We start from the raw sequence: 115,343 nt of genomic DNA, 5'->3' as shown, positions 1-115,343 counted from the left end.
AACGCAGCAGGAAATTGTTCGTCTGACGCGTGATGTGGAGTCCGGTCAGCAGGTCTATATGCAGTTGCTGAACAAGCAACAGGAACTGAAGATTACCGAGGCCAGTACGGTTGGCGATGTGCGCATTGTCGATCCCGCGATTGCCCAGCCTGGCGTGCTGAAGCCGAAAACGGCGCTGATTATTCTCGGCAGTATCATTCTCGGTTTGATGCTTTCGGTGGTGGGCGTACTGCTGCGTTCTCTGTTTAATCGCGGTATTGAAAGCCCGCAGGCGCTGGAAGAGCATGGTATCAGCGTGTATGCCAGTATTCCGCTATCTGAATGGCAAAAAGCGCGTGATAACGTTCAGACCATTAAAGGTATGAAACGCTACAAGCAAAGCCAGCTGTTGGCCGTGGGGAATCCAACGGATCTCGCCATAGAAGCGGTCCGTAGCCTGCGTACCAGCCTGCACTTTGCCATGATGCAGGCGCGTAACAACGTGTTGATGCTGACCGGCGTCAGCCCGTCGATTGGTAAAACGTTTGTCTGCGCCAACCTGGCGGCAGTCATCAGCCAGACCAACAAACGCGTGCTGTTGATCGACTGCGATATGCGCAAAGGCTATACCCACGAACTGCTGGGGACCAATAACGTCAACGGCCTGTCTGAGATCCTGATTGGCAAGGGGGATATCTCATCCAGCGCCAAACCGACATCGATTCCGCATTTTGATCTGATCCCTCGCGGTCAAGTCCCTCCCAATCCTTCCGAGCTGTTGATGAGCGAGCGTTTCGGCGAACTGATTGCCTGGGCCAGCTCGCACTATGACCTGGTGCTGATTGACACCCCACCAATTCTGGCGGTGACCGACGCGGCGATTGTTGGCCGTCATGTCGGCACCACTCTGATGGTGGCGCGTTATGCGGTCAACACGCTGAAAGAGGTGGAAACCAGCCTGAGTCGCTTCGAGCAAAATGGCATCCAGGTGAAAGGGGTGATCCTCAACTCGATCTTCCGTCGTGCCAGCGGGTATCAGGATTACGGCTACTACGAATACGAATATACGTCGGATGCGAAATAAATCACCAACCCTGCCGGATGCGGCGAAAACGCCTTATCCGGCCAACAAAAGCGTATCTATCCGGAAACGAAAATGACGACAGAAAACCCGCTAATTTCAATTTATATGCCAACCTGGAACCGCCAGCAGCTGGCCATTCGGGCGATTAAATCGGTGTTGCGCCAGGACTACCCTCACTGGGAGATGATCATTGTGGATGATTGCTCTTCATCATATGAGCAGTTGCAGCAGTTTGTTGAGGAACTCAACGATCCGCGTGTGTCGTATACGCATAATTCCACCAACTCCGGGGCCTGCGCGGTGCGTAATCAGGCCATTATGCAGGCCAACGGGCAATACATTACGGGGATTGATGATGATGATGAATGGACGCCGAACCGCCTGAGCGTGTTCCTGCAGTATCGGCATCAACTGGTCACACGGGCGTTTCTGTATGCCAATGACTATGTCTGTGAGGGCGAAGTGTATTCGCAGCCGACCAGTCTGCCGCTCTATCCGAAGTCCGTTTATTCACGCCGCAGGTTTTATAAGCGCAACATCATTGGTAATCAGGTATTTACCTGGGCATGGCGGTTTAAAGCATGCCTGTTCGATACCACGCTGAAAGCGGCGCAGGATTACGACATCTTCCTGCGCATGGTGGTGGCGTATGGCAAACCGTGGAAGGTCAAAGAGGCGACGCAGATCCTGCATGTGAATCACGGCGAGATGCGTATTACCTCATCGCCGAATAAATTCTCCGGCTACTTTCAGTTTTACCGCAAGCACAAAGGCAAATTTGACCGGGCCAGCAAGAAATATCAGTTGTTTACCCTCTATCAGATCCGCAACAAACGGATGAACTGGCGCACGCTGCTGACGCTGCTTTCTGTTCGTAACAGTAAGCGTCTGGCCGACGGACTGCGAGGACGCTAATTATGCTGGAAGATTTACGCGCGAACGGCTGGAGTCTGCGCCCCTGCTGCATGGTGGCGGCCTATCGGATTGCCCATTTTTGCTCCGTCTGGCGTAAAAAAAACATCATAAACAACCTGTGGGCTGCCCCGGTGCTGGTGATGTACCGCCTTATCACCGAATGCCTGTTTGGCTATGAAATTCAGGCTGCTGCATCAATCGGTCGTCGTTTCACCATCCATCATGGCTATGGGGTGGTTATCAATAAACACGTGGTGGCGGGGGATGATTTTACCCTACGCCACGGCGTTACTATCGGCAATCTTGGTGCCAACGATCCATCCTGTCCGGTCATCGGTAACGGCGTTGAGTTGGGGGCCAATGTCACTCTGCTCGGCGACGTTGCTATTGGCGATAACGTGACGATTGGCGCCGGGAGCGTTGTGGTGGATAGCGTCCCGGACAATACGCTGGTCGTGGGCGAGAAGGCACGGGTGAAGGTAATAAAATGAAGATATTACAGTTTAATGTGCGACTCGCAGAAGGTGGGGCGGCAGGCGTGGCGTTAGATTTGCATCTGAGGTCGCTGGAAAAAGGGCTGTCGTCGCGGTTTATCTATGGCTATGGCAAAGGCGGTAAAAAAAGCGCCAGTCATGCGAATTACCCGCAGGTTATCAAATATACGCCGCGCCTGACGTCGGCGGCGAACATTGCGCTGTTTCGTTTCGCGAACCGCGACATGTTTGGCAATCTCAACAAGTTATACCGTGAAGTTACCCGCACCAGCGGCCCACTGGTACTGCATTTTCATGTGTTGCACAGCTACTGGTTGAACCTGGAAGAGGTGGTGACCTTTTGCCAAAAAGTGAAGGCGCATAAACCGGATATCACCTTCGTCTGGACGCTGCACGATCACTGGAGCGTGACCGGGCGCTGTGCCTTTACTGATGGCTGCGAAGGCTGGAAAACGGGCTGCCAGAAATGCCCAACGCTCAGCAACTATCCGCCGGTAAAAATCGATAAAGCCCATCAGCAGTTGCCCGGCAAGCGGCAGATGTTTCGCGCCATGCTGGCGCTGGGCTGCCAGTTTATCTCACCCAGTCAGCATGTGGCCGACGCATTCAACAGCCTGTATGGCGTGGGACGATGTCACATTATTAACAACGGAATTGATGTGGCAACTGAAGCCATTCTTGCCGAACTACCCGCGATGCCTGCGGAGAGCGGTCGGCCGAAAATTGCCGTGGTAGCTCATGACCTGCGCTATGACGGCAAAACCAGTCAACAACTGGTGCGAGCGATTAGCGCGCTTGGGGACAAAATTGAGCTGCATACCTTCGGCAAATTTTCGCCATTTGCGGGAGATAACGTCATCAACCACGGTTTTGAGAGCGATAAGCGCACGTTGATGAATGCGCTTAACCAGATGGATGGACTGGTGTTCAGCTCCCGTGTCGATAACTACCCGCTGATTTTGTGTGAAGCGCTTTCCATCGGCGTACCAGTAATTGCCACGCACAGCGATGCCGCGCAGGAAGTGCTGGCTAAATCAGGCGGTAAAACGTTCAGCGAAGCGGACGTATTGCAGCTGGTGCAGCTGAAAAAATCAGACATTGCGCAGGCGGTATTTGACACGTCCCTTACCGCGTTCAGTCAACGCAGTCGGGTGGCATACAGTGGGCAACAGATGCTGGAGGAATATGTCTCGTTCTATCAGAATCTGTAGCTATCTGGTGCTACCGCTGCTTTATCTGCTGGTTAACGTCAAACTCGCCCAGCTTGGCGAGAGCTTCCCGATAACTATCGTCACCTTCTTACCCGTTCTGCTGTTGCTGTTTGTCGAGCGCATCAATATCAAAAAATTAATGATCGCGCTGGGGGTAGGGGGCGGGCTGACGGCGTTTAACTACCTGTTCGGTCAATCACTGGATGCCAGTAAGTACGTAACGTCAGCGATGCTGTTTGTTTATACCGTGGTGATCATTGGCATGGTGTGGAGTATTCGCTTCAAAACCATTTCACCGCATAACTACATTAAGATTTTGCGTTTTTTCTGGCTGGTGGTGGGACTGGTGGTGGGGTTAGCTGCGGTTGAAATGGCACAGATAATTCTCAGCGGCGGCAGCAGTTTAATGGAAGTTATTTCGAAATATCTTATTTACAGTAACAGCTATGTTCTGAACTTTATTAAGTTTGGTGGGAAACGTACCACTGCGCTCTATTTCGAACCGGCATTCTTCGCTCTGGCGTTAATCTCAATTTGGCTCAGCATCAAACAGTTTGGTATCAAAACACCTAAGTCCGATGCTATGATTCTGGCAGGGATAATATTATCAGGATCGTTTTCAGGGGTAATGACGTTTATTTTGTTTTATCTCCTGGAGTGGGCGTTCCAGTACCTGAATAAGGATGCGATAAAAAAGAAGCTACCCCTGGCGATAATCTCATTAAGCGTGTTTTTAGTTGGGGTGATATTTGCTTTTCCGTACATCGCAACGCGGCTTGGTGATTTAGGAACTGAAGGTTCGTCATCGTATTATCGTATCGTAGGGCCATTAGTGATGGTCGGTTATTCGTTACTGAACGTTGATGGCGTAGTGAGATTTGGCTCACTTTATGAATACGTCGCGTCATTCGGAATTTTTAACGGTGCAGATGTCGGTAAAACAATAGACAATGGTTTGTATCTGCTGATTATTTATTTTTCATGGTTCGCGGTGATATTAGCCCTATGGTACATGGGGAAGGTCATGAAAATGATGATCAATGCGTTTGGCGATAATCAGAATTATCGGGTGCAGCTTTATCTTTTTACACCGTTGTCCCTGTTTTTTACAGGTTCAGTATTTAGTCCGGAATACGCATTTTTAATTGTGTGTCCGTTTATATTGCGCAAGGCGCTGAATATCGCGAGGTAACTCACATGCTGCTCAGTATCATTACCGTCGCCTTTCGCAATCTGGAAGGGATCGTCAAAACTCACGCATCGCTGGCACCTCTGGCGCAAGCGGGTGATATCAGTTTTGAGTGGATTGTTGTTGATGGCGGCTCCTCGGATGGTACGTCGGCGTTTCTTGAAGGGCTCAGTGGGGAACACCGGTTACGGTTTGTCAGCGAGCCGGATAACGGCATCTATGATGCGATGAACAAAGGCATCGCGATGGCGCGCGGGCGGTTCGCGCTGTTCCTCAACTCCGGGGATATTTTGCATGCGGATGCGGCACATTTTATCCGCCAGCTAAAAATGCAGAGCGACCAAACCATGGTCATTGGCGATGCGTTGCTGGATTTCGGCAATGGCAACAAAATTAAGCGCCGGGCAAAACCTGGTTGGTATATTTATCATAGCCTGCCCGCCAGCCATCAGGCGATATTCTTTCCACTCTCAGGACTGAATGTCTGGCATTATGATTTGCAATATAAAATATCGTCTGATTACGCGTTGGCAGCCCAATTATACAAGTCCGGTTACGCTTTTAAAAAGCTTAGCGGGTTGGTATCGGAGTTTTCTATGGGCGGAGTGTCAACGACGAATAATCTGGAATTGTGTCGGGATGCCAAAAAAGTACAGCGCCAGATATTACACATGCCAGGTTTTTGGACAGGTTTGTCAGAATATTTACGTCTGCGCACAACCGGTAAAACAAAAACCTTATATGGGAAAACGTAAGGGCATATTATGCAGGACTTAAGCGGATTTAAAGTGCCTGGGGGTTTTCGCGGTGGTGGTGCTATTAAAGTGCAATTATGGTGGGCGGTGCAAGCAACATTATTTCGCTGGTCACCACAGGTCATGTATCGCTGGCGTGCATTTTTATTACGAATGTTTGGTGCAAAAATAGGAAAAAACGTAGTCATTCGGCCTTCAGTAAAAATTACTTATCCGTGGAAATTAACCCTGGGAGATTATGCCTGGGTGGGTGACGACGCGGTTTTATATACGTTAGGTGATATTACGATTGGCGCCCATGCGGTTATTTCGCAAAAAAGTTATTTATGCACCGGGAGTCATGATTATGCCAGTCAACATTTTGATATTAACGCCACGCCGATTGTGGTTGGCGCTAAATGCTGGCTGGCGACAGATGTCTTTGTCGCGCCTGGCGTGACGATTGGCGATGGCACCGTCGTTGGAGCACGAAGCAGCGTATTTAAATCGCTGCCAGCAAATGTCATTTGTCGGGGAAATCCCGCAGTAGTCACGCGCGAACGCGTCGAGAAAGTTACTCCCTGAGGGGATCACTGAAGAGGTTATAACATGTCAAAAGTCGCTCTCATTACTGGCGTAACCGGGCAGGATGGTTCTTACCTGGCAGAACTCCTGCTGGAAAAAGGGTACGAAGTACACGGTATTAAGCGTCGCGCTTCATCATTCAACACCGAACGTGTGGACCACATCTACCAGGATCCGCATTCAGGCAATCCCAAATTTCATCTGCACTATGGCGATTTGACCGACTCCTCCAACCTGACCCGTATTTTACAGGAAGTCCAACCGGATGAAGTCTATAACCTGGGCGCCATGAGCCACGTTGCGGTGTCGTTTGATTCACCGGAATACACCGCAGACGTTGATGCGATCGGCACCTTGCGTTTGCTGGAGGCGATCCGCTTCCTTGGTCTGGAAAAAAAGACCCGTTTTTATCAGGCGTCCACCTCTGAGTTGTACGGTCTGGTACAGGAAATCCCGCAGAAAGAGAGCACGCCGTTCTATCCGCGTTCACCGTATGCTGTTGCCAAGCTGTACGCCTACTGGATCACCGTCAACTACCGCGAGTCTTACGGGATGTATGCCTGTAACGGCATTCTGTTCAACCACGAATCTCCGCGCCGTGGTGAAACTTTCGTCACCCGTAAAATCACCCGCGCCATTGCCAACATCGCTCAGGGGCTGGAGTCTTGCCTGTACCTGGGCAACATGGATTCACTGCGCGACTGGGGGCATGCCAAAGATTACGTCAGGATGCAGTGGATGATGCTGCAGCAGGATAAGCCGGAAGATTTCGTCATTGCCACCGGCGTGCAGTATTCCGTGCGCCAGTTCGTGGAAATGGCGGCCGCTCAGTTGGGGATTAAATTGCGCTTTGAAGGTGAGGGCGTGAATGAAAAAGGCATTGTGGTTTCTGTGACCGGACACGATGCGCCGGGTGTGAAACCTGGGGATGTGATAATCGCCGTCGATCCGCGCTATTTCCGTCCGGCAGAAGTAGAAACGCTGCTGGGCGACCCGGCGAGGGCACATGAAAAACTCGGCTGGAAACCGGAAATCACGCTGCGCCAGATGATCTCAGAAATGGTCGCTAACGACCTTGAAGCAGCGAAGAAACATTCCCTGCTCAAGTCGCACGGTTACGAGGTCGCCATCGCGCTGGAGTACTGAGGATGAAGACACAACGTATTTTTGTGGCGGGCCATCGCGGGATGGTGGGGTCCGCCATCGTAAGACAGCTGGCGCAGCGAGATAACGTAGAACTGGTGCTGCGTACCCGCGACCAGCTTAATCTGCTGGACGCCGGTGCGGTGCAGGCGTTCTTTGCCGCTGAACGTATTGACCAGGTTTATCTGGCGGCGGCAAAAGTGGGGGGGATTGTGGCGAACAATACTTATCCTGCTGATTTTATTTATGAAAATATGATGATTGAGAGCAACATTATTCATGCAGCGCATCTGCATAACGTGAATAAACTGTTGTTCCTCGGGTCATCCTGTATTTATCCCAAGCAAGCTACCCAGCCGATCGCCGAAAGTGAACTCTTGCAGGGGCAACTGGAGCCGACCAATGAGCCGTATGCGATTGCCAAAATTGCCGGTATCAAGCTGTGCGAATCGTATAACCGACAGTATGGCCGTGATTATCGCTCGGTGATGCCGACCAATCTGTACGGACCGCATGACAACTTTCATCCGAGTAATTCGCATGTGATCCCGGCGCTGCTGCGCCGCTTTCATGAGGCTCGCGAGCAAAATACGCCGGATGTGGTGGTGTGGGGAAGCGGGACGCCAATGCGTGAATTTCTGCATGTCGACGATATGGCGGCGGCCAGTATCCACGTGATGGATCTAGCTCAGGAAGTGTTGCAGGAATATACCCAACCAATGCTGTCGCATATCAACGTGGGCACCGGTGTGGACTGCACCATCCGTGAACTGGCCCAGACTATCGCGCAGGTCGTGGGTTACAAGGGGCGCGTGGTGTTTGACGCCAGCAAACCGGACGGCACGCCGCGCAAATTGCTCGATGTTACGCGTCTGCATCAGTTGGGCTGGTATCACGAGATATCTCTGGAAGCGGGGCTTGCCAGTACATATCAGTGGTTCCTTGAAAACCAGCAGCGTTACCGGGGGTAAGCATGTTTTTACGTCATGAGGATTTTGCCACCGTTGTACGTTCAACTCCGCTGATTTCCATCGATTTGATCGTGGAAAACGCCCAGGGCGAATTTCTGCTTGGCAAGCGCCTCAATCGTCCGGCGCAGGGGTACTGGTTCGTGCCCGGCGGTCGGGTGCAAAAAGATGAACCGCTGCGCGCGGCCTTTGAGCGGCTGACTGACGCTGAGCTGGGGTTACGTTTACCGCTGTCCGCTGCAGAGTTTTACGGGGTCTGGCAGCACTTCTATGACGACAACTTTTCCGGGGTAGATTTCTCAACGCATTACATCGTGCTGGGATTTCGTCTGCGGGTGTCGGAAAACGACCTGCAACTGCCTGACGTTCAACATGACGCGTACCGCTGGCTGACAATTGAAGAGATCCTGGCCAGTGACCACGTGCACGACAACAGCCGGGCTTACTTCTGTGAGAAGAGTCAGGCCGGAGTACCCGGGCTATGAAGATCCTTGTGTATGGCATCAACTATTCGCCGGAGTTGACCGGTATCGGTAAATACACCGGTGAAATGGTGGAGTGGATGGCGCAACAGGGGCATGACGTACGAGTGATCACTGCGCCGCCTTATTATCCGCAGTGGAAGGTCAGCGGTCGCTATTCATCCTGGCGCTACCGTCGTGAAGAAGGCGATGCCATCGTCTGGCGTTGCCCGCTGTATGTGCCTGAGCAGCCTTCTACGCTCAAGCGCCTGCTGCATTTAGGTAGTTTCGCCCTGAGCAGTTTCTTCCCGTTGCTGGCGCAGCGCCGCTGGAAGCCGGATCGCATCATTGGGGTAGTGCCGACGTTGTTTTGTGCGCCGGGCATGCGCCTGCTGGCGAAGCTGTCCGGGGCGCGCACGCTGCTGCATATTCAGGATTACGAAGTCGATGCCATGCTGGGGCTTGGCATGGCGGGCAAAGGCAAGCGTGGCGCGGTGGCAAAACTGGCCAGCGCCTTTGAGCGCAGTGGGCTGTTGAATATGGACCATATTTCGACCATTTCTCGCTCAATGATGAATAAAGCGCAGGAGAAGGGCGTTGATGCACAGAAGGTCATTTTCTTTCCGAACTGGTCAGAAGTAGCGCGTTTTCGTGACGTGAACGATGCCGATGCTCTGGCGTTGCGCCAGCAACTGGGCTTGCCTGATGATAAAAAAATCATTCTCTACTCAGGCAATATCGGTGAAAAGCAAGGGCTGGAGAGTGTGATCGACGCAGCGGCCCTGTTGATCGAACAGCCCTGGCTGTTTGTGATTGTCGGGCAGGGCGGGGGTAAAGCGCGGCTGGAGAGTATGTCTGGCGAACGCGGCCTGAACAATGTGATCTTCTTTCCGCTGCAATCTTATGACGCGCTGCCTGCGCTGCTCAAGATGGCGGACTGCCATCTGGTGGTACAAAAGCGCGGTGCGGCGGATGCCGTATTGCCCTCCAAACTGACCAATATCCTCGCCGTTGGTGGAAACGCGGTGATTACCGCCGAACCTGAGACCGAGTTGGGTCAGCTGTGTGATGCTCACCCAGGCATCGCGGTGTGTGTCGAGCCTGAATCAGAGAATGCGCTGGTTGGCGGGATTCAACAGGCGCTAACCATGCCAAAGATTAACACGGTGGCACGTGAGTATGCCGAACGCACGCTGGATAAAGAAAACGTGCTGAGCCAATTTATTGCAGATATTCGGGGTACATGATGAGTCAAAACAAACTCTTTCCGGTGGTGATGGCCGGTGGCTCGGGTAGCCGTTTATGGCCTCTGTCCCGCGTACTATATCCAAAGCAGTTTCTGTGCCTGAAAGGCGATCTCACCATGTTGCAGACAACGATCTGTCGTCTGAACGGCGTGGAGTGTGAAAGCCCGGTGGTTATCTGTAATGAACAACACCGTTTCATTGTGGCGGAACAGCTACGACAACTGCATAAGCTGACTGAGAATATTATTCTCGAACCCGCCGGGCGCAATACTGCACCGGCGATAGCGCTGGCCGCGCTGGCGGCAAAACGTCAAAGCCCGGGGGAAGATCCGCTGCTGTTGGTATTGGCGGCCGATCACATGATTGCTGACGAAGAAGCATTTCGCGAGGCGGTTCGCAATGCAATGCCGTATGCCAGTGCGGGTAAGCTGGTGACGTTTGGTATCGTGCCGGACCAGCCGGAGACCGGCTATGGCTATATCCGTCGTGGCGAGGTTTCGCCGACCAATACCGACGCCGTGGCTTTTGAGGTGGCGCAGTTTGTTGAAAAGCCCAATCTGGAAACCGCGCAGGCTTACGTGGCGAGCGGCGACTACTACTGGAACAGCGGCATGTTTCTGTTCCGGGCCGGGCGCTATCTGGAAGAACTGAAAAAATATCGCCCCGACATTCTTGAGGCCTGCGAAAACGCCATGAGTACGGTTGACCCCGATCTCGATTTTATCCGCGTTGATGAACAGGCGTTTCTCGCCTGCCCGGAAGAGTCTGTGGACTATGCGGTAATGGAGCGTACGGCCGATGCGGTGGTGATGCCCATGAACGCAGGCTGGAGCGATGTTGGCTCCTGGTCATCATTGTGGGAAATCAGCGCCCATACTGCTGAAGGTAATGTGCATCATGGGGACGTCATTAGCCATAAAACGGAAAATAGCTACGTGTATGCCGAGTCTGGCCTGGTAACCACCGTCGGGGTGAAGGATCTGGTGGTGGTGCAGACCAAAGATGCGGTGCTGATCGCCGATCGCAACGCGGTGCAGGACGTCAAAAAAGTGGTGGAGCAAATTAAAGCTGACGGACGTCATGAGCACCATATTCACCGTGAAGTTTACCGTCCATGGGGCAAGTACGACTCTATTGATGCCGGAGACCGTTACCAGGTGAAGCGGATTACCGTTAAACCCGGTGAGGGATTGTCCGTGCAGATGCATCATCACCGGGCTGAACACTGGGTTGTGGTGGCTGGTACCGCGAAGGTGACAATCAATGACGACATCAAACTGCTCGCTGAAAACGAGTCTGTCTATATTCCGCTGGGGGCGACCCATTGTCTGGAGAACCCGGGGAAAATCCCGCTCGATCTGATTGAAGTGCGCTCCGGATCTTACCTCGATGAGGATGATGTGGTGCGGTTTGCGGACAGATACGGGCGTACCTGATGCCGGATGCGCTGCGCTTATCCAGCCTACAACACCGTAGGGCCGATAAGCGAAGCGTGCCGGGAAATGCATTTAACACTCATTAAAAGGCTCATTAAGAGTCAGGGCCTCCTGTTGCCTGAAGAAGGGTAAATCATGACGAAATTAACCTGTTTCAAAGCCTACGATATTCGCGGCAGGCTGGGCGAAGAGCTGAATGAAGATATTGCGTGGCGTATTGGCCGCGCTTACGGCGAGTTCCTGAAGCCGAAAACGATTGTCCTCGGCGGCGATGTGCGCCTGACCAGTGAGACGCTGAAGCTGGCGCTGGCGAAAGGACTGCAGGATGCGGGCGTGGATGTGCTGGATATTGGTATGTCGGGCACTGAAGAGATTTATTTTGCCACTTTCCACCTGGGCATTGACGGCGGTATTGAAGTCACCGCCAGCCATAATCCGATGGATTACAACGGTATGAAGCTGGTGCGGGAAGGGGCACGGCCCATCAGCGGAGATACCGGTCTGCGCGACGTGCAGCGCCTGGCGGAAGCCAACGACTTCCCGGCGGTTGATGAGACAAAACGTGGCCGCTACCAGCGCATTACTACCCGTGATACCTACATTGACCACCTGCTGGGTTACATCAATCCCGCCAACCTGAAACCGATGAAGCTGGTGCTCAATTCCGGCAACGGCGCGGCAGGTCCGGTGGTTGACGCCATTGAAGCCCGTTTCAAGGCGCTGGGCGTGCCGGTCGAGTTCATCAAAATTCACAACACGCCGGATGGCAACTTCCCCAACGGTATTCCCAATCCTCTGCTGCCGGAATGCCGGGCCGATACGCGCCATGCAGTGATTGAACACGGCGCGGATATGGGGATTGCCTTCGACGGTGATTTTGACCGCTGCTTCCTGTTCGATGAAAAAGGTCAGTTCATTGAGGGCTACTACATTGTCGGCCTGCTGGCGGAAGCGTTTCTGGAGAAGAATCCGGGGGCGAAAATTATCCACGACCCACGCCTGTCCTGGAACACCGTGGATGTGGTGACGGCGGCAGGCGGTAAACCGGTGATGTCAAAAACCGGGCACGCGTTTATCAAAGAGCGGATGCGCCACGAAGATGCCATTTATGGTGGCGAAATGAGCGCGCACCACTATTTCCGCGATTTTGCCTATTGCGACAGCGGAATGATCCCGTGGCTGCTGGTGGCGGAACTGTTGTGTCTGAAAGGACAGTCGCTGGGCGAACTGGTCCGTGACCGGATGGTGGCCTACCCGGCGAGCGGAGAAATAAACAGTACGCTGGCAGAGCCGACGGCAGCGATTGCGCGCGTGGAGCAGCATTTTTCTCGTGAGGCGCTGTCGGTGGACAGAACGGACGGTATCAGCATGTCGTTTGTCGACTGGCGCTTCAATTTACGCTCTTCCAATACCGAACCGGTGGTGCGCCTGAACGTGGAATCGCGCGGAGATATTCCGTTGATGGAAGCGCGAACGCGCACTCTTCTGGCGTTACTGAATCAGTAATGCTGGTGCTTCCTTTGCCCGATTCTGGGCAAAGGGTGACTAACAGGAACCACGATGACACATCTAAAAAAGCGCGAACGCGCCAAAACCAATGCGTCGTTAATTTCGATGGTGCAACGCTTTTCAGATATCACCATCATGTTTGGCGGGTTGTGGGTAATCTGCGAATTAAGCGGTTTGCCTTTCCTGTACATGCACCTGCTGGTGGCGCTGATCACGCTGGTCGTTTTTCAGATGCTCGGTGGCATAACGGATTTTTATCGCTCCTGGCGCGGTGTCAAAATTTCCACTGAGCTGGTGCTGTTGCTGCAAAACTGGACGCTGAGTCTGATTTTTTGCGCAGGTCTGATCGCCTTTAATAACGATTTTGATAACCGTCTCGCCGTCTGGCTGGCGTGGTATCTGCTATCCAGTGTTGGCCTGGTGTTGAGCCGTTCGTTTATTCGCTACTGCGCGGGATGGTTGCGTAATCGCGGGTATAACACGCGCCGGGTGGCGGTGGCAGGGGACCTGCCCGCCGGACAAATGCTATTGGACAGCTTTCGCCATGAACCGTGGCTGGGATTTGAAGTGGCGGGTGTCTATCACGATCCTATCCCTGGAAAAAACTCACGCGACTGGGCCGGTAATCTGCAACAACTGGTGGATGACGCCAAAGCCTCTCGTATTCATAACGTTTATATCGCCATGTCGATGAGCGATGGCGCCAGCGTCAAAAAACTGGTTCGCGCGCTGGCCGACACCACCTGCTCAGTGATCCTTATTCCTGATGTCTTTACCTTCAACATTCTGCATTCACGGATTGAGGAGATGAACGGTGTTCCGGTGGTGCCGCTGTATGACACGCCGCTCTCGGGGATTAATCGCCTGTTAAAGCGCGCGGAAGATATCGTGCTGGCTTCGCTGATCCTGCTGCTTATTTCTCCGGTGCTGTGTGGCATAGCGCTACTGGTAAAACTGACCTCCAAAGGACCGGTGATTTTCCGCCAGACCCGTTATGGCATGGACGGAAAGCCGATCAAAGTCTGGAAATTTCGCTCGATGAAAGTGATGGAAAACGACGCGGTGGTGACGCAGGCGACGCAAAACGATCCGCGCGTTACTCCTGTGGGGAATTTCCTGCGCCGAACGTCACTCGATGAACTGCCGCAGTTTATTAACGTGCTGACCGGGGGGATGTCTATTGTCGGGCCACGCCCGCATGCGGTGGCGCATAACGAACAGTACCGCCAGCTGATCGAGGGGTACATGTTACGCCATAAGGTGAAACCGGGTATTACCGGTTGGGCGCAAATCAACGGCTGGCGCGGTGAAACCGATACGCTGGAAAAAATGGAAAAACGTGTGGAGTTTGACCTCGAATACATTCGCGAGTGGAGCGTGTGGTTCGATATCAAAATTGTTTTTCTGACGGTATTCAAAGGCTTTGTCAACAAAGCGGCGTATTAACATGAGCTTACGAGAAAAAACGCTGAACGGCGCAAAGTGGTCGGCGATTGCCACGGTGATCATTATTGGCCTTGGACTAATCCAGATGACCGTCCTGGCGCGGATTATTGATAATCACCAGTTCGGGTTGTTAACCGTGGCGCTGGTGATCATCGCGCTGGCCGATACGTTGTCTGACTTTGGTATCGCCAACTCAATTATTCAGCGCAAAGAGATTGGCTATCTTGAACTGACCACGCTGTACTGGCTCAACGTGGGGTTGGGTATCGTGGTATGCGTAGCGATGTTTCTGCTGAGCGAGACGATTGCCAGCGTACTTAATAACCCAGAACTGGCACCGCTCATCAAAACGTTATCGCTGGCGTTTGTGGTGATACCGCACGGGCAGCAGTTTCGCGCGCTGATGCAAAAAGAGCTGGCCTTCAACAAAATTGGCATGATTGAAACCAGTTCGGTACTGGCTGGTTTTATCTTTACCGTAGTCAGCGCCCATTTCTGGCCGCTCGCACTGACGGCCATTCTCGGGTATCTGGTAAACAGTACGCTACGTACGCTGCTGTTCGGCTATTTTGGTCGCCGGATTTACCGTCCGGGGCTGCATTTTTCGCTGGCATCCGTTTCGTCGAATCTGCGTTTTGGTGCGTGGCTGACGGCAGACAGCATCATCAATTACATCAATACCAACTTTTCCACACTGGTGTTAGCCCGCACGTTGGGAGCTGGCGTGGCAGGCGGATTCAATCTCGCCTGGAATGTGGCGGTTGTCCCCCCGATCAAACTGAACCCGATTATCACCCGCGTGCTGTTTCCGGCGTTTGCCAAAATCCAGGACGACAGTGAAAAGCTGCGAGTGAATTTTTACAAGCTGCTGTCGGTGGTCGGGATTATCAACTTCCCGGCGCTGCTGGGACTGATGGTGGTGTCGAATAACGTGGTGCCGCTGGTATTCGGTGAAAAGTGGAACGGCATTATCCCCATCCTGCAACTGCTGTGTATTGTTGGGCTGCTGCGCTCGGTGGGGAATCCAATCGGTTCACTGCTGATGGCGAAAGCGCGGGTCGATATCAGCTTTAAATTCAATGTGTTCAAAACCTTTCTGTTTATTCCCGCCATTTTCATCGGTGGACATCTGGCCGGGGCAATTGGCGTGACGCTGGGCTTTTTGCTGGTCCAGGTGATTAACACAGTCCTCAGCTATTTCGTGATGATTAAACCTGTTCTTGGCCCCAGCTACCGCCAGTACATGCTCAGTCTTTGGCTGCCGTTGTATCTCTCCTTGCCAACCCTTGTGGTGAGCTATGCGCTGGGCGTAATGCTGCATAGCCAGCTGTCGTTGGGCGTGTTGTTGGGGAGCCAGATAGCGGCAGGGGCGCTGGCGTTTGCGTTAATGATAGTGCTGTCGCGCCATCCGCTGGTGGTGGAAATAAAACGCCAGCTCTGTCGCAGTGAAAAAATGAAAACCTTGCTCCGTGCAGGATAAGAACAACGCTTTAAGAGGTCATAATGAAACTATTAATTTTGGGCAACCATACCTGCGGGAACCGAGGGGATAGCGCGATCCTGCGCGGTTTGCTGGATGCCATTAACGCGTTGCGTCCTGAGACTGAAGTGGATGTTATGAGCCGTTACCCGGTGAGCTCCTCATGGTTGCTGAACCGCCCGGTGATGGGCGATCCGCTGTATTTGCAGATGAGACAACACAACAATGCAGTAGGTGTTATGGGGCGCGTGAAGAAAGTGCTGCGTCGTCGCTATCAGCACCAGGTACTGCTCTCGCGTGTTACCGACTCCGGTAATCTGCGCAATATCGCTATCGCCCAGGGCTTTACCGATTTTGTCCGTCTGCTGTCGCGCTATGACGCCATCATCCAGGTCGGCGGATCGTTCTTTGTCGATCTGTATGGTGTGCCGCAGTTTGAACATGCATTGTGTTCGTTTATGGCGAAAAAACCGCTGTACATGATTGGTCACAGCGTGGGGCCATTCCAGGATGAGCAGTTTAATCAACTGGCGAACTACGTGTTTGGCCACTGTAATGCATTGATTTTACGTGAATCCGTCAGTCTGGATCTGATGAAACGCAGCGCAATTACCACGGATAAAGTCGAAACAGGCGTGGATACGGCCTGGCTTGTCGACAATCATCATGAGGATTTTGAGCCAGGTTATGCGGTACAGCACTGGTTAGACATGGCGGCTAAACAGAAGACCGTTGCCATTACATTGCGCGAGCTGGCTCCTTTTGATAAGCGTCTGGGGACAACGCAGCAGGCCTATGAGCAAGCCTTTGCCGGCGTGGTGAACCGCATCCTTGATGAAGGTTACCAGGTGATAGCGCTGTCAACCTGCACTGGTATTGATAGTTACAACAAAGATGACCGCATGGTGGCGTTAAACCTGCGTCAGTATGTTAACGATTCATCCCGATATCACGTGGTGATGGATGAACTTAACGATCTGGAGATGGGGAAGATTCTGGGGGCATGCGATCTGACGGTGGGCACTCGCTTGCACTCGGCCATCATCTCGATGAATTTTATGACGCCAGCCATCGCCATTAACTACGAGCATAAATCGGCAGGGATCATGCAACAACTGGGGTTGCCGGAGATGGCTGTCGATATTCGCCATCTGCTCGATGGCAGTCTGGAAGGAAAGGTCGCCGATACCCTCGGACAGCTACCTGAACTGAACATACGGCTTGGGGACGCTGTGACACGCGAACGCGAACACGGGGTACGCATGGTGCAGTCGGTTTTAACGCGTATTAAGGGGGAAAAATGAAGATTGGCTTTTTCCTGCTTAAATTTCCGCTCTCTTCTGAGACCTTTGTACTCAATCAGATAACCGCATTTATTGATATGGGCTACGACGTGGAGATTGTCGCTTTGCAGAAGGGCGATCTTGAAAATACGCATGCCTCATTTAATACCTACCGGCTGGGTGAAAAAACGCGCTGGTTGCTGAATGAACCGGAAAGCAAACTGGCGAAGCTGAAATATAGGGCGGCGGCAGCTCTGCACGGTCTCACCCGCGCAGCGACCTGGAAAGCGCTGAATGTTGCACGCTATGGCGACGAGGCGCGCAATCTGATTTTGGCGGCCATTTGCGGTGGGAATCCGCGGGCGTTTGAAGCGGATGTCTTTATTGCTCATTTTGGGCCAGCAGGCGTAACGGCCGCTAAGCTGCGTGAGCTTGGGATGATCCGCGGAAAAATCGCTACGGTATTTCACGGCGTCGATGTTTCGCATCGGGATGTGCTTACCCGCTATACCCCTGAGTATCAGCAGCTGTTTCAACGTGGAGATTTGATGTTACCCATCAGCAATCTCTGGTCCGGACGTTTAAAAAACATGGGATGCCCGCCGCATAAAATCGCGGTTTCGCGTATGGGTATCGACATGACGCGTTTTACCCCTCGCCAACTGAAAGCACCAGCTGCACCGCTGGAAATTATCTCTGTCGCCCGGTTAACCGAGAAAAAAGGACTGCACGTCGCCATCGAAGCCTGTCGACAGTTAAAAGAGCAGGGCGTCTCATTTCGTTATCGCATTCTGGGTATCGGCCCTTGGGAGCGACGTTTACGCACACTGATCGAGCAATATCAACTCGATGACGTGATTGAGATGCCCGGCTTTAAGCCCAGCCATCAGGTAAAGGAGATGCTTGAGCAGGCGGATGTATTTTTGCTGCCGTCGATTACCGGAAGAGACGGCGATATGGAGGGGATCCCGGTGGCGCTGATGGAGGCGATGGCGGTGGGTATTCCGGTGATTTCTACCGTTCACAGTGGGATCCCGGAGCTGGTCGAATCGGGCAAGTCTGGCTGGCTGGCACCGGAAAACGATGCGCAGGCACTGGCAGAGCATTTAGCGGCATTTAGCCTACTCGACAGTGAGCAGGTACAACCGATTGTGCAGTGCGCGCGCGAAAAAATTGAAACTGAATTTAATCAGTTAGCGATCAATAAACAGTTAGCCAGTCTGCTGCAAACGATGTAAATCGAGGTTGTATGTCAGAGAACAAACTCTCACGCCGTACTTTTCTGACGGCAGGCTCTGCGCTTGTCGTATTGCATACTCCCGTTGTCCGGGCGCTTGAATCATCGGGCTGCGTCAACATTCAGGATTACAACCTAAAGGATTGGGTCGCTTCTTTCCGGCAGGCGTTCAAAGAAGGACAAACGGTAGTCGTACCCAAAGAACTGGAATGTAAGGATCTCAATACCGCTGTTGTTATTCCTCCTGGCAAAACGCTACACCTGCAAGGCAGAATCAGCGGCAATGGCCGCGGTCGCTTTGTTCTGCAGGATGGATGTAAGGTAGTGGGTGAGCTGGGGGGGAGCCTGAGGAATGTTACCCTCGATGTGCGCGGTTCAGACTGTGTGATAAAAGGGATTGCCATGAGTGGTTTTGGCCCAGTGACACAAGTCTATATCGGCGGCAAAACACCGAGGCTGATGCGCAATCTGACTATTCAGGATATTACCGTCACGCGCGCTAACTATGGGATCCTGCGTCAGGGCTTTCATAACCGGATGGATGGCGTAAAGATTACAAACTGCCGTTTTAGCGATCTACAGGGAGATGCCATTGAGTGGAATGTGGCGATCAACGACAGCAACATCCTCATTTCTGACCATGTCATTGAACGTATTAACTGTACCAATGGCAACGTGAACTGGGGCATCGGCATCGGACTGGCGGGCAGTACCTATGACAATACCTATCCCGATGAACTGGCGGTAAAAAATTTTGTGGTGGCGAATATCACCGGTACCGACTGTCGACAGTTAGTCCATGTAGAGAACGGCAAACATTTTATCATTCGTAATATCACCGCACGAAATATTACCCCAGATTTTAGCAAGAAAGCAGGCATTGATAATGCAACGGTTGCTATTTATGGCTGTGATAATTTCGTGATTGATAATATCAATATGGAAAATAGCGCAGGTATGCTCATTGGCTACGGTGTTATTAAAGGACGATATTTATCCATCCCGCAGAACTTTAAGTTAAATAATATCCATCTGGATAACACGAAACTTGAATATAAATTACGCGGCATTCAGATCTCATCAGGTAATGCAACGTCGTTCGTGGCCATTACCAACGTTGAGATGAAGCGAGCCTCGCTTGAGTTGCACAACCAACCGCAGCATCTTTTTTTACGTAACATCAGAGTGATGCAGCAATCCGCAACAGGACCCGCGCTCAAGATGCAATTCGATCTACGCCAGGATGTGCGCGGCAAGTTTATGGCTAAGCAGGGCACCTTGCTATCACTGGCGAATATCCATGCGGTAAACGAAAGCGGGCAAAGTTCAGTTGACATTGACCGGGTAAACCATCAGGTGGTGAATGTCGAAGCGGTGAATTTTCGACTGCCGGGGCAGGGGAGGTAACTTTGCGACCATTCCTGGCAAAAGTTGTACCCGCCTGGGATTAAGATTACTGCATTCCGCAGTTAAGCGGCGTAACATACGCGGCATCGGAGTAATGTAATTCATACTGGCTAAAACAAGCTAAAAAGCTATAATTCAGCAACAATTGAATAGGTGAATGACTTAATGATTAATTTGAAAGCAGTTATTCCGGTAGCAGGTCTGGGGATGCACATGTTGCCTGCCACGAAGGCAATCCCTAAAGAGATGCTTCCGATCGTAGACAAGCCGATGATTCAATACATTGTCGACGAGATTGTAGCTGCCGGTATCAAAGAAATCGTTCTGGTGACTCATGCGTCTAAGAACGCCGTTGAGAACCACTTCGACACCTCTTACGAACTAGAATCGCTGCTTGAGCAGCGTGTTAAGCGCCAGCTCTTAGCCGAAGTGCAGTCTATCTGTCCTCCGGGCGTGACCATCATGAACGTCCGTCAGGCTCAGTTGCTGGGTCTGGGTCATTCCATCCTTTGTGCTCGTCCTATCATTGGTGATAACCCGTTTGTCGTGGTATTACCTGACGTTGTTCTGGATACCGCAAGTGCGGATCCGCTGCGTTATAACCTGGCTGCAATGGTTGCTCGTTTTAATGAAACCGGACGTAGTCAGGTGCTGGCTAAACGCATGGATGGCGACCTGTCTGAGTACTCGGTTATTCAAACCAAAGAGCCTTTGGACAACGAAGGTAAAGTCAGCCGTATCGTTGAGTTCATCGAAAAACCGGATCAGCCGCAAACGCTGGATTCCGATCTGATGGCCGTAGGACGCTACGTGCTTTCTGCTGATATCTGGGCAGAGCTGGAAAAAACTGCTCCAGGTGCCTGGGGACGTATTCAGCTGACTGATGCTATTGCAGAGTTGGCTAAAAAACAGTCTGTTGATGCCATGCTGATGACGGGCGACAGCTATGACTGTGGTAAAAAGATGGGCTACATGCAGGCATTCGTTAAGTATGGGCTACGTAACCTTAAAGAAGGGGCGAAGTTCCGGAAGGGCATTGAGAAGTTGTTGAGCGAGTAGAAGATGTTCACGTCTTTGTGATGTATGCCCGAAAAAAGAGCGGCAGTTAACATTCCGGTGTCTATGCTTTATGCAGCGGAGTGTTACTGTCGTTTTTTATATGAAAAGCAACTAATTATAATAAGTTAACCTACTAAGTTTAATCTGTTTTTTGTTGGGTTTTTCCTTGTTTCTGTCAGCATTTGGTAAGACAATTAGTGCTTGATTTTGGCGTCTTTGCCTGAGTTGGCAGTGACCATCATCTTTGGAATCTAGCTAGTGATCTGGTAGCTGTAAAGCCAGGGGCGGTAGCGTGCTTGATCGTGAAGGCATATCGATGCCTGATCTTTCTAAACGTAATTCTGAACTTTGTTGATTAATAAACGATCAGAAAAAGCAAAACTGCATACACTTCCAGTAGATTTCATTTTTATAAGATTAATATTTAATTTACTACAGTCAAAGACGTTGTAGGAAAAGACGTTAAGCGTCTAAAAAGCTAATGAGAGAAATTTTATATGTTTAAAAATAAGGTTTTGTTAATTACAGGTGGTACAGGTTCTTTTGGGAATGCGGTTTTAAGAAGATTTTTAGATACGGATATTGCAGAGATTCGTATTTTCAGTCGTGATGAAAAAAAGCAAGACGACATGCGAAAAAAATATAATAACTCGAAATTGAAGTTTTATATTGGCGATGTCCGTGACTATCAATCAATCTTAAATGCAACTCGTGGTGTAGATTTCCTTTACCATGCAGCGGCCTTGAAGCAAGTACCATCTTGTGAATTCCATCCCATGGAAGCAGTAAAAACGAACGTGTTAGGTACTGAAAATGTACTCGAGGCTGCAATTGCAAATGGTGTGAAACGTGTTGTCTGCCTGAGTACAGATAAGGCAGTTTATCCTATCAATGCGATGGGTATTTCCAAGGCTATGATGGAGAAAGTTATCGTAGCTAAATCCCGAAATGTTGATAAGTCTAAAACCGTAATTTGTGGTACTCGATACGGAAACGTTATGGCTTCGCGCGGTTCGGTTATTCCATTATTTGTGGACTTGATTAGAGAGGGTAAACCTCTGACGATTACTGACCCAAATATGACACGTTTCATGATGACTTTAGATGATGCGGTTGATCTCGTATTATACGCCTTTGAACATGGCAATAATGGTGATATTTTTGTTCAAAAAGCACCAGCTGCAACAATTGAAACATTGGCTATTGCACTCAAAGAACTGATGGAGATTCCAGAACATCCTGTACATATTATTGGTACCCGCCACGGTGAAAAATTGTATGAAGCATTACTGAGCCGTGAAGAAATGGTCGCTGCTGAAGATATGGGTGAATATTACCGTGTTCCACCTGATCTTCGAGACCTCAATTATGGGAAATACGTAGAACAGGGCGATCAGCGAATTTCGCAAATTGAAGATTATAATTCACACAATACAGAACGTCTTGATGTAGAAGGTATGAAAAAATTATTGCTAAAATTGGCTTTTATTAGAGCTATTTGCGATAAAAAAGAATATCAACTGGATGAATAATATGAAGATTGTCATTACTGGTTCTAATGGGTTCATCGGAAAAAATCTGCGTGTCCATTTACGTGAAAACGGGTATGACGATGTAATTTGTATCGATCGAGACAACTCACTTGAGCAGCTTGATGAAGCATTGCAATCTGCGGAATTTGTTTTCCATCTTGCTGGGATTAACCGCCCAACAAGTGATTCAGAGTTTTATGAGGGCAATGCTAACTTAACTGATTACATTGTAAATAAATTAGTTTATTTTGGTAATAAAACTCCTTTACTCATAACTTCATCAATTCAAGCTGAACTCGACAACCATTACGGAAAAAGTAAGGCGGCAGCAGAATATTCAGTAAGCAAATATGCGAAAGAGACTGGCGCAAAAACGTATATTTATCGCTTACCTAATGTGTTTGGAAAATGGTGTAGACCTAACTATAACTCAGCAGTTGCAACTTTTTGCTATAATATTCTTAACGGGTTAGACGTGACTATAAATAATCCGGATGCCCCGCTAAAACTGGTTTATATTGATGATGTCTGCAAATCATTCGTTGATTGCTTAAAAGGCAAAGTTGATGAGAAAAGCGCAGAAGTCACACCTGTTTATAGTACGAGTGTCGGTAACGTTGTTGACACCATCAGGTCATTTAAGAATAAGCAGCATGGCCTGCTAATCGACCACGTTGGTACCGGTTTAACCAGAGCGCTGTATGCAACTTATCTGAGTTATTATTCTCCCTCAGAATTTGCTTATTCAGTCAAACGTCATAGTGATCCTCGCGGGACGTTTGTTGAAATGCTCAAAACCAAAGAGTCTGGTCAGTTTTCATTTTTTACTGCACATCCTGGCATTACAAGAGGTGGGCATTATCATCATACTAAAAATGAGAAATTCTTGGTTATTAAGGGCAAAGCAAAATTTGCATTCAGACATATTGATTCGAATGACTATTACGAAATATTTATTGATGGAGATGAATCGAAAATAGTCGAGACTGTTCCTGGCTGGTCGCATGACATCACGAATATTGGTGATGATGAAATGATAGTCATGCTCTGGGCAAATGAAATTTTTGATCCTGAGAATCCTGATACAGTTAACTATAAAATCTCTGATGAGTAAAAGATGAAAAAAATGCATGTTATGACTGTCGTTGGTACACGACCTGAAATTATCAGATTGTCGCGTGTTATGGCTAAACTAGATGATTATTTTGAACATACGATTGTTCATACTGGTCAAAACTACGATTACGAACTTAATCAAATTTTTTTCGACGATCTCGGCGTCCGCAAACCTGACCACTTTTTGAATGCAGCAGGTAAAAATGCTGCAGAGACTATTGGGCAAATTATTATCAAAATTGATGAAGTGCTGGAATCCATCAAACCAGAAGCACTTCTAGTCCTTGGTGATACAAATAGCTGCTTAGCTGCTATTCCGGCTAAACGCCGCAAGATTCCTATCTTCCATATGGAAGCGGGAAATCGTTGTTTTGATATGCGAGTACCAGAAGAGATAAATCGCCGTATTGTTGATCATACAGCTGATATTAATCTTACCTATAGTGATATAGCACGAGAATATCTTCTTGCGGAGGGATTACCAGCTGACCGTATCATTAAGACTGGCAGCCCAATGTTTGAAGTTCTTACTCATTATTCCGATGGTATTGAAGCATCAAATATTCTTGAGCGTCTTAATGTCAAATCCGGCGAATATTTTGTAGTAAGTGCTCACCGCGAAGAAAACATTGATTCAGATAAGAATTTAATGAATCTTGTCGAGTCGTTAAACAAAGTAGCAGAAACTTATCAGTTACCCGTAATTGTTTCTACACACCCGAGAACTCAGAAAAGAATTGATGCAAAAGGGATTGTATTTAACTCGCACGTACAATTGTTAAAGCCGCTTGGCTTTAAAGATTATGTAAAATTACAGAAGGAAGCACGAGCAGTCCTTTCTGATAGCGGTACAATTACTGAAGAGTCATCGATTCTCAATTTTCCTGCTATCAATATCCGTGAGGCGCACGAGCGTCCAGAAGGAATGGAAGAAGGCACGGTAATTATGACCGGTGTTGATCCTGAGCGTATTCTTCAGGCTCTTGATATGATAAAAAATCAGCCACGTGATAATGAACGACTCCTACGCCAAGTGAGTGACTATTCAATGCCAAATGTCTCTGATAAAGTGGCAAGAATTATCCTCTCCTATACTGATTATGTTAAACGTGTTGTTTGGCGTAAATACTAATAAGGCCATCACTCTGGCGAGTCCAGAGTGACTTTTTGATGGTGTATAGATTAAAGTGAAAGTCTTATTGTTGACACAATGGTTTGATCCTGAACCTACCTTTAAAGGTCTTGCTTTTGCAAAAGAACTGAGAAGGCAGGATGTAGAAGTTAGTGTTATTACAGGATTTCCTAATTACCCAGGCGGCAAGATTTATGATGGATATAAGATTAAGATTTTCCAAAAAGATAGTCATGACGATATAATAATCAATCGGGTGCCACTGTATCCAGATCATGGTTCTACTGCGTTAAAAAGAATATTCAATTATGGTTCATTCTTTTTATCAAGCATGATCTTTGGTGTTTTGTCCAGGCAGAAAGTAGATGTTATATATGCTTATCATCCACCCTTAACCACAGCACTTTCAGCATCATTGATATCTTTCTTCAAAAGAAAACCATTTATTGTAGATATTCAAGACCTCTGGCCTGATACATTAGCTTCTACAGGAATGTTAACTAACAAAAAAATATTAAATACACTTAACTATTTATGCAATTTTGTGTACCGTCGCGCAGCAAAAATTGTTGTTCTCTCTCCTGGCTTTAAAGCTAAGTTGGTCTCTCGCGGTGTACCTGAGGATAAAATTGAGGTTATCTATAACTGGTGTGATGAAGAAAGTCTTAAAAGTAATAAAAAAAGTAATGTTATTCTTCCATCAAATAGATTCAATGTTGTTTTTGCAGGTAATCTCGGTTTAGCACAAGGGTTACCTTCTATTATATCTGCTGCGCAACTTTTAAAAAACAAAGGTGTTAAGGCCAATATTGTCATTGTTGGGGCTGGTTTAGCAAAGGCTGATGCAGAGAAATTTGCTACAGAGAATAATATTGATAATGTAATCTTTTTACCTCGAGTGCCAATTACCGAGATTGGAGATATACTACAACAAGCTGATGCATTATTGGTTCATCTTATTAAAGATGATCTTTTTACTATCACTATACCCTCCAGAACTCAAGCCTACCTTGCATGTGGTAAACCCATTATAATGGCTGTTGATGGCGATGCTGCAGAACTTGTCAGAAATGCCAGTGCTGGGATTATTTGCTCTTCTGACGATCCTAATTCAATCTCTTCAGGAATTGAAAAGCTTACATTATTATCTACAAATGAGTTAAAAGAAATGGGTGATAACGGGGCTCAATATTATTACTCCAAATTAAGTCTTCATGAAGGTGTGAAAAAATTCGTCACAATATTTAAGAAGGTTATTCAATAATATGATTAAACGTTTTTTTGATGTATCAGTATCTTCAGTACTGCTAATATGTTTATCCCCCATTATTGGTGTTACCTACCTTCTCGTAAGACAAAAATTGGGTACACCTGCATTATTTAAACAAATTAGGCCCGGAAAAGATGGTCTACCCTTTGAAATGATAAAATTTCGCAGTATGAAAGATGCCACTGATTCCAATGGCAATATACTGCCAGATGAAGAGAGACTTACAGAGTTTGGCAAAAAAATAAGGGCGCTAAGTCTTGATGAATTACCTGCATTATGGAATGTACTTAAAGGTGATATGAGTCTCGTTGGCCCGAGACCTCTTCTAATGAGTTATCTTGAACGTTATGACCAGGAACAGAATCGTCGCCATGAGGTAAGACCCGGCATAACTGGCTGGGCACAAGTAAATGGTAGGAATGCTATTAGTTGGGATGAGAAATTTAGGCTTGATGTTTGGTATGTAGACCATCAATCAATGTGGCTGGATATTAAAATTCTCTTTCTTACTGTAAAAAAAGTTGTAATTAGAGAAGGCATCTCTGCTGAGGGGCACTCAACTATGCCAGAGTTTAAAGGGAAATCATCGGATAAGTAATATCAAAACTCGATATTTAGTGACTTTGCAGACGATACTTTTGTTTCGTTGTATGGATGTTATGTCATTCAAATAATATTACTCGTGGCATTTGTGGATATGCTTATGTAAGAATGAAAAGTAAAGAGAGTTCATAGCCCCAGATCTTTGGGAAACAGCATATAGAGTATTTTATGATAAAGGATATCTATATATAAATTAATCGAAAATATTTCTATGTGTCAGATGAGTTCAATTTTAAATATTCAAAGGTGTTTCAATGTTAAATACTAATTTTTCTCCATGGCCTTCGTTTACACAAGAAGAAGCAGACGCTGTGACCTCAGTATTGTTATCAAACAAAGTAAATTATTGGACAGGTAATGAATGCCGTTTGTTTGAAAAGGAATTTGCTGAGTGGGTAGGGACAGAATATGCAGTTGCATTAAGTAATGGGACATTAGCCCTAGACGTAGCCCTTAAGGCGTTAAATATCGGTCCTGGTGATGATGTGATTGTCACATCTCGTACATTTTTAGCATCAGCATCATGCATTGTAACTGCAGGCGCTAATCCTGTATTTGCAGACGTAGACCTCAACAGTCAGTGTATTACAGCGGAGACCATTTCAGCTGTTTTAACACCTAATACTAAGGCTGTCATTGTCGTACATTTAGCCGGGATGCCAGCTGAAATGGATCCTATTATGGCTTTAGCTGAAAAACACAATCTTTATGTAATCGAAGATTGCGCCCAAGCACATGGCGCAAGTTACAAAGGAAAAGGTGTTGGAAGTATTGGCCATATCGCTGCATGGTCATTTTGTCAGGATAAAATCATGACAACAGGCGGTGAAGGTGGAATGGTGACTACGAATGATAAATCATTGTGGTCTGCTATGTGGAGTTATAAGGATCACGGCAAAAGTTATGATGCTGTTTATAATCGTGAACATAAGCCAGGCTTCCGGTGGTTGCATGAATCTTTTGGTACCAACTGGCGCATGCTTGAAATGCAGGCTGTGATTGGGCGAATTCAATTAAGAAGAATGGCTGATTGGACTAAGCGACGTCAGGAAAATGGGAAAGCTATAGATGCAGCATTAGCAGACCTGAGTGGTGTTAGGTTAGTTAATATTCCAGATTATATTGAACATGCAGAATATAAACATTATGTGTTTATTAAGCCATCAGCATTAAAAGAAGGGTGGACTAGGGATCGCATTATTAATGAAATTAATAATGCTGGAGTTCCTTGTTATCAAGGAAGTTGTTCTGAGATTTATTTAGAAAAAGCATTCGATAACACTCCATGGCGTCCTGAAACTCCTCTACCTAATGCGTTTGAATTAGGTGAGACTAGCTTGATGTTTCTGGTACACCCGACGCTAACATGTTCGGAAATTGAACTAACATGCGAAGTTGCATATAAGGTTTTGAAAAATGCACTTAATTAACATCTATTGGCAACGATAAGTATTGATTAATCTGATATGAGGTGGCTGATTACGCCGCCTCCTCTTTTAAAAATGTGGTATAGAATGTTAACGCAACTACTCAGTTTGCCTCGTAATATAAAACGCATAATCATGGTGGCAATAGATTTTGTTTTATTGCTTATCGCTTTCTGGGGAGCTTTTTGGGTCCGGATGGATGTTTCTGCACCTTATACTAGCTACGAGCACTGGAAGTTACTGGCTTGTCTTATTGTTGTTACTGTATGTATCTTTGCAAGAACCGGTTTATATCGTACAGTCTTAAGATATGTGACAGCGAAGATATTTGTTACCGTCCTGCTAGGCCTTAGCATATCAACCGTACTGCTTATAACATTATCTTATTTCTTTGATATATTTCTTCCAAGAGCAATACCAATAATTTATTTTGCTTTTTCTTTATTATTCATTTGCGGGTCGAGACTATTATTTAGAATGTTGCTTACCTATGCTGTGCGTGGGCGAACGCCCGTCATTATTTATGGGGCAGGTGCTTCTGGCAGACAACTTTTAACAGCACTAAGGCAGGTAGATGAATATTTTCCGGTTGCATTTATTGATGATAATCCACTATTGAATAAAGTCGTTATTCATGGTGTAACTGTTTATTCTCGTAAAAATATTGAAAAATTAGTTCATCGCTATGGTATTAAAAAAATACTACTAGCGATGCCTTCAATTTCAATTGAGAAAAGAAAGGAAGTAATTACATATTTAGAGGATTTTCCATGTGAGGTTTTATCCATACCAGGTATGGTAGATCTTATTGAAGGAAAGGCTCAAATTATGGCACTCAAAAAAGTGTCTATTGATGATCTGCTCGGAAGAGAACCAGTTTCTCCTGACGCAGAATTATTAGCAAAGAATATTCGTGATAAAGTTGTCATGGTTACTGGAGCTGGTGGCTCAATTGGCTCTGAGATCTGCCGACAAATTATCTTCCAACATCCAAAGATATTGATTTTGTTTGAAGTGTCTGAATTTGCACTTTATTCGGTTGAAAAAGAATTAACTACGCTCGCGCATAATAACAATAATGACGTTGTAATAATTCCATTAATGGGCTCAGTACAAAAATTACATCGTTTAGAAACAATTATGCGAGTTTTTAACGTTAATACTGTTTATCATGCAGCAGCATACAAACATGTTCCTTTGGTTGAGTATAATGTTGTGGAAGGTGTCAGAAATAATATTTTCGGAACATTATATTGTGCTCAAGCAGCAATATCGTCCAATGTAGAGACTTTTATCCTGGTTTCAACCGATAAAGCGGTAAGACCGACTAATACGATGGGAGCTACAAAACGTGTTGCTGAACTAGTCTTACAGGCATTAGCACAGGAACAATCGACAACTTGCTTTAGCATGGTTAGATTTGGAAATGTTTTAGGCTCATCAGGATCGGTTGTTCCATTGTTTGAAAAGCAAATTGAGCAAGGCGGGCCTGTTACTCTGACGCATAAAGATATCATCCGCTATTTCATGACAATACCAGAGGCTTCTCAGTTGGTTATCCAGGCCGGTGCCATGGCTAAAGGTGGAGATGTCTTTGTGCTCGACATGGGTGATCCTGTTCGAATATATGACCTTGCTACTCGTATGATCAAACTATGCGGCTTAAAAATTAAAGATGAATCAAATCCGGATGGCGATATAGAAATTAGAGTCACTGGGTTGCGCCCAGGAGAAAAGCTCTACGAAGAATTGCTGATTGGCGAGCAAGTTCTTGGTACATCTCATCCGAGAATTATGACTGCACATGAAGATATGCTCAGTTGGACAGAACTTGAAAGTTACCTTAAGCAAATGGATGAGGCATGTACTAAATTTGAGCATGATATCATTCGTAATCTTTTACTGAAAATTCCAACAGGTTTTCAGCCTACTGATGGCATTTGTGATCTGGTATGGCATGCAAAGCATAATGTCTCTGGATGCGCTTTGAATGTGACATGTTGAGTTAGCGCATCAACTGCTATCTACTTTCAAGTATCCTGAGTTAACATCTAGAATACATTCAAGCCGCGCATAAGTAGCGCGGCGACCACACCAGACAGGAGTATGTAATGTCCAAGCAACAGATAGGCGTCGTCGGTATGGCAGTGATGGGGCGCAACCTGGCGCTCAACATCGAAAGCCGTGGTTATACCGTCTCTATCTTCAACCGTTCCCGCGAAAAAACTGAAGAAGTTGTTGCCGAGAACCCGGGGAAGAAACTGGTTCCTTACTACACGGCGAAAGAGTTCGTCGAGTCTCTTGAAACCCCTCGTCGTATCCTGTTAATGGTGAAAGCGGGTGCTGGCACCGATGCTGCCATTGATTCTCTGAAGCCGTATCTGGACAAAGGCGACATCATTATTGATGGTGGTAACACCTTCTTCCAGGACACTATCCGTCGTAACCGTGAACTGTCCGAGGAAGGCTTTAACTTCATTGGTACCGGTGTTTCCGGTGGTGAAGAGGGCGCACTTAAAGGCCCGTCTATCATGCCTGGCGGCCAGAAAGAAGCGTATGAGCTGGTTGCTCCTATTCTGACCAAAATTGCTGCGATTGCCGAAGATGGCGAGCCGTGCGTAACCTATATTGGTGCCGATGGCGCCGGTCACTATGTGAAGATGGTGCACAACGGTATCGAATACGGCGATATGCAGCTGATTGCTGAAGCCTATTCCCTGTTGAAAGGCGGCCTGAACCTGTCTAACGAAGAGCTGGCTACCACCTTCACTGAGTGGAATGAAGGCGAGCTGAGCAGCTACCTAATCGACATCACTAAAGACATCTTCACCAAAAAAGATGAAGAAGGTAAATACCTTGTTGATGTGATCCTCGACGAAGCGGCCAACAAAGGCACAGGTAAATGGACCAGCCAGAGTTCTCTTGATTTGGGCGAACCGCTGTCGCTGATCACCGAATCCGTATTCGCGCGTTACATCTCTTCTCTGAAAGACCAGCGCGTTGCGGCATCTAAAGTGCTGTCTGGCCCGCAGGCTAAACTGGCTGGCGATAAAGCTGAGTTTGTTGAGAAAGTTCGTCGCGCGCTGTATCTGGGTAAAATCGTCTCCTACGCGCAGGGCTTTTCTCAACTGCGCGCAGCCTCCGACGAATACAACTGGGATCTGAACTACGGTGAAATCGCGAAGATCTTCCGCGCGGGCTGCATTATTCGCGCGCAGTTCCTGCAGAAAATCACTGACGCTTATGCTGAAAACAAAGGTATCGCGAACCTGCTGTTGGCTCCGTACTTTAAAAATATCGCTGACGAATATCAGCAAGCGCTGCGTGATGTAGTGGCTTATGCTGTGCAGAACGGTATTCCGGTACCGACCTTCTCTGCAGCGGTAGCCTACTACGACAGCTACCGTTCTGCGGTACTGCCGGCTAACCTGATCCAGGCCCAGCGCGACTACTTTGGTGCACATACGTATAAACGCACCGATAAAGAAGGTGTGTTCCACACTGAGTGGTTCCAAGAGTAACCGTTTTTATTAATAGCCAATAAGTAGAGTTGAATTACTTATTGGCTTAATTAAGTGATGCTGTATTTCTCCATTTTATATATCTGAGTTAATTCTTGCAGTTACTCACTATAAGATCTTGCTAAGCTTAATAGTTTATTGGCTATGCGACAAATACAAAAATGATTGGAATGAGACTAAGTTACACATAATATGGAATTTCAATACTTATATTCAATTCCGCTAGTAAAGTGATTTTATCGCTATTGATATATAATCTTTATAGTTGTATGTTTTTTTCGGGGCATAGCTAATAGTTGGAATATCATGTAAGTTTTCATTGAGTTTACTATAGAGATATTAACTCTCAGTGGGTGATGGTGTTTTCTGGTGTAAACTTCGATAACTTCGTAGATATAGTAAATCTCTCTTCAGTTTTATATGCTGTAGGTGGAGGTAATCCCTATCATAAGCTAAACTCTCAAACCAAAAAATATTGAGGTTTCAATTTCTCTCACTAATTTGTTTGTTACCGCTATATGTGCTATTTACCTTTTTGCTATTCCTGTCAGATATTATTCTATGGCCAATAGATACAAATGGGGTGTGGATACTAAGTCTATTTATAGCTTGTATTATATGTGCATCATACCTACGAATTTATTTAGGCCTAAATGTGAAAGCATTTATATCATCAAAAAATTATGTTTCGGGGCTAAAATAGCAAGGCATTTTTCGACAATAGCAGCGATTCTTTTCACCATTACACTAATGGCGATATTTATCTATACAGGAAACTCGCTTGGTAATATTTTTGAATTAGCGATTGATCCTCGATTAGCCTATCAGACAATGTTGACATACGAGGCAGAAAAAGGAAGCGGAGATTTTATCTTTACATAATACTCTCCATAATAATGGCTCCTTTGTATTATGCGGTCATTCCCTTGATGGTTATGCGCTGGAAATACTTAACAAGAAAGCAAGTATTCTTTGGGTTTGTATTTATATTTGCAATTGGAATGATCTTATTTTTAATCTTCCGAGGTACTGATAGAGAAATTGGTGAGTTAGTCATTCTTCTTGTTAGCATAACGCTTGTATAGATTGCTCAAAAAATTAGAAGTGGCGAGTTTTCGACTTATTAATTTTTTAAGGGTATTCTTAATTCTTATAATTTTGTTTTGTTGTTCTTCATTGTTTTTTTTTAGGAAATATGAGCGGTTGAGTGGAGATCTTGATTTTTGTGTTTATAATATTGCTTACGCCAATCAAAACTCCATATTTCATTCGTTTATGTCGGACGAGATATTTTTTCGGTTAGCATGTTACGTCTTATCTACCCCAGGGATATTATGGACTCTACTTAACATTGGAAATGGATCAGTGTTTTACCTTCTTTGTTGGTCATTCTCCATTCCTTGTTTCAGCAATTGATAAACTATTGAATATTGATTTATATAGTTGCTCGCTTATGGGACAACTAAATGGAGTCGGTTGGAGTGATGGTTATACATGGAGTATCAACTATCCATGGTTGGCTAATGATATTTCCTATTATCTTGTTGTTCCTTTTATATTATTAATTTCTCTGTTCTTAGCAATTGCATGGAAGATGGCTGTATTAGAGATTTTTTTTCTGCTGTGATGGTCTTTATATTTTTTTTTATGGTGTCATTTTTCCACTGCGAGCAACCAACTCGCAATTGCACCTGAAATCTATACTGCATTCATAGTTTGGATTGTTATTTTTATTAAGGATGTTAAGTGGAAAAAAACAGTATGACTCTACATTTTATTAAGTTAGGTAGCAGTAACTTAATAAAAATGTTGGTGGGTTTTATATATCTTAAGATTTTATCAAGTTATATTACTCCGGAAGAGTTTGGTAGTTTAGGACAGTTTTTAACCTTTGTCGCTATTGTTTCCATGTTATCTCTGGGAGGAGGAAATAATGGAATGGTTAAATATTTGTCGGAAAATAAAGGAGATTATAATAGTTGGCTTAAGGTTTTTAATCAGAATTTTACAATTATAGCCATTATAAACATTTTACTGTTTTTTATTTTGTTTTTTTTTGCAAATGAATTTTCATTCTTAATTTTCACAAGTGTTTTGCACGCAGACATAATCCGATATTATGCGATAGTGCAGCTTTTTGTTGCTTTTGGTTTATATTCGAATGTGTTTTTTATTAGTGGTGTTGATACGTGGAATAGCAGTCTGCAGACAGTTTTTAACTCAGCTTTATTTTTGATTACTGTATTGATTGGGGTTTTATTCTTTACTGAAAAAAGTTTGATCTATACAGCTATGTTTGTTAATTTATATATGGGGATATATGGGGTAATATATTTCTTTAAAAAAAGAAAACAATATTGTGGAATTTTTTCATTAACAAGAATAGATTCTGGGTATGTAAAAAAACTATCCGGTTACGCAATGGTTACTATTTCAGGTGCGGTGCTGTGGCCTGTTTCACAATTTATTCTGAGAAAGGAAATTGGTACTGAATTAGGGTGGGGGGTTGTAGGTTACTGGTTCGCAAGCATAAAAATTTCAGATGCTTATATTCAATTTTTTTCTATATTTTTATTAAGTTATCTATATCCTAAGCTTTCATCTGTAAATAAAAAGGACATTAAGGTTAAAAATTTCAAAGGATTCATGGTGTTCTATATACCAATGTTAATTAGTAGCCTTATTGTCGTTTATTTTGGTAGGGATATTATTGTCTGGTTGCTGCTCGGTAAGGAATTTAAGTTAGTAGCAAACTATGTACAATTACAAATCATTGGTGATGTCATTAAGCTTCTGTATAGTTCTCTTCTGATGTACATACTTTCTTGTGGAAAGGTTAAATATTCTATTACGGTAGAGTTTTTGAATTCTATAGTTTTTATAGGTGCTACTTTGCTTTTAATTTCATATGTTGGGTGGCGAGCTCCATTGATAGGATATGTAATAACTCAAAGTATTACTTTGTTGTATGTATATTTTTATTATGAGAAGGTTCGAAAAATTGAATATACTGATATTGTGCAGTAAAATGGATGTTTCTGGGAAATCACCATGGTTAACTAATGAGTTAATAGAACAATTCAAAACCGAAGGTGATGTAGTGGATGTTATATTTAATGACTGGAGTTCCATTAATCTGGAACAGTCTATAGAATTGCCTGATGGGAGTGTTTTTCTTATTCGCCCAAGAAGTAATAAATATGGTAAATTACATAAGTGGCTTACTTCTGGTGTTGGGATGTGGCGTGATGTGTCACAAAAAATAAATAGAGATAGATATGATTTAATTATTCATTTTTCACCTGCGATGACTTGTGGTTTTCTTAACTGGATTTTTAAAAGAAAATATAAATGCACATCTGTTTTTATATTATGGGACTTTTTCCCTTATCATCACTATCAGATAGGGTTGCTGCCCAAACTGTTACTTAAGCCTTTCTCATTGATTGAAAAATTTTACATCTATAAAAGTGATTTTGTTGGGTTGATGAGTCAGCGTAATATGGAGTATTTCAATAATAAATACCCTGACTATTGCGGTGAAAAGAAAATAATTCCCATATGGGGGCCAAATGAAATATTTCAGGAAAACACATGCCTAAGTTTGATTAAAGAAAAATATCATATTGCTGGTGATGATTTTGTCTGTGTGTTTGGTGGACAATTAGAAGCTGGACGTGGTATTGATAGTATATTAGATATTAAAAAGAATATAAACTCTGATAGAGTTAAGTTTATTATATTGGGAAGTGGTTCATTAAAGTCTGACGTTGAGAAAAGAATCTTTGATGAAAATATTAAAAATGTTCTGTTATATGACTATGTTCCACGTGATGAATATTTGGCGTTGGTGTCAGCATGTCAATTAGGAATAGTTGCTACAGTCGATAATGTTGATGTTCCTACATTTCCATCAAAAACTATTGATTATTTTAGGTGTTCCATTCCCGTTATTTCTTTAGTTGAGGAATCTACTGACTATGGAACGTTTGTTGAGAAAGTAGCCTGTGCTGGATATAGTTTTACCCATAAACAAATTGATGAGGTCGTTAACTGTATACAAACAATGATGAATAATCCCTCCCATTGTAAAGAATTAGGTAAAAATGGTGCGGAATACTATCAGGCGAATTTGGCAGTTAAGTTTATTACTAAGAGATTAAAATCAGCGTTAAATCCCTAAATCATAAAACAATGCCGGAGGAGTCTATAGACTCCCCCTGAATTTATGGAAAATGTTGTCTGAGATGGATTTTATGTCTGGTTCCATGTAGCTGTATCCGCCGGAGAAAAGGATAACCAGCGGCTTCTCGACCTCATCCGTGGCACTTATACGCTGAGAAGTGGAGTTCATGGTTACCGCCGGATCTACGGTGTTCTTTCTGAAATCTGTGAGGTGTGCTGCAGCAACCGTGATGCTTGAGTTACGAGGAAAATAGGATACAGATATACATGGTTATAAGGTGCCTGGCGGACTCCGACTCGACCATCACTTATAGTGTCTAATTGCTTACAGCATGAATTTACTGCTCTGAAGCTTCATCAAGTGAGGACAACCGATATTACTTACAGTGTGCCCGGAGTTCAGGGCGGGCATGGATGCTCAAATGAACCACGAGTCTGTCTGGAATATTGAACCGGTAACTCACGATGAGAAACCCAATAATCCCACCGGGTGTGACGGTGGTGAACCTTAGCGGCAGTGATCTGCGGCATGCCCGCAGGGTGATGTAACCCGCTGACAACGGGGATTGAGGCGAGATCACTAAGCCAAGATGATCCTCAAGGTTAAGTGCTGAAAGGCTGAAGAACATGAACCCGTTAATCCGCCTCTGTGGGTTGAAAACGTCACCATGGCCTACGTGATCTGACAGGCCGTGCAGGAGGAACTAGCAGTGATACCTAAGCACTGCCGGTCGAAGGTGTTTTGACATGTATGCGAAACATCGGGGCAGCAGCGTCGATCACGCTCGCGTTGCTGACTTCTGCCAACTTGCGGCAAGCAAGGATAAAGAGTGCGACGGGCAGCCTCCTCAGTATGTCTGAGTCCAGGCAGATAAACCGGGGAAGGTCAGCGACGGATGTTAAGGAGGCATGGCTCCGATGACGGGCTGGCTGGCGGAGCTTCCGTAGTAGTCCGCGATGGGGAAAGCCCATTACATGGCGAAGGGAAGCAGTTTAAATGTGTTTGCGACGTGAATTAACTGACCTAACGAGGTGAAGACCTTTGATAATCAGCGAAATGCAACGCAAGCTTGCCACATGGGCAGCCACCGACCCGTCCCGACGGATTGAACGGCTGCTGCGTCTGATAACACAACCAGAATGGCTGGCTGAAGCGGCGCGGATCACACTTTCATCAAAGGGGGCGCATACCCCCGGCGTTGATGGCGTGAACAAAACAATGCTACAGGCCAAACTGGCTGTTGAGTTGCAAATCCTCAGGGATGAATTACTCTCAGGTCACTACCAGCCCCTGCCAGCCAGACGGGTTTACATCCCTAAAAGCAACGGCAAACTGCGACCACTGGGTATCCCCGCGCTGCGGGATCGTATTGTTCAGCGGGCAATGCTGATGGCGATGGAGCCGATCTGGGAGAGTAATTTTCATACGCTCTCGTATGGCTTCCGGCCTGAACGTAGCGTCCATCACGCGATCCGTACGGTGAAATTACAACTCACCGACTGTGGGGAAACACGGGGGCGCTGGGTTATTGAAGGTGACCTGTCCAGCTACTTCGACACAGTACATCACCGGCTGCTGATGAAAGCCGTGCGTCGCAGGATCAGCGACGCACGTTTCATGACTCTGCTGTGGAAAACAATCAAGGCGGGACATGTTGATGTCGGTCTCTTTCGGGCGGCCAGTGAAGGCGTGCCGCAAGGTGGCGTAATATCGCCGCTGCTGTCGAATATCATGCTGAATGAGTTCGATCAGTATCTGCATGTACGCTACCTGAGCGGGAAAGCCAGAAAGGATCGCTGGTACTGGAATAACAGTATCCAGCGAAGCCGAAGCACCGCAGACAGAGAAAACTGGCAGTGGAAACCAGCTGTAGCGTACTGTCGGTATGCCGATGACTTCGTGCTTATCGTCAAAGGCACCAAAGCACAGGCAGGGGCCATCAGGGAGGAGTGTCGGGGTGTGCTCGAAGGCAGTCTGAAACTCAGGCTGAACATGGATAAGACTAAAATCACCCATGTTAATGACGGCTTTATCTTTCTGGGACATAGGATCATTCGTAAACGCAGTCGTTATGGCGATATGCGGGTGGTCTCGACGATCCCACAGGAGAAAGCCAGAAACTTCGCTGCATCGCTGACAGCACTGTTATCAGGCAGTTACAGTGAAAGCAAAGTCGATATGGTTGAACAACTCAACCGAAAACTGAAAGGCTGGGCTGCGTTCTATCAGTTCGTTGATTTTAAGGCCAAAGTCTTCAGTTATATCGACCGTGTCGTGTTCTGGAAGCTGGCTCACTGGCTGGCCCGCAAATACCGTACAGGTATAGCTTCCCTGATGAGGTGGTGGTGTAAATCACCGAAACCGGGTCATAGTAAAACGTGGGTTTTATTTGGTAAAACCAACCACGGCAAGCTCAGTGGCGAAATCCTGTGCCGGCTGGTAGGGCAAGGCAAGAAGCTGTTCCGCTGGCGTCTGCCTGAAGGTAATCCCTATCTGAGGATGGAAACCAGAAACACGTATACATCGCGCTACACTGAAGTGGCAATGGCGTTCGCCAGTGTTTAAATGGAGAGCCGGATGCGCTGAAAGGTGCTCGTCCGGTTCGGGGAGGAGAGGCAGGGAAATAGTCCGACTACGCCCTGCCTCTTACTCTACTCAGTATCTGGCAGGACTGATTGAATCAGGCCATAGTCATAAATGGTGGGCTGAACGATGAAATCCAAACTGTTACGAGTGCTGTCGTTGGATGCACTTGAATTGCGGTCTGGCGGCGAAAACATCATGGTGTGCAGAGATCAGGGGAATGAGCATGGCCACTGTTCTATTGCGTTAATAATCAGGCACTGAGCATGGGCCGCTGCAGGGAAAATCCTGTACCTGAGTTGTTCTCTGAAAAGAACACATCAGGAAGAAGTTATATAAAATTTGTAGCATGGCCAGTGGATATCTTCGATTACATTGAAGTGTTCTACAACTGTAACCGACGCCATAGTCATTTTGGTGGTGTCAGTATGAAAGCCTTCGGATAGGTATCATCGTGAGCATAGAATAGAACTGTATACCAGAGCGACTGTATTCCACCATTTTCATGATGATTAATGCTACTTTTTAACTTGATTATGGGGAGGAATGGGTGTTCTAACGTTCAAAACCACAGCGCGTAGTTATACAATCACTACCTGCAGATTAATCTGATTTAATCATCCATAATTTCCAGCCCCGAAGTTTATTATCGGCCTTCTTTGTGCCCAAGATGCCGAGGTTCTGTGGTATCGCTGAAATTGCGAACCGTTAATTGGGCCTTAACATCCTCCCGGTAACAGGACTCAACCTTGACATTAACTAGATGTCAGAGTTAAAAAACTAATTCTTGTGATGGTCGATGGACTTTCACCGTGGTTTAACTCAAAAAAGTTTCTATCAAATGAAAATAACTATTTCCGGTACCGGTTATGTCGGCTTATCCAACGGTATTCTGATTGCCCAGCACCATGAAGTGGTTGCTCTGGATATCGTCCCGACTAAGGTTGAGATGCTGAATCAGAAAAAATCGCCGATCGTTGATAAGGAGATCGAAGAATATCTGGCGACAAAACAGCTGAATTTCCGTGCAACGACCGATAAGTATGATGCTTACCGCGACGCGGACTACGTTATCATCGCGACACCGACTGATTACGATCCGAAGACCAACTACTTCAACACCTCCAGCGTCGAGTCAGTGATCCTCGATGTGGTCGAAATCAACCCAAATGCGGTGATGGTAATTAAATCAACGATTCCGGTTGGCTTTACGAACTCCATTAAAGAACAGTTGGGCATCGACAATATATTCTTTTCTCCAGAATTCCTGCGTGAAGGTAGTGCACTGTACGACAACCTGCATCCGTCCCGTATCGTTATTGGTGAACGTTCTGAACGCGCCGAGCGTTTTGCCGCGTTGCTGCAGGAAGGTGCGGTTAAAAAAGACATTCCAACTCTGTTTACCGACTCGACTGAGGCTGAAGCCATCAAGTTGTTCGCTAACACCTATCTGGCGTTACGTGTGGCCTACTTTAACGAACTGGATAGCTATGCAGAAAGCCTTGGTTTGAACTCACGGCAGATTATTGAAGGTGTGTGCCTGGATCCGCGTATCGGTAATCACTACAACAACCCGTCATTCGGTTATGGTGGCTACTGCTTGCCGAAAGATACTAAGCAGTTGCTGGCGAACTATGCGTCTGTGCCGAATAACATTATTGGCGCGATCGTTGATGCGAACCGTACGCGCAAAGACTTTATTGCAGATTCCATCCTGGCGCGTAAGCCCAAAGTGGTCGGCGTGTACCGTTTGATCATGAAAAGTGGTTCCGATAATTTCCGGGCATCATCGATTCAGGGCATCATGAAGCGCATTAAGGCCAAGGGCGTTACGGTCATCATCTACGAACCAGTAATGTCGGAAGATGAATTCTTTCACTCTCGTGTGGTGTGTGACCTGGAGGCGTTTAAGCAGGAAGCCGATGTGATAATCTCTAACCGCATGGCCGATGAGTTGGTGGACGTTGCAAGTAAAGTCTATACCCGTGATTTGTTTGGTAATGACTAAATCTGATCCGACTTTCTTTAATTCTGCCAGATGATTTCAAGGTATGTCTTTTGCGGGTCTTACCAACTTTTAGAAATGACCTCAACGGTTAACGTTGTGGTCATTCTCTTCCGTAGTTGTGTTCAAACGTTTAAAGCCCTGTCAATAGGGCTAGAAAATGCTGAGATTTTGAATAAAGGGTTTCTAAAAGTGGTTTCATTTTTGCTGCTACTTGTTATAACTTTTTAGTGGCTTTAATATCTTGTTATCATGGGCTTATTGAGGTGACAATGAAAAAAATATATGGCGTTGTTGGGGCAGGTGGTTTTGGCCGTGAGGCTATCCCTCTTGTAAAAAAAATGATCGATGATTCAGGGGAAACCTCTGAACTGGTTTTTATTGATGATAACGATGCGCTTGATAAGGTCAATGGTTATAAGGTAATGTCCTTAAAGGACTTCCTTGATTCAGATTTCGAAGAAAAGTTATTCAATATTGCAATCGGCGATAGCCAGATACGCGAAAGAATTTCTGCGGAAATGATCGCCAAGGGGGCCAAAGCCTTCACTATTGCTCATGATAATGTTGTTATTCTTGATAATACAATAATTGGTGAGGGGGCGATATTATGTCCATTCGTTACTGTGACATCAAACGCGAAGATAGGTAAATTCTTCCATGCCAATATTTATTCCTATGTTGCACATGATTGCATTATAGGAGACTACGTTACTTTTGCACCTTCAGTAAAATGTAATGGCAGTGTTGTCATAGAAGATCATGCCTATATAGGGACTGGAGTAGTCATAAAACAAGGTACGCCTAAGCGTCCTATTGTCATTGGAAAGGGGGCTATTGTGGGTATGGGGGCCGTTGTTACTAAGAGTGTACCTCCTGGGGTTACAGTTTTTGGCAATCCAGCTAAGCCTCTTGGAAAGGGATGAACAATGATTAGTAATAGTGTTTCAATCGAGGAAATACAAGTTGGCATGAGCGCAAGTTATACTCAAACTATAACTGATGCTGATATCAAAGCGTTTGCTGGAGTATCTGGGGATCATAATCCTGTACATGTCAGCGATACCTATGCTTCAGAATCCAGGTTTGGTAAACGTATTGCGCATGGTTTAATATCAGCAGGTTTCTTTTCTGCATTATTCGGAACCAGATTACCAGGTTATGGTTGTGTATATGCTTCACAAACGCTCAATTTCAAGTATCCTGTTTTTATTGGCGATACGGTACTAGCTACTGTGACTGTAAAATCAGTTGATATAGAAAAGAGAAAGATTACTTTTGATACCATCTGTCAAGTTGGAAGGAAAAAAGTAATTACTGGAGAAGCAGAGATCTATATTCCTGAAAAGAAATGATAGGCATAGTTCAGAGCTTAAATTTGTACTGAATGTAAAAAGACCACTAAGTACAGAGGAGATTTATGATGCTTATCATAAGATAGAATTCAGACCATGTAGAAGAGCAAAAATCCGTTATCCCATAGTGGCTACGGATTTTTGCACAATCAGTGGGGTATTTAGGGATTTAGTAAATACTTAGCTTTAGCATTCATTATGTTACACTTTATAAAACACGCGGTACCAGTCAACAAAGTTCTTCACCCCATCATTTACCGTGGTTTCAGGTTTAAAACCAATTACCTCATACAGCGCTTGAGTGTCTGCGCTGGTTTCCAGCACATCACCTGGCTGTAGTGGTAGCATGTTTTTCTTCGCTTCAATACCCAGAGCATCTTCCAGAGCCTGGATATAGTCCATTAGCTCAACCGGTGAACTATTGCCGATATTGTAGACGTGATAGGGCGCAATGCTGGCTGCTGGCGTGCCTGTTTCAACGGTCCATTGTGTGTCTGCGTGTGGAATGACATCCTGCAGGCGAATGATTGCTTCTGCGATATCATCAATATAGGTAAAGTCACGCTTCATTTTGCCATAGTTATAGACGTCAATACTCTTTCCTTCTAGCATCGCTTTGGTGAACTTGAACAGCGCCATATCAGGACGACCCCAAGGACCGTACACGGTAAAGAAACGCAACCCGGTTGTGGGCAATCCGTACAGATGGGAATAAGTATGAGCCATCAGTTCGTTGGCTTTTTTGGTTGCCGCATACAGAGATACGGGGTGATCAACGGAATCATCCGTTGAGAAAGGCATTTTGCGATTCAGGCCGTAAACTGAACTGGATGAGGCATAGAGTAAATGCTGAATTTTATTATGGCGACACCCTTCCAGTATGTTCAGAAAGCCCGTGAGATTTGAGTCTGCGTAGGCATGCGGGTTTTCGAGTGAATAACGTACGCCAGCCTGTGCGGCGAGATGAATCACACGTTCAAAATGACCGGATGCGAAAAGTTCACTCATACCCTCGCGGTCGGCTAAATCAATTTTATGAAACTGGAAACCAGGCTGTGCCAGTAATTCCAGACGAGCTTGTTTAAGGCTGACGTCGTAGTAATCGTTCAGGTTATCAATACCGACTACTTGATGGCCAGCCTCAAGGAGGCGTTTGCTAACGTGGAAGCCGATGAAACCAGCGGCACCCGTAACCAGGTATTTCATGTTTATTCCTCTTTTTGGCTAAATTATAGCCAGGCACCAACAGGTGCTACTAAAAAGTGGAATGATACCGTTAGATGGTAAAAAAGCTAATTGTTATATTATTTACACCTACCATTTTTACTGGTCAGAAGGTAAGTATTCACGATATGAATTCAATAAAATGAATTGTAAAGTATAACGATTAGCGGGCATGAAACCTGTGTGTTGATGGTTTTTTGCGCATGAAGATGGTCTTTGAGTATTGACACTTTTGTTTAATCGTATCGTTTTTCAGTAGTGATTGAAATACCAATCAAAATCCCTGAAACAATTTGATTTTTTTATCATTAATCCTATGGCATTACCTCAATTTATAGCTAAACTGATCCCAGTTTAAGTCTTTCCTTATCTAGGGTTTCTATGTCTGTAAGTGATAACAACATGTCCGGGCGCAGTCACGATCCGGAACAGATTGATCTGATTGATTTACTGGTACAGTTGTGGCGTGGGAAAGTAACAATCGTTACCGCAATTGTTATTGCCATAGTGCTTGCTGTGGGCTATTTGGCTGTTGCTAAGGAGAAATGGACCTCAACAGCCATTATTACTCAACCGGATGTGGGTCAGATCGCCACATATAACAACGCCCTCAATGTGTTGTATGGTGCCAGTGCGCCTAAGACCACTGAACTTCAGGCAAATGTGATCGGGCGATTCAGCACCTCTTTATCCGCATTGGCTGAAATGCTAGATAATCAGGAAAAACCAGAAAAACTGACGATTGATCAGTCTGTTAAAGGTCAACCACTGCCGTTGGCGATTTCTTATGTGAGTGGCTCACCAGAAGATGCTCAGCGTCAACTGGCTGAATACATTCAACAAACAGATGAAAAGGTTGCTAAAGAGCTGGAGCTTGATCTGGTTGATAATATCAGGTTGCAAACAACCACGATTCAGGACTCTTTGAAAACTCAGGAAGTGGTCGCGCAGGAGCAAAAAGATCTGCGAATTAAGCAAATTCAGGAAGCGCTGCGTTATGCAGAGCAGGCCGGGGTGACTAAGCCGCAAATTCAGCAGACGCAGGATGTGACACAGGACAGTATGTTCCTGTTGGGTAGTGATGCCCTGAAGTCCATGATTGAGCACGAATCTACACGCCCTTTGATATTGTCTGATAACTACTTCCAGACCAAACAAAAGCTGTTGGATATCGAAAGTCTTAAGCTTGAAGGGGCTGAGTTACACGCCTACCGCTATGTGATGAAACCAGCGTTACCGATTCGTCGTGACAGCCCGAAAAAAGCGATTACCCTCGTGCTGGCGGTTCTGCTCGGTGGGATGATTGGTGCCGGTGTGGTGCTGGGGCGAAATGCTCTGCGTGGTTACAAAGCCAAAGCTGAGTAAGTCTAAAGCTGATAACAAAAAACCGGGCTCTGCCCGGTTTTTTACGTCTGCAACTTACTGATGACGTTTGCGTAAATTCTCAATCACCGTCGTCAGGTCGAGGTTCTGGTCCTGCAGCAGCACCAGCAGGTGATACATCAGATCAGAGGCTTCATTTGTCAGCTCAAAACGGTCGTTCACCGTCGCAGCCAGCGCGGTTTCTACGCCTTCTTCGCCCACTTTCTGCGCGATGCGTTTGGTGCCGCTGGCATACAGTTTCGCGGTGTAGGAGCTGGCCGGGTCAGCGGTTTTACGTTCGGCCAGCAGTTGCTCAAGCTGATACAGGAACAGCCACTGGTGGCTTGCGTCACCAAAGCAGCTTGAGGTACCTTTATGGCAGGTTGGGCCAATCGGGTTAACCAGCACCAGCAGGGTGTCGTTGTCGCAGTCAGGCGCAATGCTCACCACATTCAGGAAGTGACCGGAGGTCTCTCCTTTGGTCCACAGGCGCTGTTTGGTCCGTGAGAAAAAGGTCACTTTGCCGCTTTCGAGCGTTTTATCCAGCGCCTCCGGGTTCATATACCCCAGCATCAATACTTCACCGGAAACCGCATGCTGCACGATGACTGGCATCAGTCCGTCGGTTTTTTCCCAGTCCAGCTCGCGGCATTGTTGCTTCGTTAACATATCCTGATCTCCACGCCCTGTGTTGCCAGGTACGCTTTTAATTCGCCAATATTGATAATTTGCTTGTGGAAGACGGAGGCGGCAAGCGCGCCGTCAACGTCGGCATCCCGGAAGGCTTCCAGGAAGTGTTCCATGGTGCCCGCACCGCCGGAGGCAATCAGCGGAACGTGGCAAACATCACGCACTTTTTTCAGTTGCTCCAGGTCATAACCGTTACGTACGCCGTCCTGGTTCATCATGTTCAGGACGATTTCGCCCGCGCCGCGTTTTTGGACCTCCTGCACCCAGTCCAGTGTTTCCCACTGCGTGACGCGGGTACGGCTTTCATCTCCGGTATACTGATTTACATGATATTTGCCGGTTTCGGCGTCATACCAGGTATCAATGCCCACCACGATGCACTGCACGCCAAAGCGATCAGCCAGACGGGTGATAAGTTCCGGTTCGGCCAGCGCCGGGGAGTTGATGGAGATTTTGTCCGCCCCGAAGGAGAGAATGCGCGCCGCATCGTCGATGGATTTAATGCCACCGGCAACACAGAACGGAATATCGATCACTTCCGCCACGCGTGATACCCAGCTTTTATCCACTACGCGTCCATCGCTGGAAGCGGTGATATCGTAGAACACCAGTTCATCTGCGCCTTCATCGGCATAGCGTTTTGCCAGCGGGACAATGTCGCCAATAATCTCGTGATTGCGGAACTGGACGCCTTTTACCACCTGCCCATCACGGACGTCCAGACAAGGAATTATGCGTTTTGCCAGCATTGAATGGCCTCCTCAACGGTGAACTTACCTTCCAGCAGGGCTCGTCCGACGATCACGCCACGAACACCAGTCCCGCGCAGGGCCGCTACGTCCTCGATTCCGCCAATGCCGCCAGATGACTGAAACGCCACCTGCGGGTATTTGGCGCACACTTCTTCATACAGTGCGACGTTTGAGCCTGCCAGCGTACCGTCGCGGGAGATATCGGTGCACAGCACGTGCTTCAGGCCGACGGGTAAATAGGTCTCAACCAGTTCTTCCAGTGAAACCCCTGAATCTTCCTGCCAGCCACTGACCGCAACCTGTTTATTCCCGTGCTCGTCAATACGAACGTCCAGCGCCAGTACCAGCGCATCGGCACCAAAACGGGCAAACCAGCTCTTGACTATCTCGGGGGATTTTACCGCCGTCGAACCCACCACCACGCGCGCCACACCTGCGTCAAGAAGCGCCGCCACGTCTGCTTCCGTACGCACGCCGCCGCCAACCTGTACCGGAACATTGACGCCAGCGACCAGCGTTTTGATCAGCGGGATCTGGCGCTGTGCCGGGTCTTTCGCGCCGGTTAAATCAACCAGGTGCAGCACTTCAGCACCCTGGGCGGCATAATCCTGCAAACGGGGGAGAGGATCGTTGCCGTAATCACGTTGCTTAGCGTAATCGCCCTGATGAAGACGCACCACCGTGCCGTCGATTAAATCTAATGCCGGAATAATCATTACATCTCCAGAAAGTTTTTCAGCAACTGTGCCCCAGCCGCGCCCGAACGTTCCGGGTGAAACTGTACGCCAAAGAAATTGTCCTTTTGTACTGCCGCGGTAAACGGTTCGCCGTAATTGCACTGGGCGATGGTCCACGGGTTTACCGGCATAGCGTAGCTGTGAACAAAGTAGAAATAGGCGCCATCTTCAATGCCCTGGAACAGACGATTTCCCGCCTGCGGATAGACGCGATTCCAGCCCATATGCGGCAGCGGCAGACCGAAATCGGTCATCTTCGGGACGTCCTGCTCAATAATGCCCAGCAGGGAGACACCGTTACTCTCTTCGCTGCGGCGGCCCAGCAGTTGCATACCTAAACAGATCCCCAGTACCGGTTGCGTGCAGGCTTTAATCAGTTCAATCAGTTCGCGCTCGTGCAACTGGTCCATAGCCGCCTGCGCGGTGCCGACGCCCGGCAGAAACAGTTTATCGGCGCGCAGCACCACGTCCGGGTCACGGCTGACAACCGGGTCGTATCCATGGCGTTCGACGGCGGATTTTACCGAGTGCAGGTTGGCGCAACCGGTGTCCAGAATCACCACGTTCATCACAGCACTCCTTTTGAGGAGGGCAGCGTGTCGCCTTCTACACGAATCGCCTGACGCAGCGTACGGCCAAAGGCTTTAAACAGGCTCTCCACACGGTGGTGGTCATTTTTGCCTTTGGTTTTCAGGTGCAGGGTGACGCCCATAGTGTAAGAGAGTGAACGGAAGAAGTGTTCGATCATCTCCGTGCTCAGATCGCCCACGCGCTGGTAGGTAAACTCCGCGCGGTACTCCAGGTGTGGACGGCCGGAGATATCCAGCGCGCAACGTGCCAGACACTCATCCATCGGCAGCACAAAACCAAAACGGTTGATGCCGCGTTTATCGCCTAACGCCAGCTTTAAGGCTTCGCCCAGCGCCAGACCGGTATCTTCAACGGTGTGGTGATCGTCTATATACAGATCGCCCTTGACGGCAATCTCCATGCGAAAACCGCCGTGGGTGGCGATTTGATCCAGCATGTGGTCAAAGAAGCCAACGCCGGTATTGATTTTGCTGCGGCCTTCGCGGTCCAGCCAGACTTTGACGTCAATCTGCGTTTCTTTAGTATTACGCTCAACGTGTGCGTAGCGGTCACGTTTGGTCAACTGCTCGCCGATCATCGCCCAGTTCAGGGTATCGCGATGGTAACGCAATCCGCTAATGCCCATGTTTTCCGCGAGCTGAATATCGGTCGCCCGATCGCCAATGACGTAGCTGTTCGCCATATCCATGGCCTGTTCAACCAGATACTGTTCAACCAGCTTCACTTTTGGCTTACGGCAATCGCAATCGTCCGCTGGCAGGTGCGGGCAAATCAGTACCTCATCAAACTTCACGCCCTGAGAGGTGAAAATTTGCATCATCAGGTTATGCGGACCGTCAAAATCAGCCTGCGGGAAACTCTGGGTTCCGAGTCCATCCTGGTTAGTGATCATAACCAGCTTAAAACCTGCTTTTTGCAGTTTCAGCAAAACGGGAACAACTTCCGGCTCGAAGGCGAGTTTGTCAAAGCGATCGACCTGAAAGTCACTTGGCGGTTCGGAAATCAGGGTTCCATCACGGTCAATAAAAAGATACTTCTGGCTCATACTTGCTCCGCACGTAAGGCGTCAATGACGCGCTGGCTCTCTTCACGGGTTCCGACAGTAATTCGCAGGCAGCCGCTTAACGAAGGTTGTTTATTCTGATCTCGTAAGATAATGCCCTGATCCCACAAAGATTTAAATACGCTGCTTGATGCGGTGAAGCGCGCCAGAACATAGTTGGTTTCAGAATTGAATACCTGCTCTACACAACGAATTGTTTTCAGGTTATCTACCAGATACTGACGCTCTTCGAGGATCTGCTCTACGCGTTTACGCATGGCGGAAATCCCTTGCGGCGTCAGCGCCTGGGCGGCGATATCTGCCACCGGCGTAGAGAGCGGGTAAGGGGCAATCACTTTTAACAGCAGATTGATAACCTCTTCATTCGCCAGCGTAAACCCGCAACGTAAACCGGCGAGAGCAAACGCTTTGGACAGCGTGCGTAAAATCACCAGGTGCGGATATTCAGACAGCCAGCCTGCCAGCGTGGCCTGCGGGCAAAACTCGATATACGCTTCATCGGCCACCACGATAGCTTTACCCTGCGTCATTTCGAGCAGTGAACGCAGATCCTGCGGGTTTATCAGTTGACCGGTTGGGTTATTAGGGCTGCATACGTAGACCACCTTCACGCCATCAAGCTTGTCCGCGATGCCTTGCAAATCAAGTTGCCAGCTATCAAGGGTTGGAACGGTGCGGCACTCAACGCCAATCGTTTCGGCGCTGACGCTGTACATGCCGTAAGTCGGCGGGCAGTAGAGAATGGCATCTTTACCGGGTTCGCAAAAAGCGCGCACCAGCAGTTCGATCCCTTCATCTGCGCCGCGGCTGACCAGCACCTGCTCCGGTTTGACGCCAGCATACTGCGCGTAATTCTCAATCACAGCTTTCGGCTGGCATTCAGGGTAGCGGTTCAGCGTTTGCTGAGTGAGCTGGAACTCAACGGCGGTTGGGTACTCATTCGCGTTGAGCCAGACATCGCCGTTACCGCCGAGACGACGGGCAGACTGATAGGGCGTTAATTCGCGAACATTCTTACGGGCTAAATCAGTGACGCTGAGAAAGTTGTCAGTGCTCATGCTTGCTCCTTCAGGGCGTTAACGCGCAGGGTGACGGCATTTTTGTGGGCAGTCAGTCGTTCAGCAGCGGCCAGTGTTTCAATGGTTGAGGCCAGGGCAGAGAAACCTTGTGGGGTTAATTCCTGTACGGTCATCCGTTTCTGGAAATCAGCCAGCCCAAGGCTTGAGCAGGTCGCGGTATAGCCGTAGGTCGGAAGAACGTGGTTGGTGCCAGAAGCATAGTCGCCTGCGGATTCCGGCGACCAGTCGCCGAGGAACACCGAACCGGCGCTGGTGATCTCATCAACCAGTTCACGCGCGTTGCGGGTCTGAATAATCAGGTGTTCCGGACCGTAGGCGTTAGATATTTCAACGCACTGCGCCAGATCTTTCGCCACGATTAAGCGGCTGGCTGAGAGCGCCTGACGTGCGGTCTCAGCGCGGGAAAGCTCAGCGAGCTGGCGTTCAACGGCTTTGGCAACGCGTTCGGCAAGCGTAGCGTCTGGCGTCAGGAGAATAACCTGCGAATCAGGGCCGTGTTCGGCCTGAGAAAGCAGGTCAGAGGCAACAAAGTCCGGCGTCGCACCGCTGTCGGCGATAACCAGCACTTCGGACGGGCCAGCAGGCATGTCGATGGCCGCACCGTCAAGACGCTGGCTGACCTGGCGTTTGGCTTCGGTCACATATGAATTGCCCGGCCCGAAGATTTTATCGACCTTAGGAATAGATTCGGTGCCCAGCGCCAGCGCGGCAATAGCCTGCGCACCGCCCACATTAAACACCTCTTTTACGCCACACAGCTGCGCGGCGTAGAGGATTTCATCGGCAATCGGCGGCGGTGAGCACAGTACCACTTTTTTGCAGCCGGCGATGCGCGCCGGGGTCGCCAGCATTAATACGGTAGAAAACAGCGGTGCCGAACCTCCAGGAATATACAGGCCCACGGAAGCGATAGGGCGGGTAACCTGCTGGCAACGCACGCCTGGCTGGGTCTCGATATCCACCGGTGGCAGGATCTGCGCGGTGTGGAAAGTATCAATATTACGCACCGCCGCCTGCATGGCTTGTTTCAGTTCGTCGCTCAGGCGACTGCTGGCTTGCTGGATTTCTTCCTCGGTCACGCGCAGCGCGCCAACCTCGGTTTTATCGAACTTTGCGCTGTATTCACGCAGCGCCCGGTCGCCGTTATTTTTGACGTTCTCAAGGATCTCGGCCACCGTACGGCTGATGCTTTCAGAGGCGGAAATCGCCGGGCGCATCAGCAGTTCGCGCTGCTGCTCAGGGCTATAGCTATTCCAGTCAATCAGGGTATTGAAGCTCATGGTCGTTACTCCATCATCGGGTGTTGCCGGATGGCGGCGCTGCCTTATCCGGCCTACAAGACCCGTAATATCAATGATTGTGACAATTCTTGTAGGCCTGATAAGCGAAGCGCCATCAGGCATCAGATCACTCCATCATCTTCTCAATCGGCAACACCAGAATTGAGCTGGCACCGAGCGCTTTCAGTTTTTCCATTGTTTCCCAGAACAGGGTTTCGCTGCTGACCATGTGCATGGCAACACGCTGCTGGTCGCCTGCCAGAGGCAGAATGGTAGGGCGCTCAGCGCCGGGCAGCAGGGCGATGACCTCGTCCAGACGCTCGCTCGGCGCGTGCATCATGATGTATTTGGATTCACGGGCCTGAATAACCCCCTGGATACGGGTTAGCAGTTTGTCGATCAGTTGTTGCTTGGCTTCGGCCATTTCGCCGTCGCGCTGAATCAGACAGGCTTTAGAGCGGTAGATCACTTCTACTTCGCGCAGACCGTTGGCTTCAAGCGTTGCGCCGGTGGACACCAGATCGCAAATCGCATCAGCCAGACCCGCACGGGGAGCGACTTCTACTGAGCCGTTTAACAGACAAGATTTAAACGAAACTCCTTTCTGATCGAGATAACGTTTGAGCAGGTGTGGGTAAGAGGTCGCGATACGTTTACCGTTCAGCGCTGCCGGGCCATCCCAGGCTTCATCAACCGGGGTAGCCAGCGAGAGACGGCAGCCGCCGAAGTCCAGACGGCGCAGAGTAAAATAGCGAGGGTCTTCACCCTGTGCCCGGCGGTTGAGCAGTTCCTCTTCCAGAACATTTTCCCCGATGATGCCGAGGTCAACGACACCGTCCATCACCAGACCCGGGATATCGTCATCACGCACGCGCAGAATATCGATCGGCATGTTCTCCGCCATCGCAATCAGGCGCTGGGTGTGAAGATTAATTTTAATGCCGCAACGGGCCAGTAATTCGCGTGAATCATCGCTTAAGCGGCCTGATTTCTGCATAGCTATGCGTAAACGGGTGTTGTCTAACATTCTTTATTCCTCGTTATCCTGTCTGAATCAGTTTGGGTCACGCACAAAAAAAAGCCCCCGGAAGAAATCTTCCGGGGGCTTTCTCATACGCTCATACACCGCTGGAAGATTTAAACGTCTCCCAGCACACATCGCCTGAAAGACTAGTCAGGATGATGGTGATGATGGTGTTTGAATTGAGCGCGTGTCATAAATTTTCTCGATGAATGTTTATTCATTTGATGTCTTTTAACCTAAACCACTTTAGCTACGGAAAGCAAGGGCTTTTTTTGATCATTAATTCATTTCATATTGATACTATGAATTGTCAGCCACCGTGGGCTGGCGTAGCCTTGCGTTATAGGCCAAAAGTCAGGAGAGAAGGCATGAAAAAGGTCGCAATTGTCGGGTTAGGTTGGTTAGGCATGCCGTTAGCCATGTCGCTGGCGGCGAGAGGCTGGCAGGTTACCGGCAGCAAAACCACATTGGATGGGGTGGAAGCGGCCCGCATGAGCGGTATCGAGAGTTATTCGCTGCGCCTGGAACCTGAACTGGTCTGTGAGGCTGACGATCTCGATGCACTGATGGACGCCGATGCGCTGGTTATTACGCTGCCTGCGCGTCGTAGCGGTCCTGGGGAAGCATTTTACCTGCAGGCCATGCAGGAACTGGTCGACAGCGCGCTGGCGTATCGGATCCCACGAATTATTTTTACCAGTTCGACGTCAGTCTATGGTGACGTTCAAGGCACAGTGAAAGAGGGGACGCCGCGTAATCCGGTCACGGCGAGCGGTCGTGTCCTGAAAGAACTTGAAGACTGGTTGCACAATTTGCCAGGCACGTCGGTGGATATTTTGCGTCTGGCCGGGTTGGTCGGTCCGGGAAGACATCCTGGTCGCTTCTTTGCCGGCAAGACGGCACCAGACGGACATCATGGCGTCAATCTGGTGCATCTGGACGATGTGGTTTCTGCCATCACGTTACTGCTGCAAGCGCCTAAAGGGGGACACATCTATAATATATGTGCGCCTATGCATCCGGCGCGTAACGTGTTCTATCCGCAGATGGCCCGCCAGTTGGGGATGGAGCCGCCGGAATTTCGCGGCGGTACGGATAACGGTAAAGGTAAAGTCATTGATGGCAACCGTATTTGTAATGAGCTTGGGTTTGAGTACCAGTATCCTGACCCGCTGGTGATGCCGATGGAGTGACAATCCAGCAGAGTGCCGCTGTATACCGCCAGGGGGCGAGTATGAAACCACTGCTGGACGTTCTTATCATCCTCGATGCATTAGAAAAAGAGGGCAGTTTCGCGGCGGCGTCGGCAAAATTGTTTAAGACGCCGTCTGCGCTTAGCTACACCGTCCATAAGCTGGAAAGCGATCTTAATATTCAGCTACTCGATCGCAGCGGACACCGGGCTAAGTTCACCCGCACCGGGCAGATGCTGCTGGAAAAGGGGCGGGAGGTGCTGCACACCGTCCGCGAACTTGAAAAGCAGGCGATTAAACTTCACGAAGGCTGGGAGAATGAACTGGTTATTGGCGTAGATGATACGTTTCCCTTTTCACTGCTGGCCCCACTCATCGAGTCTTTCTATCAACACCACAGCGTGACGCGCCTGAAATTTATCAATGGCGTGCTGGGCGGCTCCTGGGATGCCCTCACTCAGGGCCGGGCGGATATTATCGTTGGCGCCATGCATGAACCCCCTGCAGCGAGTGAATTTGGCTTTGCACGGCTCGGGGTTTTGGAACAGGTGTTTGTGGTTGCGCCGCATCACCCGCTGGCGCAGGAACAGGAACCGTTAAATCGTCGTACCATTCGCCGTTTTCGCGCCATTGTGGTGGGCGACAATGCGCAGCATGCCAACGTCTCAGGTTCCCAGGTGCTGGACGATCAAGAAGCCATTACCGTTTTTGACTTCAAAACCAAGCTGGAACTGCAAATCAGCGGTCTGGGATGTGGCTATATTCCGCGCTACCTGGCGCAGCGATTTCTGGAGAGCGGCGCACTGATTGAGAAAAAAGTGGTCGCGCAAATTGTCTTTGAACCCGTGTGGATAGGCTGGAATGAACAGACCGCCGGGTTGGCCAGTGCCTGGTGGCGGGATGAAATTTTAGCAAATAGTGCTATTGCGGGGGTGTATGTTAAAACGGCTGCTGACAAATCAATCAGTTAAGAAAAAATATTCTTTTGTGGTCGCTTCAATCTCTTGTTATTTCTCCCCAATTTAGGGCAAAATACGCCGCTTGCAAAAAATGACATTAACCGACGTTTTAATACGCGTCGGTTATTTTTTTGCATCAAACCAATCATTCATAAAAGAGGCCGGGCTTCGTACCGGATAGATACTTACTTAAAAATCGACAGTTGTTGTCGCTGAGGATTAACAAAAAATGGGGCAATTTTTTGCTTACGCGACGGTTTTCGCCGTAATGGGGGATAACCATGTCGCATAACGCTACTCCAAACACCTCTCGCGTGGAATTACGTAAAACGCTTACGCTGGTTCCGGTTGTCATGATGGGCCTTGCCTATATGCAGCCGATGACGCTGTTCGATACATTCGGTATCGTATCAGGAATGACCGATGGTCACGTCCCGACAGCTTACGCCTTTGCACTGATCGCCATCCTCTTTACCGCACTGAGCTACGGTAAACTGGTGCGTCGCTATCCGTCCGCAGGCTCTGCCTACACTTACGCCCAGAAATCCATTAGCCCGACCGTTGGCTTTATGGTGGGTTGGTCATCACTGCTGGACTACCTGTTCGCTCCGATGATCAACATTCTGTTGGCAAAAATTTATTTTGAAGCCCTGGTGCCGTCGATACCGTCATGGATATTCGTGGTGGCGCTGGTGGCCTTTATGACCGCCTTCAACCTGCGCAGCCTTAAATCCGTTGCGAATTTCAACACCGTAATCGTGTTGTTGCAGGTGGTGCTGATTGCAGTGATCCTCGGCATGGTCGTTTATGGCGTGTTCGAAGGGGAAGGTGCTGGTACATTGGCGAGCAGCCGTCCGTTCTGGTCAGGTGATGCACACGTGATCCCGATGATCACGGGCGCTACGATCCTGTGCTTCTCGTTCACCGGTTTTGACGGTATCAGCAACCTGTCAGAAGAAACCAAAGACGCTGAGCGCGTGATCCCGCGTGCGATTTTCCTGACTGCGCTGATTGGTGGCCTGATCTTTATCGTCTCCACCTATCTGTTGCAGCTGTACTTCCCGGATATCTCGCGCTTCAAAGATCCAGACGCTTCACAGCCGGAAATCATGCTGTACGTCGCCGGTAAGTTCTTCCAGGTTGGCGCGCTGATTTTCTCTACCATTACCGTACTGGCGTCCGGTATGGCGGCGCATGCTGGCGTAGCGCGTCTGATGTACGTGATGGGGCGTGACGGCGTGTTCCCGAAAAGTTTCTTCGGTTATGTACACCCGAAATGGCGTACTCCGTCCATGAACATCATTCTGGTTGGTGCGATTGCTTTGCTGGCAATCAACTTCGACCTGGTAATGGCGACGGCGCTGATTAACTTTGGTGCGCTGGTGGCGTTTACCTTCGTTAACCTGTCGGTGATCTCCCAGTTCTGGATCCGTGAGAAGCGTAACAAGACGCTGAAAGACCACTTCCAGTATCTGTTCCTGCCGATGTGCGGTGCGCTGACCGTTGGTGCGCTGTGGGTGAATCTGGAAGAGAGCTCAATGGTTCTGGGTCTGATCTGGGCTGGTATCGGTCTGATTTACCTGGCTTGTGTGACCAAAAGCTTCCGCAACCCGGTGCCGCAGTACGACGAAGATGTCGCGTAATAACGGTATTTAGCTGAAAAAAAACGGAGACAAGTTCTCCGTTTTTTTATACGTGGGATTTATACAATCTCTTCGGCGTACTGCCAGAGTGATTTCAGCAGCATCAACTTTTCTTTGTTATCCGCATATTGCTGGCTCAATAGCTGCAATTCATTGGCGTAATTTTGCAAAAACTCCGGTGTGAATACCTGGCGGCGATGGTCCAGCCAGCGTTGCTGTTCTGCTTCGTCCAGCGTTCCCGGGAAGTTACGTGCACGGTAATTAAACAACAGTTTTTCAATGCGCTTATCGACAAAGGAGATATCCAGCGCCGGTAAATTGCGTGGTTCTGTTTCCAGAACGATTTTCATCGCCGCACGGTCAGCATCGCTGAAAAAGCCGTTATAAAGTTGGGCATCTACGTTATCTGATGGTGTAAAGGGTTCCGCATCTGCAAAGATCGCGACCACTTTGTCTCGTATCTGCGGATTTTCGCGCAGAACTTTGAGATTATCCAGACAGTGCTGGCGGTTAATGCCAAGACGGTCGGCATCTTCCGGACGCAGGGTATTAGCCTGTGCCAGTACCGGGCATTTGTTGATGTGCACCAGTTTAACCGGTACGGCCGGGTTATCACCCAGATCCGCTTTAGACGTGTAAAGCCGCTCGCGCAGGGCGTCACTGTCGAGTTCGAGCAGCGGCGAAATATCACCGGCTAAGTCGACCATAATAACCGCGTTACGATTCTCCGGATGCCACGCCAACGGCGCTACCCAACTGGTGTTTCCGCGCCATGCGCCGAACATACCAGAGACATGGACCAGCGGTTTCATTTGCGGGACATCAATCAGCGCGGCCAGCTTGTGCTTATTACGATGGCTGTAGAGGTAATCAAACAGACGCGGCTGGCGCGACTTCACTAATTGCGCCATTGCGATTGTGGCGTATACGTCCGCCATAGCATCGTGAGCATTGGTATGCTCAATACCGTTGGCTTTGGTCAAATGCTCCAGTCGGAAGCTGGGTAAGCCGTCGTCGTTTTCCGGCCAGTTAATACCTTCAGGGCGCAGGGCATAGCAGGCGCGCATCACATCCAGCAGATCCCAGCGCGAATTATCGTTCTGCCAGCTCCAGGCATAGGGATCGTAGAAATTGCGATACAGGATGTTGCGCGTCACCTCATCATCGAAGCGCACGTTGTTATAGCCCAGGATACAGGTTTTCGGCACGGTGAACAGGGCGTGGATGCGTGCAGCAAAAGCGGCTTCATTTTCTCCCTTTTCACGTGCTTCCTGCGGTGTGATACCCGTAATCAACACCGCCTCAGGCTGCGGCAGATAATCGTCCGCGGGTTTGCAATAAAAGACTTCTGGTTCACCGATGATGTTGAAATCATTATCTGTGCGGATAGCCGCAAATTGCGCGGGTCTGTCCAGCGCTGGATGGGTACCAAAGGTCTCGTAATCGTGGAAGAGAAAACCAGGTTGCTGCTTGCCGTCATTCATTGTTCAGTTATGTCCGGGATCAATTTAGCGCTGGTTCAAGAATATCAAAAAATAGCGAGATAATCAGCTATGGCATTATCGAAGCTGGATTGTGTACGCAATAAAATTGAGATAAACAGGACATTAATGGAATTAATTAATAAATTCCGCACTGTTAAAATAAATTACGGAAATAAAACATCTTGAAGTTGCGGGGTTTTAAATAATCTAACTGATAACCATTATTGTTATTTTCCTCTTCTTAGGTGTGTTCTGGAAACTTTAAAAATCTTTTATAAACAATGGGTTTTTATTTATGTCAATTCGCTGTCATGCATTGTAATGAAATGTGATTGATGTAAAAAATAAATAATCCAAACGCCATATAATTATTGGATATATCTAATAACAGGAGGTTATATGAGCATTAGTCGGCGTAATTTTTTGCGAGGAGTGGGTATAGGCTGTTCAGCCTGTGCGATAGGCAGTTTCCCGCCTGGGGCACTGGCGCGAAATTCTCCAGAGAGCATCAAAGGGAAAACATCCCTGACGCCAAGTTTGTGCGAGATGTGTTCTTTTCGCTGCCCAATTCAGGCTCAGGTGATTAATAATAAAACGGTTTTTATTCAGGGAAACCCTAATGCGCCACAACAGGGGACACGTGTCTGCGCTCGCGGCGGCAGCGGCGTTAGCCTGGTCAACGACCCTCATCGCATTGTTAAACCCATGAAACGTACAGGACCTCGCGGGAGCGGTGACTGGCAGGTTATTAGCTGGGAACAGGCGTATAAAGAAATCGCCGAAAAAATGACGGCAATAAAAACGCAATATGGTCCCCAGGGAGTCGTCTTCTCGTCTAAATCTGGCTCGCTGTCTGGTCATTTATTTCACCTCGCGACGGCTTTCGGGTCACCGAATACCTTTACTCACGCATCAACGTGTCCTGCCGGTAAAGCCATTGCCGCTAAAGTTATGATGGGTGGCGATTTAGCCATGGATATCGCCAATACCCGTTATATGGTCTCTTTTGGCCATAACCTCTATGAAGGGATCGAGGTTGCTGATACGCATGAGCTGATGACCGCGCAGGAGAAGGGGGCGAAGATGGTCAGCTTCGATCCCCGTCTGTCCGTATTCTCCAGCAAGGCGGATGAATGGCATGCGCTCAAGCCGGGCGGCGATTTACCGGTGTTGATGGCCATGTGTCACGTCATGATCAATGAAAATCTGTATGACGCGGACTTTGTTGCGCGCTACACCACGGGGTTTGAGCAGCTGGCAGAAGCGGTACAAGAGACCACGCCAGAATGGGCGCAGCAGCTCGCGGATGTGCCTGCTGATGTCATTGTTCGGGTCACCCGCGAAATGGCCGCCTGCGCGCCTCATGCCATCGTCAGCCCGGGCCATCGCGCGACGTTTTCGCAAGAAGAAATTGATATGCGGCGCATGATTTTTACCCTCAATGTGCTGCTTGGCAATATTGAGCGTGAAGGCGGTTTGTATCAGAAAAAAGCGGCGGCAACTTACAATAAGCTGGCTGGAGAGAAGGTCGCTCCGGTGCTGGCAAAACCCGATGTCAAATTACCCAAGCCAACGGCGCAGCGTATCGATCTGGTAGCCCCGCAGTTTAAGTACATCGCGGCGGGCGGTGGTGTGGTGCAAAGCATCATTGATGCTGTGTTAAACCAGACGCCTTATCCGGTGAAGGGATGGATTATGTCCCGACACAACCCTTTCCAAACCGTAACCTGTCGACCAGATCTGGTCAAAACCGTTGAACAGCTCGACCTTGTGGTCAGTTGTGATGTCTATTTAAGCGAAAGCGCGGCGTATGCCGACTACCTTTTGCCTGAATGTACTTACCTTGAGCGCGATGAAGAAGTTTCAGACATGTCGGGTCTGAATCCAGCCTATGCCCTGCGTCAGCAGGTAGTAGAACCTATTGGTGATGCGCGTCCGAGCTGGCAAATCTGGAAAGAGCTGGCCGTGCAGTTAGGCCTTGGCCAATTCTACCCATGGCAGGATATGCAAACGCGTCAGTTATACCAGCTTAATGGCGATCATGCGCTATCTGCTGAATTGCGTCAGAAAGGGTATCGGGAGTGGGGTGTTCCGTTGCTGCTGCGTGAACCTGAAGCGGTGCGTCAGTTTGTGGAACGCTATCCGGGCGCGGTGGCGGTTGACAGCGACGGTACCTATGGCGAGCAACTGCGCTTTAAATCTCCGTCAGGAAAAATCGAACTCTATTCCGAAGAGCTGGAAACGCTCCTGCCTGGCTACGGTATTCCGCGCGCGCGCAATTTTGCGCTTAAAGGCGACAGTGAACTCTATTTTATCCAGGGAAAAGTGGCGGTTCATACCAACGGTGCGACGCAATACGTGCCACTGCTTAGCGAGTTGATGTGGGATAACGCGGTGTGGATCCACCCGCAAACGGCACGTGAAAAAGGCATCAAAAGCGGCGATGACATCTGGCTGGAAAATGCGACCGGCAAGGAAAAAGGCAAAGCGCTGGTCACCGCCGGAATTCGGCCCGATACGCTGTTTGTTTATATGGGATTTGGCGCCAAGGCGGGAGCCAAAACCGCAGCGACAACGCACGGTATCCATTGCGGTAATTTGCTTCCGCATGTTACCAGTCCGGTTTCCGGTACGGTGGTCCACACCGCTGGCGTTACGCTTCGTCGGGCATGAGAAAGGAGAACATCATGAATCAATCTACAAACCCTTATGTCATGCTGCATGACGAGAAACGCTGTATCGGCTGTCAGGCATGCACGGTTGCCTGCAAAGTTCTGAATGATGTGCCAGAGGGATTTAGCCGTCTACAGGTGCAGATCCGTTCACTCGAACATGAACCCGAGGTGCTGTCCCACTTCCAGTTTGTTCGCGTTTCCTGTCAGCATTGTGAAGATGCGCCGTGTGTCAGCGTTTGTCCGACCGGTGCATCATTTCGCGACGAAAATGGCATTGTGCAAGTGGATAAGTCTCGCTGTATTGGCTGTGACTACTGCGTTGCCGCTTGTCCGTTCCATGTCCGTTATCTCAATCCGCAAACGGGAATTGCCGACAAATGTAACTTCTGCGCAGATACCCGACTCGAGAGCGGTCAATCGCCCGCCTGCGTTTCCGTTTGTCCGACGGATGCGCTGAAATTTGGTCGTCGTGACGACCCGGAAATTCAGCACTGGATAAATCAAAAAGAGGTTTATCGCCAGCAGGATACGCGTAGCGGCCCGGTGAGTGTTTATCGGCGTAAAGAGATCCATCAGGAGGGTAAAGCATGAATTCTATCTGGGGAGCAGAGCTTAACTATGCGCCGGACTACTGGCCGCTGTGGCTCATTTATGCAGGCGTTGTTATTGTGCTGATGATTGCGGGCCTGGTTATGCACGCGCTGTTACGTCGGATGCTGGCACCCAAGACGGCAACCGGAGAAGAGCACCGGGATTACCTTTATTCTCTGGCAGTCCGCCGCTGGCACTGGGGTAATGCGCTGCTTTTTATCCTGCTTTTGCTGAGTGGCCTGTTTGGTCACTTCTCTGTCGGACCGGTGGCATTGATGGTACAGGTACATACCTGGTGCGGTTTCGCCTTGTTGGCCTTCTGGGTTGGTTTTGTGCTAATCAACGCAACCAGCGGCAACGGTTGTCATTACCGGGTGAAGTTTAACGGGTTGATATCACGCTGCTTGTTGCAAACGCGCTTTTATCTGTATGGCATCATGAAGGGTGAACCACACCCGTTTGCCGCAACGGGAGAGAGTAAATTTAACCCGCTACAACAGCTGGCTTATCTGGCCATCATGTATGCGCTGGTTCCGCTGCTAATCATCACCGGGTTGTTATGCCTCTACCCGCAGGTGATAGGGGCAGGGCCTGTGATGCTGGTGCTGCATATGGTGTTGGCGATTGTCGGCTTACTGTTCATCTGTGCACATATTTACCTGTGCACGCTGGGTGACACGCCGGGGCAAATTTTCCGCAGCATGATAGATGGCTACCATCGTCATCGCAGCCATCACGCAGAGACAGCACCGCGCAAAGGGTAACGCCAGACGCGGTTGATATCTGAAATCCTTTCCTCACAGCAAGAAAATGTGCCTTATGTCACATTTTCTTGCAATTTATCCATGTTTGTTCGCCAGAACTTCCGTAAAAAGAACGGCTATTTCTCCATTTCCTGAGGACATGCTGTTGAAACGCCGTTTGTTTATTGCCGCTTCACTATTTGCGATGAGTTTTTCGCCCGCGTACGCGACCGACGTCGCCAGTTTCGCTCCACAGCCTCCAGCAATTAATGCCGGTGCGTGGGTATTAATGGATTACACCACGGGCCAAATCCTGACAGCCGGAAATGAACATCAGCAGCGCAACCCTGCCAGCCTGACCAAGCTGATGACCGGCTATGTTGTCGATCGCGCAATCGACAGCAAGCGTATTAGTCCGACAGATATTGTCACCGTAGGGCGCGATGCCTGGGCGAAAGATAATCCGGTATTCGTCGGTTCATCCTTAATGTTCCTGAAAGAAGGTGATCGCGTTTCTGTGCGCGACCTGAGTCGCGGGCTAATTGTTGATTCCGGTAATGATGCCTGCGTGGCGCTGGCGGATTACATCGCCGGAGGGCAGCCGCAGTTTGTCGCGATGATGAACAACTATGTGCAAAAGCTGAACCTGCGGGACACGCATTTTGAAACGGTACATGGTCTGGATGCGCCAGGTCAGCATAGCTCAGCTTACGATCTGGCCGTGCTGTCGAGAGCTATCATCCATGGAGAGCCGGATTTCTACCATATGTACAGTGAAAAAAGCCTTACCTGGAACGGAATCACGCAGCAAAACCGTAACGGTTTGTTGTGGGATAAAACTATGAACGTCGATGGTCTGAAGACAGGACATACCTCCGGCGCTGGATTCAACCTGATTGCTTCTGCTGTTGATGGGCAGCGCCGCCTGATTGCAGTTGTGATGGGGGCGGAGAGTGCGAAAGGGCGTGAAGACCAGGCGCGAAAACTGCTGCAATGGGGACAACAGAACTTCGATACCGTGCAGGTATTACGTAGCGGTAAGCAGGTTGGTATTGAACGGATCTGGTACGGCGATAAAGAAAAAATTAGCCTTGGCACAGAGCAGGATTTCTGGATGGCCCTGCCTAAAGCCGAAGTCGCTAATATCAAGGCAAAATATGTTCTTGATAAGAAAGAACTGGTTGCCCCCATTGCTGCCCATCAACGTGTGGGGGAAATTGAACTCTACGATCGGGATAAACTGGTGGCGCACTGGCCTCTGGTTACGCTGGAGTCTGTCAACGAAGGCGGCGTCTTCTCGCGTTTGAGCGATTACTTCCACCACAAGGCGTAGTTTTTCCTGATGTGCCTGACTGGCAAGAGTGCGAATCTGCTCACATAATAATCACTGATTCCTTGTGGCCGTCATACCTAAAAATTACACTGTATATAAACACAGTGTAATAACGGAGGTTATATGGAGTACGAGATAAAGCAGGTTGAGAAACGCATAATTGCCGGTTTTCACATGGTTGGACCGTGGGAACAAACGGTAAAGCAGGGTTTCGAGCAGTTAATGATGTGGGTCGACGGTAAGCAGATCGTACCGCTGGAATGGATAGCTGTTTATTACGACAATCCTGACGTTGTTCCGGCGGAAAAACTGCGTTGTGATACCGTGGTGTCTGTGCCTGAAGGTTTTGAGATCCCAGAAAACAGCGAGGGGGTGATCCAGACCGAACTGGCGGGGGGCGACTATGCTATCGCCGTTGCGCGCGTTGAAAATCATGACTTCGCGACGCCGTGGTATCAGTTCTTTGAACGCCTGCTGCAGGATTCGACGTATGCGATAGCCGCTAAACCTTGCTTTGAAGTTTATATGAACAATGGCATGGAGGACGGCTACTGGGACATTGAAATGTACGTGCCGGTACAGTCGAAGTAACTGTTTTTGGTGTAAATCAGGATGAATGTCCTGGTCATCAGGGTGATGTTTTCACTCAAAAAACAGGTACAATTCTGTTCTTTGCAATTCCCTGACGGAGTGCATGAGTGCGTGCAGATAAGTCACTGAGTCCTTTTGAAATTCGTTTGTATCGTCATTATCGTGTGGTGCATGGTGTTCGCATTGCGCTGGCGTTTCTTTTTACTTTTCTGTTGGTTCGCCTGTTGAACATTCCTGAAGGTACATGGCCTCTGATTACGTTGGTGGTAATTATGGGGCCTATTTCCTTTTGGGGGAACGTTGTCCCCAGAGCGTTTGAGCGTATTGGCGGGACAATTCTGGGTTCGGTACTTGGGCTGGTGGCTCTTCGTCTGGAACTCTTTTCACTTCCGCTAATGCTGATATGGTGCGCGGTGGCGATGTTTCTCTGCGGCTGGCTGGCACTGGGTAAAAAGCCGTATCAGGCGTTGCTGATTGGTATAACACTTGCGGTCGTTGTGGGTGCCCCCGCTGGAGATATGAACACAGCGTTATGGCGCGGTGGCGATGTTATTCTGGGTTCATTACTGGCAATGCTGTTTACCGGTATCTGGCCGCAGCGGGCATTTATACACTGGCGAATTCAGCTGGCGCATTGCGTAACGGGGTACAATCGGGTGTATCAGGCTGCGCTATCTCCCAACCTGCTGGAGCAACCGCGACTGGAAAAGCATTTACAACAGCTTTTAAGCGATGTTGTCAAAATGCGTGGGCTCATCGTTCCTGCCAGCAAAGAAACCCGCATTCAAAAATCAATCTTTGAAGCTATTCAGACGGTTAATCGTAACCTGGTCTGCATGCTTGAGCTGCAAATCAATGCGCTCTGGGCCAGCCGTACAAGCCACTTTGTTATGTTGAATGCGCATACTTTGCGTGAAACACAGCTCAGGACACAACAGGCGCTACTGACGATAACCCACGCATTGTATGAAGGTAATCCACAACCGGTGCTTGCCAATACGGAAAAACTCAATGACACCGTGGTGGAGTTACGTCAGCTTATTGCTGAGCATAAGGGCGATAATGTCGCTGAAACGCCCATTCACGGCTACGTTTGGCTAAATATGGAAATGGCGCGACAGCTGGAGTTGCTCTCTCATTTGATCTGTCGCGCGCTGCGCAAATAAAGAGCAGATGAGGGGATTGGTTCTACTGCTGCTTCGATTCAGCAACGATTAGAGGTATGATACTGAAAAAGGCTAAAACCATTGGTAACTGCAATGGCTTTACCCTCGATAATTCAGGTTTCAACCATGCATGGTCGATGCAGATGCAACTTGAAGTATGGCGGGCATGAAAGTAATGTTGACCCACTTTAGCCGTTGTTTTAACGAATCCGAATCTCACATTATCAGGGGTGTAAAAATGGAAACTACCAAGCCTTCTTTCCAGGACGTGCTGGAATTTGTTCGTCTGTTCCGTCGTAAAAACAAACTGCAACGTGAAATCCAGGACGTTGAGAAAAAGATCCGTGACAACCAGAAACGTGTTCTGCTGCTGGACAACCTGAGCGACTACATCAAGCCTGGAATGAGCGTGGAAGCGATTCAGGGCATTATCGCCAGCATGAAAAGCGATTATGAAGATCGTGTTGATGATTACATCATCAAAAACGCTGAGATCTCTAAAGAGCGCCGCGACATCTCTAAAAAGCTGAAAGCGATGGGCGAAGTGAAAAACGGCGAAGCGAAAGCCGAGTAACGATTTTATGCTTGTCCGGGTCGCTGCTTAGCGGCGGCCCTTATTGCAGTTCGACCCCGCCAGTTACCATCCGCAACAAATGCTGTTCCGGCCAGTGTTCCGTCAATTTTTTCTGCGTCAGCATCCATTTAATGTAGTCCACATCATGACGCTTTCTGTCGAGCATCAGACCGACTACGCTGCCACTGTGCGCAACGTTGACACCGTATAAATCACATTCTTCTACCAGCGCTAAAAGTGAATCAAAATTTGGTTTAGGTAACAGCAACTGGCTGGCGATCGCGCTCAGCGTGGCGGCTTCACCCATCCGATAAGGATTTTGACTGATACAGGCTTCCTGTACCTTTTCCCATGCGCGTTTCAGCGCTGGAGCGCCTGCCAGTAACCCTGACTGGCGTGGAGTACGGTGATAATCAGCAGTAAGCAAGGTTTCCGGACTTTCGAGAACCAGCAGATCGAGTTGAGGCTGGGCTTCACAGGCAATTTGCGTGGAGGCGTCGTTGTGATCGAACAGCGTAAGCTGGCGGAAAACGGTGCTGTCGGTAGGTTCCAGCGAAACGCAAAGCTGCGCCAGAGTGGATTCGTCTAGCTGATGACCCAGATACTGCGCCGTGGCGATTGCCGTGGCGGCGATATCCGCTGTGCTGCTGGCCATCCCTTTAGCGACAGGAATGGTTGATTGGACATCAATTCGAATATCCTGACTCATTTGTGCCGGGTATTGCCAGTGCAGCAATAACCTCTCAACCATCGCCCGCGAAAGTGGGCGTTCATCTGTCAGCGGTGAACCTGAAGTGACCTCAACGGTGCTATACCATTCAACCGGGCAGGAGACCAATTTCTCACTGCCCAGAATCCAGCCCTGGATAAGTTCTCCGCACGATGCGGGACATTGCGCAACAGCCACGTCTTCACCTATGTGATCAGCAATCCTCGGCGCATAGTGTCATGGCGATCGCGCTATTACCATGATTTGCCGCAATTTGCGGTGCGGCAGTATTATGCAGGAATGCCCAATGTCACAGTTTCAGATATCGCTAAACGCATAACGTCTTGCGCAATCATCAGCTCTTCATTGGTATTAATCACAGCTACTTTGACCATCGCATTTTCCGTCTGAATGAAGGTGGCATTACGCTGATTTTTTTCCTCATCAACGGCCAGCCCCAGGAAATTCAGGTTACGACAAATCGCAGCGCGCGCCCGTGCGGAGTTTTCGCCAATACCACCGGTAAATACCAGGGCATCCAGACCGCCCATCTGCATAATATAGCTACCAATGGTGGCACGAATGCGCTCAGCAAAAAGCGTCAACGCCAGCGCAGCCTGGTGATTGCCCGTATCTGCGGCATGTTCAACGTCGCGGTAGTCAGGTGAGATGCCAGAAACACCGAGCAATCCGGACTCATTGTTGAGCAATTGGTTGAGCTGCTGCGGTGTTTTGCCTTCTCGCAGGGCAATCCACGGTAAAATGGACGGATCGATATCGCCACTTCGCGTGCCCATCATCACGCCAGACTGCGGCGTAAAGCCCATTGACGTATTCACCGATTGTCCGCCTTTGATGGCGCAGATGCTGCTGCCGTTGCCCAGATGACAACAAACAACGCGCAGGGCGCTGAGTGGTACACCCAGTTTTTCAGCAAGCTGTGAGCTAATGTATTTGTGGCTGGTACCATGAAAACCATAGCGACGAATACCCAACTCTGCATAGTAACGCCAGGGCAGGGGATAGATGAAAGAAGGCTCATCAAGCGTTTGATGAAAGGCGGTGTCGAACACCGCAACGGCTGGTGTTTTGGGCAATAGCTGGCGGAATACCGCGATCCCCAACGCATTTACCGGGTTATGCAGAGGGGCCAGTTCCGCGAGTCGCTCGATTTCTGCCAGCGTTTCATCAGTTACCAGCGCGGAGTCTTTAAAAGATTCTCCGCCGTGCGCGACGCGATGACCCACGCCGTCGATCTCTTCCAGACTGTTGATAATGTGGTGGTTGAGCAGTTTTTCCAGGAGCAACGTTACGGCTTCACGGTGATCGGCTACGGGCAAAGTCTCCTGCCATTTCTGCGCTGGCGTTTTTAGGGTGACCTGCGCATCAGACAAACCGATACGTTCAATCAACCCCTGACAGATCATTTCACCCTGCGGCATCGCCAGTAGTTGAAATTTAAGCGAGGAACTACCTGCATTAATGGCCATTATTTTGTGAGACATGAAGGTTCCTTTGCATTCAGAAAAATGAACATCTCATCGACCCCAGTATTCTCCAGCGCGCTGGTGACAAATACTTTTTGCGCACCAGCCTGAACTAACCAACTCTCCACAAGAGAAATACGCTGCGGATTGGCTAAATCGGCTTTGGTAACGAGGCCAATAACGGGTCGGTTCATTGGTCCGGTAAAACCGGGAGAAAATGGTGACCACGGCGCGTCAGCATTGAGTACCAGCGCAATAATGTCTGCTTCACAGGCGCTGGCCAGCAGCGCGCTGTACAGGCAGCGGTTCTCAAGATATTCACCCGGTGTGTCTATTGTCGTAGGAGACCAGACTATGGCCTGGGTCTTCTGATAGTGAAGCGCCTCTCCCCGCATGCACTGCGTGAGCGACGTTTTACCGCACTGGCTGGGGCCAATTAGCATGATACGTTTCATAAGATTACGTCCGGGTGATGGGACACGCGGTAAAACGCATCATTTCGCCGAGCGTTCGGGTTACCTGTTTCAGCGCGTACTCAACGGCGGAAACATCACCCGTCAGTACCACCGCGCCGGTAAACCGGTCGAGAAAACCAATCTCTACCGCCCCGGATTTCGTGGCGATATCACAGGCGATGATTGAGGCTTCGCTGGGGGTAATGGTCAGAATACCGATTGCGGAAACCGCATCTGGTAATCCCAGCTTCTTGAACAAATCTTTACCTGGATTAGCAATAAGATGCGCCAGCGTGACCTGTTTGCCTGGTACATATTCCTGAATCATTCGATCCGTGGTGGGTTGTCTTTCCATTATCCCTCCACCATTTGTCGCCACATGCTTTCATGCGGGCGAGGTATGACCGAGCGGTAAACCAGCAGGCCTTTTTCACCCGCACTTTCACTGGCAACCGTCACTGCGTTATTCACATCGGATACATCGCCAGCAACGACCATGTAGCACTTGCCGCCAATACCAAATGCCATATGGACACGTACCAGCGTGACGTTGGAGGCTTTAACCGCCCGGTCGGCGGCGCAGATGCAGGCAGCAACGCTCCATGTTTCGACAATACCAACAGCCTGACGCTTATCCACGCTGTTTAGTCCGCTGATTGCGGGGAGTACGCTGGCATGAATATTGGGGAGTACCAGACTGTCAACGAGCATATCGCCAGCAAGAGATGTTCCAGTGGCAATCGCCTGTTGTACGGCACCTACGTCACCACCGAGCATGAGTAGAAATTTTCCCGGGCAGATGGTCTTGCTGACCAGTAAATTCACATTCGCGCTTTTTAACATGGCATCACCAGCTTCCATCCCTTTGGCAATGCTGGTGAGTTCTAAAATCCCTATAGCCTGAGACATGATTAACCTCTAATTACCGTGATAGATTGCTCAGTGATTTCGCTGACAATACCGTCAATGCTGGCGTGAACAGGCGCGCCTAATGCACCGGACGGCACATCGGCAACGCATTGACCGCGAACAACGCGTTCGCCTTGTTCTACACATGGGATGGCGCTGGCACCAATATGCTGGCGTAACAACAGCGTCGTTTTATCTGTGGAATAATCATTCTCAGCCAGTGGCGCATCGTGATACCAGTCGCTAAGACCCAGTTTGGTAATAAGGCGTTTAACCGGGATCAACCGGTATTTCGCCATTTCATCCTCAGGATTTAGCGGCCCTTCATAACGATGGTTGAGCGCCCGCAGCTCGCGTTTCAGCATACGGTTGATGCGCATCGGTGAAATCCCAACCGGGCAGGCTACGCTTTCACACACATTGCATTCTGAACAGGTCAGGGCGGTGAGCAGCAGCTGTGGTGTGGCCGCCTGCTGATAATTAACCGCACGAACCAACAGGTGCGGGGATAATTCATGGCCGATCAAATGCCTTGGGCACAAATCCGTACACAAACGGCACTGCTCGCAAACGGTTTTTGCTACAGAAAGCACGGTGCGTTCATCCTGCATCCGCCGCTGAATCAACGCATGAGACTTAGGCAAAACCAGCAGGCCCCCGGTGGTCTTGCTTACGGGGGTATCCAGTGAAGTAATCAGGCCGCCCATCATCGGACCACCGTTAATAAAGCCGGGATCGTCAACGGTTGCGCCACCGGCCAGCGCCAGAACGTCACGTAAAGACATTCCGATAGGGACAGTGAGTGTGATGGGACTGGCGACTGCACCGTTAACGGTCAGGGTGCGACGCGTAACGGGGTACTGCTGCTCAACTGCTCTGGCGATGTTGAGCACGGTCTGAACGTTATTGACCACCACACCGACGCTGACCGGCAGCGCGGCAGGCGGAACTCTCCGACCTGTTGCCATCCAGATGGTCAGAACCTCGTCACCAGCCGGGTAGACATCAGGCAAAATATGTAAGCGGATCCCGGCAGGTAGAAGGGGGGTTAATGCATTGATAGCACCTTGGTATTTCTCCTTGAGCGCAATAATTCCGGCACTGGCTCCCGTCGCCGTCATGGCATATTGAACGCCGCGGATAAGTCGCTCAGCCTGGACGGCCATCAACTGCTGGTCAACTTTCAGCATTGGCTCACATTCAGCCGCATTGACCAGAAAGGTATCGACCTGCGCCTGTAATTTTACGTGAGTAGGAAAGCCTGCGCCTCCGGCTCCGACAACACCCGCTGCGCGAACGCGTTCGCGAATGGTCTGTGCATCATAAAGCGTGGACTCTGCCGTCATGGCTGTCTTCATAATAATTCCTCAAGCAGTTCCTGCATGGCACTGGCATCGGCAACACGAGGATTGGTTTGCAGCGTGACGTCAGCCAGCGCGGCCTGAACCATCGATGGGATACGTTGTGGCCAGACTTGCTTTCCGTCTTTAAGCGCGTCAACGAAAGAAGGTAACGCACACTGTTTTTTGAGAAGCTCAATTTGATGAATGAGCGCATTCAGCGCAGCCGTATCGTTCGCATTATCCGGGCATAAATGGCAGGCTTTAGCAAAACGGGCATAGCGCTTCGCAGCTCGCGGATCGCGGGCATTAAAATAAATGACATGGGTCAGCAGCAGCGCATTGGCAAGTCCATGCGGCAGATGAAACTGACCACCCAACTGATGGGCAATCGCATGATTTATCCCCAGTCCAGCCTGACTAAATGCCATTCCCGCGAGCGTTGATGCATTGTGCATTTTCCCCCTGGTTGCCAGACAGTCGCCTTTGCTGACGGCGACAGGCAGGTACTGGAAGACGATTTGAGCCGCTTTTTCAGCCAGTGCGTCTGTGAAGTCGCTGGCCTTCGTGGACACGTAAGCCTCCAGTGCATGCGTTAACACGTCCATGCCGGTATTCGCGGTGATGGCAGGTGGTACGCTGACGACCAACGTTGGATCAAGGATGGCCATGTCCGGGTAAAGCGCATTATTGAATAATGGATATTTAATGCCTTTATCCGGATCGCTAATCACGCAGGCACTGGTTACCTCGGAGCCTGTGCCGCTGGTGGTGGGAATTGCGACACAGGTTTCAATTTCAATACCAAACTGTCGGCTGAACCAGACGATGGCTTTTGCGGCGTCCAGTGCTGAGCCGCCACCAAAACCCATCACGACGTCCGGTCGCAGGGACTGCATTTGTGCAATCCCTTGTACTACCGTACCGATGGTGGGATCGGGGGTGATATCGCTGAAAATGCTGATGCGGTTATCCGCTGGCAGAGCGTTGCGCAGCTTTTCAATCAGGGGAGAACGCGCGAGAAAACCATCGCAAATAATCCAGATATGCTTATTCGTGAAACGCTTGAGCACATCCAGACTTCCCTGGCCGCTGTACAATCGAGTTTGCAGTGAAAAGCTATTCATAACGGCCCCATTAGCGAATAGAAAAACCGTTTGTCAGCACGCAACGACGAGAGCGTGCGAAAGTGCGCGCAGATGTTGTTCCTTCACCGGTTGGCGTCGCAATAGTGAAGGTTGTAAAACCTTCGCCACCAACGCCGATCCCGGCGTAAGAGGGGCCATTTTTCACAAAGATGGAGGTCTGAAGCGTGCGCGCGGCAAGGTTCAAACGTGACACATTTTGCGAATGCATAATGGCGGTGTGATGCAATCCCTCTTCAACTTTCAGGGCCAACGTCAATGCACTGTCAAAATCGCTCACCGTTACGACGGGGAGCATTGGCATCAATTGCTCGCTGGTAACCCACGGGTCGTCAGCCTTGACGATGCCTGTCAGTAATCGAGGTACTTTTGCCGGAACCGGTATTCCTGCTGCTTCCAGTAAGGTTGCCGGGCTTTTACCCACCAGTTTTTTATTGGCTATGCCTTCTGGTAGACAGACAGCGCGCAGTTTGTCTACCTCTTCGCTATTGAGAAGCATCGCACCAAAAGACTGCATCTGTTGAACCAGTCGTTCGGCAACGGCATCAACAACAATCAGGCTCTTCTCAGCGATGCAGGGGAGGTTGTAATCAAAGGATGTGCCATTGATGATATCCTCTGCCGCCTTAACCAGGTCGGCCGTTTCATCAACAATGCAGGGTGGATTTCCTGCGCCTGCGCCGATGACTTTTTTCCCGCTTTTCATGCCCATAGCAACAATGCCTGGGCCACCGGTAATCGCGAGAACTGCGATTTTAGGGTGCGCCATCATCTGCTGGGTAGCCTCAAAGGTGGGTTCTGTGACCGTAACGACAAGATTACGAATTCCGCAGCAACGGAAAGCAATATCTTCAATCATGGCAATCAGCTTGAGTGAAACCTTTTTGGCACCCGGATGCGGACTGAAGTAAACGCTATTCCCTGCCGCCAGCATGCTGATGCTGTTGTTAATAATGGTCTCTGTCGGGTTAGTACTGGGGGCGACAGAACCAATCACGCCAAATGGGGAATACTCGAATAACACCATGCCGCCGTCACCGGTTAACGCCGTGGTAGTGAGATCTTCGATTCCTGGAGTGTTGTCCAACGCGGCTTTATTTTTAAGGAACTTATCCTCTTTGTTGCCCATTCCTGTTTCAGCTGCGCTCTCAGCGGCCAGTGAAGCAAGATGAGGCGTCAGTTCTTCGCGTAGGGCGTTTATGATGGCGCTGCGGGTTTTCAATGGACATTGCTGGTAACGCAGAAAAGCCTGATGCGCTGCATCGATAGCTTCGCCAACGGACGCAAAAATACAGTTACCCTGAACTTCTGCTTTTGCCGGGGCGAGTTGCTCACTCAAAATGTTACGAATAAGGGTTTCAAGTTCTGAAGTATTCATTAATGTGTTCTCACGTTAATCGCCGCAATGGCCGTTTCTGCAATGTCCATATCCTGTTCAACGCTTCCTCCGCTGATGCCAAGACCCCCGAGGAGTAAACCCTCACGCCATAATGCGTATCCGCCACCGAAGGTGACGACTTTTCCCTGCATATGGCTTTCCAGACCGTAAAGCGCAGCGCCGGGTTGCACTGCCGATGTCAGCTCATGTGTGGCGGTTTTCATCGCCACGGCAGTCCAGGCTTTTTTGGGTGCCAGTTCGCTACTCACGAGTAAAGCGTCAGGCATGCGCCAGGCCACCATTTGGGTCCCGTTCGCATCAACAATGCTTATGACGACCGGAACCTGAAGTTCTTCTGCTCTCGTCACCGCAGCGCGAGTGAGTTGGTGGAGCTCCTGAAAAGACAGAGACATAGTCGGCTCCTTTATGGCTGGTGCTTGAACGGCAGCGAGATAGCGCTCAGCCACTTTCTGAATGATGTCGTTTTGATGGGCGTCATGATCTTCTGCTCGTGCAAGCGCATATAAGCAGTCGGACAGGCGATTGATATAACGCATCAGCACGTGTCTGACGGATATCTCGGTGGAGAGCTCGACCAGTCGTCTCTCTGCGCGGCGTGCCAGCGTACGGGCAAAGTGCAGTCGGCTGGCGGCTTCGCTGCGGCCAGGTAGAATAAAGCTGCGCAGGGGCGGTACTCTTCCCATTGCGGTATCGATGGCCGCTTCCAGTGCCGCAATTTCTTCTGAGCTGATGTAGCGCTGCTCTGGCGTTGGTTCTTCGCTTTCGCTTGCCAGTTCGGCGCTGAACCAAAAAAGCTGCAGCTGGATATTCTCAAGTAACTGCCGGTGCTGCGGGTTTTTCGCTGCACAAATGCACAGACTTAGCGCCGCATTCAGTTCGTCCAGCGTACCGTAGGCTTCCACGCGTGGATGCGTTTTGCTCACGCGCTGTCCGGTAAAGAGGGCTGTTGTTCCGGCATCACCAGTGCGGGTATAAATCGCCATAATTCCTCCTAACGAGAAAGCGTGTCGACAATGCCGACGATAGCCAGATCGATGGCCTCATTAGGGCCAGAAAAAACGTGTCTGGCGCTGGATCCGCTGCTGAGTAATACCAGTTCGCCGGTCCCTGCGCCGACAGAATCAACAGCGACTTCATCTCCACTCACAGGGGATGCAGGAAGCTCTCCGTCAGCACTTACCCGACGTACCAGCAACAGTTTTTTTCCCACCAGTGATGGGGATTTTTGCGTGGAAACCACAACGCCTGTAACCCGGGCCAGATGCATAGCTCACTCCTGCTTAATTAGTTGGACATTTCGCAGACTGACTGCTTCCTGAGCCAGAGCCGTCACGACACACCGACGGCGCAACACCAGTACGCCATCCCTTAATTGGGCGACGTCGGCATAGCTGAGAAGCTTCTCAGGATGCAAAAAGATGATTCGTCCCCGTTCGTCATTGAACTCCAGCGGCAGACGTGCGAGTTTTTTCACGGGGATTGCGGGTAACAATCGGTGTTGTAGTGAAATTTTCACGCGGACTCCGCATGCCAGCGCGTCGTGAATCTTTCCCACCGACATGTTGGCTGGGCAGCCTTCGGCAATTTGTTCCAGTAATGGCAGATCCACTTGCTGGAGATGGAGCGACGAGTACTGGCAGCATACTGTTCGTGAATCGATTTCCCGTAACTGCGCGACGCTAAGAGTGAGCGTGCTTTCCGCGCGTTTTTTTAATCGGGAAACAACCTCCTCGATAATGCGTTGCAGCAGTTCGTTGTTCATCGTGAGGTCACCAGTGTGGCGAATGCCTGGGGATTATCAGCGCCTGCAGCATTGGCTTCGTCTGTATCGATATGCATTTCGAGGCGCATATCCGGCGAAACGCGTACGGCGACGTTATCGAAAATCAGTCGACGTTCATCGCCATTAATGGCGACCGAGACTTTATCACCATGGGAAACCCGCAGAATCAGAGCATCGAGCGGCGACATATGGATATGCCGTTGGGCGACGATCACCCCGGATGCTAAGTCCAGTTCAGCAAATGGGCTGACGAGACGAACACCGGGTGTGCCCTGAATATTGCCCGACATCCGCAGCGGAGCAGCAATTCCCAACGTGCGGGCGTCGGTACGAGAAATTTCGACCTGGCTGGTACTGCGCAGCGGGCCGAGTAAACGCACATTTTTTAACTGACCTTTTGGCCCCACCAGCGTGACAGTCTGCTCTGCTGCATATTGTCCTGGCTGCAGCAGCCCTTTTTTCTCACTAATGGGGTGATTGGGAAACAAGCGACCGTAATCTTCAGCGCACAGATGAATATGACGATTAGAGATCCCCAGCGGAATCGGGCGCTCGCGCATTTCATCCAGAACCTTAGCGACAGTGGTCTCCAGTTGCTGTTTATCCATTACGCTTCACCTCGTTTGCCAGAGTGAAGACAAAGCGTGCGCGACTCGCCTTTTTGGCGAGGGCAGGCAGGATCAAGACACAAATTGCAGCTAATCAACTCTGCATCTTGCGGTGCTTCGGGTACATCATGGTCTACAAATATCTCTTCATGCGCTACGGCTGGTATGGGTTCGGGCGTTGGCTCAGGCTCCAGGGCAACGCTATGCGACAGGATCCCGTCCCCGGGTCTGGAAATGACTTTGTGAGCCACCAGTCCATCTCGCTGGTCAGCGAAACTGACACCGGTGGAAATGGCCGCCTGGACGGAGGCCACATCCCCTATTATCTTGATCACCGTCCAGCCTGAGCCGTTGGTTTTTTCGAGGCCCACCAGCGTGATGGAGGCGGCTTTCGCCATGACGTCCGCGCAACTGATGGCTAATGCCAGACCACTAACTTCAAGTAATCCCAGTGATTGCTTCACGCTGTGCTCCTTGGTTGCAACGACTTATGCGGATTTAGGTAAAATGGCTTCAACGTCGCTGTGCGGACGCGGGATAACGTGGCAGGATTTCACCTCACCAACGGCGCTTGCGGCTGCGCTTCCTGCATCTACGGCTGCTTTCACCGCGCCGACATCACCGCGAACCATAACGGTGATAAGGCCAGAGCCGATTTTTTCGTAACCAACCAACTGCACGTTTGCGGATTTCACCATGGCATCAGCGGCTTCAATAGCGCCGACAAGCCCTTTTGTTTCAACCAGTCCCAGTGCGTTATTCATACTGCTTTTCTCCTGTGGGTTATGAGTGGCATTCCCGGAACGGAATGCCTTTAACCAGCCGCGCAGCGTTGTTACCAATGCTGCGGCGATCGTGGCTATTTTGTTGATACGTCAGCGTAAAAAGTGGTGCTGATGTGGGTAAGTTTTTGTAGTGCACGACCAGTTTTTCGCGGCTACAGCCAATACCGACCAGCAATGGAGACTGGCAGGCGGCCAACCATGCGTTGTGGATAACGTCAGTTGAGCTACTCTCCTGAATCACAAAGGGGATCCCTTCTTCTTCAATACCCAGCAGTACGTCATTCCAGACGTCAGCACAGTCAGCACTGGTGAAGATAACGATGGCTGGGGTGGTGAGATTACTTTCCATGAGCGAATGCCTTATGCCAGGAGAGAATCAGTCCTGTCGCAACCGCATTGCGCGGACCTTCGGTACCACGAATGTTGCCGCGCCCGGCAACCAGTCGATAATGCGCCAGAGCATCGGTGACCAGCTGTGGAACTTCAAAATCCAGAGATGAGCCGCCAACCAGCACCACAAAGGGAATATCCCGAATGTTCCCGGTCGGACTGACCTGACGTAGCGCTCTGAGTGCGTTAGTAACGAAAACGCGCTCCTTGGCGCTGCGACGAATGGCCCGTACTTTCTCCAGCGCCAGTTCACCAGGCAGTGGCACCAGTTCATCGGGTTTCACTACGCACACGCGCGCAAAAACCGTTGGTGGGAGAGGCGCAGGGAAGAACTGAACGCTGCCGTCTTCGTGGCGAAGGTGGAACAAGCTCTCAACTTTCGCCAACGGATACTTTTTAATTTCTTCAGCGAGATAACGGTCATCCAGACCCAGTTCACGGGCAATGATCATCGTGACCATATCGCCTGCGCCTGCCAGGTGCGTGGCAATAATTTCGCCCTTAGGATTGATGATAGAAGCGTCGGTTGAACCCGCGCCGAGATCCAGAATAGCCAGTGGTCGTGTTGTGCCCGGAGTTGTTAAGGCTCCCAGAATGGCAGCTTCGGCTTCGGCCCCGCCAACCTGGACGTCAATGTTGAACTTTTGCTTGATCTCCTGGGCAATCATCGCCATTTGCAGGCGGTCTGATTTCACCATGGAGGCTATGCCGACAGCCTGCTCCAGCGAGAACTCACCGGCAAGTCCACCCGTCACGCTGACGGGAACCGAGGTATCGACCGCCAGCAGATCCTGAATAAAAATTTCATGACTGGGTTTGTTGGTTAATTCAGCCATCGTCTGGCGCACATGCTCCAGCATGCCGCCAATATTGGTGCCAGCTTCTCCGGTCACGTTATCCAGTTTTGGGCATTCACCAACCGCTTTCATAATCGCTTCGGCGCCCGCGGCAACGTCGACCCGTACGGTACGACCCTGAGACTGTAGCTCCAGATTTCCGGCAGGAATCGCTCGCGCTTTCACATCACCTGACGGCGTTTTCACCACCACGGCTGAACGGTTGCCGATCAGCGCCCGTGCCATCGGAACAATGTTTTTAGTCTCATCGGCATTGAGGCCAAAGACAGTTGCAATGCCGTAGGGGTTGGAAAGGGTTTCAATGACCTTTCCTGGTACAGCGACCTCAATGGCAGCCAGCATCCCCAACGGGATACGGTCGATATGAAGGACTTCATCGACGATGGGCAGGGGATGAGTCAGACGATTACTGACCAACACTCCGTCGTCCTGCTGCAAAATAACGCCAGTCAACTGGTATCCAGCACGGACGGAGGCATTAATCATCGTAGCGACATCGGCGAAATCAAATGCCGATGACACCACCAGAATATAGGGCGTATCCGCCGGGCGACTGAGAAGGTCTTCCGGCGTAATAGTGACGCCCACGCCTAACCCGACGCCGCCCGGTGTTTTAGGGTTATGGCCGATCATGGTGGATTCAGTGATGATGGTTTCGGTTATTGTTTCCATCGCCACATCGCCAATGACCGGGGTGGCTTCGTTAATACGGATGAGCGAAATATCGCTGACATTGATACCGGCGTTTTTTGCCGCCAGCGTAAGGGCCTCCTGAATGCCAAACACATTACGTAATGTGCCCTTAATTCCGGTGGTTTCTGCCAGCGCGCTGCCGGTGATGCTCAGCACGCCAGACTCATCCAGAGTAGCCAGAGCGACTTCCGTTGATGAGTTGCCTATGTCAATGCCAGCTATATATCGCATGATCCTTTCCCTGAGTTAGTCGTCGCCTTTGAGTTTTTTACGCTCAACGTACAGCGCTGCCGCTTCACGAACGAAAGCTGCACAGATTTTTGCCTGATAACGATTTTCGAGATCGTCGGCGATAGCCATCAGCTCATCTTTTGTTGAGCGGTACGGGCGCAGCGCGTTGTAGATCTCAAGAATGCGATCGTCAGGAACAGCGGTTAGCTCGGCTGCGCGCTCGAAGTTCATCGCCAGCCTGTCACGTCCGGCATCTTTGGCGATTTCCGCCTGCAGGCGCAGTGTTTCAGGGGTGATGCGCATGTCCTGCGCGGTCACTTTGTTGCTCAGAACATTTTCAAGCGTGAAGTCGTCCAGCGTTTTGTTGGTCGCAGTTTTTACCCACTCAGGATGTTTATTCGCGAGAGGGTAATCCGTGACTTTCGCGGTATGTGCTGATGAACTCGCCGCGGGCGGAGTCGCAGACTCGCCTTGCAGGCTGTTCATCCGGCTCAACACATCCCGAACCATCGATTCAATTGCGTCGGTATTCATGGAGGTATCCTTTATCAAAGCGCCACGCGCAGTTCCTGCGGGTTTTTGCCTGTCACAACGTATTTGGTCTCTTTAATGTGCAGAATGGCTGATTTCGCCTGGTACTTAGGACGGGCCATCTGGTCATTCAGAGTAGGGACCGGTTGCGGAGATTCACGCTTGGCATAACGCGCGGCGTTTTTACCGATCTGACGATAGGTTTCCAGCGTCAGAAGCGGTGCCTGAGGGAACAGCTCCAGGTTTGAAAGCGGCGGTAACCCCTGCTGGTGGATAACCGTGGTACCTTTTGACTGGATGCCGATAGAGATCCCGGAACCGCTCAGACGGTTCCCCTCAACGGCGACAAACGCCACATCGGAGGATTTAAAGCAGCGGATAACGCGCGCTTTAATGCCTTCTTCTTCAATACCGGCAATCACTTCGCGCAAGATATTCTTATGCGGGATACCTACGATATTGACGGTTTGCGAGAGCCCGAATGCCGGCCCTACGGCAATAATCACTTCGTCCTGTTGCTGGCCTTGTTTGGCTTCACCAATCTCGGTCAGAAAGCTGTCTCCCTGTGTCGCCGCAGCCTGAGGTGCGCTTGCCGCTGTAGATGCGCGGAAAGAGACGGGTTTGTCGCTGGTCTGCATTTCAGACAACACATCTTCAATTATCTGGCGCAGTAGTTTTTCATTAATTTCCATTTTTCACCCCTTAGCCAAGCTCGTTGGGATCAAGTGCGCCAGGGATGTTTTTGATTTCTTCCCAGCGTTCGCCCTGCAGGCGATAACCTGTTGCCGGACCGGCATAGTCGTTAACATCATTGACGGCGGATAGCACCTGTCCGTCGCCAACGATAATGGCGGAGGTATGCAGGTAATCCCCGGTTAACTTGGCTTTCTGGATGTTGAGCATGTCCTGAGCGACATCGGTAAATCCGCCCTGAGCAAGGGCTTTCACCACTTCCAGACCGTTACGGTTTTTATTGATGATCTCTTGTGCAAACTTGATGTCTTCAACGATGTTACGTTCCGGCATATCTTTCGAACCGTGGGCGTAGGTCGCAGCTTCCACTTCTTCATCAGTGATTGGTGGTAATCCCATCCCGGCAAAGACGGCCTGCAGCGCACGTGCCGCTTTGTTACGAATGGCGATAACGTCTTCTTCGCGAACCGGGCGCAGACCGCCGTCTACTTTCAGGTCGCGCTGAAGAACGTTGTAGTCGTCAAAATCTTCAGCATCCTCGTTCGAACCCGCAAACATGTTGTCGTAGTTCGGCACCGCGGAATAACCAGAAGAAATGAAGTCAGTACCCGGCAGGAACTGCATCAGCAGACGCGCAGTACGACGCATATCCGAGTGGGTAAAGGTTTGGTCGTTGCTGGAGGCGCATTCCAGATCCAGAGAGGAACAAATCAGGTTTTCAGCCAACACTGCACGAATGCCTGACGGCACGGCGGAAGGGACACCGATGCAGCTTACTGAACCGTTTTGCAGGCCCTGTACGCCCGCAGCTTTGGTGATGTAAATGCAGCGGGCTTCCAGATAAAGCATTGATTTGCCTTCGGCGTAACCCATCTGAACTTCTGAGCCAGAGCCGGAGGTAAAGCGCATTTTCAGACCACGGGATGCGTAGGACGAGGCGAGGAAGCCTTTCGACCATGGCGTGTCATCGCCGTCGGTAAAGACGGGTTCAGTACCATAGACGGAGATGGTTTCCGCGTAGCAGGTGTGGCCTAGCATGCCGAGTTTAAGTTCGGTAGCTTCTTCCAGCGAGCACTGGGTTAATACGCCCGGGCGTCCAACCTGTGAGCCGACTAACAGCGCAATGGCGTTAAATGGCGCATAACGTGCAACGGCAACGGTTGTTTCCTGTTCGTCAAACCCGCGCCATGCGCCTTCAGCGGCATCAGCGGCAATCTGCACCGGGTTATCTTTGACGTTAGTGACGTGCGCTTGTTGAGATGGTGTACGACGAGCACGCATTTTCTGCATCGCCATCATCATCTCAACGACGTTCATATGGGACACCACTTCGACAATTTTTGCCGGCGTCATTGCGGTGGTCAGCGGCACAATGTCTTTGCGCTTCACGTTAGGGTCGCAAAGCATATTGGCCAGTTTGACCGAGTCCATCGCCATGACCTCTTCAGCGCGCGCCAGGTTAATGCCATAGCGGGCAATGAAATGGTCGATTAAGTCAAATTCACTGGCGGATTTACCGTCCAGTTCAGTGACTGTACCGTTGACGATTTTAATCGACGGTTTGGGGTCGTTCGGGCTTTCCATCGCAATGAAGCCTTCTTCGATCCACTCCTTAACGAAACCATCCTGATTCACAGGGCGCTTCGCCAGTGCTTCAAATCTTTTCGATCTCATGAATCAGCCTCACTGATATCAGATGTAGGACGGACGATCGTTTTTCGGCTCTGAGCCGAGGGTCCCGAGTACGGTTTTACCGATTTCACGGGCGGAGATAACGGCCTGACGAACAGCGCCAGAGTCACCCGAAATAACCAGAATGGCTTCGTTACTGAAGCTGGTGCCATGGGCAGGGGAGCTGTAGGCCACAACTTCCACGTTGGCGGATTTCAGGGCCGTATCGGCCATCAGGACACCAACGGATGCTGGCGCGCCGACGATAACGCCACAGGCACGGCCAATCGGTGCGCCAAAGGCTTTTTCCAGCGCGTAGCTGGCGCGTGCGGTGTACTGCATTTCGATGTGACCGGCTTCGTTGGCATAAACATCGCCAAAGGTGCGATCCAGTTCTTTCAGTGCGACTTCAATGCCGCGTTTCACGTCGGAAACATCGTTGCCACCAAGAATAATCAGCGAGCCATGACCTGCGCCGCCTTTGGTATCACGTGGTAACTCAATACTGACGACTTCAGTATTGGTGGCTTTTACCGCTTCATCGGCGGCCATGATGTGCGGGCCTGCGCCAGTACGGGCGCCAAGGATGCCAATGGAGCGATACCGTTTTTCAAGTTTCATCGCGTCCAGTAGGGCGCTGTCTACGTTGGCGATTACCAGACCGACGGTGTCGCCAATCGCGGTACCGACAAACTCCGTTAAACTGCAGCTTTTCTCTGCCATAGCCGTTTCTCGTGTTGGAGGATTATTTTCAGGGATAGCCTGCTGTTCCGGCGTTGCCACGCGAGCAATCACCTGCGCCATGATCTGTTCAACCAGCTCATTGCTGCTCATTAGCTAATTCCCTTCGGTAAGATTTTTTCTACATCGGTATGCGGGCGTGGGATGACGTGTACGGCTTTCACTTCTCCCACATTACGGGCTGCGGCGGCACCTGCATCTGTTGCTGCTTTGACTGCGCCGACATCGCCACGGACAATGACTGTTACCAGCCCCGAACCAATTTTTTCGTAGCCGACCAGCATTACATTGGCTGACTTCACCATTGCATCTGCGGCCTCTATGGCTGCAGTTAAGCCTTTGGTTTCTACCATTCCTAACGCTTCTTGTTGCATAAAGACCTCGCCTGGGTTGTCCCGATTTTCATGACTATAAAAAGAAGCGAGGAAAAAGAATGGCTGAGTTGAAAGTAAGAGTGAAAAAATAGTGGGGTTATGGTGAGATAAAATTGCCATATATCATTATAACAATTTGTTTTTGTTGGTTATTTTTAGTTTAGGTAATGTGACTATTTGGTTATGTTAATTCCATATTTACACTTTTCCGAGTGACAGTTTAAATATCATTTGCTATGCGAGAAAAATGAAATTGTGATGATCGTTTGAAAATGGAATTCTGCTGTTCGCAATATTTTATTATTTTGAAAATGTACTTTTAATAGGGTAAATCCTCGTTTTACCGCCTGCTTTAATAAAGGTGATAGCAAGAATTTGCTATCACAACACGATTTTTAAGGGCATGTCGCTTGCAGATTGCCAACAATTTGCCGATACAGATTTTTATAGTAAGCCTTGAAGTAATCTTCCTGCCAGCAAGGAGTCCGCTGGTAAAGACACGAACTCTGCTTAGAAGGTGTCACAATGAACGATTCACTAAGAGCGCAATGTATTGCTGAGTTTTTGGGTACCGGACTATTTTTGTTTTTTGGTATTGGGTGCCTGAGCGCCCTGAAGGTCGCGGGTGCCAGTTTGGGATTGTGGGAGATCTGCATCATATGGGGCTTGGGGATCTCGCTTGCAGTTTACCTGACAGCCGGGATTTCTGGGGCCCATCTCAACCCCGCTATTACCATCGCACTTTGGTTGTTTGCCTGTTTTCCGGGTCGTAAGGTACTACCTTATTCTGTCGCTCAGATAGCGGGGGCCTTTGGTGGCGCTATGCTGGCCTATTTGTTGTACGGCAGCTTATTTATTGAGTATGAATCAGCCCATCAAATGGTACGCGGTAGTCTGGAAAGCCTGCAACTTGCCAGCATTTTTAGTACGTATCCTGCCGCCGCACTGAGTGTCTGGCAGGCCGCACTGGTCGAAGTGGTGATTACCTCCATTCTGATGGGGATGATTATGGCGCTAACGGACGACGGTAACGGTGTTCCCAAAGGCCCGTTAGCACCACTGCTGATTGGTATTCTGGTTGCTGTTATCGGCGCATCAACCGGTCCACTTACCGGCTTTGCGATGAACCCGGCACGTGACTTTGGTCCTAAATTGTTTGCCTGGATGGCCGGGTGGGGTGATGTTGCGATGACCGGGGGGCGCGATATCCCTTATTTCATCGTGCCGATTGTGGCACCCATCATCGGCGCCTGTGCGGGCGCAGCAATTTATCGTTATTTTATTGGCAAAAATTTACCGTGTAATTCGTGTAAGTTGGAGGAAAACGAGAGCTAGCTTCACGAAAGATGTTTATTATTGAAAGGTAAAAACTGTTTTCGTGATCCGGTTTCCTGAACGGCTTAAAAAGTCTCCCAACAATGGGAGACTTTTGTTATGTTCAATGCTGACTTTCATCAGAGCGCTGGATCGCGAGATGAAAATGAATGTGTGAATAATATGTTTTATTTATAACAATAAATTAACTGAGAGGTTTTATCATGATTTCTGCGAGTGCCCTGAACTCAGAACTCATTAATAAAATCGCACAGGATTTTGCACAGGCCACCAGTCTGGCTGTTGTGGTTGTCAATATTCACGGTGATGAAATTTCTGAGCTTTTTAATTTCACTCCTTTTTGCCAGTTGATGCGCCAGCATCCTCAGCATAGTACGCGTTGTCGTATGAGCGACCGCTGTGGAGGGTTGGAAGCCTCTAAATCCGATCAACCCTGCATTTATCGCTGCCATGCCGGGCTTACCGATTTCTCAATTCCGCTGGTCATCGCGGGACACCTGGTAGGGTTCGTGCTTTGTGGACAAGTACGCTTAAGTAACGATGTAGGCCTCGTTGATATTCTGAACGTCGATGACCGCTGGCAAGCCGATCCAGAGCTGGTAAACGAGTTCCGTAATGTACCTGAAATGGACTATTCTCGCGTCATTGCTTCAGCGGATTTACTCAAGCTCATCGTCGAAAATTGCCTTAAGAAACAACTTAATTTTGTTGTTATCAAAGATAACCCGCAGCAGTCAGAGCCGGTACGCGCTAACCGTAGTACCAACCCTCATGACAGTAAAATGAAAAAAGCCCTGCGCTATATTGATGCACATTTATCAGACGATCTACGTCTGGAAGATGTTGCCTCTCATGTTTTCCTTAGCCCGTACTATTTCAGCAAATTGTTCAAAAAATATCAGGGTATTGGTTTTAACGCATGGGTAAACCAGCAAAGAATGGCCAGTGCCAAAGAGCTGCTTTGTCACAGTGACTGGAGCATAGCCAGCATTGCGCGTAATTTAGGCTTTTCGCAAACAAGTTATTTTTGCAAAGTTTTCCGCCAGACCTATCAGGTTACGCCGCAGGCATTTCGCCAGCAAATAAATGTCATTTCACGCGGTGAATCCGCTTAAATAGCAATATTTTGCTATTGCCGATTTTTGATATCGGGCGCTATGTTAGTCATTATAAAATGAAATGTGACAACAGCAGTCAATAAATTGTCATAGCGCAACAAAATAATGGTATTAGAGGGATAAACTGCACCAGTTTTTATTTTTGTGATGAGATACAGTGTCTGTGTGAATGACTTTCTTTATTCTTGGCTGATACTTTCATTCAAAAAGTGAACGTATGAATAAGTGGGTTAAGGCCAGAAAATTGGCTGAATGAACTCGGAAAGATATTAAATTGAATTATTGTCATGAGGTCGTGAATTTACCTCATAACAGAGAGCTTAATTAACCAGGCTCTTGAACTGACAGGTTTGCCACATTTGTGGTAGGGAAGGGGGTGAGAATCCCCCGCAGCCCCCGCTGCTGTGATGCTGACGACCCCGTATGGACCACTGATCGCAAGATTGGGAAGGACGGGTGAGGATGACGCTAAGCCAGAAGACCTGCCTGTCAGTGACTACCAACAACTTCGGTGGGAAGTGGGTGGTTCAGATGCATACAGTCGAGAGACTGGGTATCTCTACACCCCTACCACCCTGAACAGGATCAGGGTATGGCGGCCAATTTTCACGCATTTGTTCTTGCAGGTACCGGAAGCGGCTGTGGTAAAACCACGGTGACGCTGGGCTTGTTGAGCTTGTTGAAAAAACGCGGTTTGCGCGTCCAACCTTGCAAAGTGGGTCCTGATTACCTTGATACCGGCTGGCATACAGCGGTATGCGGTACCGCTTCCCGCAATCTTGATAGCTTCATGCTTCCCGTCCCCACGCTGCACGCTCTATTCAACGAGCAGATGCAACATGCGGATATCGCCGTTATTGAAGGTGTGATGGGGCTGTATGACGGCTATGGTACCGACCCAAACTACTGCAGCACCGCCGCGATGGCTAAACAGTTAGGCTGTCCGGTCATCTTACTGGTTGATGGCAAAGCCGTTTCCACTTCAATCGCCGCAACGGTAATGGGTTTTCAGCATTTTGATCCCACCCTGAACATCGCCGGGGTTATTGTTAATCGGGTTAACAGCGAAACGCATTACCAGTTACTGAAAGTCGCAATCGAACGTTACTGCGATGTACCCGTCTTGGGCTACGTACCCCGTATGGAGGGCGTTGCCCTTCCCGAACGTCATCTGGGTTTAGTAACCGCACGTGAGTCGGTTATCAATCAGCAACCGTGGCAGGCTTTTGCCGCGACGCTGGAGCAAACCCTTGATATCGACGCGCTTCTGACATTAAGCCAGTCAACCAATCTTCCTGCTGGCGAATGGCCCGCGCTTCCTGCCGCAGACGCCGGAGCAGGGCTAACGGTTGCCATTGCCGATGACGAAGCCTTCAACTTCTACTACCCGGATAACATTACGCTGCTGGAACGTACGGGGCTTAAAGTTGTCCGTTTTAGCCCGTTGCACGACACCTGTTTACCGGACTGTCAGATGATCTGGTTAGGTGGCGGATATCCAGAGCTACACGCTGCGGCGCTGGCTCGCAATGTCTCGATGCTGAATCAACTGCGAGAGGCACATCAACGTGGCGTCGCGATTTATGCAGAGTGCGGCGGGCTGATGTATCTCGGCAGTTCGCTTGAGGACAGCAACGGCGATACCTGGCTGATGGCGGATATCATTCCCGGCCACAGCAAAATGGGGAAACGTCTGACCCGATTTGGCTACTGCGAAGCGCAGGCCGCGCAGCAAACATTGTTAGCTGCAGAAGGCGAAGTGCTGCGCGGACATGAATTCCACTACTCCGATTTTACTCCTGAAACGCCAGCGGTAATGAACTGTCGCAAAGTGCGCGATGGTAAAACGCTGCAAGCCTGGTCCGGCGGCTGGCAGGTCGGAAACACCTTCGCCAGCTATCTACACGTTCATTTTGCTCAACGTCCGCAGATGCTTAACCATTGGCTGGCAGCCGCGAGGTGTGCGCTATGACGATCCTTGCATGGTGTGTTGCCTGGCTGATTGATTTTATCATCGGCGATCCGCAGAACTGGCCGCATCCGGTGCGCTGGATTGGCAATCTGATTTCTGCCGTGCAGCGAGTTATTCGGCGTTATTGCCATAGCGACCGTGCGCTGCGCATCGGCGGCGCGGTGATGTGGATTGTGGTGGTTGGTCTGACCTGGGCTGTGTCCTGGGGCGTGCTGGCACTGGCAGAATCTATTCATCCCTGGTTGGGGTGGGTGGTAAAGGTATGGATGATCTTTACCGTGCTGGCCGGACGCTGCCTGGCAAAGGCCGCGCAGGATGTCGAACGTCCGCTACGGGCCGGTGACCTTGCTCAGAGTCGGGAAAAACTATCGTGGATTGTGGGGCGTGATACCTCACAGCTGCAACCGCAGCAGATCAATCGCGCGGTGGTGGAAACCGTGGCTGAAAACACCGTAGACGGCATTATCGCACCGTTGTTCTTTCTCCTCCTCGGCGGTGCGCCCCTGGCGATGGCCTACAAAGCGGTAAACACCCTTGACTCCATGGTGGGCTACAAACATGAAAAATACCGCGCTATTGGTATGGTCAGCGCGCGTCTGGACGATGTCGCGAACTTTATTCCTGCAAGACTGAGCTGGCTGCTGCTGGGTGTGGCGGCATTTTTATGCCGTAAAGACGGCTCGCGAGCTTTACAGATTGGCTGGCGCGATCGCTACAACCACAGTAGCCCAAACTGTGCGTGGTCAGAGGCATCCGTAGCTGGGGCATTAGGCATTCGGCTGGGTGGTCCTAATGACTACTTTGGCGAGCGCGTTGAGAAACCGTGGATCGGTGATGCACAACGCGACATTTCGGTAGACGACATTTCCCATACGATTCGACTGATGTGGGTGGCATCGACGCTGGCACTGGCGCTGTTTATTGCGCTGCGGTGGCTGTGGGTCGGTGTAGCCTGAGGACAACATAATGCAATACATCCAGCAACCCCAAGCGATTGAAGCCAAAAGTTTCGACATTATTGGCGAGATCATCCGTGAAACCCGTCCGGACTATCAGTTTGCCAGTCCGTTACATGAAGCCATTATCAAGCGGGTTATTCACACGACGGCAGATTTCGACTGGCTGGACATTCTGTGGTTTTCCAGTGATGTGCTGGAGCAGTTTTGTGCGGCGCTTAGCCGTTCGAGCGTGATTTACACCGATACCACGATGGCGCTTTCCGGGATCAATAAAACGCTGCTGGCAAAATTCGGCGGTGAATGCCGCTGCTACATCAGCGACCCGCGGGTTGTGCGTACGGCAAAAGAGCAGGGTATTACCCGGTCCATGGCGGCAGTCGACATTGCGGTGAAGGAAGAGGGGGAAAAGCTGTTTGTCTTTGGCAACGCGCCGACTGCGCTGTTCCGCCTGCTTGAGCATGATGTTGCCGTCAGCGGTGTGGTGGGGGTACCGGTCGGGTTCGTTGGTGCTGAAGAGTCGAAAGTTGCCCTGACCCAAAGCAATTTGCCCGCCATTGCAGCGTTAGGCCGCAAAGGGGGAAGCAATGTTGCCGCCGCTATCGTCAACGCCATGCTTTATCATATGCAGGGGGCGCGATGAGCGAGGCCTTCGATACGCCGGTGTGGCACAACGGTAAAGCGCTGCGTAAAGGGTATACCACGGGATCGTGCGCCACGGCGGCGGCAAAAGTTGCCGCGTTGATGGTATTGCGCCAACACCTCATCCATCAGGTTTCCATCGTGACGCCTTCCGGGGTGACGCTGTGCCTGAACGTGGAGTCACCGCATATCGAAGGGCAGCAGGCAATAGCGGCCATCCGCAAAGACGGTGGAGATGATGTGGACGCCACCCACGGCATGCTGATTTTTGCCCGTGTGACGTTAGACGATAGTGGCGTGATTGCCTTACAGGGCGGTGAAGGGGTCGGTACGGTAACCCGCAAAGGGATTGGCCTGCCGGTGGGCAGTTCGGCGATTAACCGTACACCTCGCCAGACCATTGAATCTGCCGTCCGCGAAGCGATTGGCCCAAATCGTGGGGCGCAGATTGAAATCTTCGCGCCAGAAGGCGAAGAACGGGCGCAAAAAACCTACAACTCTCGCCTTGGCATTCTTGGCGGCATTTCGATTATCGGCACCACGGGTATTGTCACGCCGATGTCAGAAGAGAGCTGGAAGCGTTCACTGTCGCTTGAGCTGGAAATTAAGCGGGCGGCAGGGCTGGAGCGTGTTGTACTGGTGCCGGGAAACCACGGCGAGCGTTTTGTGCGCGAGCAGATGGGTATCGACACCCAGGTTGTGGTCACCATGAGCAACTTTGTCGGTTACATGATTGAAGAAGCCGTACGTCTGGGGTTCCGACAAATCGTACTGGTGGGGCATCCCGGTAAGCTCATCAAAATCGCGGCGGGGATCTTCCACACTCATAGCCATATTGCCGATGCCCGCATGGAAACGCTGGTGGCTCACCTCGCGCTACTTGGCGCACCGCTGGAACTGCTGACGTTGGTCAGCGAGTGCGATACCACCGAAGCGGCGATGGAACATATCGAGGCGTACGGTTTCCAGCACATTTATGACCATCTGGCTCAGCGCATTTGTATGCGTGTCCTGCAAACATTGCGCTTTACCAAAAATCCACCGACCTGCGATGCCATCATGTTTTCTTTTGATAATCAGGTTCTTGGAAGTAATCGTCCGGTCGCAGAAATTGCTGAGGAGATGCAATGTTAACCGTTGTAGGGATGGGCCCCGCCGGTTTGCATTTGATGACGCCTGCGGCACGAGAAGCGGTCGCGACGGCGGATGTTCTGGTCGGTGGAAAGCGGCATTTGCAGCAATTCCCGGATTTTGCCGGTGAACAGTTTGCTCTTGGCGCCAATATCCCGGAACTCCTGAGCTGGATTAGCGCGCACCAGGAGAAGCACGTTGTGGTACTGGCGTCTGGCGATCCCCTGTTTTACGGCATCGGGACGCGCATGGTGGCGCATTTTGGTATTGAGAATGTGCGGATTATTCCCGGCATTAGTGCGGTGCAGTACCTGTGCGCGCAGTCCGGTATTGATATGAACGATATGTGGCTGACCAGTAGCCATGGCCGCAGCGTCTGTTTTGATGAGCTGGCGCGACATAACAAGGTGGCGATGGTGACTGATGCGCTGTGTGGCCCGCGTGAAATCGCGCAGCAGCTCATTGCCCGAGGCAAGGGGCATCGCTGGATGGTGATTGGCGAAAACCTGGCGATGGAAAACGAACAGATCCATTTCCTGCCTGTGCGTGAAGTTAACGCTGAATATGACATGAATGCAGTGGTGATCCTTGATGAAAGATGAGCTGTTTCTGCGTGGAGAGAAAGTGCCGATGACCAAAGAAGCGGTACGCGCACTTGCCCTCTCAAAACTTGAATTACACCGCGCCAGTCACCTGATTGATATTGGTGCCGGAACCGGCAGCGTGTCGATAGAGGCGGCGTTGCAATATCCCGGATTACGTGTAACGGCCATCGAACGTAACCCGGCTGCGCTCAGGTTGCTGGATGAAAACCGCCAGCATTTTGCCTGCGCAAATATCGATATTTTTCCCGGCGTTGCTCCCATGACCATCGCGGAAAAAGCCGATGCCATTTTTATGGGCGGCAGCGGCGGCCATCTGACCGAACTGATTGACTGGTCGATGCGCCAATTGCATCCCGCAGGGCGTTTGGTGATGACGTTTATCCTCCAGGAAAACCTCAACACCGCGCTGGCACATCTGGATCATCTTGGCGTACAGGGAGTGGATTGCCTGCAGCTACAGGTTTCCTCGCTTACCACGCTTGGCAATGGTCACTATTTTAAACCGAATAACCCCGTATTTGTTATCGCCTGTCAGAAGGAAGGAAACCATGTCTGAGATTTTTGATCCCCGTAGCGTGTGGTTTGTTGGCGCAGGTCCTGGCGATCGCGAGCTGATTACCCTCAAAGGTTACCGGTTGCTGCAGCAGGCGCAGGTTGTTATCTACGCCGGATCGCTGATTAACACTGAATTGCTGGAGTATTGCCCTGCCGGTGCTGAATGTCACGACAGTGCCGAACTGCATCTGGAGCAGATCCTTGATCTGATGGAAGCCGGAGTGAAAGCGGGCAAGACCGTTGTGCGCCTGCAAACCGGCGATGTCTCGTTGTACGGTTCCGTACGCGAGCAGGGTGAGGAGCTGACCAAACGCGGGATTGACTGGCAGGTGGTGCCCGGCGTCAGCGCGTTCCTCGGCGCGGCGGCAGAGCTGGGAGTTGAGTATACCGTGCCCGAAGTTTCACAGAGCCTGATCATTACGCGCCTGGAAGGCCGCACCCCGGTACCAGAGCGTGAACAGCTGGAGTCTTTTGCCAGCCACCAGACATCAATGGCTATTTATCTTTCCGTCCAGCGCATTCATCGGGTGGCTGAGCGTCTGATTGAAGGCGGCTATCCGGCGACCACGCCCGTGGCGGTGATCTATAAAGCGACCTGGCCGGAAAGTCAGACCGTGCGCGGGACCCTGGCGGATATTGGCGACAAGGTTCGCGATGCGGGCATCCGTAAAACGGCCCTTATTCTGGTCGGTAATTTCCTGGGCTCGGAGTATCACTACTCCAAACTCTATGCGGCGGACTTTAGCCATGAATACCGTAAAGCCTGAGTCAATTGCGCTTTTTTGCCTGACTCCTGGTGGCGTTGTGCTGGCGAAACGTCTGGCAGCCATGCTGCCGGTCACCTGTTTTACCAGTGAAAAGCTGCTGGAGGAGGGGTTTATTCCCTTTGAAAACGGCTTTGCGAATACCGCCCGCGAAGCGTTTACGAATTACTCGGCGCTGATTTTTATCGGTGCGACCGGTATTGCGGTGCGCGTACTGGCCCCGCTGGTCAACGACAAGTTTTGCGATCCGGCGGTGGTGGTCATTGATGAACGTGCCCAGCATGTCATCAGCCTGCTCTCCGGCCACGCGGGCGGTGCCAATGCGTTGGCGCGTTATCTGGCGGGCATGTTGGGCGCTGACCCGGTTATCACTACCGCGACGGATGTGAACGATATGGCGGCACTGGATACGCTGGCATTTCAACTGAATGCCCGGATGAGTGATTTCCGTTCGGCGGTGAAGATCGTGAACCAGATGCTGGTCAGCAATAAGCGGGTTGGTTTGTGGTGGGATGACGAACTGACGCAGGATGTCAGCCATTGCGACCGGCGCGGATTTATCACGGTTACCGATCTCAACCAGCTCCCTGAACTGGATGCGTTGGTGTGCATCACCTTACGCACCAATTTACCTGACCTGCCTGTTCCGCACTGGAAGTTGGTGCCACAGCGCGTTGTAGCCGGAATCGGCTGTCGCCGTGATACGCCGTTCCCTCTGCTGGCCGCGCTGCTTGCCCGGCAGCTCGAAGCCCAACAGCTCGATCCGTTGGCGCTAAAAGCGATTGGCAGCATCACGCTGAAAAAAGATGAACAGGGACTTATCCAACTGGCTTCGTGCTGCCGCGTTCCTTTCGAAACCTTTACCGCTGACGCGCTGCGTGAGCATGAGCACCGTTTTCCAGCCTCATCGTTTGTTCGCAAAACGGTGGGTACAGGAAGCGTTTCCGGTCCTGCAGCCTGGCTGTTGAGCCACGGAAAACTGTTAGGCGAGACCCTGCGAGAACAGGGCGTCACTATCACTTTGGGAGTTTCACACTGATGTTAAGCGTAATTGGAATTGGCCCTGGCTCGCAGGCAATGATGACCATGGAAGCCGTTGAAGCACTGCAGGCAGCGGAAATCATCGTTGGCTATAAAACCTACACCCATCTGGTAAAAGCGTTCACGGGTGACAAGCAGGTGATCAAAACCGGAATGTGCAAAGAGATTGAACGCTGCCAGGCGGCGATCGAACTGGCACAGGCGGGTCACAACGTGGCGCTGATCAGTAGCGGTGACGCGGGGATTTACGGTATGGCCGGGCTGGTGCTCGAACTGGTCAGCAAGCAAAAGCTGGATGTTGAGGTCAGGCTAATACCAGGCATGACCGCTAGTATTGCCGCGGCCTCTTTGCTGGGCGCGCCGCTGATGCACGACTTCTGCCACATCAGCTTAAGCGATCTGTTAACGCCGTGGCCGGTTATCGAAAAACGCATCGTTGCCGCCGGTGAGGCAGACTTTGTTATCTGTTTCTACAACCCGCGCAGTCGGGGGCGCGAAGGTCATCTGGCGCGCGCATTTGAGCTGCTTTCCGCCAGCAAAAGCGCACAAACGCCGGTGGGTATTGTGAAGTCTGCCGGACGTAAAAAGCAGGAAAAATGGTTAACCACGCTCGGTGAAATGGATTTCGAACCGGTTGATATGACCAGCCTTGTGATCGTGGGTAACAAAACAACCTATGTTCAGGACGGCCTGATGATCACGCCACGAGGTTATGTGCTGTGAATTACGGTGATGTGCTGGTCATGGGCGGTACGAGCGATGCGCGCATGCTGTGCCAGCAACTGGATGCGGCAAACGTGGCCTATACCCTGTCAGTTGCAACCCCAACAGGGAAACAACTGGCGGGAGATATCAAAGGCCAGGTGCGCTGCGGGCGTCTGGAGCGCGAACAAATGATTGCCTGGCTACAGGAAAATCGGACGCGCTGGGTGATCGATGCCTCGCATCCGTACGCCGAGGTGGTGAGCCGCAACATCATGAGCGCCTGCGAAGCGGCGGGCGTACTGCTGAGCCGCTACCAGCGTCCTGAGCAGTTGAGTGGTTTAACTCACCCGCACCTGTATACCGTACAAAGCATTCAGCAAGCCTGTGAGTTGGCGCGACGTTTCGGCGATCGTGTGCTGCTGACGACCGGCAGTAAAGATCTGGCTATCTGGCGCGAAGGGTTGCCTGAAAAAACGCTGCTGGCGCGCGTTCTGCCTGTTCCTGAGGTCATTCAGCAATGCGCGGATCTGGGATTTGGCGTCGGTGAAATCTTCGCACTGTGCGGACCGTTTAGCGCCGAGTTCAACGCCGCGTTTTATCGCCAGTGCCAGGCTGATGTGGTGATCACCAAAGCATCTGGCGCTGAAGGTGGTTATCAGGAAAAGGTTCAACCCTGTCTGGATGCCGGAATCCCCTGCATCGTGATTACACGTCCGGCACCGTTGGTGACGGGAGAAGAGTTACTGGAAAGTCAGGCCGCCTTTGGGGCGCGTTTAACGCGCTGGCTGGCCACTGCTTAAGGAGTTTGAGATGAAAAAGGCGCTTCTGGTGGTCAGTTTTGGCACCAGCTATCACGACACCTGCGAGAAAAATATTGTGGCCTGTGAGCGCGATCTTGCAGCTAGCTGCCCTGATCGCGACCTGTTCCGGGCGTTTACCTCCGGGATGATAATCCGCAAGCTCAAGCAGCGAGACGGTATTGAAATCGACACGCCGCTGCAGGCGCTGCAAAAACTGGCGGAGCAGGGGTATCAGGATGTGGCTATTCAGTCGCTGCACATTATTAATGGTGACGAATACGAAAAAATTGTCCGCGAAGTGCAAAGTATGCGTCCGCTGTTTTCACGCCTGACGCTGGGTGTACCGCTGCTGAGCAGCCATGAAGATTACGCACAGTTGATGCTGGCGCTGCAACAGCAGATGCCGGCGCTTGGCGAAAGTGAAAAAGTGGTCTTTATGGGACACGGTGCCAGCCACCATGCTTTTGCCGCCTATGCCTGTCTCGACCACATGATGACGGCGCAGCGCTTTCCCGCGCGGGTTGGGGCGGTGGAAAGCTATCCGGAAGTGGATGTGCTGATTGAAAGTTTATCTCAGGAAGGGGTGACGGCGGTGCATCTGATGCCGCTGATGTTAGTCGCTGGCGACCATGCCATCAACGATATGGCCTCCGACGAAGATGATTCCTGGAAAACGTTGTTCAATGCAGCAGGGATACCGGCTACGCCGTGGCTTAGTGGTCTGGGTGAGAACCCGGCGGTTCGCGCCATGTTCGTGGCACATTTACAGCAGGCGCTTAATGTGGCGCTGGAGGAAGCAGCATGAGCGGAAAACTGTATGCACTGAGCACCGGGCCAGGTGCTTCCGACTTGATTACCGTGCGTGCCGCACGCACGCTGGGCGCGCTGGATATTCTCTATGCGCCTGCCGGGCGTAAAGGCGGTGACAGTCTGGCATTGTCGATTGTACGTGAGTATATCGGTGAACAGACCGAAGTCCGCTGCTGCCATTTTCCTATGAGTGCCGATAGCGCTGAAAAAGAGGCCGTCTGGGATGAAGTTGCTGCCGCGCTGGTTCAGGAAGTCGAGGCCGGTAAGCAGGTGGGGTTTATCACTCTCGGCGATGCGATGCTGTTCAGCACCTGGGTCTTTTTACTTCAGCGTATTGGTTGTCCTGAATGGCTGGAAATCGTTCCTGGCGTCACGTCTTTCGCCGCGATTGCCGCGCGTTCCAAAACGCCGCTCGCTATGGAGCAGCAGTCACTGGCGGTGGTCTCCTGTACCGCACCGGAAGCGGAAATCCAGCAGGCATTAAAACAGCATGACAGTCTGGTGTTGATGAAAGTGTACGGTCGTTTTGCGCGTATTAAAGCGCTGCTACAACAAGAGGGTTTGTTGGACTGTGCATTAATGATGTCTGAAGCCACGCTGCCAGGTGAACAGTGCTGGCGTCATCTCGATGAGGTGAGCGACGATCAGCCGCTGCCTTATTTCTCGACCATTCTGGTCAATAAACAGTGGGAGTATGCACAATGAAGCTTGAACAACAGCTAAAACAGCTGTCTTTCAGCGGGTTGGCTGCGGCGCTATTACTGATGATTGTTCCTGAACAAGCGTTCGCCATGCACATTATGGAAGGTTTCTTGCCGCCGATGTGGGCGCTGGCCTGGTGGCTGCTGTTTTTACCCTGCCTGTGGTACGGACTGGTACGTCTGCGCCAAATTGTGCAGGAGGATAACCACCAGAAGGTTTTGCTGGCCCTGTGTGGCGCTTTTATTTTTGTGCTGTCGGCGCTGAAAATTCCTTCCGTTACCGGAAGCTGCTCACATCCTACCGGTGTAGGCCTGGCGGTTATCCTGTTTGGACCGGGCGTGGTAGCCATCCTTGGGGCGATTGTCCTGCTGTTCCAGGCTCTGCTGCTGGCACACGGTGGTTTGACAACGCTCGGCGCGAACGGCATGTCGATGGCGGTAATTGGCCCGGTAGTGGGTTACATGGTGTGGAAAATGGCCTGCCGCGCAGGGCTGCGTCGTGATGTCTGCGTCTTCCTGTGTGCGATGCTGGCGGATCTCGTCACCTATTTCGTGACCTCGGTACAGCTGGGCGTTGCGTTCCCGGATCCCTCTGCTGGTGCTACCGGCTCAATCATTAAGTTCATGGGGATTTTCTGCCTGACGCAGATCCCAATTGCGATTGCGGAAGGGTTACTTACCGTGCTGATTTACGATCAGCTAACCAAACGCCAGTTGATAACCGCACAAGGGCATTAACGATGAAAAAGACGCTGATTATATTGGGCATGGTAGTGGCGCTGGTGATACTGCCGTTCTTTATCAACCACGGTGGGGAGTACGGCGGGTCAGATGGTGAGGCGGAAAGCCAGATTCAGGCTATTGCCCCGCATTATGAGCCCTGGTTCCAGCCGTTGTATGAACCCGCAAGCGGTGAAATTGAAAGTCTGCTGTTTACGCTCCAGGGATCGCTTGGCGCAGCCGTGATTTTCTATATCCTGGGTTACACCAAGGGTAGGCAACGCCGTGATGACCGGGCTTGACAGGCTTAGCTATCAAAGCCGTTGGGTTCATGTCTCGCCGGTGCGGAAATTTCTGCTCTGGCTGGTGATGATGATTCTGGCGTTTACTCTGCCCCCATTGGGGCAGGGTATTGAGCTTTTACTTATTGCCACGCTGAGCTGCTGGCTGCTGCGTATTTCCTTCTGGCGCTGGTGCCGTTGGATGGCATTGCCGTTTGGTTTTCTCACGGTTGGCGTGGTGACCATTTTGTTTAGCATCAACCGCGATCCACAGACGCTGTTGGCCAGCATACCTGTGGGAAGTTACTGGTTGGGGATCAGTGCACCAGGTGTGGTAACCGCCAATGAAACCTTCTGGCGCAGCCTTGCCGCGCTGGCGGCAACTTTCTGGCTGGTACTGAATCTGCCGTTTCCGCAATTAATTATCTTACTCAAACGCGCGCATGTTCCTCGCCTGCTAACTGAGCAGATCCTGCTGACCTGGCGGTTTATTTTTATCCTGTTAGACGAGGCGCTGGCTATTCATCGCGCACAAACGCTGCGTTTTGGTTATCGTAGCTTGCCGTTGGGCTACCGCTCTCTGGCAATGCTGGTGGGATTGCTGTTTACCCGCGTGTTGATCCGCTACCAGCAAATGACCACCACACTGGATATCAAACTGTATCAGGGTGATTTTCACCTGTAAGGAAAAGTATGCTTGCCACCTCAGCGCTTTGGTTTCGCTATCAGGATGACCCGATCCTCAAAGGGCTAACGCTGGATTTTTCGACGCATGCCGTCACCGGACTGGTAGGCGCTAATGGCTGCGGGAAATCCACGCTGTTTATGAACCTGAGTGGCTTATTGCGCCCACAGCAAGGCGCGGTGATGTGGCAGGGCAAACCGCTGGATTACAGCAAGCGCGGCCTGCTGGCGCTGCGTCAACAGGTGGCAACGGTATTTCAGGACCCCGATCAGCAAATCTTTTATACGGATATCGACAGCGATATCGCCTTTAGCCTGCGCAATCTTGGGGTGGATGAAGCTGAAATCGCTCGCCGCGTGGAAGATGCGCTTACGCTGGTCGACGCCCAGCATTTTCGCCATCAGCCCATTCAGTGTTTAAGCCATGGGCAAAAAAAACGCGTAGCGATTGCCGGGGCGTTGGTGTTGCAGGCGCAGTATCTGCTGCTGGATGAACCTACTGCGGGCCTCGACCCGTCAGGCCGCACGCAGATGATTGAGATAATCAAACGCATCGTTGCGCAAGGAAATCACGTCGTAATTTCCAGCCATGATATCGATCTTATCTATGAAGTCAGTGATGCGGTGTACGTTTTACGCCGGGGCGAAGTACTCACGCACGGCACGCCAGGCGACGTTTTCGCCCGTACGGATCTTATTGAACAAGCGGGATTAACTCAGCCCTGGCTGGTGAAGCTGCATACAGAGTTGGGCTTCCCGCTGTGTAAAACAGAGGCTGAATTTTTTAGCTGTATGCGAGAGAACGCACTGAAGGAGGCGTCATGACGCAGGCAATAATGTTGCAGGGAACGGCATCTGATGTGGGTAAAAGCGTATTGGTCGCCGGGCTGTGTCGTATTTTTTATCAGGATGGACTGCATACCGCGCCGTTCAAATCGCAGAACATGGCGCTGAACTCTGGCATTACGCCAGAGGGAAAAGAAATGGGCCGCGCGCAAATTTTTCAGGCCGAAGCCGCAGGCATTACGCCAGATGTGCGTATGAACCCGGTGTTGCTTAAACCGACCAGCGATCGAAAAGCGCAGGTAGTGCTGATGGGTAAAGTGGCAACCGATATGGACGCGGTGAGTTACCACGAGTACAAGCCACGTCTGCGGGAACAGATCCTGTCAGTTTATAACAGCCTGGCGCAGGAGTTCGATGTGCTGGTGCTGGAGGGAGCGGGGAGCCCGGCAGAGATTAACCTGCGCGATCGCGATATCGTCAATATGGGTATGGCCGAGATGGCGCAGTGCCCTGTCGTTTTGGTGGCGGATATCGATCGTGGCGGGGTGTTCGCCTCCATTTACGGCACGCTGGCGCTGTTGCACGATCACGAACGCGCACGGGTAAAAGGGGTGATCATCAACAAGTTTCGCGGTGATGTGACGCTGCTGCACTCCGGTATCGAGCAAATTGAAGCGCTGACCGGCGTTCCTGTGCTGGGCGTGATGCCATGGCTGGATGTTGATCTGGAAGATGAAGATGGCGTTGCGCTGCAAAAGGGCAAGTATTTGCGCACTGACAAACGCGACATCGATATCGCCGTTGTTCAAATACCGCACATTTCTAACTTTACTGATTTCAATGCGCTTGCTGCGCAGCCGGACGTGCGCGTGCGCTATGTTCGCCAGCCTGAAGAGCTGGCGGGGGCCGATCTGGTGATTTTGCCGGGCAGCAAAAATACCCTTGGCGATCTGGTATGGCTGCGTGAAAGCGGGATGGCGCATGGCGTCGTGCAATTACATCGTAATAACGTACCGGTGGTTGGGATTTGCGGCGGCTATCAAATGCTCGGCGACACTATCATTGATGAAGTAGAGTCGGGCCTCGGTACGTTGCCGGGTCTGGGCTTACTCAATACAGTCACCCATTTTGCCCAGCACAAAACCACGACCCTGGTTGAGGGACAAATGTCTTCATCGCTGCCTGACTGGCTGGCGGGCACGGCGGGGTTATCCGTTCGCGGTTATGAAATTCATATGGGCGAAACAGCATTAACCGATGAATGCCAGTCGGTGATGACGTTGCACAAAGACGGTGGCAACGTTGTTGACGGTGCGGTCACTTCGGATGGCCTGGCGTTCGGCACCTATCTTCACGGTCTTTTCGACAGCGATGATTTCACCCGAGCCTTGGTCAATGGCCTGCGAGAACGTAAAGGGTTAGCTCCGCTGGATTCCACCTTCCATTACGCGCAATATAAATCGCAGCAGTTTGATCTGCTGGCGGATGCGATGCGGCAACACATCGATATTGAAAAAATTTATACCATCATGCAGCAACACCGGGAGCCAGTATGATGATTCTGGTTACTGGCGGCGCGCGAAGCGGCAAGAGTCGGCATGCGGAAGCGCTGATCGCTGATTCCCCAAACGTTTTGTATATTGCGACTTCGCAGATTTTTGATGAGGAGATGGCTGCGCGAATTCAGCATCATCGCGATGGACGTCCTGCGCACTGGCGTACAGCCGAACGTTGGCAACATCTTGATGAACTGATCACGACAGCGAACGATCCTCAGGAAGCTATTCTGCTGGAATGCATCACCACGATGGTGACCAACTTGCTGTTTGCGCTGGGCGGTGAAAGCGATCCGGACAGCTGGGATTACGCGGCGATGGAGCAGTCTATCGAAGGTGAAATCCGTTCGCTGATCGCAGCCTGTCAGCGCTGCCCGGCAAAGATCGTGTTGGTCACTAACGAAGTGGGAATGGGGATTGTGCCGGAGAACCGTCTGGCGCGGCATTTTCGTGATATTGCAGGACGCGTGAACCAGCGACTGGCGGCGGCAGCTGATGAGGTCTGGCTGGTGGTATCAGGAATTGGAGTCAAAATTAAATGAGTAAGTTGTTCTGGGCAATGCTCTCTTTTATCAGTCGCTTGCCCGTTCCTGCTCGCTGGTCGCAAGGACTGGATTTCGAGCACTATTCCCGCGGTATTGTAATGTTTCCCCTGATTGGCGTCGTGTTGGGAGGGCTGACGGGGCTGGTCTTTATGGCGCTCCAGCCCTGGTGCGGTATTCCGTTGGCGGCCCTTTTTGCGGTGCTGACACTGGCATTGCTGACCGGGGGATTTCATCTGGATGGTCTGGCGGATACCTGTGACGGCATTTTTTCGGCGCGCCGACGCGAGCGGATGCTGGAAATCATGCGCGACAGTCGTCTGGGCACCCACGGTGGACTGGCGTTAATTTTCGTTTTACTGGCGAAGGTGCTGGTGGTGAGCGAACTGGCTTTGCGTGGCACGCCAATGCTGGCCGCGCTGGCAGCTGCATGTGTCGCCGGGCGAGGAACGGCGGTGTTGCTGATGTATCGGCATCGCTATGCCCGCGAAGAAGGGCTGGGCAACGTTTTTATTGGCAAAGTCACCGGGCGTCAAACCTGCGTTACGTTGGGATTAGCGGCGATCCTTGCCGCCGTACTACTTCCCGGCATGCGCGGCGTGGCTGCGCTGGTTGTCACAATAGTGGCGATTTTTATTCTTGGGCAGTTATTAAAACGCACGTTGGGTGGGCAAACCGGCGATACGCTGGGCGCTGCCATTGAACTTGGCGAGTTGATTTTCTTGCTGGCTCTGCTCTGAGTCAGCCCACATACTGGAACCCTTATGCAGACTTTAACCTCTTTACTCCGCACGATCCCATCACCAGACAGTGCCGCGATGTTGCGTGCACAGCAGCATATCGACGGCTTGCTTAAGCCGCCGGGAAGTTTGGGGCGACTCGAATCTCTCGCCGTACAATTGGCCGGGATGCCTGGCCTGAAGGGTGTGCCGCATGTGAACGGCAAAGCGATGCTGGTGATGTGCGCCGATCACGGCGTGTGGGATGAAGGGGTTGCCGTTTCGCCTAAAGTTGTCACGGCTATTCAGGCTGCCAATATGACGCGTGGAACGACCGGCGTCTGCGTCCTGGCCGCTCAGGCTGGGGCGAAGGTTCATGTGATAGATGTTGGGATTGATGCTGAACCTATTCCCGGTGTGGTGAATATGCGTGTGGCACGCGGTTGCGGCAATATAGCCGAAGGCCCGGCAATGAGCCGTTCGCAGGCCGAGGAGCTGTTGCTGGAAGTCATCCGCTATACCCATGAGCTGGCAAAAGACGGTGTAACGCTGTTTGGCGTCGGGGAGCTTGGTATGGCAAATACTACACCTGCGGCGGCCATTGTCAGCGTGCTGACCGGCAGTGATGCTGAGGAAGTCGTGGGTATTGGCGCTAACCTTCCTCTTTCTCGGGTGGGGAATAAGGTAGACGTTGTGCGCCGGGCAATTGCCGTCAATCAACCTGATCGCCATGACGGTGTCGATGTGCTGGCTAAGGTTGGCGGGTTTGATCTTGTCGGTATGGCGGGGGTGATGCTTGGGGCGGCCTCCTGTGGTCTGCCTGTGGTGCTGGACGGTTTTCTTTCGTATTCTGCTGCTCTGGCGGCCAGCCAGATTGCACCACAAATTAAACCCTACTTAATTCCGTCACACTTCTCCGCTGAGAAGGGCGCCCGCACCGCGCTGGCGCATCTTGAATTGGATCCTTATCTGAATATGGGGATGCGTTTAGGTGAAGGCAGTGGGGCCGCGTTGGCAATGCCGATTGTTGAAGCTGCCTGTGCTATGTACAAAAATATGGGGCAGCTCGCCGCCAGTAACATCGTGCTTCCAGATGGTAAGGAAGCGTAGTTACCGTTCAACCTGAACCTCGCCTGATGGCGAGGTTTTTTTATGCGCAAATATGTCGTAACCCACTAAAACAGATAATAAAAGCTATACTTAACGGATATCTGTTGCGACGAAGGAAAGGAAAAAGATGCGTCGTGTAAAACTGCTTTGTTCACTCATTATGCTGCTTGCGAGTCAGGGAGTGCAGGCGGTGAGTTATCCGCTGCCGCCAGAGGGGAGTCGCCTGGTGGGTAGCACTTTGACTATTACGGTTCCACAAGGAAACACCAAGCCGCTGGAGGCATTTGCCGCTCAGTACGGGCAGGGGTTGAGCAATATGCTTGAAGCCAATCCGGGCGTCGATGTTTTTCTGCCTAAATCGGGTTCAACGCTGGTTGTGCCACAGCAACTGATACTTCCGGATACCGTGCGTGAGGGGATTGTCATCAACGTCGCCGAGATGCGGCTTTACTATTATCCTGCTGGCAGCAATACGGTTGAGGTTTTACCCATTGGCATTGGTCAGGCGGGTAGAGAAACGCCGCGTAACTGGGTGACAGCGGTAGAACGTAAGCAGGAAGCACCAAGCTGGACGCCGACGCCAAATACCCGACGTGAATACGCCGCTCGCGGGGAAAGCTTGCCAGCATTTGTTCCTGCCGGACCAGAAAATCCGATGGGCCTGTATGCAATTTATATTGGCAGGCTTTATGCCATTCACGGGACAAATGCCAATTTCGGTATTGGTCTGCGGGTAAGTCAGGGGTGCATCCGTTTGCGGAATGACGACATCAAGTACCTGTTTGATACGGTGCCTGTAGGGACGCGTGTACAATTAATTGACCGACCGGTGAAATACAGCGAAGAGCCGGACGGTAGTCGCTGGGTGGAAGTACATGAGCCGCTGTCACGAAACCGTTCGGAATACGAGTCTGACAGAAAGGTGCCTTTGCCAGTCACTCCCGCTTTGCGCACCTTTATCAGCGGGAATGACGTGGATTTGAGCCGCGGGAGCCAGGCACTGGAAAGACGTTCCGGTATGCCGGTGAACATCAGCCTGGTACAGAAGCATTATTAATTTTCAGGGCGATCCTGTTTACCTTCAGGTCGGATGGGTCGCTTTTTTAATTTGATACTGCCCCATTTTTACCACGCCAATATGGTCAGCCATTAGCTGGGCTTCGTGTTCACTGTGGGTAACCAACAGCGCCGTTTGCCCGGCGGCGCGCAAAATATCCCGTACCTCGTTGCCAAGACGCTCACGCGTGCGCTTATCCAGGCTGGAGAAGGGTTCATCGAGCAACAGGATTTCCGGATGTGGCGCCAACGCGCGCGCAAGGGCGATACGCTGTTGTTGCCCGCCGGAAAGCTCATGCGGATAGCGGTTGGCATGGCTGTGTAACTCCACCATTTTCAACAACTCAGTCACTCTGGCCTGTTGTTCCTCACGCGGCATGCGACGCAATCCAAAGGCCACATTTTGCTGCGCGGTCAGATGGGGGAATAACGCATATTCCTGGAAGACCATGCCGACATGACGTTTTTCCGGTGGCAGATGAACGCCGGGACCGGCAACACGTCGCTGTGACACATAGATCTCTCCGTTTTGCAGGCGTTCAAATCCGGCTACTGCGCGTAGCACCGTGGTTTTTCCGCAGCCTGAAGCGCCCAGCAGACAGGCAATTTCACCTTTACGTACCGACATTGAAAATCCGCTCAGTACCGATTGCTGGCTGTTGCCATAAGCAACGTGTACATCCTGGAGTCGTAATGCAATTTCTGACATTGTTGCTCTCTTAACCACGGCGAGTCATTTGGTGACGCACCAACAAAATAACCGGTAGCGTGCCAGCTAAAACAATCATTAGCGCGGCGATAGCACCTTCTTCATAGGTTCCACGGGCGGCTTCCGCATACAGCAACGTTGCCAGCGTTTCAAAATTGACTGGGCGCAAAAGCAACGTTGTTGGCAGCTCTTTCATGGCATCAGCAAAAACCAGCAGGGCACTGCTGACTAACGCCGGGCGCAGCAGGGGAAAATGGACTCGTGCAAACGTCCCCGCACCATTCTCACCCAACAGACGAGACGCCTGTTCCAGCGAAGGTGGAATGCGGCCCAGACCAGAATCCAGCGCGCCAATGGCAATCGCCTGGAATCGCATGGCACAACAAATTACCAGCAGGATCCCGGCGGACATCAGCGGCAGGCCGCGAACATCCAGTAAATCTGCCAGCCAGCGGTCGACAGCCATGGCGGGGGTTAAAAAGCCAATCGCCAGAATTGTGCCGGGAACCGCATAGCCTAAAGAGGCCAGACGCATCACGCCGCGACGAAATCCCGGCATGGCGTTGTCTGCGGCGCTATGACGCGCGCTCCAGGCCACCAGCATACTGACGCAAACCACCACTAGCGTGGTTCCCGCTGCCAGCGATAGCGTATTTTGCAATGCTGACAGTAACGAAGAGGAAAGGGGGTTCTCATCGCCTATGCGTTTGGCGCTTTCCCAAATTAAAAACAGTACCGGAGCCAGAAAACCCAGCACAACCGGCAGTGAAATAACGCCACCGAGCAGCCAACCACGCCAGCCCTGCACGCGCGTAGGTTGAATCTCCCGCAGACTGCGGCTGCTGAATCCTTGTTTTCTGCGACCATAAAATTCCAGCGTCAGAATAAGGAATATAAACATCAGCATCATGCAGGCAATTTGTGCCGCGGCAGATAAATCAGACCGCGAGATCCATGTGGTGTACACGGTAACGGTTAACGTCTGTACACCGAGAAACTCTGATGCGCCAATATCGTTGAGCGTTTCCAGCAGTGCCAGACTGATCCCAACGGCCAACGCCGGACGAGCCATGGGCAAAGCAACACGAAAGAAGGTTCCGGTTGCGCTGCATCCCAGCGTGCGTGCGGCTTCCAGTAAATGAGCCGGTTGGCTAATAAACATGGCGCGGGTTGTCAGATACACGTATGGGTACAGCACTAATCCGAGCAGGATGATTGCGCCGGAAAGTGAGCGTAAATCAGGCAGTCGGAACTGTCTTGGGCTGTCAAAACCCAATAAAAAACGGATAAAGGTTTGCAGAGGGCCAATCGGATGCAGCAGATCGAGCCACGCAAAGGCCACAATGTAGGTCGGCATCGCCAGCGGCAACAGTAACGCCCAGCTAAGAATTTTACGTCCAGGAAAATCCCATGCCGTTACCGTCCATGCGCTGCCTACGCCAATCACGCCGACCATCACCGCGACACCGGCTAATAACAGCACGGTATTTTTTAGTGCGGCAGGCAGTACATACGTCAAGAGATTATCCCAGTGAGATAAATCGGCCTGGGTAGCCTGCCAAATCAGCGCAATGATCGGTGTCAGAACGCCAAGCGCTACGCACAGCGCGCCAAGATGTAGCGGCGTTAATAATGACTGCGGCCCGGAAACCAGGCCGCGTAACGTCGGAAACTGCAGAGGTTTATTGATCGAATCCAACTTTATCTACCAGCAGACTAGCTTGTTTACGATATTTAACGATTTCGGTTAACGGCGTTTTATCGACGTCGATTTCACCAATAGTTGCACTGATAACCGGATCAAGCGTCACGCCTTTCAGTACCGGGTATTCGAAGTTCGCTTTCGCATACTGCTGCTGGGCAGGTGCGGAAACCAGATATTCCATCAGCTTAACGGCATCGGCTTTATTTGGTGCATAGCGGGCTACAGCTGCGCCACTGATGTTGACGTGTGTACCGCCATTTTCAAAGGTGGGTTTAACGACTTTAATCGCATCGCCCCACTGACGCGCATCGCTGCCTTCTTTGGCGTTTTTCATATGGCCGACGTAATAGGAGTTGGCGAGACCAATATCGCAAATTCCGCCGAGAATATCGCGAGCAACATCGCGGTCGCCACCGGTAGCTTTACGCGCCAGGTTAGCTTTCACACCGCGCAGCCATTCTTCGGTCTTTGCTTCACCGTGATGAGCAATCATTGCGGCGATCAGCGCTGTGTTATACGGGTGCTGTCCGGAACGAATACAAACTTTACCTTTGTACTCAGGGCTGGCGAGTTGTTCGTAATGCCAGTTATCGATTGGCAGTGACTTCTCGGCATACAGCACGCGGGCACGCATCGACAGCGCAAACCACTGATTATCTGCGCCGCGCAGATTAGCCGGAATAGCGGTTTTCAGTGCTTCTGACTCTACTGGCTGAGTTACACCCGCTTCCACTAAATCAATGAGGTTACCGGCATCGACGGTCATCAGCAGGTCAGCAGGTGAATTTTTACCTTCAGCTTTAACGCGCTCGAGCATACCGTCCTTGATATAGACCGTACTGACTTTGATGCCGCTGGTTTTGGTCCAGCTATCAAGCAAAGGCTGGATTAGACCCGGTTCACGGGTGGTATAGAGCGTTAACGTTTCCTGAGCGAAAGCCGGTAGGCTAACAGAGAAGACCAGGGCAGAGGCAAGTGTGATACGGCGCAGTCCGGCGCGAGGCAGAGAATTCATCGTTTATATCCCAGAGTAATTGGAACGTACAGTGAACCGAGCGGGGGGCTCGTTCCTTTGGCTCGCGTACAATAAATGATAATCACTAGCACTTACAATAATTGCAAAGTTTAAACGATTTACATTTACATAACTTTAATCAACGTTGTGATGCGGCATGTAACAGCGGTGCAGAGCAGGCAGGGGGCTTATGAGAGGGATTTTATAGCGACCTGAAAAGCAAAAAGCCTGCTTAGTTTCCTAAGCAGGCTTCTTAAATATGGCTCCTCTGACTGGGATCGCCGTAGCCAATAACTGGCTAATAAGTAAGCTAAGCCTGAATTTCCTTTCTGTCAAGACCGCTAGAATGACCACCCATCGTTGCCGATTAATTAAAACGGGCTTATATACTTTGCTCATGTGTTGATCATTCTATGGTGAACTCTACATATGAAGGATGGGTAGTTGGGGTGAGCATCAAAAAGTCTGCTCTGTGCCAGAAACGGAAGTTGCTTACATGTTAGTTTACTGGGAGCAGGACAGGATGGGATGACCCCGAGGTTGTGACGGTACTTAGAGATGGATTTACGCACGTATGCTATGAAAAGGTTTTAGCTAAAAGGTTGAACATGACGAAATCTGTTTTGGTGACTCAACCATCTGAGGTGAACAAAATCAAAGGGATAGTGTAGTTTAAATCGATCTGAAGCGAGCTCTAAATACATCCTATCTAATTTTTTAATGGAATTTGATCTGCAATAGACAATATATCCATTTTAAATAGTTCCCGTATGAAATTTAATGAGTTCTAATGCTTGTTTCGAATGGTCAAAGATGATGAAGGGTAGCGCGTTGAGTTAAGGTCAAGAAAAACAGACAGTTAATTATGTCTATCAAAAATACCGTAGAAATAGCTAGAAATAACAACTGTGTGCATGTACAGTTGTTTGCATGGTTAACAAAGTTGCATTCAATGCTGTAAATGTGAGCGTTCAGGTTTACTCTCTATAGAACAAGGGTTTATAATCTGAAAAAGTAATTTCTATGGACTAGGAATGTTTACTGACCCGAACAGCGACCCGAAAGTATGGGAACAATATTTTAAGAGCATTATCCGTTTACACTATAAGCCAGCTAATTGCTGCGATTTGCCTGATTCGCAAAATGGTGATTTCGGCATTGAATGTTACACCCTATCAGGCCATGTTTTTCAATGCTACTTGCCCGAGCAATCAAGCGATGTTGAAAAACTAGTTAAAGCACAGCGCAAAAAAATAAATACTGACATTTTAAAATTCACAACTAAATATAAAGCTGATCTTGAATTATTGTTTGGCGAAACTAAAATTAGTAGATGGATTTTGGCTACGCCGTATAGTAAATCTGCAAAACTTACACAATATTGCACTCAGAAATCCTTACGAGTAAGAGAACTGAAATTACCGTATGTTGCAGATGACTTCCAGATTTTGGTGCAAACAGATAGTGACTATATAACTGAGAGGGCAGTTCTTCGAAGAACGAACTATCAGCTAAATCTAGATCTTAGTAACTCTACTGTTGATCATGCTGTATCATTTATTAATGAGCATGTTGATTTTTTGGATAAATTGAATTTGAAACTTCCAAAAATTGACCCTTCGGAATCAGTACAGGAAACTTATAGGCATTTTCTAATACAAAAATATCTTGATTATCAAAACCTTATCGATGAATTAAAACAGAATTGGGTTGATATTTATGAAGTTGTATATAAATGCATTCAACAAAGAGAAACGAACTTGGTTGGACTTTCTATGCTTACATCCTCAAGTGCGCAACCTGCCGAGAAGATGCTGAAACAAATGGAAGTTCTTAAAGAAAATATCGAAAAGGAAATACCTACACTCAAAGAATCAGATTTAGAAAAAATAAATTGGGGTGTAATATCGGATTGGTTAATTAGGTGTCCGTTAGATTTTTAACATGGTGAAAAATGAATATTAAAATAGAAGATATCATCGGACGACCTTTCACATTTACGCGGAGGCCGGAACATCTCCCATGTGAAATGAGACCTATGTGGCGATCTAGCCTTGTTTTAATAATATTCTCACTTATTGCTGCAAGAACTGGTTCATGCACATTGAAAAAACTTCATGTTGTCAATTGGTTGTTAAAGTCAGAAAAAAACACTACTGATTTTGCATTTTGGGTTTTGAATAAAGATAGTGTTAAGCCTGAAGTCAGAATGGATCCGACTTTGGATAGGGCAATTGAGCTTTTACTGGCCGATGGTTTTCTCATTCGCGAAAATGACAAGATGAAATTGACAGAAAAAGGGGATATTTGTGCGGTCAATTTACTTGCATTAGACGTCTTTCAAAAGGAATGTATTGTCTTAGGAAAACATAAAAAAGGTTTGACAGAGACTAATATAACCAAAATATTTCAGGTGGGATGATATGTCTTTTGAAATAATTTCTCTTAAAATAATAGTTAATACTATTGATGGACTATATGGTATTGATATTCCTTTCTCAACCGGCCTATTTCTTTTACGTGTTGAAAACTCTCATGGTAAATCAACGTGCATGAATGCCATTGCTTATGCACTTGGAATGGAAAAGGCTTTAGGCTTAGGTGGTGCAAAAATACCATTCCCACCATCTTTAACTAGAGCACTGACTAATAAGGATGGTAAAGAAGTTAGTGTGATTAAATCATATGTTGAATTAACAATAAAAAATAATAAAAACACTGTTGCGAAACTAAAAAGAAATATAGCAGGTTTTGAAACTGACAATATTATAACTATTGATGAGGTTAGTTCTGGTGGCGATCAAAGTACTGGCTCATATTTTCTACATCTTGAAGGAGATACTAAAAGAGAAAGGGGCTTTTACTTTTGGTTTTCTAAATTCCTTGATTGGAAACTTCCACAAGTTCCGAATCATAATGGTAAAGATACCCCCTTATATCCGTCCGTTCTTTTTCCTGCATGGTTCGTTGAGCAGAAAAAAGGTTGGTCATCTATCCTTGCTACAATACCAACTCAATTTGGCATAAAGGAATCAAAGAAAAGGGCTTTAGAATTCTTACTTTCTTTAGATGTCAATGATAATATATTAGAGCGAAGCTCTATAAAAAATGAAATAGATACTATAGGCTTTCAATGGAAGCTTATAAGGCATAATGCTGAGATTGTTGCAGCCAAAGTTTCTGCTATTGTTTCAGGAATTCCTGAACAACCCGAAGTAAAGTTTGATACTTATAAAATGGATCTGATTTTAAAGGAAAAAGATTCCATTATCGCAGCGATTGACTATCGAGTTAAACTCGAAGCCCAGTTAAAAACTCTTAACAGTGAGTATGTTAGTCCTGTGGATGATGAAAAACTTCAGAAAGAGGTTGTCCGTATTATTAGTTCTAAATTGGACGAAATTAATTCATTAGAGCTCGATTTACAAAAAATAAGTGATCACAAGAGCTATATAGCGCATCAAATTACCTCTACAACAGACAGGCTGAATAATCTCCTGGATGATAAAAGGAAATACGAAGATCTTAAAAAAATAGCTTCTTCAACTGTTTTTGATAATACTCATTTGAACAGTAATGAGTGCCCGACTTGCGGTGCTCCTTACAGTGATAACTTGTTAGACCTTTCACCGCAAGATAATCTCATGACTTATGAAAGTAGTTTGAATTTCATTAAAGAACAGATTAAAGCTTTTGAGTTCGTTTTGGAAGATAGTAAGAACCAACTTAAATTTAAAACATCAGAGCAGATAAAAACACAAGATACAATCGCCGCCCTAAAAGTCGATATAAATAGACTAAAGAAAAGAGATGACTCATCACTTGCTTTGCAAGAAGATGTTTTGAGAAGAAAAATAAATTTAGAAAATTCAATTGATAATATAACCAATGCCTATGCGGCACTAGCTGAAATAAAGCTTGAATTGAATGCTTTGCATGCAAAATACGTCAAGCTTATTTCTAAAAGAAAAGCATTGCCGCAGAGCGTACTCTCAACTAAAGATGTTGAAAAATTGAATTCACTGAAGTCCGGAATGGTAAATAGACTTAATAATTATAATTTCACCAGCTTTGCTGCAAGTCTTATCAGCATCTCAGAAGATACATACCTCCCTACAAGAGAGGGCTATGACATTGGCTTCGATACTTCGGCTAGTGATGGAATCCGAATTATCTGGGGGTATTTGTTAAGCTTGTTCTCTGTTGGTAGAGCATATTCTACAAATCATCCTGGGTTGGTTATATTTGATGAACCACGTCAGCAAGAAGCAAATAAGGTGAGTTTTGCAGAGTTATTGAGAGATGCGGCGAGATCGGCTTCAAATGGTGGACAAATAATTTTTGCGACATCAGAGGAAGAGAGTGTGCTTGTTGATGCATTGAAAGGCCATAACTATAAGATAGTATCTTTCGATAAAAATGACGGCAAGCTGATTCGTAAACTGGATGCATAAATAAGTTGCTTTTCTTTGCATGTAATCCGAAATGACATATCTATTATGCTCTGCCAGCTCTGAGGCTGGTTAGAGCGCATAATTCCACTGCATTAAAACCCACCTCTAAAGCGGGCAGGCGTGGCGGGGAAAGCATTGCACGCCCGGCGGGGTGTTAATTATTATTTATTCGTGTCTGAGCGCCTCGCTGTGAGGTTGTTGCGAAGTGCGTGTTGCGCAGTAATGTCGGCGTGTGACGTTGCTGAAGGGCTTCTGATGCGGGGTAGTCAAAAGCCGCCTTATGACGGCTGCGCGGTTTCGGTTGAACATGCATAGAATGATTTCTGTACAAAATGTCCGATCCTCGCTCTATGCAGCCTGATGACGCTGTTGCGAGCTGTTCAGCGCTTCAATCTGATGTGGGCGTTTAACAGGTGCCGGTAGCTATTTTGTGGTTTTCATGATTAAAAAATCAATCAGTGCTTTGACTCGCTTTGCTTTACCGGTGTTTTTTAAGTAGTAAAGATAAACCGCTGGATAGGTCTTCCAGTAAGGCATCATCAATGGGATAAATTGCTCTTTATCGGGCTGTAATTCATACACCGGTTCGAATAATCGGCCAATACCCAGACCGCTGCGTATTCCATCGGCCATGACATCAATATCATTGCTGATGATCTGCCCAGGCATCTCAACAGTTAATTGCTCACCTTTGTCTTCCAGAATCAGGGGGAGGATGCGGTTATTGGTGATAAAGCGATAGCCGATCAGTTGATGCTGATGCAAGTCCGTCGGCAGTTCTGGCGTACCGTGTTGTGCGAGATAGGCCGCAGAAGCATACAAACCCTCACGAAACGGTTTCATCAACTGGCGGGCCACAACGCTCTCTTCGAGGATATCGCCAAAACGAATGCCCAAATCAAAGCGTTCATCAATCATGTTTACCGTTCCGTCATAAACGGATATCTCAAGTTGTACTCCCGGATAGCTCTGGCAAAACTCCGCCATACACGGCTTCATAATAAGCAGGTAAGCAAAGCGCGACAGCGTAATTCTGACCAGCCCGGAGGGCTCCTGATTCAGATCTTTAATGCTTTCCACCGCACTTTCCAGTGACTGAACAGCCCGCGACGTCTGTTGCAGCAGTTGCTCTCCTGCGTCCGTTAGCTCAATGCGTCGGGTGGTGCGTACAAAAAGCGGGTGGCCAATATGTTGCTCAAGCAGTTTTAGCGCTTTGCTCACGGAAGGCGGTGTTATCTCAAGTTTCCTGGCCGCAGCAGTAATGCTCCCTTCACGGGCGATGCTCTGGAAAATACGGATTTGGTTGTAAATGACATTGTTCATGGCGTCATCCGGAAAAAGAAATTAAGTACATTATTAGCTATTGGCTAAGAGTGTATGAGCTATTACTGCTCTAAAAAACAGAATCAGGGTTGTTTATACTCATTCCCCGTTAAACAAACCACTGTTCAGGAAGCCAAAATGCAAAATGTACTGATTATTTCAGGTCATCCGAATCTTAATGAGTCCATTGGCAATGCCACTATTTTGGGTGAAGTCGCGCAAGCGCTGCCCGACGCCGAGATACGCTTTCTTGATGCTCTGTATCCCGATTACCAAATCAACGTGGTACAGGAGCAGGAAGCCTTGCTCAAAGCCGATGTGATTGTCTGGCAGTTTCCTTTTTCCTGGTATTCCGTACCGGGGTTAATGAAGTTATGGATTGACCAGGTGTTTGTTCACGGTTTTGCCCATGGCTCCACCGCAAAACTGGGTGGCAAAAAACTGATTATTTCCTTTACCGCCGGAGCACCAGAGGCCCTGTATTCCACGGATGGTTTGTTCGGTCACGACATTCAGCACTACATGACACAGTTTGAAACCACAGCCTCGTTGTGCAATCTGGCTTTACAGGACCCAATTTATACCTTTGGGATGAGCTACGCAGGACGAGATGAGGCCAAAATTCGGGAACAGAAAGCGATGGCGAAAGATCATGCCTTGCGATTGATTGCCACGATTAAAGAAACTGCGCCTGCTTTAAAAATGGCTGTCTGAAAGAGAGGACAAAAAATTGTATCTGATCAATATAGCAGTCAATGAAGATATTTCTCCTGATCAGTATGAAGCGCTTTTCATGCGTCATGTCAGCTGGTTTCAGCAGTATTTTGAGGCAGGCAAGTTTGTGCTCATCGGGCCTTATTCGGATCGCGAAAGAGCAGGGGTCATTATTGCTAAGACCGTAAGCCGGGAAGAGCTGGAAACTATTCTGAGTGAAGACGCATATTACCCCAATCTCGCTGACTATGAGATTCGAGAATTTATCCCGAAAATAGTGGGTAGCTGGCAATAAAAGACGTGGCAATTTCCATTTGAAAACGTGATTAGGAGATAATTATGCAGTATGTAAACCTGGGGCGAAGTGGTCTGAAAGTTTCACGACTGTGCCTGGGATGCATGAGTTACGGCGAGCCAGAACGCCTTCCTCAGCCGTGGTCGCTTGATGAAAATGCTTCACGACCGTTGATTCGACAGGCACTTGAGGCCGGAATCAATTTTTTTGATACGGCTAATATTTATTCAGGCGGAAGTTCTGAAGAAATTGTTGGTCGGGCGCTGCGCGATATGGCGTATCGGGACGAAGTTGTCGTCGCTACCAAGGCATTTTTCCCATGGCGTAACTCGCCAAACACCGGTTTTTTGTCGCGAAAATCGCTGTTTCAGTCCATCGACGACAGCCTGACCCGGTTGGGTATGGATTATGTGGATCTGTATCAGATTCACCGTTTTGATCACGGCACACCTGTTGAAGAGACCATGGAAGCACTTCATGACTTGGTGAAAGCCGGGAAAGTTCGCTATATCGGTGCATCCTCTATGGAAGCCTGGCGTTTTGCTAAGATGCAGCATGCCGCCGAGCGTAACGGCTGGACTCGCTTTGTCTCGATGCAACCGCAATATAATTTACTGTATCGGGAAGAAGAGCGGGAAATGCTGCCGCTGTGTGAGGATCAGGGCGTGGGTGTTATTCCCTGGAGCCCGATGGCACGCGGCAGGCTGACACGCGACTGGAATGAAACCACCCCCCGAACGCAAAACGATGCCTTTGCGCTGAAAATGTATGAAAACGCCGCACAACAGGACCAGAAGGTGGTTGAGGTTGTGGCACAGATTGCCGACGGGCGAGGCGTCCCTCGTGCGCATGTTGCGCTGGCATGGCTGCTGTCTAAATCTGTCATTACCGCGCCTATCGTCGGTGCCACAAAAGCGGAGCACCTTTTAACCGCAGTGGAAGCACTTAACCTGACATTATCGGCAGAAGAAATGGCACGGCTGGAAGCACCGTACGTTCCTCATATCGTTGATGGCATCGTACCGCCGCTGCCTGTACAAGCGCCACGACTCTCACCCATGAGAATCAACCTGGGAGTTGAGTGCGACGAAAATGGATTGTGATAAGGTGCGCTTACGCGCCTTGTCAGGAATAGTGACACACAACTTATTCCCGCCGAAAAAGCGAGGTCATTTATGAAAGCCGGGATTTCTTTACCACTTTTGTTGGCTCTGAGCTGTTCTGCTGTTGCGCAGGAGCAGAAAGTGCCTGTTTCGCCCGTGTTCAATATTTTTGAACTCGTCATCAAGCAAGATAAAAATAACGCATATAACAACCTGGCTGAAAAAAATATTACCGCTTCGGTAACCAGCGAACCTGGAACTCTGGCGATGTATTCGGCCCATAATAAAACGAACCCGTCAGTGGTTTATGTGTTTGAAATTTATGTCGACAGCGATGCTTACGAAAAACACCTGAACTCAACGAGCTATAAAGATTTTTTGCGTCATTCGGGGGATATTCTGGAGACGAGTCAAAAGCGTAGATTTGATTTGATGCCGCAATTTCTGGCAGATAAAAAAATTGTGCAAAACAATAGCACGATCAATAACTTTATCATCGTTGAGGTGAAACCAGCGCTTGGGCAGGCTTTTCGCGATGTTGTTTTACCCGAAATGACACAGTCCATTAAGCTGGAGGAGGGGGTTCTGGCGATGTACGCCACTATTGATAAAGCTAACCCCAACCGTTGGTATTTCTATGAAATATACGCCAGCGAAGAGGCTTATCAGGCCCATCGGCTGACCCCTCATTTTAAACAATACATTGAGCAGACAGCCGAAATGACGACTGATAAAGAGGCCATTGCAATTAATCCAGGCAAGTTTGTGAATAAAGGCGGCCTGATGTATGAAATTAAGTGAATGTCAGCCCCACCTGGTGAGTAGGCTGCAAAAAATTAATTCAGTTCTGACGTTCAGAAGGCTCGTCTATAAGATAAAAAGAGTGCATGAGCGTAAGGATTGACAATCCAGATACACATTCCACCTTCGTTACGTTTAGCCGATATATCTGGATAATGCTGGTTGATTCAGCATATCGATGTCGTTGCTATTTTTCGCCTCAACATTATCGCTGTCAAAGACCGGATATAGAAGGTTTTTGGTGTAAAGTCCGCTCCTCGTTGTGAGTTCAATGGGTCGATGCAACGCTATCCTTAATCAAGGGGGACGTTGCCATGAAACGAAGAACGCGCATTTACTACACGCCTGAACAGAAAGCGATTATCTGGGACAGATATAAGCAAGGTGATTCCCTGCATGATATCGCAAGGATGTTCGACAGATATCATTCTTCTATCATGCCCACTATCCACCAGACTGGTGGATACCGTCCCCCTGTCCGAAAGCGACACCGATTAGCGCTTTCGCTAGACGAAAGAGAAGAGATATCCAGAGGGCTGGTAGCAAAACGCAGCATCAGGGACATCGCTGCCAAATTATCAAGAGCGCCCTCAACGATTAGCCGCGAGGTCAGTAGGCACGGTGGTGCAAAACAATACCGTGCAGCAAAAGCCGATGCTACTGCGTGGGAAAATGCCCTGAGACCAAAACCTTGCAAGCTAATTGAAAGCCCCGCATTGTGTAAAATTATTGCAGAGAAGATGCATCAGGACTGGTCGCCGGAACAGATCGCCGGTTGGCTGAAACGCTGTTATCCGGATAATCAGGAAATGCATGTGTCACACGAAACGATTTATAAAACGCTTTTTATACAAACCCGGGGAGCATTAAAAAAAGAGCTGCAGCAATGCCTTAGAAGCGGAAGAGTCGTGCGTAGATCCAGAACGTCATCGCTTAAAGGGAAAGGATTAGGGTCAATCCCGAACACGATACCTATCAGCGAAAGGCCACCAGAGGCGGCTGACAGAGCTATTCCAGGTCACTGGGAAGGTGACTTGATTCAGGGCTCGAAAAACTCCTATATCATCACCCTCGTAGAACGTCATTCCCGTTTTGTTATGCTGGCGAAGATCAGAGACAACAAGACCATAACAGTTATATCTGCACTCATCAGACAAGCCCGGGAATTACCTGCTGAGCTTTATAAAACATTAACTTGGGATCGTGGCGCTGAAATGACCAGCCACACACGATTTACTATAGCGACAGACATTCAGATTTATTTTTGTGATCCTCAATCTCCCTGGCAACGTGGCTCAAATGAAAATACGAACAGATTGCTCAGACAATATTTTCCAAAAGGAACTGACTTATCGGTTCACAGCCAGCAAAGACTTAACAGTGTTGCCAGACAGCTCAACGAAAGGCCGAGAAAAACGCTAGACTATGAATCACCAGCAGAACGGTTCAATAAGTGTGTTGCGTCCATCAGTTGAACTCACAG

The 115,343-nt window shown here is 49.6% G+C and carries 111 protein-coding genes, 2 pseudogenes, 1 riboswitch and 1 other annotated feature (1 of these 115 running past the window's edge); of the genes and pseudogenes, 77 read left to right on the top strand and 36 right to left on the bottom strand.

The genetic code is table 11. The features are described from left to right. The 34 genes and pseudogenes from wzc to OGY04_RS19375 form a co-directional block, all read left to right on the top strand. A protein-coding gene (gene wzc / locus OGY04_RS19540) for a tyrosine-protein kinase Wzc (RefSeq protein WP_286585903.1) crosses the window boundary here: on the top strand, nucleotides 1-1,063 show its final stretch. 1,100 nt of this gene lie to the left of the window's left edge; the window shows 1,063 of its 2,163 coding nt (coding positions 1,101-2,163); the start codon falls outside the window, past its left edge; it ends in the stop codon at nucleotides 1,061-1,063. 72 nt (nucleotides 1,064-1,135) lie between these two features. After that, entirely contained in the window at nucleotides 1,136-1,978 is an 843-nt protein-coding gene (wcaA, locus tag OGY04_RS19535; protein ID WP_000206145.1) for a colanic acid biosynthesis glycosyltransferase WcaA, read from the top strand. Between the two features lie 2 nt (nucleotides 1,979-1,980). Continuing rightward, entirely contained in the window at nucleotides 1,981-2,469 is a 489-nt protein-coding gene (gene wcaB, locus OGY04_RS19530; RefSeq protein ID WP_032943932.1) for a colanic acid biosynthesis acetyltransferase WcaB, read from the top strand. Then, the gene (wcaC, locus tag OGY04_RS19525) at nucleotides 2,466-3,683 is read left to right on the top strand and encodes a colanic acid biosynthesis glycosyltransferase WcaC (protein ID WP_286585901.1); all 1,218 of its coding nucleotides are present in this window, start codon (nucleotides 2,466-2,468) and stop codon (nucleotides 3,681-3,683) included. The genes wcaB and wcaC overlap by 4 nt, the downstream gene beginning before the upstream one ends. Further along, on the top strand, nucleotides 3,658-4,875 hold the full coding sequence (gene wcaD, locus OGY04_RS19520; protein ID WP_020996654.1) for a colanic acid polymerase WcaD: 1,218 nt from the start codon (nucleotides 3,658-3,660) through the stop codon (nucleotides 4,873-4,875). Before wcaC ends, wcaD begins: the two co-directional genes overlap by 26 nt. Nucleotides 4,876-4,880: 5 nt before the next feature. Further along, nucleotides 4,881-5,627, top strand: coding sequence for a colanic acid biosynthesis glycosyltransferase WcaE (wcaE, locus tag OGY04_RS19515; RefSeq protein ID WP_275260470.1), 747 nt, complete (start codon nucleotides 4,881-4,883; stop codon nucleotides 5,625-5,627). A 9-nt stretch (nucleotides 5,628-5,636) separates the two neighbouring features. Beyond that, nucleotides 5,637-6,191 carry a colanic acid biosynthesis acetyltransferase WcaF gene (wcaF, locus tag OGY04_RS19510; RefSeq protein ID WP_048235022.1) on the top strand — a complete coding sequence of 185 codons (555 nt, stop codon included), beginning with the start codon at nucleotides 5,637-5,639 and terminating at the stop codon, nucleotides 6,189-6,191. A gap of 24 nt (nucleotides 6,192-6,215) precedes the next feature. Further along, on the top strand, nucleotides 6,216-7,337 hold the full coding sequence (gmd, locus tag OGY04_RS19505; RefSeq protein WP_192465695.1) for a GDP-mannose 4,6-dehydratase: 1,122 nt from the start codon (nucleotides 6,216-6,218) through the stop codon (nucleotides 7,335-7,337). Nucleotides 7,338-7,339: 2 nt separating this feature from the next. Then, nucleotides 7,340-8,305 (top strand): GDP-L-fucose synthase, encoded by a 966-nt coding sequence (fcl, locus tag OGY04_RS19500; RefSeq protein ID WP_219987536.1) that lies wholly within the window; start codon nucleotides 7,340-7,342, stop codon nucleotides 8,303-8,305. 2 nt (nucleotides 8,306-8,307) lie between these two features. Continuing rightward, entirely contained in the window at nucleotides 8,308-8,787 is a 480-nt protein-coding gene (locus OGY04_RS19495) for a GDP-mannose mannosyl hydrolase (RefSeq protein ID WP_286585900.1), read from the top strand. Then, a complete protein-coding gene (gene wcaI / locus OGY04_RS19490; RefSeq protein WP_286585898.1) occupies nucleotides 8,784-10,010 on the top strand; it encodes a colanic acid biosynthesis fucosyltransferase WcaI in 1,227 nt (408 codons plus the stop codon). The genes OGY04_RS19495 and wcaI overlap by 4 nt, the downstream gene beginning before the upstream one ends. After that, nucleotides 10,010-11,446, top strand: a complete 1,437-nt coding sequence (gene cpsB, locus OGY04_RS19485; RefSeq protein WP_008785192.1) for a mannose-1-phosphate guanyltransferase — start codon at nucleotides 10,010-10,012, stop codon at nucleotides 11,444-11,446. Before wcaI ends, cpsB begins: the two co-directional genes overlap by 1 nt. Nucleotides 11,447-11,581: 135 nt before the next feature. Then, nucleotides 11,582-12,952 (top strand): colanic acid biosynthesis phosphomannomutase CpsG, encoded by a 1,371-nt coding sequence (gene cpsG / locus OGY04_RS19480; protein WP_286585896.1) that lies wholly within the window; start codon nucleotides 11,582-11,584, stop codon nucleotides 12,950-12,952. Nucleotides 12,953-13,006: 54 nt separating this feature from the next. Continuing rightward, nucleotides 13,007-14,401, top strand: coding sequence for an undecaprenyl-phosphate glucose phosphotransferase (gene wcaJ, locus OGY04_RS19475; RefSeq protein WP_286585894.1), 1,395 nt, complete (start codon nucleotides 13,007-13,009; stop codon nucleotides 14,399-14,401). 1 nt (nucleotide 14,402) lies between these two features. Then, nucleotides 14,403-15,881 carry a colanic acid undecaprenyl disphosphate flippase WzxC gene (gene wzxC, locus OGY04_RS19470; protein ID WP_286585892.1) on the top strand — a complete coding sequence of 493 codons (1,479 nt, stop codon included), beginning with the start codon at nucleotides 14,403-14,405 and terminating at the stop codon, nucleotides 15,879-15,881. Nucleotides 15,882-15,904: 23 nt separating this feature from the next. Further along, the gene (gene wcaK, locus OGY04_RS19465; protein ID WP_286585891.1) at nucleotides 15,905-17,185 is read left to right on the top strand and encodes a colanic acid biosynthesis pyruvyl transferase WcaK; all 1,281 of its coding nucleotides are present in this window, start codon (nucleotides 15,905-15,907) and stop codon (nucleotides 17,183-17,185) included. After that, the gene (gene wcaL / locus OGY04_RS19460; protein WP_286585889.1) at nucleotides 17,182-18,402 is read left to right on the top strand and encodes a colanic acid biosynthesis glycosyltransferase WcaL; all 1,221 of its coding nucleotides are present in this window, start codon (nucleotides 17,182-17,184) and stop codon (nucleotides 18,400-18,402) included. Before wcaK ends, wcaL begins: the two co-directional genes overlap by 4 nt. 11 nt (nucleotides 18,403-18,413) lie before the next feature. Next, nucleotides 18,414-19,808: a colanic acid biosynthesis protein WcaM gene (wcaM, locus tag OGY04_RS19455; RefSeq protein ID WP_286585888.1), complete on the top strand. Its 1,395-nt coding sequence runs from the start codon at nucleotides 18,414-18,416 to the stop codon at nucleotides 19,806-19,808. 165 nt (nucleotides 19,809-19,973) lie between these two features. Beyond that, entirely contained in the window at nucleotides 19,974-20,867 is an 894-nt protein-coding gene (gene galF / locus OGY04_RS19450; RefSeq protein WP_071444764.1) for a UTP--glucose-1-phosphate uridylyltransferase GalF, read from the top strand. 497 nt (nucleotides 20,868-21,364) lie between these two features. Further along, nucleotides 21,365-22,399, top strand: coding sequence for a UDP-N-acetylglucosamine 4,6-dehydratase/5-epimerase (fnlA, locus tag OGY04_RS19445; RefSeq protein ID WP_071444763.1), 1,035 nt, complete (start codon nucleotides 21,365-21,367; stop codon nucleotides 22,397-22,399). 1 nt (nucleotide 22,400) lies between these two features. Continuing rightward, nucleotides 22,401-23,513, top strand: a complete 1,113-nt coding sequence (gene wbjC, locus OGY04_RS19440) for a UDP-2-acetamido-2,6-beta-L-arabino-hexul-4-ose reductase (protein ID WP_071444762.1) — start codon at nucleotides 22,401-22,403, stop codon at nucleotides 23,511-23,513. 3 nt (nucleotides 23,514-23,516) lie between these two features. After that, nucleotides 23,517-24,647 (top strand): non-hydrolyzing UDP-N-acetylglucosamine 2-epimerase, encoded by a 1,131-nt coding sequence (gene wecB, locus OGY04_RS19435; RefSeq protein WP_071444761.1) that lies wholly within the window; start codon nucleotides 23,517-23,519, stop codon nucleotides 24,645-24,647. Nucleotides 24,648-24,702: 55 nt separating this feature from the next. Next, on the top strand, nucleotides 24,703-25,911 hold the full coding sequence (locus OGY04_RS19430; RefSeq protein WP_286585886.1) for a glycosyltransferase family 4 protein: 1,209 nt from the start codon (nucleotides 24,703-24,705) through the stop codon (nucleotides 25,909-25,911). A 1-nt stretch (nucleotide 25,912) separates the two neighbouring features. Further along, a complete protein-coding gene (locus tag OGY04_RS19425; RefSeq protein WP_071444759.1) occupies nucleotides 25,913-26,515 on the top strand; it encodes a sugar transferase in 603 nt (200 codons plus the stop codon). 259 nt (nucleotides 26,516-26,774) lie between these two features. Next, nucleotides 26,775-27,950, top strand: coding sequence for a DegT/DnrJ/EryC1/StrS family aminotransferase (locus OGY04_RS19420; RefSeq protein WP_286585885.1), 1,176 nt, complete (start codon nucleotides 26,775-26,777; stop codon nucleotides 27,948-27,950). A gap of 84 nt (nucleotides 27,951-28,034) precedes the next feature. Next, on the top strand, nucleotides 28,035-29,951 hold the full coding sequence (locus OGY04_RS19415) for a polysaccharide biosynthesis protein (protein WP_286585884.1): 1,917 nt from the start codon (nucleotides 28,035-28,037) through the stop codon (nucleotides 29,949-29,951). 107 nt (nucleotides 29,952-30,058) lie between these two features. Beyond that, nucleotides 30,059-31,468, top strand: coding sequence for an NADP-dependent phosphogluconate dehydrogenase (gene gnd / locus OGY04_RS19410; RefSeq protein WP_286585883.1), 1,410 nt, complete (start codon nucleotides 30,059-30,061; stop codon nucleotides 31,466-31,468). Between the two features lie 1,746 nt (nucleotides 31,469-33,214). Continuing rightward, complete coding sequence (locus OGY04_RS19405) at nucleotides 33,215-34,495, top strand: oligosaccharide flippase family protein (RefSeq protein WP_286585882.1); 1,281 nt, start codon at nucleotides 33,215-33,217, stop codon at nucleotides 34,493-34,495. 1 nt (nucleotide 34,496) lies between these two features. Beyond that, nucleotides 34,497-35,651: a glycosyltransferase family 4 protein gene (locus tag OGY04_RS19400; protein ID WP_286585880.1), complete on the top strand. Its 1,155-nt coding sequence runs from the start codon at nucleotides 34,497-34,499 to the stop codon at nucleotides 35,649-35,651. A 66-nt stretch (nucleotides 35,652-35,717) separates the two neighbouring features. After that, nucleotides 35,718-36,038: pseudogene (locus OGY04_RS19395) on the top strand (IS3 family transposase); the annotation flags it as partial. Nucleotides 36,039-36,710: 672 nt separating this feature from the next. Next, the gene (gene ltrA, locus OGY04_RS19390; protein WP_286586018.1) at nucleotides 36,711-38,219 is read left to right on the top strand and encodes a group II intron reverse transcriptase/maturase; all 1,509 of its coding nucleotides are present in this window, start codon (nucleotides 36,711-36,713) and stop codon (nucleotides 38,217-38,219) included. 859 nt (nucleotides 38,220-39,078) lie between these two features. Further along, a complete protein-coding gene (ugd, locus tag OGY04_RS19385) occupies nucleotides 39,079-40,245 on the top strand; it encodes a UDP-glucose 6-dehydrogenase (protein ID WP_071445414.1) in 1,167 nt (388 codons plus the stop codon). 269 nt (nucleotides 40,246-40,514) lie between these two features. Next, the gene (locus OGY04_RS19380; protein ID WP_286585878.1) at nucleotides 40,515-41,168 is read left to right on the top strand and encodes an acetyltransferase; all 654 of its coding nucleotides are present in this window, start codon (nucleotides 40,515-40,517) and stop codon (nucleotides 41,166-41,168) included. 3 nt (nucleotides 41,169-41,171) lie between these two features. Beyond that, nucleotides 41,172-41,597: a MaoC family dehydratase gene (locus OGY04_RS19375; protein WP_071445367.1), complete on the top strand. Its 426-nt coding sequence runs from the start codon at nucleotides 41,172-41,174 to the stop codon at nucleotides 41,595-41,597. Between the two features lie 201 nt (nucleotides 41,598-41,798). Here the strand turns inward: OGY04_RS19375 and OGY04_RS19370 are convergent, their stop codons facing one another. Continuing rightward, nucleotides 41,799-42,803: an NAD-dependent epimerase gene (locus tag OGY04_RS19370; RefSeq protein WP_286585876.1), complete on the bottom strand. Its 1,005-nt coding sequence runs from the start codon at nucleotides 42,801-42,803 to the stop codon at nucleotides 41,799-41,801. A gap of 399 nt (nucleotides 42,804-43,202) precedes the next feature. Between OGY04_RS19370 and wzzB the strand changes: the two genes are divergently transcribed. Next, nucleotides 43,203-44,186 carry an LPS O-antigen chain length determinant protein WzzB gene (gene wzzB / locus OGY04_RS19365; RefSeq protein WP_286585875.1) on the top strand — a complete coding sequence of 328 codons (984 nt, stop codon included), beginning with the start codon at nucleotides 43,203-43,205 and terminating at the stop codon, nucleotides 44,184-44,186. A 54-nt stretch (nucleotides 44,187-44,240) separates the two neighbouring features. Here the strand turns inward: wzzB and hisIE are convergent, their stop codons facing one another. From hisIE to hisL, 9 genes are all read right to left on the bottom strand, one after another. Next, nucleotides 44,241-44,852: a bifunctional phosphoribosyl-AMP cyclohydrolase/phosphoribosyl-ATP diphosphatase HisIE gene (gene hisIE / locus OGY04_RS19360; RefSeq protein ID WP_103285506.1), complete on the bottom strand. Its 612-nt coding sequence runs from the start codon at nucleotides 44,850-44,852 to the stop codon at nucleotides 44,241-44,243. Next, nucleotides 44,846-45,622, bottom strand: a complete 777-nt coding sequence (hisF, locus tag OGY04_RS19355) for an imidazole glycerol phosphate synthase subunit HisF (protein WP_019077116.1) — start codon at nucleotides 45,620-45,622, stop codon at nucleotides 44,846-44,848. The genes hisIE and hisF overlap by 7 nt, the downstream gene beginning before the upstream one ends. After that, nucleotides 45,604-46,341, bottom strand: a complete 738-nt coding sequence (gene hisA / locus OGY04_RS19350; protein WP_008785166.1) for a 1-(5-phosphoribosyl)-5-[(5-phosphoribosylamino)methylideneamino]imidazole-4-carboxamide isomerase — start codon at nucleotides 46,339-46,341, stop codon at nucleotides 45,604-45,606. The genes hisF and hisA overlap by 19 nt, the downstream gene beginning before the upstream one ends. Beyond that, nucleotides 46,341-46,931 (bottom strand): imidazole glycerol phosphate synthase subunit HisH, encoded by a 591-nt coding sequence (hisH, locus tag OGY04_RS19345; RefSeq protein ID WP_286585874.1) that lies wholly within the window; start codon nucleotides 46,929-46,931, stop codon nucleotides 46,341-46,343. The genes hisA and hisH overlap by 1 nt, the downstream gene beginning before the upstream one ends. Beyond that, the gene (gene hisB, locus OGY04_RS19340; protein WP_071445372.1) at nucleotides 46,931-47,998 is read right to left on the bottom strand and encodes a bifunctional histidinol-phosphatase/imidazoleglycerol-phosphate dehydratase HisB; all 1,068 of its coding nucleotides are present in this window, start codon (nucleotides 47,996-47,998) and stop codon (nucleotides 46,931-46,933) included. The genes hisH and hisB overlap by 1 nt, the downstream gene beginning before the upstream one ends. Continuing rightward, nucleotides 47,995-49,074 (bottom strand): histidinol-phosphate transaminase, encoded by a 1,080-nt coding sequence (gene hisC, locus OGY04_RS19335; protein ID WP_286585873.1) that lies wholly within the window; start codon nucleotides 49,072-49,074, stop codon nucleotides 47,995-47,997. Before hisC ends, hisB begins: the two co-directional genes overlap by 4 nt. Further along, nucleotides 49,071-50,375, bottom strand: coding sequence for a histidinol dehydrogenase (gene hisD / locus OGY04_RS19330; RefSeq protein WP_286585872.1), 1,305 nt, complete (start codon nucleotides 50,373-50,375; stop codon nucleotides 49,071-49,073). Before hisD ends, hisC begins: the two co-directional genes overlap by 4 nt. Nucleotides 50,376-50,502: 127 nt before the next feature. Beyond that, nucleotides 50,503-51,402 carry an ATP phosphoribosyltransferase gene (hisG, locus tag OGY04_RS19325; RefSeq protein WP_003834191.1) on the bottom strand — a complete coding sequence of 300 codons (900 nt, stop codon included), beginning with the start codon at nucleotides 51,400-51,402 and terminating at the stop codon, nucleotides 50,503-50,505. A gap of 45 nt (nucleotides 51,403-51,447) precedes the next feature. After that, nucleotides 51,448-51,570: a sequence feature (His leader region), on the bottom strand. Next, a complete protein-coding gene (gene hisL / locus OGY04_RS19320; RefSeq protein ID WP_100250077.1) occupies nucleotides 51,546-51,593 on the bottom strand; it encodes a his operon leader peptide in 48 nt (15 codons plus the stop codon). (Overlaps the previous feature by 25 nt.) 174 nt (nucleotides 51,594-51,767) lie before the next feature. On the opposite strand from hisL, the gene OGY04_RS19315 reads away from it, so the two are divergent. The 4 genes and pseudogenes from OGY04_RS19315 (at nucleotide 51,768) to plaP (ending at nucleotide 55,194) form a co-directional block, all read left to right on the top strand. After that, entirely contained in the window at nucleotides 51,768-52,592 is an 825-nt protein-coding gene (locus tag OGY04_RS19315) for an SDR family oxidoreductase (RefSeq protein WP_008785162.1), read from the top strand. A 41-nt stretch (nucleotides 52,593-52,633) separates the two neighbouring features. Continuing rightward, a pseudogene (locus OGY04_RS19310) lies at nucleotides 52,634-53,618 on the top strand (LysR family transcriptional regulator). 162 nt (nucleotides 53,619-53,780) lie between these two features. Beyond that, nucleotides 53,781-53,843: a membrane protein YoeI gene (gene yoeI / locus OGY04_RS23145; protein ID WP_099045591.1), complete on the top strand. Its 63-nt coding sequence runs from the start codon at nucleotides 53,781-53,783 to the stop codon at nucleotides 53,841-53,843. Beyond that, a complete protein-coding gene (plaP, locus tag OGY04_RS19305) occupies nucleotides 53,833-55,194 on the top strand; it encodes a putrescine/proton symporter PlaP (protein WP_003834188.1) in 1,362 nt (453 codons plus the stop codon). Before yoeI ends, plaP begins: the two co-directional genes overlap by 11 nt. Nucleotides 55,195-55,253: 59 nt before the next feature. On the opposite strand, the gene sbcB is transcribed toward plaP, so the two are convergent. Then, the gene (gene sbcB / locus OGY04_RS19300; protein ID WP_048215987.1) at nucleotides 55,254-56,678 is read right to left on the bottom strand and encodes an exodeoxyribonuclease I; all 1,425 of its coding nucleotides are present in this window, start codon (nucleotides 56,676-56,678) and stop codon (nucleotides 55,254-55,256) included. Between the two features lie 399 nt (nucleotides 56,679-57,077). Between sbcB and phsA the strand changes: the two genes are divergently transcribed. The 7 genes from phsA (at nucleotide 57,078) to OGY04_RS19265 (ending at nucleotide 64,351) form a co-directional block, all read left to right on the top strand. Continuing rightward, the gene (gene phsA / locus OGY04_RS19295; RefSeq protein WP_008785159.1) at nucleotides 57,078-59,351 is read left to right on the top strand and encodes a thiosulfate reductase PhsA; all 2,274 of its coding nucleotides are present in this window, start codon (nucleotides 57,078-57,080) and stop codon (nucleotides 59,349-59,351) included. A gap of 14 nt (nucleotides 59,352-59,365) precedes the next feature. Continuing rightward, nucleotides 59,366-59,944 (top strand): thiosulfate reductase electron transport protein PhsB, encoded by a 579-nt coding sequence (gene phsB / locus OGY04_RS19290; RefSeq protein WP_286585871.1) that lies wholly within the window; start codon nucleotides 59,366-59,368, stop codon nucleotides 59,942-59,944. Further along, on the top strand, nucleotides 59,941-60,708 hold the full coding sequence (gene phsC / locus OGY04_RS19285) for a thiosulfate reductase cytochrome B subunit (protein WP_286585870.1): 768 nt from the start codon (nucleotides 59,941-59,943) through the stop codon (nucleotides 60,706-60,708). The genes phsB and phsC overlap by 4 nt, the downstream gene beginning before the upstream one ends. A gap of 139 nt (nucleotides 60,709-60,847) precedes the next feature. Continuing rightward, nucleotides 60,848-62,020: a serine-type D-Ala-D-Ala carboxypeptidase DacD gene (gene dacD / locus OGY04_RS19280; protein ID WP_032941959.1), complete on the top strand. Its 1,173-nt coding sequence runs from the start codon at nucleotides 60,848-60,850 to the stop codon at nucleotides 62,018-62,020. Between the two features lie 123 nt (nucleotides 62,021-62,143). Further along, nucleotides 62,144-62,611, top strand: a complete 468-nt coding sequence (sbmC, locus tag OGY04_RS19275) for a DNA gyrase inhibitor SbmC (RefSeq protein ID WP_008785156.1) — start codon at nucleotides 62,144-62,146, stop codon at nucleotides 62,609-62,611. Between the two features lie 107 nt (nucleotides 62,612-62,718). Continuing rightward, nucleotides 62,719-63,777 (top strand): FUSC family protein, encoded by a 1,059-nt coding sequence (locus OGY04_RS19270; RefSeq protein WP_008785155.1) that lies wholly within the window; start codon nucleotides 62,719-62,721, stop codon nucleotides 63,775-63,777. Nucleotides 63,778-64,015: 238 nt separating this feature from the next. Further along, on the top strand, nucleotides 64,016-64,351 hold the full coding sequence (locus OGY04_RS19265) for a DUF496 family protein (protein ID WP_003834176.1): 336 nt from the start codon (nucleotides 64,016-64,018) through the stop codon (nucleotides 64,349-64,351). Between the two features lie 40 nt (nucleotides 64,352-64,391). On the opposite strand, the gene OGY04_RS19260 is transcribed toward OGY04_RS19265, so the two are convergent. The 21 genes from OGY04_RS19260 to pduA form a co-directional block, all read right to left on the bottom strand. Beyond that, nucleotides 64,392-65,258 carry a GHMP family kinase ATP-binding protein gene (locus OGY04_RS19260; protein WP_003834174.1) on the bottom strand — a complete coding sequence of 289 codons (867 nt, stop codon included), beginning with the start codon at nucleotides 65,256-65,258 and terminating at the stop codon, nucleotides 64,392-64,394. A gap of 92 nt (nucleotides 65,259-65,350) precedes the next feature. Further along, nucleotides 65,351-66,565 carry an acetate/propionate family kinase gene (locus OGY04_RS19255; protein ID WP_286585869.1) on the bottom strand — a complete coding sequence of 405 codons (1,215 nt, stop codon included), beginning with the start codon at nucleotides 66,563-66,565 and terminating at the stop codon, nucleotides 65,351-65,353. Further along, nucleotides 66,550-67,002 (bottom strand): propanediol utilization protein PduV, encoded by a 453-nt coding sequence (pduV, locus tag OGY04_RS19250; RefSeq protein WP_008785152.1) that lies wholly within the window; start codon nucleotides 67,000-67,002, stop codon nucleotides 66,550-66,552. Before pduV ends, OGY04_RS19255 begins: the two co-directional genes overlap by 16 nt. A 4-nt stretch (nucleotides 67,003-67,006) precedes the next feature. Then, nucleotides 67,007-67,357, bottom strand: a complete 351-nt coding sequence (gene pduU, locus OGY04_RS19245) for a propanediol utilization microcompartment protein PduU (RefSeq protein WP_008785151.1) — start codon at nucleotides 67,355-67,357, stop codon at nucleotides 67,007-67,009. Beyond that, complete coding sequence (gene pduT, locus OGY04_RS19240; RefSeq protein WP_003030201.1) at nucleotides 67,357-67,911, bottom strand: propanediol utilization microcompartment protein PduT; 555 nt, start codon at nucleotides 67,909-67,911, stop codon at nucleotides 67,357-67,359. Before pduT ends, pduU begins: the two co-directional genes overlap by 1 nt. Nucleotides 67,912-67,913: 2 nt before the next feature. After that, nucleotides 67,914-69,269: a cobalamin reductase PduS gene (pduS, locus tag OGY04_RS19235; protein WP_057067507.1), complete on the bottom strand. Its 1,356-nt coding sequence runs from the start codon at nucleotides 69,267-69,269 to the stop codon at nucleotides 67,914-67,916. After that, nucleotides 69,266-70,378, bottom strand: coding sequence for a 1-propanol dehydrogenase PduQ (locus tag OGY04_RS19230; protein WP_286585868.1), 1,113 nt, complete (start codon nucleotides 70,376-70,378; stop codon nucleotides 69,266-69,268). Before OGY04_RS19230 ends, pduS begins: the two co-directional genes overlap by 4 nt. A gap of 10 nt (nucleotides 70,379-70,388) precedes the next feature. Further along, a complete protein-coding gene (pduP, locus tag OGY04_RS19225; RefSeq protein ID WP_286585867.1) occupies nucleotides 70,389-71,774 on the bottom strand; it encodes a CoA-acylating propionaldehyde dehydrogenase PduP in 1,386 nt (461 codons plus the stop codon). After that, nucleotides 71,774-72,778, bottom strand: coding sequence for a two-domain cob(I)yrinic acid a,c-diamide adenosyltransferase PduO (gene pduO, locus OGY04_RS19220; protein ID WP_286585866.1), 1,005 nt, complete (start codon nucleotides 72,776-72,778; stop codon nucleotides 71,774-71,776). Before pduO ends, pduP begins: the two co-directional genes overlap by 1 nt. 8 nt (nucleotides 72,779-72,786) lie before the next feature. Then, nucleotides 72,787-73,062 carry a EutN/CcmL family microcompartment protein gene (locus tag OGY04_RS19215; RefSeq protein WP_003030211.1) on the bottom strand — a complete coding sequence of 92 codons (276 nt, stop codon included), beginning with the start codon at nucleotides 73,060-73,062 and terminating at the stop codon, nucleotides 72,787-72,789. A gap of 3 nt (nucleotides 73,063-73,065) precedes the next feature. Further along, entirely contained in the window at nucleotides 73,066-73,557 is a 492-nt protein-coding gene (pduM, locus tag OGY04_RS19210; RefSeq protein ID WP_008785146.1) for a microcompartment protein PduM, read from the bottom strand. Continuing rightward, nucleotides 73,554-74,186 (bottom strand): phosphate propanoyltransferase, encoded by a 633-nt coding sequence (locus OGY04_RS19205; RefSeq protein WP_008785145.1) that lies wholly within the window; start codon nucleotides 74,184-74,186, stop codon nucleotides 73,554-73,556. The genes pduM and OGY04_RS19205 overlap by 4 nt, the downstream gene beginning before the upstream one ends. Next, the gene (locus tag OGY04_RS19200; RefSeq protein WP_267439872.1) at nucleotides 74,186-74,650 is read right to left on the bottom strand and encodes a BMC domain-containing protein; all 465 of its coding nucleotides are present in this window, start codon (nucleotides 74,648-74,650) and stop codon (nucleotides 74,186-74,188) included. Before OGY04_RS19200 ends, OGY04_RS19205 begins: the two co-directional genes overlap by 1 nt. A gap of 24 nt (nucleotides 74,651-74,674) precedes the next feature. Then, entirely contained in the window at nucleotides 74,675-74,950 is a 276-nt protein-coding gene (gene pduJ / locus OGY04_RS19195) for a propanediol utilization microcompartment protein PduJ (RefSeq protein ID WP_001057752.1), read from the bottom strand. 19 nt (nucleotides 74,951-74,969) lie between these two features. Further along, nucleotides 74,970-75,320: a glycerol dehydratase reactivase beta/small subunit family protein gene (locus OGY04_RS19190; RefSeq protein WP_003834139.1), complete on the bottom strand. Its 351-nt coding sequence runs from the start codon at nucleotides 75,318-75,320 to the stop codon at nucleotides 74,970-74,972. Then, complete coding sequence (locus OGY04_RS19185) at nucleotides 75,310-77,142, bottom strand: diol dehydratase reactivase subunit alpha (protein WP_125363432.1); 1,833 nt, start codon at nucleotides 77,140-77,142, stop codon at nucleotides 75,310-75,312. Before OGY04_RS19185 ends, OGY04_RS19190 begins: the two co-directional genes overlap by 11 nt. Before the next feature lie 15 nt (nucleotides 77,143-77,157). Next, nucleotides 77,158-77,676 (bottom strand): propanediol dehydratase small subunit PduE, encoded by a 519-nt coding sequence (gene pduE / locus OGY04_RS19180; protein ID WP_003030243.1) that lies wholly within the window; start codon nucleotides 77,674-77,676, stop codon nucleotides 77,158-77,160. Between the two features lie 14 nt (nucleotides 77,677-77,690). Then, a complete protein-coding gene (pduD, locus tag OGY04_RS19175) occupies nucleotides 77,691-78,365 on the bottom strand; it encodes a propanediol dehydratase medium subunit PduD (protein ID WP_003834131.1) in 675 nt (224 codons plus the stop codon). 10 nt (nucleotides 78,366-78,375) lie between these two features. Next, entirely contained in the window at nucleotides 78,376-80,040 is a 1,665-nt protein-coding gene (pduC, locus tag OGY04_RS19170) for a propanediol dehydratase large subunit PduC (RefSeq protein WP_003030249.1), read from the bottom strand. A gap of 18 nt (nucleotides 80,041-80,058) precedes the next feature. After that, the gene (gene pduB / locus OGY04_RS19165) at nucleotides 80,059-80,871 is read right to left on the bottom strand and encodes a propanediol utilization microcompartment protein PduB (RefSeq protein ID WP_003834129.1); all 813 of its coding nucleotides are present in this window, start codon (nucleotides 80,869-80,871) and stop codon (nucleotides 80,059-80,061) included. Continuing rightward, on the bottom strand, nucleotides 80,871-81,152 hold the full coding sequence (gene pduA / locus OGY04_RS19160; RefSeq protein WP_003030255.1) for a propanediol utilization microcompartment protein PduA: 282 nt from the start codon (nucleotides 81,150-81,152) through the stop codon (nucleotides 80,871-80,873). The genes pduB and pduA overlap by 1 nt, the downstream gene beginning before the upstream one ends. A gap of 525 nt (nucleotides 81,153-81,677) precedes the next feature. Here pduA and pduF point away from each other — a divergent pair. The 23 genes from pduF to ldtA all read left to right on the top strand — a co-directional run bounded on the left by pduF (nucleotide 81,678) and on the right by ldtA (nucleotide 101,742). Continuing rightward, the gene (gene pduF, locus OGY04_RS19155; protein ID WP_003030258.1) at nucleotides 81,678-82,487 is read left to right on the top strand and encodes a propanediol diffusion facilitator PduF; all 810 of its coding nucleotides are present in this window, start codon (nucleotides 81,678-81,680) and stop codon (nucleotides 82,485-82,487) included. 203 nt (nucleotides 82,488-82,690) lie between these two features. After that, the gene (pocR, locus tag OGY04_RS19150) at nucleotides 82,691-83,602 is read left to right on the top strand and encodes a transcriptional regulator PocR (RefSeq protein WP_003834122.1); all 912 of its coding nucleotides are present in this window, start codon (nucleotides 82,691-82,693) and stop codon (nucleotides 83,600-83,602) included. A 332-nt stretch (nucleotides 83,603-83,934) separates the two neighbouring features. Beyond that, nucleotides 83,935-84,109, top strand: a riboswitch (cobalamin riboswitch). Nucleotides 84,110-84,197: 88 nt separating this feature from the next. Beyond that, complete coding sequence (locus OGY04_RS19145) at nucleotides 84,198-85,577, top strand: cobyrinic acid a,c-diamide synthase CobB (protein WP_286585863.1); 1,380 nt, start codon at nucleotides 84,198-84,200, stop codon at nucleotides 85,575-85,577. Next, entirely contained in the window at nucleotides 85,574-86,533 is a 960-nt protein-coding gene (gene cbiB / locus OGY04_RS19140) for an adenosylcobinamide-phosphate synthase CbiB (RefSeq protein WP_286585862.1), read from the top strand. The genes OGY04_RS19145 and cbiB overlap by 4 nt, the downstream gene beginning before the upstream one ends. Nucleotides 86,534-86,543: 10 nt before the next feature. Next, a complete protein-coding gene (locus OGY04_RS19135) occupies nucleotides 86,544-87,176 on the top strand; it encodes a cobalt-precorrin-8 methylmutase (RefSeq protein WP_128612314.1) in 633 nt (210 codons plus the stop codon). Continuing rightward, a complete protein-coding gene (gene cbiD / locus OGY04_RS19130) occupies nucleotides 87,173-88,309 on the top strand; it encodes a cobalt-precorrin-5B (C(1))-methyltransferase CbiD (protein WP_048216005.1) in 1,137 nt (378 codons plus the stop codon). The genes OGY04_RS19135 and cbiD overlap by 4 nt, the downstream gene beginning before the upstream one ends. After that, nucleotides 88,303-88,908: a cobalt-precorrin-7 (C(5))-methyltransferase gene (locus OGY04_RS19125; RefSeq protein ID WP_103014233.1), complete on the top strand. Its 606-nt coding sequence runs from the start codon at nucleotides 88,303-88,305 to the stop codon at nucleotides 88,906-88,908. Before cbiD ends, OGY04_RS19125 begins: the two co-directional genes overlap by 7 nt. Continuing rightward, the gene (locus OGY04_RS19120; RefSeq protein WP_008785138.1) at nucleotides 88,898-89,467 is read left to right on the top strand and encodes a decarboxylating cobalt-precorrin-6B (C(15))-methyltransferase; all 570 of its coding nucleotides are present in this window, start codon (nucleotides 88,898-88,900) and stop codon (nucleotides 89,465-89,467) included. The genes OGY04_RS19125 and OGY04_RS19120 overlap by 11 nt, the downstream gene beginning before the upstream one ends. Next, nucleotides 89,460-90,233 carry a cobalt-precorrin-4 methyltransferase gene (locus tag OGY04_RS19115; protein WP_003030275.1) on the top strand — a complete coding sequence of 258 codons (774 nt, stop codon included), beginning with the start codon at nucleotides 89,460-89,462 and terminating at the stop codon, nucleotides 90,231-90,233. Before OGY04_RS19120 ends, OGY04_RS19115 begins: the two co-directional genes overlap by 8 nt. Then, nucleotides 90,214-91,269 carry a cobalt-precorrin 5A hydrolase gene (cbiG, locus tag OGY04_RS19110; protein ID WP_003834107.1) on the top strand — a complete coding sequence of 352 codons (1,056 nt, stop codon included), beginning with the start codon at nucleotides 90,214-90,216 and terminating at the stop codon, nucleotides 91,267-91,269. The genes OGY04_RS19115 and cbiG overlap by 20 nt, the downstream gene beginning before the upstream one ends. Then, the gene (locus OGY04_RS19105) at nucleotides 91,269-91,994 is read left to right on the top strand and encodes a precorrin-3B C(17)-methyltransferase (RefSeq protein ID WP_003030278.1); all 726 of its coding nucleotides are present in this window, start codon (nucleotides 91,269-91,271) and stop codon (nucleotides 91,992-91,994) included. Before cbiG ends, OGY04_RS19105 begins: the two co-directional genes overlap by 1 nt. Beyond that, entirely contained in the window at nucleotides 91,991-92,776 is a 786-nt protein-coding gene (locus tag OGY04_RS19100) for a cobalt-precorrin-6A reductase (RefSeq protein ID WP_008785136.1), read from the top strand. The genes OGY04_RS19105 and OGY04_RS19100 overlap by 4 nt, the downstream gene beginning before the upstream one ends. Before the next feature lie 10 nt (nucleotides 92,777-92,786). Beyond that, on the top strand, nucleotides 92,787-93,581 hold the full coding sequence (gene cbiK / locus OGY04_RS19095) for a sirohydrochlorin cobaltochelatase (protein ID WP_008785135.1): 795 nt from the start codon (nucleotides 92,787-92,789) through the stop codon (nucleotides 93,579-93,581). Then, the gene (locus tag OGY04_RS19090; RefSeq protein WP_100272195.1) at nucleotides 93,578-94,291 is read left to right on the top strand and encodes a cobalt-factor II C(20)-methyltransferase; all 714 of its coding nucleotides are present in this window, start codon (nucleotides 93,578-93,580) and stop codon (nucleotides 94,289-94,291) included. Before cbiK ends, OGY04_RS19090 begins: the two co-directional genes overlap by 4 nt. Next, on the top strand, nucleotides 94,288-95,025 hold the full coding sequence (gene cbiM / locus OGY04_RS19085) for a cobalt ECF transporter S component CbiM (protein ID WP_003834098.1): 738 nt from the start codon (nucleotides 94,288-94,290) through the stop codon (nucleotides 95,023-95,025). Before OGY04_RS19090 ends, cbiM begins: the two co-directional genes overlap by 4 nt. A gap of 2 nt (nucleotides 95,026-95,027) precedes the next feature. Further along, on the top strand, nucleotides 95,028-95,309 hold the full coding sequence (locus tag OGY04_RS19080) for an energy-coupling factor ABC transporter substrate-binding protein (protein WP_003030289.1): 282 nt from the start codon (nucleotides 95,028-95,030) through the stop codon (nucleotides 95,307-95,309). Further along, nucleotides 95,296-95,973 (top strand): energy-coupling factor ABC transporter transmembrane protein, encoded by a 678-nt coding sequence (locus tag OGY04_RS19075; protein ID WP_286586017.1) that lies wholly within the window; start codon nucleotides 95,296-95,298, stop codon nucleotides 95,971-95,973. The genes OGY04_RS19080 and OGY04_RS19075 overlap by 14 nt, the downstream gene beginning before the upstream one ends. An 8-nt stretch (nucleotides 95,974-95,981) precedes the next feature. Continuing rightward, entirely contained in the window at nucleotides 95,982-96,797 is an 816-nt protein-coding gene (locus tag OGY04_RS19070) for an energy-coupling factor ABC transporter ATP-binding protein (protein WP_003839037.1), read from the top strand. After that, nucleotides 96,794-98,314, top strand: coding sequence for a cobyric acid synthase (locus OGY04_RS19065; protein ID WP_286585860.1), 1,521 nt, complete (start codon nucleotides 96,794-96,796; stop codon nucleotides 98,312-98,314). Before OGY04_RS19070 ends, OGY04_RS19065 begins: the two co-directional genes overlap by 4 nt. Then, complete coding sequence (cobU, locus tag OGY04_RS19060) at nucleotides 98,311-98,856, top strand: bifunctional adenosylcobinamide kinase/adenosylcobinamide-phosphate guanylyltransferase (RefSeq protein ID WP_008785131.1); 546 nt, start codon at nucleotides 98,311-98,313, stop codon at nucleotides 98,854-98,856. Before OGY04_RS19065 ends, cobU begins: the two co-directional genes overlap by 4 nt. After that, entirely contained in the window at nucleotides 98,853-99,596 is a 744-nt protein-coding gene (cobS, locus tag OGY04_RS19055; RefSeq protein WP_003834082.1) for an adenosylcobinamide-GDP ribazoletransferase, read from the top strand. Before cobU ends, cobS begins: the two co-directional genes overlap by 4 nt. A 24-nt stretch (nucleotides 99,597-99,620) precedes the next feature. Next, nucleotides 99,621-100,685, top strand: coding sequence for a nicotinate-nucleotide--dimethylbenzimidazole phosphoribosyltransferase (cobT, locus tag OGY04_RS19050; protein WP_048216014.1), 1,065 nt, complete (start codon nucleotides 99,621-99,623; stop codon nucleotides 100,683-100,685). 127 nt (nucleotides 100,686-100,812) lie between these two features. Then, nucleotides 100,813-101,742: a L,D-transpeptidase gene (ldtA, locus tag OGY04_RS19045; RefSeq protein ID WP_057067531.1), complete on the top strand. Its 930-nt coding sequence runs from the start codon at nucleotides 100,813-100,815 to the stop codon at nucleotides 101,740-101,742. A gap of 24 nt (nucleotides 101,743-101,766) precedes the next feature. Here the strand turns inward: ldtA and OGY04_RS19040 are convergent, their stop codons facing one another. From OGY04_RS19040 to OGY04_RS19030, 3 genes are read right to left on the bottom strand one after another with little or no spacing between them, the layout of a single operon-like run. After that, nucleotides 101,767-102,450: an ABC transporter ATP-binding protein gene (locus OGY04_RS19040; RefSeq protein WP_032669186.1), complete on the bottom strand. Its 684-nt coding sequence runs from the start codon at nucleotides 102,448-102,450 to the stop codon at nucleotides 101,767-101,769. Between the two features lie 10 nt (nucleotides 102,451-102,460). Then, a complete protein-coding gene (locus OGY04_RS19035; RefSeq protein WP_286585858.1) occupies nucleotides 102,461-104,149 on the bottom strand; it encodes an ABC transporter permease in 1,689 nt (562 codons plus the stop codon). Beyond that, a complete protein-coding gene (locus tag OGY04_RS19030) occupies nucleotides 104,133-105,170 on the bottom strand; it encodes an extracellular solute-binding protein (protein WP_003834073.1) in 1,038 nt (345 codons plus the stop codon). The genes OGY04_RS19035 and OGY04_RS19030 overlap by 17 nt, the downstream gene beginning before the upstream one ends. A 1,034-nt stretch (nucleotides 105,171-106,204) precedes the next feature. Here OGY04_RS19030 and OGY04_RS19025 point away from each other — a divergent pair. Genes OGY04_RS19025 through OGY04_RS19015 form a run of 3 tightly spaced genes read left to right on the top strand, consistent with a single transcriptional unit; the run spans nucleotide 106,205 to nucleotide 109,624 of the window. Then, nucleotides 106,205-107,113, top strand: a complete 909-nt coding sequence (locus OGY04_RS19025; protein WP_286585857.1) for a hypothetical protein — start codon at nucleotides 106,205-106,207, stop codon at nucleotides 107,111-107,113. 11 nt (nucleotides 107,114-107,124) lie between these two features. Continuing rightward, the gene (locus OGY04_RS19020; protein WP_286585856.1) at nucleotides 107,125-107,592 is read left to right on the top strand and encodes a serine/threonine protein kinase; all 468 of its coding nucleotides are present in this window, start codon (nucleotides 107,125-107,127) and stop codon (nucleotides 107,590-107,592) included. Between the two features lies 1 nt (nucleotide 107,593). Beyond that, nucleotides 107,594-109,624 (top strand): AAA family ATPase, encoded by a 2,031-nt coding sequence (locus OGY04_RS19015; RefSeq protein WP_286585854.1) that lies wholly within the window; start codon nucleotides 107,594-107,596, stop codon nucleotides 109,622-109,624. 423 nt (nucleotides 109,625-110,047) lie between these two features. Here the strand turns inward: OGY04_RS19015 and OGY04_RS19010 are convergent, their stop codons facing one another. Next, the gene (locus OGY04_RS19010) at nucleotides 110,048-110,947 is read right to left on the bottom strand and encodes a LysR family transcriptional regulator (RefSeq protein WP_286585852.1); all 900 of its coding nucleotides are present in this window, start codon (nucleotides 110,945-110,947) and stop codon (nucleotides 110,048-110,050) included. Nucleotides 110,948-111,085: 138 nt separating this feature from the next. Between OGY04_RS19010 and OGY04_RS19005 the strand changes: the two genes are divergently transcribed. From OGY04_RS19005 to OGY04_RS18985, 5 genes are all read left to right on the top strand, one after another. After that, nucleotides 111,086-111,661, top strand: coding sequence for an NAD(P)H-dependent oxidoreductase (locus tag OGY04_RS19005; protein WP_286585851.1), 576 nt, complete (start codon nucleotides 111,086-111,088; stop codon nucleotides 111,659-111,661). Nucleotides 111,662-111,677: 16 nt separating this feature from the next. Next, nucleotides 111,678-111,956, top strand: coding sequence for a YciI family protein (locus OGY04_RS19000; protein WP_286585848.1), 279 nt, complete (start codon nucleotides 111,678-111,680; stop codon nucleotides 111,954-111,956). Between the two features lie 44 nt (nucleotides 111,957-112,000). After that, nucleotides 112,001-113,059 carry an aldo/keto reductase gene (locus tag OGY04_RS18995; RefSeq protein ID WP_286585846.1) on the top strand — a complete coding sequence of 353 codons (1,059 nt, stop codon included), beginning with the start codon at nucleotides 112,001-112,003 and terminating at the stop codon, nucleotides 113,057-113,059. A 72-nt stretch (nucleotides 113,060-113,131) separates the two neighbouring features. After that, on the top strand, nucleotides 113,132-113,860 hold the full coding sequence (locus OGY04_RS18990; protein ID WP_286585845.1) for a putative quinol monooxygenase: 729 nt from the start codon (nucleotides 113,132-113,134) through the stop codon (nucleotides 113,858-113,860). Nucleotides 113,861-114,174: 314 nt separating this feature from the next. After that, a complete protein-coding gene (locus OGY04_RS18985; protein ID WP_286584749.1) occupies nucleotides 114,175-115,335 on the top strand; it encodes an IS30-like element ISCfr4 family transposase in 1,161 nt (386 codons plus the stop codon). Nucleotides 115,336-115,343: the final 8 nt, after the last annotated feature.

This window comes from Citrobacter sp. Cpo091 (assembly GCF_030332645.1).
In the GTDB taxonomy this organism is placed as follows: Bacteria; Pseudomonadota; Gammaproteobacteria; order Enterobacterales; family Enterobacteriaceae; genus Citrobacter; species Citrobacter portucalensis.
The sequence above is the reverse complement of the archived record's forward strand: the minus strand, read 5'-3'. Positions and strand labels throughout refer to the sequence as shown.

Excerpts from the sequence above, each read along its gene's own strand:
- wcaA (WP_000206145.1), top strand. The coding sequence starts at position 1,136 with ATGACGACAGAAAACCCGCTAATTTCAATTTATATGCCAACCTGGAAC.
- wcaB (WP_032943932.1), top strand. The coding sequence starts at position 1,981 with ATGCTGGAAGATTTACGCGCGAACGGCTGGAGTCTGCGCCCCTGCTGC.
- wcaC (WP_286585901.1), top strand. The coding sequence starts at position 2,466 with ATGAAGATATTACAGTTTAATGTGCGACTCGCAGAAGGTGGGGCGGCA.
- wcaD (WP_020996654.1), top strand. The coding sequence starts at position 3,658 with ATGTCTCGTTCTATCAGAATCTGTAGCTATCTGGTGCTACCGCTGCTT.
- wcaE (WP_275260470.1), top strand. The coding sequence starts at position 4,881 with ATGCTGCTCAGTATCATTACCGTCGCCTTTCGCAATCTGGAAGGGATC.
- wcaF (WP_048235022.1), top strand. The coding sequence starts at position 5,637 with ATGCAGGACTTAAGCGGATTTAAAGTGCCTGGGGGTTTTCGCGGTGGT.
- gmd (WP_192465695.1), top strand. The coding sequence starts at position 6,216 with ATGTCAAAAGTCGCTCTCATTACTGGCGTAACCGGGCAGGATGGTTCT.
- fcl (WP_219987536.1), top strand. The coding sequence starts at position 7,340 with ATGAAGACACAACGTATTTTTGTGGCGGGCCATCGCGGGATGGTGGGG.
- OGY04_RS19495 (WP_286585900.1), top strand. The coding sequence starts at position 8,308 with ATGTTTTTACGTCATGAGGATTTTGCCACCGTTGTACGTTCAACTCCG.
- wcaI (WP_286585898.1), top strand. The coding sequence starts at position 8,784 with ATGAAGATCCTTGTGTATGGCATCAACTATTCGCCGGAGTTGACCGGT.
- cpsB (WP_008785192.1), top strand. The coding sequence starts at position 10,010 with ATGAGTCAAAACAAACTCTTTCCGGTGGTGATGGCCGGTGGCTCGGGT.
- cpsG (WP_286585896.1), top strand. The coding sequence starts at position 11,582 with ATGACGAAATTAACCTGTTTCAAAGCCTACGATATTCGCGGCAGGCTG.
- wcaJ (WP_286585894.1), top strand. The coding sequence starts at position 13,007 with ATGACACATCTAAAAAAGCGCGAACGCGCCAAAACCAATGCGTCGTTA.
- wzxC (WP_286585892.1), top strand. The coding sequence starts at position 14,403 with ATGAGCTTACGAGAAAAAACGCTGAACGGCGCAAAGTGGTCGGCGATT.
- wcaK (WP_286585891.1), top strand. The coding sequence starts at position 15,905 with ATGAAACTATTAATTTTGGGCAACCATACCTGCGGGAACCGAGGGGAT.
- wcaL (WP_286585889.1), top strand. The coding sequence starts at position 17,182 with ATGAAGATTGGCTTTTTCCTGCTTAAATTTCCGCTCTCTTCTGAGACC.
- wcaM (WP_286585888.1), top strand. The coding sequence starts at position 18,414 with ATGTCAGAGAACAAACTCTCACGCCGTACTTTTCTGACGGCAGGCTCT.
- galF (WP_071444764.1), top strand. The coding sequence starts at position 19,974 with ATGATTAATTTGAAAGCAGTTATTCCGGTAGCAGGTCTGGGGATGCAC.
- fnlA (WP_071444763.1), top strand. The coding sequence starts at position 21,365 with ATGTTTAAAAATAAGGTTTTGTTAATTACAGGTGGTACAGGTTCTTTT.
- wbjC (WP_071444762.1), top strand. The coding sequence starts at position 22,401 with ATGAAGATTGTCATTACTGGTTCTAATGGGTTCATCGGAAAAAATCTG.
- wecB (WP_071444761.1), top strand. The coding sequence starts at position 23,517 with ATGAAAAAAATGCATGTTATGACTGTCGTTGGTACACGACCTGAAATT.
- OGY04_RS19425 (WP_071444759.1), top strand. The coding sequence starts at position 25,913 with ATGATTAAACGTTTTTTTGATGTATCAGTATCTTCAGTACTGCTAATA.
- OGY04_RS19420 (WP_286585885.1), top strand. The coding sequence starts at position 26,775 with ATGTTAAATACTAATTTTTCTCCATGGCCTTCGTTTACACAAGAAGAA.
- OGY04_RS19415 (WP_286585884.1), top strand. The coding sequence starts at position 28,035 with ATGTTAACGCAACTACTCAGTTTGCCTCGTAATATAAAACGCATAATC.
- gnd (WP_286585883.1), top strand. The coding sequence starts at position 30,059 with ATGTCCAAGCAACAGATAGGCGTCGTCGGTATGGCAGTGATGGGGCGC.
- OGY04_RS19400 (WP_286585880.1), top strand. The coding sequence starts at position 34,497 with ATGGATGTTTCTGGGAAATCACCATGGTTAACTAATGAGTTAATAGAA.
- ltrA (WP_286586018.1), top strand. The coding sequence starts at position 36,711 with ATGCAACGCAAGCTTGCCACATGGGCAGCCACCGACCCGTCCCGACGG.
- ugd (WP_071445414.1), top strand. The coding sequence starts at position 39,079 with ATGAAAATAACTATTTCCGGTACCGGTTATGTCGGCTTATCCAACGGT.
- OGY04_RS19380 (WP_286585878.1), top strand. The coding sequence starts at position 40,515 with ATGAAAAAAATATATGGCGTTGTTGGGGCAGGTGGTTTTGGCCGTGAG.
- OGY04_RS19375 (WP_071445367.1), top strand. The coding sequence starts at position 41,172 with ATGATTAGTAATAGTGTTTCAATCGAGGAAATACAAGTTGGCATGAGC.
- OGY04_RS19370 (WP_286585876.1), bottom strand. The coding sequence starts at position 42,803 with ATGAAATACCTGGTTACGGGTGCCGCTGGTTTCATCGGCTTCCACGTT.
- wzzB (WP_286585875.1), top strand. The coding sequence starts at position 43,203 with ATGTCTGTAAGTGATAACAACATGTCCGGGCGCAGTCACGATCCGGAA.
- hisIE (WP_103285506.1), bottom strand. The coding sequence starts at position 44,852 with ATGTTAACGAAGCAACAATGCCGCGAGCTGGACTGGGAAAAAACCGAC.
- hisF (WP_019077116.1), bottom strand. The coding sequence starts at position 45,622 with ATGCTGGCAAAACGCATAATTCCTTGTCTGGACGTCCGTGATGGGCAG.
- hisA (WP_008785166.1), bottom strand. The coding sequence starts at position 46,341 with ATGATTATTCCGGCATTAGATTTAATCGACGGCACGGTGGTGCGTCTT.
- hisH (WP_286585874.1), bottom strand. The coding sequence starts at position 46,931 with ATGAACGTGGTGATTCTGGACACCGGTTGCGCCAACCTGCACTCGGTA.
- hisB (WP_071445372.1), bottom strand. The coding sequence starts at position 47,998 with ATGAGCCAGAAGTATCTTTTTATTGACCGTGATGGAACCCTGATTTCC.
- hisC (WP_286585873.1), bottom strand. The coding sequence starts at position 49,074 with ATGAGCACTGACAACTTTCTCAGCGTCACTGATTTAGCCCGTAAGAAT.
- hisD (WP_286585872.1), bottom strand. The coding sequence starts at position 50,375 with ATGAGCTTCAATACCCTGATTGACTGGAATAGCTATAGCCCTGAGCAG.
- hisG (WP_003834191.1), bottom strand. The coding sequence starts at position 51,402 with ATGTTAGACAACACCCGTTTACGCATAGCTATGCAGAAATCAGGCCGC.
- OGY04_RS19315 (WP_008785162.1), top strand. The coding sequence starts at position 51,768 with ATGAAAAAGGTCGCAATTGTCGGGTTAGGTTGGTTAGGCATGCCGTTA.
- plaP (WP_003834188.1), top strand. The coding sequence starts at position 53,833 with ATGTCGCATAACGCTACTCCAAACACCTCTCGCGTGGAATTACGTAAA.
- sbcB (WP_048215987.1), bottom strand. The coding sequence starts at position 56,678 with ATGAATGACGGCAAGCAGCAACCTGGTTTTCTCTTCCACGATTACGAG.
- phsA (WP_008785159.1), top strand. The coding sequence starts at position 57,078 with ATGAGCATTAGTCGGCGTAATTTTTTGCGAGGAGTGGGTATAGGCTGT.
- phsB (WP_286585871.1), top strand. The coding sequence starts at position 59,366 with ATGAATCAATCTACAAACCCTTATGTCATGCTGCATGACGAGAAACGC.
- phsC (WP_286585870.1), top strand. The coding sequence starts at position 59,941 with ATGAATTCTATCTGGGGAGCAGAGCTTAACTATGCGCCGGACTACTGG.
- dacD (WP_032941959.1), top strand. The coding sequence starts at position 60,848 with ATGCTGTTGAAACGCCGTTTGTTTATTGCCGCTTCACTATTTGCGATG.
- sbmC (WP_008785156.1), top strand. The coding sequence starts at position 62,144 with ATGGAGTACGAGATAAAGCAGGTTGAGAAACGCATAATTGCCGGTTTT.
- OGY04_RS19265 (WP_003834176.1), top strand. The coding sequence starts at position 64,016 with ATGGAAACTACCAAGCCTTCTTTCCAGGACGTGCTGGAATTTGTTCGT.
- OGY04_RS19255 (WP_286585869.1), bottom strand. The coding sequence starts at position 66,565 with ATGTCTCACAAAATAATGGCCATTAATGCAGGTAGTTCCTCGCTTAAA.
- pduV (WP_008785152.1), bottom strand. The coding sequence starts at position 67,002 with ATGAAACGTATCATGCTAATTGGCCCCAGCCAGTGCGGTAAAACGTCG.
- pduU (WP_008785151.1), bottom strand. The coding sequence starts at position 67,357 with ATGGAAAGACAACCCACCACGGATCGAATGATTCAGGAATATGTACCA.
- pduT (WP_003030201.1), bottom strand. The coding sequence starts at position 67,911 with ATGTCTCAGGCTATAGGGATTTTAGAACTCACCAGCATTGCCAAAGGG.
- pduS (WP_057067507.1), bottom strand. The coding sequence starts at position 69,269 with ATGAAGACAGCCATGACGGCAGAGTCCACGCTTTATGATGCACAGACC.
- OGY04_RS19230 (WP_286585868.1), bottom strand. The coding sequence starts at position 70,378 with ATGAATAGCTTTTCACTGCAAACTCGATTGTACAGCGGCCAGGGAAGT.
- pduP (WP_286585867.1), bottom strand. The coding sequence starts at position 71,774 with ATGAATACTTCAGAACTTGAAACCCTTATTCGTAACATTTTGAGTGAG.
- pduO (WP_286585866.1), bottom strand. The coding sequence starts at position 72,778 with ATGGCGATTTATACCCGCACTGGTGATGCCGGAACAACAGCCCTCTTT.
- OGY04_RS19215 (WP_003030211.1), bottom strand. The coding sequence starts at position 73,062 with ATGCATCTGGCCCGGGTTACAGGCGTTGTGGTTTCCACGCAAAAATCC.
- pduM (WP_008785146.1), bottom strand. The coding sequence starts at position 73,557 with ATGAACAACGAACTGCTGCAACGCATTATCGAGGAGGTTGTTTCCCGA.
- OGY04_RS19205 (WP_008785145.1), bottom strand. The coding sequence starts at position 74,186 with ATGGATAAACAGCAACTGGAGACCACTGTCGCTAAGGTTCTGGATGAA.
- pduJ (WP_001057752.1), bottom strand. The coding sequence starts at position 74,950 with ATGAATAACGCACTGGGACTGGTTGAAACAAAAGGGCTTGTCGGCGCT.
- OGY04_RS19190 (WP_003834139.1), bottom strand. The coding sequence starts at position 75,320 with ATGGAAAGTAATCTCACCACCCCAGCCATCGTTATCTTCACCAGTGCT.
- OGY04_RS19185 (WP_125363432.1), bottom strand. The coding sequence starts at position 77,142 with ATGCGATATATAGCTGGCATTGACATAGGCAACTCATCAACGGAAGTC.
- pduE (WP_003030243.1), bottom strand. The coding sequence starts at position 77,676 with ATGAATACCGACGCAATTGAATCGATGGTTCGGGATGTGTTGAGCCGG.
- pduD (WP_003834131.1), bottom strand. The coding sequence starts at position 78,365 with ATGGAAATTAATGAAAAACTACTGCGCCAGATAATTGAAGATGTGTTG.
- pduC (WP_003030249.1), bottom strand. The coding sequence starts at position 80,040 with ATGAGATCGAAAAGATTTGAAGCACTGGCGAAGCGCCCTGTGAATCAG.
- pduB (WP_003834129.1), bottom strand. The coding sequence starts at position 80,871 with ATGAGCAGCAATGAGCTGGTTGAACAGATCATGGCGCAGGTGATTGCT.
- pduA (WP_003030255.1), bottom strand. The coding sequence starts at position 81,152 with ATGCAACAAGAAGCGTTAGGAATGGTAGAAACCAAAGGCTTAACTGCA.
- pduF (WP_003030258.1), top strand. The coding sequence starts at position 81,678 with ATGAACGATTCACTAAGAGCGCAATGTATTGCTGAGTTTTTGGGTACC.
- pocR (WP_003834122.1), top strand. The coding sequence starts at position 82,691 with ATGATTTCTGCGAGTGCCCTGAACTCAGAACTCATTAATAAAATCGCA.
- OGY04_RS19145 (WP_286585863.1), top strand. The coding sequence starts at position 84,198 with ATGGCGGCCAATTTTCACGCATTTGTTCTTGCAGGTACCGGAAGCGGC.
- cbiB (WP_286585862.1), top strand. The coding sequence starts at position 85,574 with ATGACGATCCTTGCATGGTGTGTTGCCTGGCTGATTGATTTTATCATC.
- OGY04_RS19135 (WP_128612314.1), top strand. The coding sequence starts at position 86,544 with ATGCAATACATCCAGCAACCCCAAGCGATTGAAGCCAAAAGTTTCGAC.
- cbiD (WP_048216005.1), top strand. The coding sequence starts at position 87,173 with ATGAGCGAGGCCTTCGATACGCCGGTGTGGCACAACGGTAAAGCGCTG.
- OGY04_RS19125 (WP_103014233.1), top strand. The coding sequence starts at position 88,303 with ATGTTAACCGTTGTAGGGATGGGCCCCGCCGGTTTGCATTTGATGACG.
- OGY04_RS19120 (WP_008785138.1), top strand. The coding sequence starts at position 88,898 with ATGAAAGATGAGCTGTTTCTGCGTGGAGAGAAAGTGCCGATGACCAAA.
- OGY04_RS19115 (WP_003030275.1), top strand. The coding sequence starts at position 89,460 with ATGTCTGAGATTTTTGATCCCCGTAGCGTGTGGTTTGTTGGCGCAGGT.
- cbiG (WP_003834107.1), top strand. The coding sequence starts at position 90,214 with ATGAATACCGTAAAGCCTGAGTCAATTGCGCTTTTTTGCCTGACTCCT.
- OGY04_RS19105 (WP_003030278.1), top strand. The coding sequence starts at position 91,269 with ATGTTAAGCGTAATTGGAATTGGCCCTGGCTCGCAGGCAATGATGACC.
- cbiK (WP_008785135.1), top strand. The coding sequence starts at position 92,787 with ATGAAAAAGGCGCTTCTGGTGGTCAGTTTTGGCACCAGCTATCACGAC.
- OGY04_RS19090 (WP_100272195.1), top strand. The coding sequence starts at position 93,578 with ATGAGCGGAAAACTGTATGCACTGAGCACCGGGCCAGGTGCTTCCGAC.
- cbiM (WP_003834098.1), top strand. The coding sequence starts at position 94,288 with ATGAAGCTTGAACAACAGCTAAAACAGCTGTCTTTCAGCGGGTTGGCT.
- OGY04_RS19080 (WP_003030289.1), top strand. The coding sequence starts at position 95,028 with ATGAAAAAGACGCTGATTATATTGGGCATGGTAGTGGCGCTGGTGATA.
- OGY04_RS19075 (WP_286586017.1), top strand. The coding sequence starts at position 95,296 with ATGACCGGGCTTGACAGGCTTAGCTATCAAAGCCGTTGGGTTCATGTC.
- OGY04_RS19070 (WP_003839037.1), top strand. The coding sequence starts at position 95,982 with ATGCTTGCCACCTCAGCGCTTTGGTTTCGCTATCAGGATGACCCGATC.
- OGY04_RS19065 (WP_286585860.1), top strand. The coding sequence starts at position 96,794 with ATGACGCAGGCAATAATGTTGCAGGGAACGGCATCTGATGTGGGTAAA.
- cobU (WP_008785131.1), top strand. The coding sequence starts at position 98,311 with ATGATGATTCTGGTTACTGGCGGCGCGCGAAGCGGCAAGAGTCGGCAT.
- cobS (WP_003834082.1), top strand. The coding sequence starts at position 98,853 with ATGAGTAAGTTGTTCTGGGCAATGCTCTCTTTTATCAGTCGCTTGCCC.
- cobT (WP_048216014.1), top strand. The coding sequence starts at position 99,621 with ATGCAGACTTTAACCTCTTTACTCCGCACGATCCCATCACCAGACAGT.
- ldtA (WP_057067531.1), top strand. The coding sequence starts at position 100,813 with ATGCGTCGTGTAAAACTGCTTTGTTCACTCATTATGCTGCTTGCGAGT.
- OGY04_RS19040 (WP_032669186.1), bottom strand. The coding sequence starts at position 102,450 with ATGTCAGAAATTGCATTACGACTCCAGGATGTACACGTTGCTTATGGC.
- OGY04_RS19030 (WP_003834073.1), bottom strand. The coding sequence starts at position 105,170 with ATGAATTCTCTGCCTCGCGCCGGACTGCGCCGTATCACACTTGCCTCT.
- OGY04_RS19025 (WP_286585857.1), top strand. The coding sequence starts at position 106,205 with ATGTTTACTGACCCGAACAGCGACCCGAAAGTATGGGAACAATATTTT.
- OGY04_RS19020 (WP_286585856.1), top strand. The coding sequence starts at position 107,125 with ATGAATATTAAAATAGAAGATATCATCGGACGACCTTTCACATTTACG.
- OGY04_RS19015 (WP_286585854.1), top strand. The coding sequence starts at position 107,594 with ATGTCTTTTGAAATAATTTCTCTTAAAATAATAGTTAATACTATTGAT.
- OGY04_RS19010 (WP_286585852.1), bottom strand. The coding sequence starts at position 110,947 with ATGAACAATGTCATTTACAACCAAATCCGTATTTTCCAGAGCATCGCC.
- OGY04_RS19005 (WP_286585851.1), top strand. The coding sequence starts at position 111,086 with ATGCAAAATGTACTGATTATTTCAGGTCATCCGAATCTTAATGAGTCC.
- OGY04_RS18995 (WP_286585846.1), top strand. The coding sequence starts at position 112,001 with ATGCAGTATGTAAACCTGGGGCGAAGTGGTCTGAAAGTTTCACGACTG.
- OGY04_RS18990 (WP_286585845.1), top strand. The coding sequence starts at position 113,132 with ATGAAAGCCGGGATTTCTTTACCACTTTTGTTGGCTCTGAGCTGTTCT.
- OGY04_RS18985 (WP_286584749.1), top strand. The coding sequence starts at position 114,175 with ATGAAACGAAGAACGCGCATTTACTACACGCCTGAACAGAAAGCGATT.